The 115,343-nt window shown below is 32.7% G+C and carries 102 protein-coding genes and 1 tRNA gene (1 of these 103 running past the window's edge); 46 read left to right on the top strand and 57 right to left on the bottom strand.

Going from position 1 to position 115,343, the window contains the following annotated elements:
- Positions 1–187, bottom strand: partial view of a serine hydrolase gene (locus GKZ86_RS12155; protein ID WP_154783386.1) — the 5' portion only. It extends 905 nt beyond the left edge of the window; only the first 187 of its 1,092 coding nucleotides appear in the window; the start codon lies at positions 185–187; its stop codon lies beyond the left edge, outside the window.
- Positions 188–325: 138 nt separating this feature from the next.
- Between GKZ86_RS12155 and GKZ86_RS12150 the strand changes: the two genes are divergently transcribed.
- The 3 genes from GKZ86_RS12150 (at position 326) to GKZ86_RS12140 (ending at position 2,729) form a co-directional block, all read left to right on the top strand.
- Positions 326–1,423, top strand: coding sequence for an endonuclease/exonuclease/phosphatase family protein (locus GKZ86_RS12150; RefSeq protein WP_154783385.1), 1,098 nt, complete (start codon positions 326–328; stop codon positions 1,421–1,423).
- A 104-nt stretch (positions 1,424–1,527) separates the two neighbouring features.
- Positions 1,528–2,067, top strand: coding sequence for a 3-hydroxyanthranilate 3,4-dioxygenase (locus tag GKZ86_RS12145; protein ID WP_154783384.1), 540 nt, complete (start codon positions 1,528–1,530; stop codon positions 2,065–2,067).
- A 350-nt stretch (positions 2,068–2,417) separates the two neighbouring features.
- The gene (locus GKZ86_RS12140) at positions 2,418–2,729 is read left to right on the top strand and encodes a hypothetical protein (RefSeq protein ID WP_154783383.1); all 312 of its coding nucleotides are present in this window, start codon (positions 2,418–2,420) and stop codon (positions 2,727–2,729) included.
- Here GKZ86_RS12140 and GKZ86_RS12135 read toward each other — a convergent pair whose 3' ends face one another.
- Together GKZ86_RS12135 and GKZ86_RS12130 are read right to left on the bottom strand one after the other, a co-directional pair.
- A complete protein-coding gene (locus GKZ86_RS12135) occupies positions 2,730–3,017 on the bottom strand; it encodes a type II toxin-antitoxin system RelE/ParE family toxin (RefSeq protein ID WP_154783382.1) in 288 nt (95 codons plus the stop codon). It lies immediately after the preceding gene.
- A gap of 68 nt (positions 3,018–3,085) precedes the next feature.
- Positions 3,086–4,045 (bottom strand): MBL fold metallo-hydrolase, encoded by a 960-nt coding sequence (locus tag GKZ86_RS12130; RefSeq protein ID WP_154783381.1) that lies wholly within the window; start codon positions 4,043–4,045, stop codon positions 3,086–3,088.
- 181 nt (positions 4,046–4,226) lie between these two features.
- Here GKZ86_RS12130 and GKZ86_RS12125 point away from each other — a divergent pair, with 181 nt between their 5' ends.
- A complete protein-coding gene (locus GKZ86_RS12125) occupies positions 4,227–5,780 on the top strand; it encodes an aldehyde dehydrogenase family protein (protein WP_154783380.1) in 1,554 nt (517 codons plus the stop codon).
- A gap of 109 nt (positions 5,781–5,889) precedes the next feature.
- Complete coding sequence (locus tag GKZ86_RS12120; RefSeq protein WP_154783379.1) at positions 5,890–6,639, top strand: hypothetical protein; 750 nt, start codon at positions 5,890–5,892, stop codon at positions 6,637–6,639.
- A gap of 86 nt (positions 6,640–6,725) precedes the next feature.
- Here the strand turns inward: GKZ86_RS12120 and GKZ86_RS12115 are convergent, their stop codons facing one another.
- The 18 genes from GKZ86_RS12115 to aspS all read right to left on the bottom strand — a co-directional run bounded on the left by GKZ86_RS12115 (position 6,726) and on the right by aspS (position 27,143).
- Positions 6,726–9,560 (bottom strand): T9SS type A sorting domain-containing protein, encoded by a 2,835-nt coding sequence (locus GKZ86_RS12115; protein ID WP_154783378.1) that lies wholly within the window; start codon positions 9,558–9,560, stop codon positions 6,726–6,728.
- Positions 9,561–10,131: 571 nt separating this feature from the next.
- Positions 10,132–10,905, bottom strand: a complete 774-nt coding sequence (locus GKZ86_RS12110; protein ID WP_154783377.1) for a Bax inhibitor-1/YccA family protein — start codon at positions 10,903–10,905, stop codon at positions 10,132–10,134.
- 163 nt (positions 10,906–11,068) lie between these two features.
- On the bottom strand, positions 11,069–12,460 hold the full coding sequence (locus GKZ86_RS12105) for an NADH-quinone oxidoreductase subunit N (RefSeq protein WP_154783376.1): 1,392 nt from the start codon (positions 12,458–12,460) through the stop codon (positions 11,069–11,071).
- A gap of 153 nt (positions 12,461–12,613) precedes the next feature.
- Positions 12,614–14,053, bottom strand: coding sequence for a NuoM family protein (locus GKZ86_RS12100; protein ID WP_154783375.1), 1,440 nt, complete (start codon positions 14,051–14,053; stop codon positions 12,614–12,616).
- A 10-nt stretch (positions 14,054–14,063) separates the two neighbouring features.
- Positions 14,064–15,947, bottom strand: a complete 1,884-nt coding sequence (gene nuoL / locus GKZ86_RS12095) for an NADH-quinone oxidoreductase subunit L (RefSeq protein WP_154783374.1) — start codon at positions 15,945–15,947, stop codon at positions 14,064–14,066.
- Positions 15,948–15,953: 6 nt separating this feature from the next.
- Positions 15,954–16,274 (bottom strand): NADH-quinone oxidoreductase subunit NuoK, encoded by a 321-nt coding sequence (gene nuoK, locus GKZ86_RS12090; protein ID WP_026982591.1) that lies wholly within the window; start codon positions 16,272–16,274, stop codon positions 15,954–15,956.
- Positions 16,274–16,813: an NADH-quinone oxidoreductase subunit J gene (locus GKZ86_RS12085; protein ID WP_154783373.1), complete on the bottom strand. Its 540-nt coding sequence runs from the start codon at positions 16,811–16,813 to the stop codon at positions 16,274–16,276. The genes nuoK and GKZ86_RS12085 overlap by 1 nt, the downstream gene beginning before the upstream one ends.
- Positions 16,814–17,359, bottom strand: coding sequence for an NADH-quinone oxidoreductase subunit I (locus GKZ86_RS12080; RefSeq protein ID WP_154783372.1), 546 nt, complete (start codon positions 17,357–17,359; stop codon positions 16,814–16,816).
- A 164-nt stretch (positions 17,360–17,523) separates the two neighbouring features.
- Entirely contained in the window at positions 17,524–18,582 is a 1,059-nt protein-coding gene (gene nuoH / locus GKZ86_RS12075) for an NADH-quinone oxidoreductase subunit NuoH (RefSeq protein ID WP_194632429.1), read from the bottom strand.
- On the bottom strand, positions 18,582–19,613 hold the full coding sequence (locus tag GKZ86_RS12070) for a 2Fe-2S iron-sulfur cluster-binding protein (protein ID WP_154783371.1): 1,032 nt from the start codon (positions 19,611–19,613) through the stop codon (positions 18,582–18,584). The genes nuoH and GKZ86_RS12070 overlap by 1 nt, the downstream gene beginning before the upstream one ends.
- A 95-nt stretch (positions 19,614–19,708) precedes the next feature.
- Positions 19,709–21,079: an NADH-quinone oxidoreductase subunit NuoF gene (nuoF, locus tag GKZ86_RS12065; RefSeq protein WP_154783370.1), complete on the bottom strand. Its 1,371-nt coding sequence runs from the start codon at positions 21,077–21,079 to the stop codon at positions 19,709–19,711.
- A gap of 1 nt (position 21,080) precedes the next feature.
- Entirely contained in the window at positions 21,081–21,611 is a 531-nt protein-coding gene (locus tag GKZ86_RS12060) for an NAD(P)H-dependent oxidoreductase subunit E (protein ID WP_026982598.1), read from the bottom strand.
- A gap of 92 nt (positions 21,612–21,703) precedes the next feature.
- On the bottom strand, positions 21,704–22,942 hold the full coding sequence (locus GKZ86_RS12055; protein ID WP_154783369.1) for an NADH-quinone oxidoreductase subunit D: 1,239 nt from the start codon (positions 22,940–22,942) through the stop codon (positions 21,704–21,706).
- A gap of 25 nt (positions 22,943–22,967) precedes the next feature.
- Positions 22,968–23,489 (bottom strand): NADH-quinone oxidoreductase subunit C, encoded by a 522-nt coding sequence (locus tag GKZ86_RS12050; protein ID WP_154783368.1) that lies wholly within the window; start codon positions 23,487–23,489, stop codon positions 22,968–22,970.
- Position 23,490: 1 nt separating this feature from the next.
- A complete protein-coding gene (locus GKZ86_RS12045; RefSeq protein ID WP_042563256.1) occupies positions 23,491–24,039 on the bottom strand; it encodes an NADH-quinone oxidoreductase subunit B in 549 nt (182 codons plus the stop codon).
- A 179-nt stretch (positions 24,040–24,218) separates the two neighbouring features.
- Positions 24,219–24,584: an NADH-quinone oxidoreductase subunit A gene (locus tag GKZ86_RS12040; RefSeq protein WP_154783367.1), complete on the bottom strand. Its 366-nt coding sequence runs from the start codon at positions 24,582–24,584 to the stop codon at positions 24,219–24,221.
- 240 nt (positions 24,585–24,824) lie between these two features.
- Positions 24,825–25,019: a cold-shock protein gene (locus GKZ86_RS12035; RefSeq protein ID WP_007137066.1), complete on the bottom strand. Its 195-nt coding sequence runs from the start codon at positions 25,017–25,019 to the stop codon at positions 24,825–24,827.
- Positions 25,020–25,391: 372 nt separating this feature from the next.
- Positions 25,392–27,143 carry an aspartate--tRNA ligase gene (aspS, locus tag GKZ86_RS12030; protein ID WP_154783366.1) on the bottom strand — a complete coding sequence of 584 codons (1,752 nt, stop codon included), beginning with the start codon at positions 27,141–27,143 and terminating at the stop codon, positions 25,392–25,394.
- Positions 27,144–27,300: 157 nt separating this feature from the next.
- Here aspS and GKZ86_RS12025 point away from each other — a divergent pair, with 157 nt between their 5' ends.
- On the top strand, positions 27,301–28,296 hold the full coding sequence (locus tag GKZ86_RS12025; RefSeq protein ID WP_154783365.1) for a TlpA disulfide reductase family protein: 996 nt from the start codon (positions 27,301–27,303) through the stop codon (positions 28,294–28,296).
- Between the two features lie 220 nt (positions 28,297–28,516).
- Entirely contained in the window at positions 28,517–28,864 is a 348-nt protein-coding gene (locus tag GKZ86_RS12020) for a toxin-antitoxin system YwqK family antitoxin (RefSeq protein WP_154783364.1), read from the top strand.
- A 29-nt stretch (positions 28,865–28,893) separates the two neighbouring features.
- Here the strand turns inward: GKZ86_RS12020 and GKZ86_RS12015 are convergent, their stop codons facing one another.
- From GKZ86_RS12015 to GKZ86_RS11985, 7 genes are all read right to left on the bottom strand, one after another.
- Positions 28,894–30,069, bottom strand: a complete 1,176-nt coding sequence (locus GKZ86_RS12015; RefSeq protein WP_228526520.1) for a PepSY domain-containing protein — start codon at positions 30,067–30,069, stop codon at positions 28,894–28,896.
- A gap of 204 nt (positions 30,070–30,273) precedes the next feature.
- Positions 30,274–31,827, bottom strand: a complete 1,554-nt coding sequence (locus GKZ86_RS12010; protein WP_154783363.1) for a PepSY domain-containing protein — start codon at positions 31,825–31,827, stop codon at positions 30,274–30,276.
- A 3-nt stretch (positions 31,828–31,830) separates the two neighbouring features.
- Positions 31,831–32,133 (bottom strand): hypothetical protein, encoded by a 303-nt coding sequence (locus GKZ86_RS12005; RefSeq protein WP_154783362.1) that lies wholly within the window; start codon positions 32,131–32,133, stop codon positions 31,831–31,833.
- Between the two features lie 17 nt (positions 32,134–32,150).
- Positions 32,151–32,483 (bottom strand): hypothetical protein, encoded by a 333-nt coding sequence (locus GKZ86_RS12000; protein WP_154783361.1) that lies wholly within the window; start codon positions 32,481–32,483, stop codon positions 32,151–32,153.
- A 63-nt stretch (positions 32,484–32,546) separates the two neighbouring features.
- A complete protein-coding gene (locus tag GKZ86_RS11995; RefSeq protein ID WP_154783360.1) occupies positions 32,547–35,015 on the bottom strand; it encodes a TonB-dependent receptor in 2,469 nt (822 codons plus the stop codon).
- A 218-nt stretch (positions 35,016–35,233) separates the two neighbouring features.
- Positions 35,234–36,475, bottom strand: a complete 1,242-nt coding sequence (gene odhB / locus GKZ86_RS11990; protein ID WP_154783359.1) for a 2-oxoglutarate dehydrogenase complex dihydrolipoyllysine-residue succinyltransferase — start codon at positions 36,473–36,475, stop codon at positions 35,234–35,236.
- Between the two features lie 80 nt (positions 36,476–36,555).
- Positions 36,556–39,330, bottom strand: a complete 2,775-nt coding sequence (locus GKZ86_RS11985; protein ID WP_154783358.1) for a 2-oxoglutarate dehydrogenase E1 component — start codon at positions 39,328–39,330, stop codon at positions 36,556–36,558.
- A 117-nt stretch (positions 39,331–39,447) separates the two neighbouring features.
- Here GKZ86_RS11985 and GKZ86_RS11980 point away from each other — a divergent pair, with 117 nt between their 5' ends.
- Positions 39,448–39,999 carry a hypothetical protein gene (locus tag GKZ86_RS11980; protein WP_154783357.1) on the top strand — a complete coding sequence of 184 codons (552 nt, stop codon included), beginning with the start codon at positions 39,448–39,450 and terminating at the stop codon, positions 39,997–39,999.
- A gap of 116 nt (positions 40,000–40,115) precedes the next feature.
- On the opposite strand, the gene GKZ86_RS11975 is transcribed toward GKZ86_RS11980, so the two are convergent.
- Entirely contained in the window at positions 40,116–40,469 is a 354-nt protein-coding gene (locus GKZ86_RS11975; RefSeq protein WP_154783356.1) for a hypothetical protein, read from the bottom strand.
- Positions 40,470–40,510: 41 nt separating this feature from the next.
- Positions 40,511–41,536, bottom strand: coding sequence for a LacI family DNA-binding transcriptional regulator (locus tag GKZ86_RS11970; RefSeq protein ID WP_154783355.1), 1,026 nt, complete (start codon positions 41,534–41,536; stop codon positions 40,511–40,513).
- A 165-nt stretch (positions 41,537–41,701) separates the two neighbouring features.
- Between GKZ86_RS11970 and GKZ86_RS11965 the strand changes: the two genes are divergently transcribed.
- The 3 genes from GKZ86_RS11965 to GKZ86_RS11955 all read left to right on the top strand — a co-directional run bounded on the left by GKZ86_RS11965 (position 41,702) and on the right by GKZ86_RS11955 (position 47,513).
- Entirely contained in the window at positions 41,702–44,341 is a 2,640-nt protein-coding gene (locus tag GKZ86_RS11965; RefSeq protein ID WP_154783354.1) for a TonB-dependent receptor, read from the top strand.
- A gap of 93 nt (positions 44,342–44,434) precedes the next feature.
- Positions 44,435–45,655 (top strand): sugar MFS transporter, encoded by a 1,221-nt coding sequence (locus GKZ86_RS11960; RefSeq protein WP_154783353.1) that lies wholly within the window; start codon positions 44,435–44,437, stop codon positions 45,653–45,655.
- A complete protein-coding gene (locus tag GKZ86_RS11955) occupies positions 45,645–47,513 on the top strand; it encodes a trehalase family glycosidase (protein ID WP_154783352.1) in 1,869 nt (622 codons plus the stop codon). The genes GKZ86_RS11960 and GKZ86_RS11955 overlap by 11 nt, the downstream gene beginning before the upstream one ends.
- A gap of 242 nt (positions 47,514–47,755) precedes the next feature.
- Here GKZ86_RS11955 and GKZ86_RS11950 read toward each other — a convergent pair whose 3' ends face one another.
- Entirely contained in the window at positions 47,756–48,730 is a 975-nt protein-coding gene (locus tag GKZ86_RS11950) for a polyprenyl synthetase family protein (RefSeq protein WP_154783351.1), read from the bottom strand.
- A gap of 268 nt (positions 48,731–48,998) precedes the next feature.
- On the opposite strand from GKZ86_RS11950, the gene GKZ86_RS11945 reads away from it, so the two are divergent.
- The 6 genes from GKZ86_RS11945 (at position 48,999) to GKZ86_RS11920 (ending at position 59,965) form a co-directional block, all read left to right on the top strand.
- Positions 48,999–49,520, top strand: a complete 522-nt coding sequence (locus GKZ86_RS11945) for a YceI family protein (RefSeq protein WP_154783350.1) — start codon at positions 48,999–49,001, stop codon at positions 49,518–49,520.
- Between the two features lie 108 nt (positions 49,521–49,628).
- Complete coding sequence (locus GKZ86_RS11940; RefSeq protein WP_154783349.1) at positions 49,629–50,228, top strand: TetR/AcrR family transcriptional regulator; 600 nt, start codon at positions 49,629–49,631, stop codon at positions 50,226–50,228.
- A gap of 17 nt (positions 50,229–50,245) precedes the next feature.
- A complete protein-coding gene (locus GKZ86_RS11935) occupies positions 50,246–51,580 on the top strand; it encodes a TolC family protein (RefSeq protein ID WP_154783348.1) in 1,335 nt (444 codons plus the stop codon).
- A gap of 9 nt (positions 51,581–51,589) precedes the next feature.
- A complete protein-coding gene (locus GKZ86_RS11930; RefSeq protein WP_154783347.1) occupies positions 51,590–52,657 on the top strand; it encodes an efflux RND transporter periplasmic adaptor subunit in 1,068 nt (355 codons plus the stop codon).
- 139 nt (positions 52,658–52,796) lie between these two features.
- Positions 52,797–55,973 (top strand): efflux RND transporter permease subunit, encoded by a 3,177-nt coding sequence (locus GKZ86_RS11925; RefSeq protein ID WP_154783346.1) that lies wholly within the window; start codon positions 52,797–52,799, stop codon positions 55,971–55,973.
- 221 nt (positions 55,974–56,194) lie between these two features.
- The gene (locus GKZ86_RS11920; RefSeq protein ID WP_154783345.1) at positions 56,195–59,965 is read left to right on the top strand and encodes a restriction endonuclease subunit S; all 3,771 of its coding nucleotides are present in this window, start codon (positions 56,195–56,197) and stop codon (positions 59,963–59,965) included.
- Between the two features lie 111 nt (positions 59,966–60,076).
- On the opposite strand, the gene GKZ86_RS11915 is transcribed toward GKZ86_RS11920, so the two are convergent.
- The 6 genes from GKZ86_RS11915 to GKZ86_RS11890 form a co-directional block, all read right to left on the bottom strand.
- Positions 60,077–60,514 (bottom strand): retropepsin-like aspartic protease, encoded by a 438-nt coding sequence (locus GKZ86_RS11915; RefSeq protein WP_154783344.1) that lies wholly within the window; start codon positions 60,512–60,514, stop codon positions 60,077–60,079.
- Positions 60,466–63,135, bottom strand: a complete 2,670-nt coding sequence (locus GKZ86_RS11910; protein ID WP_154783343.1) for a CHAT domain-containing protein — start codon at positions 63,133–63,135, stop codon at positions 60,466–60,468. The genes GKZ86_RS11915 and GKZ86_RS11910 overlap by 49 nt, the downstream gene beginning before the upstream one ends.
- 90 nt (positions 63,136–63,225) lie before the next feature.
- A complete protein-coding gene (locus tag GKZ86_RS11905; protein ID WP_154783342.1) occupies positions 63,226–65,178 on the bottom strand; it encodes a PKD domain-containing protein in 1,953 nt (650 codons plus the stop codon).
- Between the two features lie 185 nt (positions 65,179–65,363).
- Positions 65,364–66,353, bottom strand: coding sequence for a hypothetical protein (locus GKZ86_RS11900; RefSeq protein WP_154783341.1), 990 nt, complete (start codon positions 66,351–66,353; stop codon positions 65,364–65,366).
- A gap of 185 nt (positions 66,354–66,538) precedes the next feature.
- Positions 66,539–67,123 (bottom strand): hypothetical protein, encoded by a 585-nt coding sequence (locus GKZ86_RS11895; protein ID WP_154783340.1) that lies wholly within the window; start codon positions 67,121–67,123, stop codon positions 66,539–66,541.
- Positions 67,124–67,190: 67 nt separating this feature from the next.
- Positions 67,191–67,490: a hypothetical protein gene (locus GKZ86_RS11890; RefSeq protein WP_154783339.1), complete on the bottom strand. Its 300-nt coding sequence runs from the start codon at positions 67,488–67,490 to the stop codon at positions 67,191–67,193.
- A 132-nt stretch (positions 67,491–67,622) separates the two neighbouring features.
- Between GKZ86_RS11890 and GKZ86_RS11885 the strand changes: the two genes are divergently transcribed.
- The 6 genes from GKZ86_RS11885 to GKZ86_RS11860 all read left to right on the top strand — a co-directional run bounded on the left by GKZ86_RS11885 (position 67,623) and on the right by GKZ86_RS11860 (position 74,059).
- Entirely contained in the window at positions 67,623–68,207 is a 585-nt protein-coding gene (locus tag GKZ86_RS11885; RefSeq protein ID WP_154783338.1) for an RNA polymerase sigma factor, read from the top strand.
- Positions 68,208–68,209: 2 nt separating this feature from the next.
- Positions 68,210–68,935: a tol-pal system YbgF family protein gene (locus GKZ86_RS11880; RefSeq protein ID WP_154783337.1), complete on the top strand. Its 726-nt coding sequence runs from the start codon at positions 68,210–68,212 to the stop codon at positions 68,933–68,935.
- 242 nt (positions 68,936–69,177) lie between these two features.
- Positions 69,178–70,848, top strand: a complete 1,671-nt coding sequence (locus GKZ86_RS11875; RefSeq protein ID WP_154783336.1) for a S41 family peptidase — start codon at positions 69,178–69,180, stop codon at positions 70,846–70,848.
- A gap of 212 nt (positions 70,849–71,060) precedes the next feature.
- Positions 71,061–71,840 (top strand): TatD family hydrolase, encoded by a 780-nt coding sequence (locus GKZ86_RS11870; RefSeq protein ID WP_154783335.1) that lies wholly within the window; start codon positions 71,061–71,063, stop codon positions 71,838–71,840.
- 61 nt (positions 71,841–71,901) lie between these two features.
- Positions 71,902–73,038 carry a 1-acyl-sn-glycerol-3-phosphate acyltransferase gene (locus tag GKZ86_RS11865; RefSeq protein WP_154783587.1) on the top strand — a complete coding sequence of 379 codons (1,137 nt, stop codon included), beginning with the start codon at positions 71,902–71,904 and terminating at the stop codon, positions 73,036–73,038.
- On the top strand, positions 73,028–74,059 hold the full coding sequence (locus GKZ86_RS11860; protein ID WP_154783334.1) for an asparaginase: 1,032 nt from the start codon (positions 73,028–73,030) through the stop codon (positions 74,057–74,059). The genes GKZ86_RS11865 and GKZ86_RS11860 overlap by 11 nt, the downstream gene beginning before the upstream one ends.
- Positions 74,060–74,210: 151 nt before the next feature.
- On the opposite strand, the gene GKZ86_RS11855 is transcribed toward GKZ86_RS11860, so the two are convergent.
- Positions 74,211–75,443, bottom strand: a complete 1,233-nt coding sequence (locus tag GKZ86_RS11855; protein ID WP_154783333.1) for an MFS transporter — start codon at positions 75,441–75,443, stop codon at positions 74,211–74,213.
- A gap of 91 nt (positions 75,444–75,534) precedes the next feature.
- On the opposite strand from GKZ86_RS11855, the gene GKZ86_RS11850 reads away from it, so the two are divergent.
- The 5 genes from GKZ86_RS11850 to GKZ86_RS11830 all read left to right on the top strand — a co-directional run bounded on the left by GKZ86_RS11850 (position 75,535) and on the right by GKZ86_RS11830 (position 78,867).
- Positions 75,535–76,404, top strand: a complete 870-nt coding sequence (locus tag GKZ86_RS11850) for a LysR substrate-binding domain-containing protein (protein ID WP_154783332.1) — start codon at positions 75,535–75,537, stop codon at positions 76,402–76,404.
- Positions 76,405–76,464: 60 nt separating this feature from the next.
- Positions 76,465–76,551, top strand: a tRNA-Ser gene (locus GKZ86_RS11845).
- A 411-nt stretch (positions 76,552–76,962) separates the two neighbouring features.
- Positions 76,963–77,835 carry a hypothetical protein gene (locus GKZ86_RS11840; RefSeq protein ID WP_154783331.1) on the top strand — a complete coding sequence of 291 codons (873 nt, stop codon included), beginning with the start codon at positions 76,963–76,965 and terminating at the stop codon, positions 77,833–77,835.
- 67 nt (positions 77,836–77,902) lie between these two features.
- A complete protein-coding gene (locus tag GKZ86_RS11835) occupies positions 77,903–78,241 on the top strand; it encodes an STAS-like domain-containing protein (RefSeq protein ID WP_154783330.1) in 339 nt (112 codons plus the stop codon).
- Positions 78,242–78,249: 8 nt separating this feature from the next.
- The gene (locus GKZ86_RS11830) at positions 78,250–78,867 is read left to right on the top strand and encodes a hypothetical protein (RefSeq protein WP_154783329.1); all 618 of its coding nucleotides are present in this window, start codon (positions 78,250–78,252) and stop codon (positions 78,865–78,867) included.
- A gap of 119 nt (positions 78,868–78,986) precedes the next feature.
- Here GKZ86_RS11830 and GKZ86_RS11825 read toward each other — a convergent pair whose 3' ends face one another.
- Complete coding sequence (locus tag GKZ86_RS11825; protein ID WP_154783328.1) at positions 78,987–79,385, bottom strand: helix-turn-helix domain-containing protein; 399 nt, start codon at positions 79,383–79,385, stop codon at positions 78,987–78,989.
- 278 nt (positions 79,386–79,663) lie between these two features.
- Between GKZ86_RS11825 and GKZ86_RS11820 the strand changes: the two genes are divergently transcribed.
- Both GKZ86_RS11820 and GKZ86_RS11815 read left to right on the top strand, forming a co-directional pair.
- Entirely contained in the window at positions 79,664–79,840 is a 177-nt protein-coding gene (locus GKZ86_RS11820; RefSeq protein WP_154783327.1) for a MarR family transcriptional regulator, read from the top strand.
- A gap of 129 nt (positions 79,841–79,969) precedes the next feature.
- On the top strand, positions 79,970–81,508 hold the full coding sequence (locus GKZ86_RS11815) for a Fic family protein (RefSeq protein ID WP_154783326.1): 1,539 nt from the start codon (positions 79,970–79,972) through the stop codon (positions 81,506–81,508).
- Positions 81,509–81,661: 153 nt separating this feature from the next.
- On the opposite strand, the gene GKZ86_RS11810 is transcribed toward GKZ86_RS11815, so the two are convergent.
- From GKZ86_RS11810 to GKZ86_RS11790, 5 genes are all read right to left on the bottom strand, one after another.
- Positions 81,662–82,168, bottom strand: a complete 507-nt coding sequence (locus GKZ86_RS11810; protein ID WP_154783325.1) for a GNAT family N-acetyltransferase — start codon at positions 82,166–82,168, stop codon at positions 81,662–81,664.
- 32 nt (positions 82,169–82,200) lie between these two features.
- Positions 82,201–82,749, bottom strand: coding sequence for a cysteine hydrolase family protein (locus GKZ86_RS11805; RefSeq protein WP_154783324.1), 549 nt, complete (start codon positions 82,747–82,749; stop codon positions 82,201–82,203).
- Between the two features lie 128 nt (positions 82,750–82,877).
- The gene (locus tag GKZ86_RS11800; protein ID WP_154783323.1) at positions 82,878–83,618 is read right to left on the bottom strand and encodes an SGNH/GDSL hydrolase family protein; all 741 of its coding nucleotides are present in this window, start codon (positions 83,616–83,618) and stop codon (positions 82,878–82,880) included.
- Positions 83,619–83,685: 67 nt separating this feature from the next.
- A complete protein-coding gene (locus tag GKZ86_RS11795) occupies positions 83,686–84,468 on the bottom strand; it encodes a DUF3050 domain-containing protein (protein ID WP_154783322.1) in 783 nt (260 codons plus the stop codon).
- An 87-nt stretch (positions 84,469–84,555) separates the two neighbouring features.
- On the bottom strand, positions 84,556–85,734 hold the full coding sequence (locus GKZ86_RS11790) for an acyl-CoA dehydrogenase family protein (protein WP_154783321.1): 1,179 nt from the start codon (positions 85,732–85,734) through the stop codon (positions 84,556–84,558).
- Between the two features lie 235 nt (positions 85,735–85,969).
- Here GKZ86_RS11790 and GKZ86_RS11785 point away from each other — a divergent pair, with 235 nt between their 5' ends.
- Positions 85,970–87,655, top strand: coding sequence for a helix-turn-helix domain-containing protein (locus tag GKZ86_RS11785; RefSeq protein ID WP_228526519.1), 1,686 nt, complete (start codon positions 85,970–85,972; stop codon positions 87,653–87,655).
- 15 nt (positions 87,656–87,670) lie between these two features.
- On the opposite strand, the gene GKZ86_RS11780 is transcribed toward GKZ86_RS11785, so the two are convergent.
- Together GKZ86_RS11780 and GKZ86_RS11775 are read right to left on the bottom strand one after the other, a co-directional pair.
- Positions 87,671–87,820, bottom strand: a complete 150-nt coding sequence (locus tag GKZ86_RS11780; protein WP_154783319.1) for an rSAM-modified peptide — start codon at positions 87,818–87,820, stop codon at positions 87,671–87,673.
- 54 nt (positions 87,821–87,874) lie between these two features.
- Entirely contained in the window at positions 87,875–88,021 is a 147-nt protein-coding gene (locus GKZ86_RS11775; protein WP_154783318.1) for an rSAM-modified peptide, read from the bottom strand.
- 260 nt (positions 88,022–88,281) lie between these two features.
- Here GKZ86_RS11775 and GKZ86_RS11770 point away from each other — a divergent pair, with 260 nt between their 5' ends.
- From GKZ86_RS11770 to GKZ86_RS11725, 10 genes are all read left to right on the top strand, one after another.
- Positions 88,282–89,847 carry a vitamin K epoxide reductase family protein gene (locus GKZ86_RS11770; RefSeq protein ID WP_154783317.1) on the top strand — a complete coding sequence of 522 codons (1,566 nt, stop codon included), beginning with the start codon at positions 88,282–88,284 and terminating at the stop codon, positions 89,845–89,847.
- A gap of 86 nt (positions 89,848–89,933) precedes the next feature.
- The gene (locus tag GKZ86_RS11765) at positions 89,934–90,113 is read left to right on the top strand and encodes a hypothetical protein (RefSeq protein ID WP_154783316.1); all 180 of its coding nucleotides are present in this window, start codon (positions 89,934–89,936) and stop codon (positions 90,111–90,113) included.
- 78 nt (positions 90,114–90,191) lie between these two features.
- The gene (locus GKZ86_RS11760; RefSeq protein ID WP_154783315.1) at positions 90,192–90,344 is read left to right on the top strand and encodes a hypothetical protein; all 153 of its coding nucleotides are present in this window, start codon (positions 90,192–90,194) and stop codon (positions 90,342–90,344) included.
- Positions 90,345–90,452: 108 nt separating this feature from the next.
- The gene (locus GKZ86_RS11755; RefSeq protein WP_154783314.1) at positions 90,453–90,692 is read left to right on the top strand and encodes a hypothetical protein; all 240 of its coding nucleotides are present in this window, start codon (positions 90,453–90,455) and stop codon (positions 90,690–90,692) included.
- A 27-nt stretch (positions 90,693–90,719) separates the two neighbouring features.
- A complete protein-coding gene (locus tag GKZ86_RS11750) occupies positions 90,720–90,911 on the top strand; it encodes a hypothetical protein (RefSeq protein WP_154783313.1) in 192 nt (63 codons plus the stop codon).
- 387 nt (positions 90,912–91,298) lie between these two features.
- Positions 91,299–91,475: a hypothetical protein gene (locus GKZ86_RS11745; RefSeq protein ID WP_154783312.1), complete on the top strand. Its 177-nt coding sequence runs from the start codon at positions 91,299–91,301 to the stop codon at positions 91,473–91,475.
- Positions 91,476–91,571: 96 nt separating this feature from the next.
- Positions 91,572–91,751 carry a hypothetical protein gene (locus GKZ86_RS11740; protein ID WP_154783311.1) on the top strand — a complete coding sequence of 60 codons (180 nt, stop codon included), beginning with the start codon at positions 91,572–91,574 and terminating at the stop codon, positions 91,749–91,751.
- Between the two features lie 317 nt (positions 91,752–92,068).
- Positions 92,069–94,261: a peptidase domain-containing ABC transporter gene (locus GKZ86_RS11735; protein WP_154783310.1), complete on the top strand. Its 2,193-nt coding sequence runs from the start codon at positions 92,069–92,071 to the stop codon at positions 94,259–94,261.
- Between the two features lie 2 nt (positions 94,262–94,263).
- Positions 94,264–95,559: an HlyD family secretion protein gene (locus tag GKZ86_RS11730; protein WP_154783309.1), complete on the top strand. Its 1,296-nt coding sequence runs from the start codon at positions 94,264–94,266 to the stop codon at positions 95,557–95,559.
- A gap of 394 nt (positions 95,560–95,953) precedes the next feature.
- The gene (locus GKZ86_RS11725; RefSeq protein ID WP_154783308.1) at positions 95,954–96,133 is read left to right on the top strand and encodes a hypothetical protein; all 180 of its coding nucleotides are present in this window, start codon (positions 95,954–95,956) and stop codon (positions 96,131–96,133) included.
- A 51-nt stretch (positions 96,134–96,184) separates the two neighbouring features.
- Here the strand turns inward: GKZ86_RS11725 and GKZ86_RS11720 are convergent, their stop codons facing one another.
- The 3 genes from GKZ86_RS11720 to GKZ86_RS11710 form a co-directional block, all read right to left on the bottom strand.
- Positions 96,185–96,892, bottom strand: a complete 708-nt coding sequence (locus GKZ86_RS11720) for a tRNA1(Val) (adenine(37)-N6)-methyltransferase (RefSeq protein WP_154783307.1) — start codon at positions 96,890–96,892, stop codon at positions 96,185–96,187.
- Between the two features lie 111 nt (positions 96,893–97,003).
- Complete coding sequence (gene rimM / locus GKZ86_RS11715) at positions 97,004–97,528, bottom strand: ribosome maturation factor RimM (protein ID WP_154783306.1); 525 nt, start codon at positions 97,526–97,528, stop codon at positions 97,004–97,006.
- A 15-nt stretch (positions 97,529–97,543) separates the two neighbouring features.
- Positions 97,544–98,116 (bottom strand): 30S ribosomal protein S16, encoded by a 573-nt coding sequence (locus GKZ86_RS11710; RefSeq protein ID WP_154783305.1) that lies wholly within the window; start codon positions 98,114–98,116, stop codon positions 97,544–97,546.
- 203 nt (positions 98,117–98,319) lie between these two features.
- Between GKZ86_RS11710 and GKZ86_RS11705 the strand changes: the two genes are divergently transcribed.
- Positions 98,320–98,811, top strand: coding sequence for a DUF6252 family protein (locus tag GKZ86_RS11705; protein ID WP_154783304.1), 492 nt, complete (start codon positions 98,320–98,322; stop codon positions 98,809–98,811).
- A 131-nt stretch (positions 98,812–98,942) separates the two neighbouring features.
- A complete protein-coding gene (locus GKZ86_RS11700; protein ID WP_035686525.1) occupies positions 98,943–99,299 on the top strand; it encodes an RNA-binding protein in 357 nt (118 codons plus the stop codon).
- Positions 99,300–99,473: 174 nt separating this feature from the next.
- On the opposite strand, the gene GKZ86_RS11695 is transcribed toward GKZ86_RS11700, so the two are convergent.
- A complete protein-coding gene (locus GKZ86_RS11695; RefSeq protein WP_154783303.1) occupies positions 99,474–100,028 on the bottom strand; it encodes a hypothetical protein in 555 nt (184 codons plus the stop codon).
- Between the two features lie 149 nt (positions 100,029–100,177).
- Here GKZ86_RS11695 and GKZ86_RS11690 point away from each other — a divergent pair, with 149 nt between their 5' ends.
- Entirely contained in the window at positions 100,178–100,552 is a 375-nt protein-coding gene (locus GKZ86_RS11690; RefSeq protein ID WP_154783302.1) for a helix-turn-helix transcriptional regulator, read from the top strand.
- Between the two features lie 81 nt (positions 100,553–100,633).
- Here GKZ86_RS11690 and leuB read toward each other — a convergent pair whose 3' ends face one another.
- From leuB to GKZ86_RS11660, 6 genes are all read right to left on the bottom strand, one after another.
- Positions 100,634–101,695: a 3-isopropylmalate dehydrogenase gene (gene leuB, locus GKZ86_RS11685; RefSeq protein WP_154783301.1), complete on the bottom strand. Its 1,062-nt coding sequence runs from the start codon at positions 101,693–101,695 to the stop codon at positions 100,634–100,636.
- Positions 101,696–101,806: 111 nt separating this feature from the next.
- Positions 101,807–103,330, bottom strand: a complete 1,524-nt coding sequence (locus GKZ86_RS11680) for an alpha-isopropylmalate synthase regulatory domain-containing protein (protein ID WP_154783300.1) — start codon at positions 103,328–103,330, stop codon at positions 101,807–101,809.
- Between the two features lie 257 nt (positions 103,331–103,587).
- The gene (gene leuD, locus GKZ86_RS11675) at positions 103,588–104,184 is read right to left on the bottom strand and encodes a 3-isopropylmalate dehydratase small subunit (RefSeq protein WP_154783299.1); all 597 of its coding nucleotides are present in this window, start codon (positions 104,182–104,184) and stop codon (positions 103,588–103,590) included.
- Between the two features lie 123 nt (positions 104,185–104,307).
- Positions 104,308–105,702 (bottom strand): 3-isopropylmalate dehydratase large subunit, encoded by a 1,395-nt coding sequence (leuC, locus tag GKZ86_RS11670; protein WP_154783298.1) that lies wholly within the window; start codon positions 105,700–105,702, stop codon positions 104,308–104,310.
- A gap of 516 nt (positions 105,703–106,218) precedes the next feature.
- Positions 106,219–107,139 (bottom strand): AraC family transcriptional regulator, encoded by a 921-nt coding sequence (locus tag GKZ86_RS11665; protein WP_154783297.1) that lies wholly within the window; start codon positions 107,137–107,139, stop codon positions 106,219–106,221.
- A 72-nt stretch (positions 107,140–107,211) separates the two neighbouring features.
- Positions 107,212–108,015, bottom strand: a complete 804-nt coding sequence (locus tag GKZ86_RS11660) for an SDR family oxidoreductase (protein WP_154783296.1) — start codon at positions 108,013–108,015, stop codon at positions 107,212–107,214.
- Positions 108,016–108,342: 327 nt separating this feature from the next.
- On the opposite strand from GKZ86_RS11660, the gene dnaE reads away from it, so the two are divergent.
- Both dnaE and GKZ86_RS11650 read left to right on the top strand, forming a co-directional pair.
- The gene (gene dnaE / locus GKZ86_RS11655; RefSeq protein WP_154783295.1) at positions 108,343–112,890 is read left to right on the top strand and encodes a DNA polymerase III subunit alpha; all 4,548 of its coding nucleotides are present in this window, start codon (positions 108,343–108,345) and stop codon (positions 112,888–112,890) included.
- A 179-nt stretch (positions 112,891–113,069) separates the two neighbouring features.
- Positions 113,070–114,002, top strand: coding sequence for an outer membrane beta-barrel protein (locus GKZ86_RS11650; RefSeq protein WP_154783294.1), 933 nt, complete (start codon positions 113,070–113,072; stop codon positions 114,000–114,002).
- Between the two features lie 164 nt (positions 114,003–114,166).
- Here the strand turns inward: GKZ86_RS11650 and GKZ86_RS11645 are convergent, their stop codons facing one another.
- Positions 114,167–115,159: a Gfo/Idh/MocA family protein gene (locus tag GKZ86_RS11645; protein ID WP_154783293.1), complete on the bottom strand. Its 993-nt coding sequence runs from the start codon at positions 115,157–115,159 to the stop codon at positions 114,167–114,169.
- Positions 115,160–115,343: the final 184 nt, after the last annotated feature.

Genomic DNA, 115,343 nt, shown 5'->3' with positions numbered 1-115,343 from the left:
ATTTTGAATTAATGCGTTGATAACCCAATGCATTAATTTCTAAAACTGAATCTGAAGAAACTACGGCATAAGCCAACTCAGGAATGTTATATTTAATTCTGATACTATCAGCAAATGAACTATTATTTTGCGCATGAGAGCTATTAAAAAATATAGATAATACAAGAGCAAAAAATAGTTTTTTCATTTTTTAGAAGTGTTAATTGAGTAAGCAAGGTACAAGACATTTTAAGATTAACAAAAAATAATTTTAAAATAATTTAATATAAAATTCTTACAAATAAATTAAATTCCCTAAATTGATTTTTTTTAAATATCAATAGTTATGAGGTTTGTTATATTTTGGTTTTACCTATTTACTTTTTTTTCTTTTTCATTACAAGCACAGTCCAAAAAGTACATTATTCATACAGTTGCCTTTTATAATTTCGAAAATTTATTCGATACAAAAGATGATCTTAACACAAATGACGATGAATGGACGCCAAACGGTGCACAACATTGGACAGAAGAAAAATATCAGCAGAAGTTGCAAAACCTTTCGAGAGTTTTATCTGAAACTGGAACTCCCGAAAACTCAAATGCTCCGGTTATTATTGGAGGTTCTGAAATTGAGAATCGTGGCGTTTTAGAAGATTTAATCAAACAAACCAAACTTCTTCCTTATGATTACGGAATTATTCATTTTGATTCACCGGATAAACGTGGTATTGATGTTGCTTTATTGTATCAGAAAAAATATTTCAGACCAACTTCTTTTTCTAATATTCCGTTATTAATCTATAAAAATAATGCAACAATTAAAGAAGAAAAGCCTGAAGAAACAGATGATGACCTTGAAGTGAAAATTGAAAATAAGAACCGTGTTTTTACACGTGATCAGCTTCTGGTTTCAGGATATTTAGAAGGTGAAGAAATTCATATTATTGTCAATCACTGGCCGTCAAGATCAGGAGGCGAGAAGGCGAGTAGTCCGTTTCGAGAAGCCGCTGGCAGATTAAACAGAAAAATTATAGATTCGCTGCAACAAATAAATCCTAACGCGAAAGTTATGACAATGGGCGATTTAAACGATGGCCCGTTTAATAAAAGTGTAAAAACAGCATTAGGAGCAAAGTCAAAAAAGAATGAAGTTCCTGAGTTTGGAGTCTTTAATCCGTTTGAAGAAATGGCAAATAAAGGAATGGGAACAATTGCTTTTCGTGATTCCTGGGATATTTTTGATCAGATTATAATAACAGAATCTTTTATAAAACCTGACTTCTCAAGCTTTAAATTTTGGAAAGCCAGTATTTTTAATAAACCTTATCTTGTTCAGACTTTTGGTCAATATAAAGGATATCCATTGCGACACAGTCAAACCGAAGTTGGTTTTAGCGATCATTTTCCGGTTTATATTTATTTGATCAAAGAAATGAAATAATGCATTATTCAGTCGCAGTTTTCAGTCGCAACTTCCTCAAAACTGCGACTGCGACTGAAAACTTTTCACTAACTTAGCTACTCATAAATTTAGTACCTCAAAACATGGCTATAGCAAAACCTTTCAATCTTAATAAATGGATTGACGAAAACCGTCATTTACTTAAACCACCAGTTGGAAATAAAAATCTTTATGTTGATTCCGGCGATTATATCGTAATGATCGTTGCGGGACCGAATGCCAGAAAAGATTATCATTATAATGAAACGGAAGAACTTTTTTATCAACTTGAAGGCAGTATAAAAGTCGTTATTCAGGAAGATGGAGAGCGCAAAGAAATGGAATTGAATGCCGGAGATATGTATCTTCATCCAGCGAAAATTCCGCATTCTCCAGTTCGTTCAGAAGGTTCAATAGGTTTGGTAATCGAACGTAAACGTGCCGGAAAAGGATATACAGACGGATTGCTTTGGCATTGCGATAATTGCAATCATAAATTGTACGAAGTGTTTTTTGAATTGCATAATATCGAGAAAGATTTTCTGCCTCATTTCGAACATTTCTACAATTCAGAAGAACTAAGAACTTGCGATAATTGCGGAACTGTTATGGAATCTGATCCTAGATTTGTGGCGAAAAAATAATCCCATTTTAAATCTGAGCGAAGTAGAAGGTTTTTGGAACTTCAAAGTTGGAATTTATTTTTCAGGAGCTATTTCCCACTATCCGTTTCAATCTTTTGCTTTTTAAAGAAAAAAGCAAAAGGATTTCCACTTCTATCGGGGCTAGGAGATTCATTTTTCAAAAGAAGATACTCGTTTCTATTGTCATCCTGATAAGAATCTTCTCAATATTATTCTACTATCAAGAGAAAAACCTTTGTCAAAGTTTTAAACTTTGACAAAGGTTAGAATTCATTAATATTAGTAAAAGATTATTTACAATCATTTTTGATGTATATTTGCTTCATATATGACAAAAAATGCACTCAAAAATGATACAAGAAATTATCACGTATAAAAATATAGTTAATAACATTGAGGATTTAATGAATAAGTCTGCATTTAAAAAAAGTTATATTATTGAAAAAGCAGGAATACCGAGTCCTACTTTTTATAGAAAACTCAAAACGCAAACTTTTACTCCAGATGAAATGCTTTCTATTGCAAAAATACTTTCACCGGAAGAAAATTTTAGATTAGAATTGATAAAAGGAATTGAACAAGGAAAGCGTGACTTCAAGGAAGGTAATTTTATTACGCATGAAGAAATGTTATTGGAGCTAAAAAGCAAGAATATAATTTAATTATAAATATTGATTTCGAGGTTTCTGACGATTATCCCAAAAAATAATTAGCACAATAGAATCATTATGTATTTCATAATGTAGAGAAATTTGCTTCGAAATTGATACAACATTACATTTTAAATCCATTTTATATTTTCCTAAGTAAGGATTTTTTATAAGCAAATTGATAGTATGTATTGTATTTTCTGCAAATTTTTTCGCTGCTTCTGGATTCCAATGATGTGATAAATAATTCCTATTGCTATAAAAAGTATATTTTGCTTCAGCTGACCAAATAATTTTCATTTTGTAAATTTATAAAAATAAACCTACAAAAAAGCGCTTTATTTTAAATAGAATTGAACAAATAGGTTTTACAACTCAAATCTTTTTCCCTGTTCAGGATAAATAATCTTCAATCCTAAATCATTTTGACTTTTCAATTGTTCTTTAATTTTTACAATATTTTTAGTTGGTGGTTTCAAATGTGTAATGATAATTTTAAAACCTTTTAAAGAATCTTTTCCTGCTAATTCTTCAAGAACATGAAGTTCTTTCAGTAAATAATTTGAAGTCAGATGCCCGAATAAAAACTTGTCCGGCTGTTCATTTGGGAAAGAAACTTCAATAAAAATTCCTTTCAATTGTTTATTTTGTACTAATGGCGCAACTGCGGTCCATAAGGCTTTTAGTTTGTCGCTTTTTTCTACAGTATCAGGACCAGTATCTCCTAAATATAGAGCGTAATCATTTCCGTTTTTAATCAAAAATGCGGTGCTTTCAAATGGATTTACATGACTTAACGGAAAAGCTTTTACCGTCATAGTTGTATTTGTTATTGGAGTTTCCTCATCAATAGTTAAGGTTTGAAAGTGATATTTCTTTAAAGGAAAACCAACGCCCGCGTCACCAAAATTGGCCCATGTTTGATCGTTAAAATAATGGTTTTCCATCAGTTCCATACACTTATTTGTAGCATAAACTGTTTTTGAAGAATCAGCCGGAGAATTAATTATCAAACCGGAAACATGATCTAAATGCGCATGCGAAATTAAATAACCTTTTATGTATTTGCGCAAAACTTCGCTCGTTGAAACTTTAAAAACTTTGTTCTCGATTGCCTTTTCAATTCCAGCATTTACCGTTCCCGCATCAAGACAGATATAATCTTTTGTGTTGGTTGGAGCCAATAAATAAGCCGATAGATTTTTTTCATCGATTCCGCCTTTTACTCCTAAAGGCACAACCTGAAAAGCAGATTTTTGTTCTTTTTGGGAGAAGACATTACATGAAACTAAAAGAAAGCATATTAAAAAACGATAGAAAAAAGTCATATTGAGTAATTTTGATTTCGCAAATTTCATGAATTAAAGCGAATAAATCGGTTTGTATTTCTGAAATTCATATTAATTAACCCTAAATTTACTTTGATTTTAATAAGTTAATTGATTTGAAATTAACTTCGAAATAATATCTTTACATAAAAATATAACAATTTTAACTAAAAAAGTTACAATGACAACAATAGCATCGCAATTTGGAATGAATGAGGCTCTGGAAAAATTGGGCATCAAATTGATAAATGAAGGAACATCAACAGGTGTAGAAAATTTTTCATCGGGAGAAATTTTAGATAGTTTTTCACCGGTTGACGGAAAATTGATTGCTTCTGTAAAAATGTCTACTCTTGAAGATTATGAAAAAGTAATGCGTTCAGCGACTGAAGCTTTTAAAACATTTCGTTTGATTCCTGCGCCGCAGCGTGGTGAAATTGTGCGTCAGTTTGGACAAAAGTTGCGTGAAAATAAAGATGCTCTTGGTAAATTGGTTTCTTACGAAATGGGGAAATCACTACAAGAAGGTTATGGAGAAGTTCAGGAAATGATCGATATCTGTGATTTTGCCGTTGGTTTATCACGTCAATTACACGGATTAACAATGCATTCTGAAAGACCCGGACATCGTATGTATGAGCAATATCATTCATTAGGAATTGTGGGAATTATTTCTGCATTTAATTTCCCGGTAGCGGTTTGGTCCTGGAATACGGCTTTGGCGTGGATTTCCGGAGATGTTTGTGTTTGGAAACCTTCTGAAAAAACACCTTTATGCGGAATTGCATGTCAAAATATTATTGCGCAGGTTATTAAAGAAAACAATTTACCGGAAGGAATTTCATGTTTGATTAACGGAGATTATCAAATTGGTGAATTGATGACAAAGGATACAAGAATTCCCTTAATTTCTGCAACAGGTTCAACCCGAATGGGAAAAATTGTTGCACAAGCTGTTGCAGGTCGTTTAGGTAAATCATTGTTAGAGTTAGGAGGAAATAATTCTATTATTGTAACTCCGGATGCTGATATAAAAATGACTGTTATTGGTGCTGTTTTTGGTGCTGTAGGAACTGCAGGTCAGCGTTGTACATCTACGCGTCGATTGATTATTCACGAAAGTATATATGATAAAGTAAAAGATGCTTTAGTGGCCGCTTACAAACAATTAAGAATAGGAAATCCGCTTGACGAAAATAATCACGTAGGACCACTTATTGATACTCATGCTGTCGAAATGTACGCTGTAGCATTAAACAGAGTTGTTGCAGAAGGAGGAAAAATTTTGGTTGAAGGCGGAGTGCTTTCTGGAGAAGGTTATGAAAGTGGCTGTTATGTAAAACCTGCAATTGCTGAAGCTCAAAACTCATTCGCCATTGTACAACATGAGACTTTTGCACCTGTTTTATATCTAATTAAATATTCAGGAGAAGTAGATAATGCTATCGATCTTCAAAATGGAGTAGCACAAGGATTATCATCTGCAATCATGACAAATAATTTGCGTGAAGCAGAGAGATTTTTGTCTGTAACGGGTTCTGATTGTGGAATCGCAAACGTAAATATCGGAACTTCCGGAGCTGAAATTGGAGGAGCTTTTGGTGGAGAAAAAGAAACAGGAGGCGGACGTGAATCAGGATCTGATGCGTGGAAAATTTATATGCGTCGTCAAACGAATACAATTAATTACACGACGAGTTTACCTTTGGCACAAGGAATCAAATTTGATTTGTAAAAAGATTATTTTATAATAAGAACCGCTTTTTCTGTATGAATGAAAAAGCGGTTTTTTTAATGCTTGTTTTTGTACTATTTTGTCTATGTTTGATTTAAATTTCCAATAAATGAAATGTAAAATATTTTTGTTATTAGTTGCAATTTGTGTTTTAAGTTGTAATAAAAAGTCAGATGTAAAAGCAGCAGTTGTGTCAAATAAAGACACGTTGAATCAAGAAGTTTTGGATGAAGAATATGAAAGCGAACCAGAAGAGGTAGCTTTAAAAGACCTAAAATTTCCAATAACCGGTAAAAATGCAGAAGCTTTTGTTCTGGAACCTTGTGAAATAAAAATGCGGGCAGAGGGTTTTTTAAATGATGATAATCTTAAAGATATTGTAATTGTTTTACAGAATGCAAACAATAACTCTGATTCGCGTGCAACATTGGTTCTGTTACAAGAAGAATCCGGAGGTTATAAATTGCAGGAACTTTCATGGGAAGCTGTTAGTCCGGAATATTTTGAAGATGGCCGTGCATTTTATGATGTTGGAGATATTTCTATAAATGATGATAAAACATTGCATATTTCGCTTTCGGGAATGGGCCCTGTTGGTTCAAGAGAAACAGTATATAAATATTTAAATAATAAATTGGTTCTTACCAACATAAGCACTTTTCATTCTGGAGCTGGTTCTGATGTGTCGAGTGAATATGATCTTGTTTCTGGTAATGTTGACCATGAAGTTACGAATACATTGCACGATGATTGGCCAAGTGAACATCAAATTGAAAAATTTAATTTGAAACAAGAAATATTATTTGCAAATGATAATCCAGATACAATTTTAGAAAAGCTTCCGCAGCCAGAATGGTAATTATAAGATAATTGATTTAGATTTTTGATCATAAAAAAGGCTTCCAAATTTTGGAAGCCTTTAATTTTAAGAATAGATTCTTTAATTTATTTTTTAATAATTGTTTGGTTGAAAGAACCATCAGCTGTGAAAACTTTTGCTAAATAAGTTCCTGAATTTAGTTGGCTTATATCTGCACTTTCATTTCCTTTTTCAATCGTTTTTACAAGAGATCCGAAGATATTATAGATCAAAACTTTTTCTACTTTCTGATTCGTATCAGATAAAAATAAGGTGCCTGAAACCGGATTCGGGTATAAAAACACTTTTGCCTCAGTTTCATTAACGGTTTCTGTTTTGGCTACACGAAGCGTACCAGAATTATAAACAGTACTCATATAGAATAAATTAGCAGTGTCTTTCTTTGCTATTGTATGACTTCCTGCTGCAAGCGAAACAGTAACAATTCCACCAGAAGCAGTTTTATCTACATTGTCTACTTTAATTGTTCCTGCAGATTCAACAAATACCAAAGTCAAAGTACTTGCCTGAGTTGTTGTAAAAGTGATACTAGTAGAAGATTCAATTTTAAGACATTGAGTCAATGTTAAGCCATTGTATGTTACAGTTCCTTTTGTTGTAGAAAGATTTCCTGTTATAGTATAAAAAGAACTCGTTTTTCCCGAAGCTGTAAAATTGTGTATTTCGTCTCCGGCTGGTGTTCCAGTTGTTACCGTTATTGTTCCGGATCCTGTCGCTGCTGAACCTGCAGTTCCTGTTGTTGCAATAGAATAAGATAAGGTTGCTGTTGGAGTTCCTGTAATAGTGATTGTTTTGGCAGTGGTGTTTTTTACAAAACTAATTCCTGATGCCGGTAATCCTGTTACAGTAGCATCTGTTGCAGTACCGCCCCATGTAAATACGATTGATGCGATTGCAGAACCACTTGCCACAGTTTGGTTATTGTTTGAAGAAGAAGTCAACGTTTGTGCTCCTGCTGCCGTAACCGTAATCGTTCCGGATCCGTTTGCTGGTGTTCCTGCAGTTCCTGTTGTAGCAATTGAGTATGATAATGTTGCTGTTGGAGTTCCTGTTATTGTAATTGTTTTAGCAGTTGTGTTTTTTACAAAGCTAATTCCTGATGCAGGCAATCCTGTAACTGTTGCATCTGTAGCATCTCCGCCCCAAGTAAAAACAATTGAACCAATAGCAGTGCCGCTAGTAACGGTTTGATTGTTGTTGCTTGTTGATGTTAGCGTTTGATTACTTGTTGGTGGATTTCCTTCCCCTTGTACAGCAACTAATGTTGTAGCATAATTGGTAAGTGCAGATTTTAATGCTGTAATGACAAGCGAAGATGTATCGTCTGTTGCATTATTGAAAACCCATTTTAAATCACCTCCCGAAACACGTCCAGCGTATTGCGTTGTTTTTGTTTTAGCAGTTGCCGGTTGGTCAATAACTAAGTTTTTAACGTATAAAGCGGCATCAGTATCAAAATTATTATATGTGTTGGCGCCAGATTTAGATTTTACATTACTGCTTACTGTTTCGCCTCTTGTAGTTGCTACATAAGCATCAAAATCAGTTAGGGAACTAATTTTACCTGAAATATTGTATAAAGGATTTGGGTCGTTATAAGCAACAAAACGCATATTGTTTGTTCCGTTTGAAGCATCAAAAGTATTGTTGAATGCTTTGATAGTTCCTCCGGCTTCACCTGAAAAAGTTCCTTGTGTTCCTGCATTGTTTACCTGGTTTGTTTCGTCCCAAATATCAGTTCCCTGTAAAGAAGTCAACATTGGATGTTTACTGTTACGAAAATAATTTCCTTCAACAAATAATGAAGAACCCATTGTAGATCCTGAGCCATATTTTGCAACTCCATCAAAATAATTGTTGTAGATATGTGCAGAATAATAACGAACGCGCGGATGACGAGAATCAGAGTGATCAAACCAGTTGTGGTGATATGTGATATATAAACCGCTTGTTGTACCTTCGCTTAATCCTAAAAGACTTGCTTTTCCGCTATCCCAAAAGTGATTGTAAGCTAAAGTAATATAAGTTGAAGTTTTGTTATCTAAAGCTCCGTCTCCTTTTATTTGATCAGCATCGCTTCCGGCGTTTCCATAAAATAAATCGCAATTATGAACCCAAACGTGATCATTATCTTGCTGCATTCCAATATTATCTCCTGCAGTACTGTTGCAATTCATTACACCAATATTGCTCACTTCAATATTCGAAGCTGATTTAAGACGTACTCCCCAGCCATTGGCAACAGCATCTGAACCAACGCCTTCAAGAGTTACATAACTAGAAGCATTATTAGCATTTTCAATTACAACATCACCGCCTTCCATTACAGTCATATCAGTAATATTTCCGACTAAACGAAAAATAAACGGACGTGTATCTTTTCCTTTTTTAATTGCATATAGAATATTTTGTAATCCTACACACGGATTAGCACTAGCTCCGGTAATATTCATTGAAACAGTATTTTTGGTGTTTTGCGTAATGTAAACAATTACAGCATTGTCTTTTGGAGTTCCATCGGCTTTGTAACCTCCGGGAACTCGTCCGCCTTCAAATGCAAAACCATTGCGGTCCTGTGCGACAACAGTTAAATTTCCGGTTGTCGTTCCTGTTCCTTCTGAACCTGAAATCACGGGTTTTATTTTCACTGTATAAGTCCCGGCTTTTAGTCCCGGAATATCAGCGCGAAAATAGCTGCCATAACTGCGAATAAGTTGGTCGTCAATTTTTCTGTCTGTAATTCCTTCTCCAGAATAATAAACGTTGTAAGATTGTGCATTGCTTACGGGTTGCCATTTTACAAATACAGATTCCAGCCAGCCCGAAGATTCATTTATTTGCTGTGCCCAGGTTTGGGCGGCAAATAGCATCAATGTCAAAATAAGTAGGTTTTTTTTCATAATAGTTTGTTTAAGTTAGTAAAAAACAATTGTGTGGTTATTTTCACATTACAAAAAGTGGTTTGATTGTAATCGATTACACAAAAATAGATAAAATTTCGATATTCAAAATTATTTTATTATAAAAAAACATATAACATAAAAATTATGTAATTAAAATAATAAATATGTAATAAATTGCATTAATTGTAATTTATTACATATTTGTAAGAAACCGCCTCAAGTGCTATTTTTGCTAGATTTAGTAACTTTATAAAAATCTTAAGGCAGAATTTTTCCTTGAATTGGACCTATTTTAGAGTCTAAATCGTATAATTTTATAAAATAAGAAAAAGAGGGTTAATTTTTACTTTAAGTTATACCGTCTATACCAAAAATTTAGCTTTTAAGGTATTTTAAATGTTTATTTGGATGGGAAATTGTATTGATATTATCCCAGTTTTTAGATTAAGCCTCAAATAAATACCATATACTAACAGAAGTTTTTTTGAAAATTTTGAAGAGAATTTATACCAATAAAAAAGCCTTTTTGAATTTCAAAAAGGCTTTAAATTTTATATTCTAAAGAGATTTAGTTTTTGCTCGATAGTTTTGATAGTAATCTTAAGAATTCAATATACAACCAAACTAATGTAATAATTAGTCCCATTGCACCATACCATTCCATGAATTTTGGCATTCTTTCCTGAACACCTTTTTCAATTAGGTCAAAATCTAAGAATAGGTTTAAAGCTGCAATTATAATTACAAAAACACTGATACCAATACTCATCATTCCGTTTCCATAATGTACCGGAGTGAAATTAAAAATTAGCGATGCTAACCAAGAGATCAGATAATAAGTAGCGATTGCTAAAGTAGCAGCAACTACTACAGACTTAAATTGTTCCGTTACTTTTACAATTTTAAATTTGTATAAACCTAAACAAACTAAAAAAGTAACTAAAGTTGCACCTACAGCATTGATTACAATTCCTGGGTACATTGCTTCAAAAATAGCCGAAATACCTCCAATGAATAAACCTTCGAATAAGGCATAACCCGGAGCTAAATATGGCGAATATTGTGGTTTGAATGCTGAAATTACAACTAAAATAAGTCCAATAATGGCACCACCAATAGCTGGTAACATTACATTCAGTCCGTTAAATGCCATCCACCATGTAACCATTGCAGATCCGCATAATATTAAAAACAAAATAGCTGTTTTGTTTATTGTTCCAGACAAAGTCATTTCCTGATTATAGTCAATAATTTGTGCCTGGTGTACTTCTTCAGCTTTTGAAACAGCATTTGATGAAAAACGCTTGTTGCTTAAAAATGGATTTTTTGAATTGAAGTTCATATTTCTAATACTTTTATTTGTTATCAAATATATGGAGATTTTTTGATGTGTACTTATTTCCGTAAAATTTTTAACATGATTTTCTATTCTAAATAAATTCCTCTTAAAATAAAAAATCCATCTGTTATAGCGGATGGATTTTTATATATTTTGAATGAAATTTTTATTTCAATAAATCTAAAACTAATGAAGGAAATAATCCTAATGCAATATTTAAAGTGATTGATATTACGGCAACAGCATAAATAAGGAATGGTTTTCCGGTACGCTCTTCGTTTGGTTCTTTAGAGTACATTGCCAAAATCAGTTTGAAATAATAACCAACACTAATTATAGAGTTGATAACAGAAACAATTACCAATGCAATAAAACCAGCCTGAATTGTTTGATCAAATAAGAATAATTTAGCAAAGAATCCTGAGAAAATTGGAATCCCTGCCATAGATAATAATGAACCTGTTAAAATAGCGGCCAATAATGGATTTGTTTTTCCAAGACCGTGAAAGTTTGTAATATCTTCGTTATCCTGATTTTTACAAACATATAAGATAACACTAAATGCAGCAATTCCCGCTAAAGCATAAGCCGCTGTATAATAAAGTAAAACACCAGCCGAAGTTGAAACGCTCAACAAAGTCATCAACATGAAACCTGCATGCGAAATTCCTGAGAATGCTAACATACGTTTTACGTTTACCTGACGCAATGCCATAATGTTTCCAACAGTCATTGAGGCAATAGAAACAAACACAACAATATTTTCGAAAGTCCCTAATAGGTCTTGATTGTCAAGTGACGGAATTAAATTTAATCCTTCAATTAATTTGTATAATGTTGCGATTGCAATAACTTTTGCAAGTGTGCTCATCAAAGCAGTCGTTAACGCAGGAGAACCTTCGTAAACATCCGGAGCCCAGAAATGAAATGGAACTGCAGCTACTTTAAACAACATTCCAATAATCATTAAAATCATTCCGATTGGAAACCAAATTGGTAATTCTGCAGATAAAGAGCTTTCGTGAATTTCTGCAACGTCAAAACTTCCCATTGCTCCGTAAATTAAGCAAATACCAAATAAAATAATTCCTGAGGCAAAAGATCCCATCAAAAAGTATTTCATACCAGCTTCGTTACTTTTTAAGTTCAAACGATCACTCGCCGCTAAAATATACAATGCGATTGATAAAATTTCGATTCCAAGAAAAAACATCGCTAAGTTTCCAAAAGAAACCATCGCTACACCTCCGGCCAATAAAAATATTTTTATAGCAATAAAATCAGAGATTTTAGTTGGATGATTTTCATAAAAATTATGACTTAAGGCTACCAGAAAAATGGTTAAAATAATAAACAATGATGAAAATGCAGTTGAGAATTTACTCACTGTAATCATGTTGTTGTAATAACTTCCTGTTGTTCCGAATTCTGAAAAATTAAGTGCCAAAACAGCCAATAATCCAATTATTGTAAATGGAACAATGGCTTTTCTTAAATTAAGAATTTCAAATAATAGGCAGAAAATACCCAATCCTGTTATAGCTATTAATGTATTCATTTTTGTTTTTTTGATTTAGGAAATCTAAAACTAATGATGCCCTAATTTATTTTTGTTTAAAATATATTTTTAATTTTCCTCCGATAATAAACTTAACTTTTAAAAGATCAGACAAATCTGAAATCAAAAATCGTTAATCTTTATTCTAAAATCTTAATTCTTGTTGATAACGTTTAAAATAGTTTCTAAACTTGGAGTAATCAAATCTGTAATTGGTTTTGGATAAAATCCGAAGAATATTAAAACCGCAATAATTACTACCAATGAAATTCCTTCATTTACTGAAACATCTGCAAAAGTTTTAGAATTTGTATCTCCCAACATTACATTCTGAAACATTTTAAGCATATAATAAGCTCCCAATATAATAGTTGTTCCGCCTAAAACAGCAAACCAAACATTAATTTGAGAAAGACTATACAAAACTGTAAATTCTCCAACAAAGTTAAAAGTACTTGGTAAAGCAACAGAAGCTAAAACAAGAATCAAAAACATTGATGTAAATTTTGGAGATTGAATACGAATTCCGCCCATCGCATTAATTTCTCTGGTTTCAAATCTTCTAAAGATGATTTCAGCAGCAAAGAATAATCCAACTACAACAAAACCGTGAGCAATCATTTGTAAAACGGCACCGCGTAAACCGTCAACTGTTAAAGTATAAGTTCCGGCAGCAATTAACCCAACGTGAGCTAATGATGAATAAGCCAATAATTTCTTTAAATCTTTTTGTCTTAAAGCTACGATAGATCCGTAGATAACTCCGGCAATTCCCAAAGCAATAAAAATATTCATGTATTCTTTTGCAGCCAATGGTGCAATTGGCAATTGCCAACGAATAACACTATATAATCCCATTTTTAACATGATACCAGATAAAAGCATTGTTCCAACAGTTGGTGCTTTTTGGTAAACGTTTGCCTGCCACGTGTGGAAAGGAATAATTGGAATTTTAATAGCATAAGCTAAAAAGAAAGCCAGGAAAATCCAAAGTTGTTCAGTCGCTGATAAGTCTAAACTGTATAAATCTTCAAGTAAAAAACTATGTTTCTTTTGATACAAGTAGATAAAAGCAATTAGCATAAACAATGAACCTGCAAGCGTATAAATAAAGAATTTTACCACTGCTTTTCTACGTTCTTCAGCATCCCCATTACCCCAAATAAGGGCAATAAAATAAATAGGAATAAGAGCTAACTCCCAAAAAATGTAATATAAAAGACCATCTGCCGCAAGAAAAGTTCCTGTCATAGCAAAGGCCATAAATAAGATTAAAGCATAAAAACCTTTGGCATTTTTATATTCATTCCCAAAAGAAGAGAATATAATAATTGGCGTTAAAGCAACGGTTAATAAAAGCATTGCAATTCCCAATCCATCAGCATTTAATGCAAATGAAATTTTAGGCTGATTAATCCAGGCGTTTATTAAACTAATGTTTTCACCTGCATTAAAATGACTTAACAAAACCAATGAACAGCCCAAAGCTGCTAAACTAAAGAACAAAGCAACTTTTGAAGCTAGTTTGTCACCAACAAAATAAGTGGCAAATGCACCAATTAAAAGAATAATTAATATAAGAGAAACGTTCATAGTTGTTAAATTATTTAGCTAAAAATATGTAGGAAACAATGGCGCAAAGACCTAAAACAAAAGCAAAAAGATATAATCCGATGCTTCCGCTTTGTAATTTTCTACCTTGAAAACTTATTTCATTGGTTACTTTTCCTAATCCGAGCACAAGTGCTGATAAACCAGTTTCAATATAGTCCCTAAAGAATCTTGATAATCCGTTTATAGAGCGAACAAATATTGCATCGTAAGCTTCGTCTACATAATATTTGTTATATAAAACTTTGGTTAAACCAGTAATATTTTCATCTGCTTCAGGAATATTATCTTGTTTGAAGTATTTGATGTAAGCAATTAAAATTCCTAATAAACCGCCTAAAACAGCAACACCCATTAAAGTATATTCTGTAGTTCCTAAATGATGTTCTTCACCAGCAACTTTTGCAAAAAGAGGAGCAAGATATTCATTTAACCAACTATTTCCAGGCAAACTAATTAATCCTCCAAAAGTAGCTAAAAGAGCTAAAATCAATAAAGGAAAAGTAATTAATCCGTCACTTTCATGTAAATGATGTTTTTGCTCATCTGTTCCTCTAAAATCTTTAAAGAAAGTTAAGAACATTAATCTAAACATGTAGAAAGCCGTCATAATTGAAGCAATAGATCCGACAACATATAATGGAATGCTGTGGTGGAAAGCTGTCATTAAAATTTCATCTTTAGAGAAGAAACCTGAGAAAAATGGAACTCCGGAAATAGCTAATGATGAAATTAACATTGTCCAGAAAGTGATTGGCATTGCTTTACGCAATCCACCCATTTTACGCATATCTTGTTCTCCGTGCAAACCGTGAATAACAGATCCTGAACCTAAGAATAAACAAGCTTTAAAGAAAGCGTGTGTAATTACGTGAAAAACGGCTACTTCATAAGCACCGAATCCTAAAGCTAGGAACATTAGTCCTAATTGAGAAACAGTAGAATAAGCTAATACTTTTTTAATATCTGTTTGAACCAAACCAATTGTTGCAGCAACTAATGAAGTTACAGCCCCAACAACTGCAATAACAGTTTGAACGTCTGGTGCTAAATCAAAAACGAAGTTTAACCTTGTTACCATAAAAATACCCGCCGTAACCATTGTAGCAGCGTGAATTAATGCTGAAACAGGAGTTGGTCCCGCCATCGCATCTGGTAACCAAGTATATAATGGAATTTGTGCTGATTTACCACAAGCTCCAATAAATAAACATAAAGCAGCTAGAGAAAGCAATGGTAAATTTAAGTTCGTTGCTCCGGCAATTGCTGTTTTTAAAGTAGCATAATCTAAAGTTGAGAACATTGAACCAATAATGAACATTCCGATTAATAAACCTAAATCTCCAATTCTGTTCATGATGAAAGCTTTTTTTGCAGCATCATTGTAATCCTGGTTTTTGTACCAAAATCCAATTAATAAATATGAGCAAAGTCCAACACCTTCCCAACCAATGAATAAAACTAATAAGTTACTTCCAATTACAAGTGTAATCATGAAGAATACGAACAGATTTAAATAAGCAAAAAATTTATGCATATTTTCATCATCGTGCATGTAACTAATAGAGTATAAGTGAATCAAAGAACCAATACCTGTTACAAAAAGCAACCAAAGTAAAGAAAGTTGATCCAATAAAAATCCAAGATTAATATGTAAGTTACTAATCTGAATCCAGTCAAATAAAGTTACTTGAATGGTTTTTTCAGTTTGAGTAAGTTGATTGAAAAAGAAAATTGTAACAAGAAAAGAAACTACAACAGAAGCAGTCCCGATAATCCCGGAAACTGTTTTCCCTAAAGTTTTTCCAAAAAATACATTGATTAAAAATCCTAAAAAAGGAGCTAATACTAAAACTAAAGCTAAATTGGTATCCATTTCCATTTATCCTTTTAAATTTTTTAAATTATCGATACTAATCGAACCTAAATTTCTAAAGATCGAAACTAAAATAGCCAATCCTACTGCAACTTCAGCTGCAGCAACTGCCATCGAAAAGAATACAAAGACTTGTCCTTGTGCATCTTGATGATAGGTTGAAAAAGCAACAAATAAAAGGTTTACAGCATTCAACATGATTTCGATAGACATAAAAACGATAATTGCATTTCGTCTATACAATACACCAAAAACACCAATACAGAAAAGTACAACACTTAAAAAGATGTAGTTCTCAATACCTATTTGATTTAATATATTACCCATTATTTATTTAATTTTTCTTTTTTAGACAATAGTACAGTTCCAATCATCGCTACCAAAAGTAAAACAGAAGCAAATTCAAACGGAACCATATATTCATTCAATAATATTTTACCCAATACTTCAATAGACTGGAAATCTTCTCCTGTAGAATCATAAGCACCAACAATTGGTTTAGAATTGATGAAGATTGCAATTAATACAATACAAATCAAACAGAAAGAAACAATTGCACCCAAACGTGTAATTCTTGGTCGGTGTACATCTCGTTGTTCATTCAGGTTCATCAACATAATCGTAAACAGGAACAAAATCATAATGGCTCCGGAATAGACTATAATATGAACAATAGCCAAAAACTGAGCATTTAAAAGTAAATAGTGACCTGCAATAGAAAAGAAACAGATTACCAAATAAATGGCACTGTGAATTGGGTTTCTGCTAAAAATGGTCAAAAATGCGGTTATTACCGTGATAAACGCCAAGAAACAAAATATAACTTGAACAGTTGTTGCGTGAGCAAAATCAGGAATATGTATCATTTAGTTAGCATTATTAAGTTGAGCGTTTTTGATCGCCACATCTAGAGGCATCACTAATCTGTCTTTTCCAAAAATGAAATCTTCTCTTTCATAACTAGAAGGAACCAATACTTTAGAAGTAGTCAAATAAATGGCATCTTTTGGACATGCTTCTTCACATAGACCACAAAAGATACAACGTAACATATTGATTTCGTAGATCGAAGCATATTTTTCTTCTCTGTACAAATGTTTTTCATCAGCTTTACGTTCAGCAGCCTTCATTGTGATAGCTTCTGCAGGACAAGACAAAGCACATAATCCACAAGCAGTACAGTTTTCACGACCTTGTTCATCACGTTTCAATTGATGTTGACCACGATAAACAGGGCTCATCTCACGCACTTGTTCAGGATAGTGAATCGTCACTTTTCTTCTGAATAAGTGTTGAAGTGTGATAAACAATCCTTTCACAATCGCCACAAGATACAATCGCTCCCAAAAGGTCATCTCTTTATTAGAGACCATCTTTTTTCTACCCGATAATGATATAGTTTCTATTGACATTTTATAATGTATGATTTACGATTCATAATTTGACGGTAAAATCAAATTTAAAATCTATTTTATTTTTTATTTGAAGCTAATCCTGCTATCCGCTATATCTTTAATTTTTCTAAAGAAAAAAATTAAAGGATGCCGCTTCTATCAGGGCTAGAACATTACGGTTCTTAAAATCCTAAAGCTGCTGCGATATCGTGTCTTAAAATAACAGCACCCGTAATCATGATATTAATAATCGAAAGCGGAATCAAAATTCTCCAGCCTAAGTTCATTAATTGGTCATATCTAAATCTTGGAATCGTCCAACGAACCCACATGTAGAAAAAGATCCAGAAACATATTTTGGCAAATAATACCGCAATTCCTAAAATATTAGCTGTATTTACTCCCACATTATCTACCATCCATTGCATTCCGGGATAATTATAACCTCCAAAGAATAAAACAGATATAATAGTAGCCGAGATAAACATATTTGCGTACTCAGCAAATAAGTAGAATCCCATTTTCATAGAAGAGTACTCAGTATGGTATCCACCAATTAATTCAGATTCACATTCCGCTAAGTCAAAAGGAGTTCTGTTTGTTTCAGCAAAAGCGCAAATTAAGAAAATCAAGAATGATAAAGGCTGATACAATATATTCCAATGCCACTCTGATTGTTGTAAAGAAATCTCTTTTAGACTCAAAGTTCCTGTCATCATCAATAAAGCAATCATCGATAATCCCATAGCAACTTCATAAGAAACCATTTGTGAAGCCGCACGAACCGCTCCCATCAATGAGAATTTATTGTTAGATGCCCATCCACCAATCATAATTCCATAAACTCCAACAGATACAACTCCAAAGAAGTATAATAATCCAATATTAATATCAGTAGCCTGTAAAAGAACATCTCTGCCAAAAACATGAAGATGATCTCCCCACGGAATTACGGCACTGGTCATTAAAGCCGTACTCATTGCAATTGCAGGACCTACGACAAATAAAAATTTATTAGGAGTATTTGGTTCAAATTCTTCTTTAGAGAACAATTTCATACCATCAGCAAGAGGTTGTAATAAACCACCCCAACCAGCACGGTTTGGTCCTACACGATCTTGTAGAAAAGCTGCTACTTTACGTTCAGCCCAAGTAGAATACATTGCCATAATCATTGTTACGGCAAAAACCACAACAATTACAACACTTTTTTCTATAATAAACGCACCATCTACCATCATTAAGAAATTTTGTTGTTAGTGTTTAATGGAATTTCAGCCATACTAATTTTTTTACGGTCAATATCTCTACCCATAAGGATATTTTTTTCTGTATCGATTTGTACTTTTTCTAATTTTTGAGTGTAGTTATTTTGATTGATAACAGAATCTTTTTCAAATTCTCTTGGTCCTTCAATAACCCAGTCATTCACGTTTTTATGGTCAAAACGGCAAGAGTTACAAATAAACTCTTCTACTTCATGGTACTCATCTTTACGACCAGTAACACGTTGAATTTCTCCACCAAACATCCAAACGGTTGTTTTTCCACAACATCCAGGAGTTGTACATTCTCTGTGTGCATTATAAGGTTTGTTGAACCAAACTCTTGATTTGAAACGGAAAGTTTTATCCGTTAATGCTCCAACTGGGCAAACATCAATCATATTTCCAGAAAACTCATTATCAATAGCTTTTGAGATTCCAGTTGAAATATTAGCGTGATCTCCACGATCTAATACTCCGTGAACTCTGTTGTCTGTCAATTGATCTGCAACTTGTACACATCTTTGACATAAGATACAACGGTTCATATGCAGTTGAATATTTGGACCTATATCTTCTGGTTCAAATGTTCTTTTTTCTTCAATAAAACGTGATTTTGGATTTCCGTGTTCGAAACTTAAATTTTGAAGATCACATTCTCCGGCCTGATCACAAACTGGGCAGTCAAGCGGGTGATTAATCAATAAAAATTCTGTTACAGATTTACGGGCTTCCATTACTCTGTCAGAAGATTTACTGTTTACTTCCATTCCGTCCATACATCCTGTTACACAAGAAGCCATTAATTTTGGCATTGGTCTTGGGTCAGCCTCGCTTCCTTTAGAAACTTCAACTAAACAACAACGACATTTTCCGCCGCTGCCTTTTAATTTTGAGTAATAGCACATGGCTGGCGGAACTAAATCTCCACCAATCATACGTGCAGCCTGCAGGATCGTTGTTCCTGGCTCTACGTCTATACTTTGACCGTCTATGGTTACTTTCATCTCTTATTGATTTGAATGTTGAAAGTCGGAATATTGAAAAGAATTGCTGTCCTTTTTGATATTATTAACTTTATAACTTTCTGCTTTATATTTCTTTATACGATTACTTTACCGCCTACTAAATGCTTTACTTGCGAAAAAGGTTCAGCAACAAAGTGATCTCTATTTTTGATTTTTTCAGGGAAACGAACGTGATATTCAAATTCATCTCTAAAGTGACGAATTGCTGCGGCTACTGGCCAAGAAGCTGCGTCACCAAGTGGACAAATTGTATTTCCTTCGATTTTACTCTGAATACTCCAAAGTAATTCGATATCTTCTTCACGGCCTTGACCGTTTTCGATTCTCCATAATATTTTTTCTAACCAACCTGTTCCTTCACGACAAGGTGTACATTGTCCGCAAGATTCGTGGTGGTAGAAACGAGCAAAGTTCCAAGTATTTCTTACGACACAAGCGGTATTATTGTAAACAATAAATCCGCCAGAACCTAACATAGATCCGGTAGCAAAACCACCATCACTTAAAGATTCGTAAGTCATTAATCTGTCTTCACCATTTGCTGTTTTAAAAATTAATTCAGCCGGTAAAATTGGCACAGAAGATCCTCCTGGTACAAATGCTTTCAAAGGTCTGCTAGAAGACATTCCTCCTAAATATTCATCAGAATTCATGAACTCGTCAACACTTAAACCTAATTCAATTTCATAAACTCCAGGATTTTTGATGTGTCCTGAAGCAGAAATTAATTTAGTTCCAGTTGAACGACCAATTCCAATTTTTGCGTAATCATCACCAGAGTTATTGATGATCCAAGGCACAGTTGCAATAGTTTCAACATTATTTACCACAGTTGGATTAGCCCAAAGTCCTGAAACCGCTGGGAAAGGTGGTTTAATACGAGGGTTTCCTCTTTTACCTTCCAAAGATTCAATAAGTGCAGTTTCTTCTCCACAAATATAAGCTCCGGCTCCACAGTGAACGTGTAATTCTAAATCGTAACCTGTTCCTAATATATTTTTTCCTAACCAACCGGCAGCTTTAGCTTCGGCGATAGCTCTTTCTAATATTTTGAAAACCCACATATATTCTCCACGAATGTAGATATAAGATAGGTTAGCGCCTAAGGCAAAACTTGAAGTAATCATTCCTTCGATCAATAAGTGAGGAATAAATTCCATCAAATAACGATCTTTAAATGTACCTGGTTCAGATTCGTCGGCGTTGCAAACTAAATGTCTTGGCTTTCCTGATTTTTTATCAATAAAACTCCATTTCATTCCTGCAGGGAAACCAGCTCCACCACGACCACGAAGTCCTGATTTTTTTACTTCTTCAACAACTTCATCTGGTGTAAGTGTTTTTAAAGCTTTTTCTACTGAAGCATAACCACCATTTTGGCGATAAACTTCATAGGTTTTTATTCCCGGAACATTGATTTTATCTAATAATATTTTTTGTGACATCTTATTTATCGTGTAATATTATTTTATCATCTCTACAATCAGCGATTAACTGATCGATTTTTTCTTCTGTCAATTTTTCTTTGTAGAAATCGCCTAACTGCATCATCGGAGCGTATCCGCAAGCACCTAAACATTCTACTCCGGCAATAGTGAACATTCCGTCTGGAGTTGTTTCGCCCATTTTAATGCCTAATTTTTCAGAAGTATAATCCATTAAATTTTCGGCACCATTTAAACAACAACAAGAAGTCTGGCAGAATTCGAACATGTATTTTCCAATTGGTTTTTGGTTGTACATGGTATAAAAAGTAACCACTTCGTAAACCTCAATTGGTTTGATGTGCAAAATTTCAGCAACTTTATCCTGCAGCTCAGTACTTAACCAGTTATCATGAGCATCCTGCACTTCGTGCAAAACAGGCAACAAAGCTGATTTTCTTTTGTCTTCAGGATAATGACTGATTAATTCATTGATGCGAGTCATCAATGCTTCAGTCATGTTTATTTCTTGTTTGTAATGTTTTCTTTCCATTTTATTCTTTTTTTGCCACTAAGGCGCAAAGGCACAAATTTTTTAATCTAATTCCGAAACTTCTGAACTACAATCTAAAATCTACAATATTTTTAGGCGTCTAATTCTCCTGCAATTACATTCAAACTTGATAAAATCACAATTGCATCTGATAATAGAGAGCCTTTGATCATTTCTGGATATGCCTGATAATATATAAAGCAAGGTCTTCTGAAATGTAATCTATATGGAGTTCTGCTTCCGTCTGTAACTAAATAGAATCCGATTTCTCCATTTCCTCCTTCAACTGGGTGATATATTTCTGCAACTGGTACAGGAACTTCTCCCATTACAATCTTAAAGTGATAAATTAAAGATTCCATAGAAGTATAAACATCTTCTTTTGGAGGAAGGTAATAATCTGGAACTTCTGCATGATATTCGTTTCCGGCTGGCATTTTATCCAACGCTTGACGAATGATGCTTAAACTCTCCCAAACTTCAGCATTACGAACACAGAAACGATCGTAGGTGTCACCTGATTTTCCAACAGGAACAACAAAATCGAAATCTTCATAAGATGAATAAGGTTGTGCAACACGAACGTCATAATCGACTCCGGCAGCACGTAAGTTTGGACCTGTAAATCCGTAAGCCATTGCTTGCTCTGCTGAGATTGCACCTACGTCTACAGTTCTATCAAGGAAAATTCTGTTTCTTTCGAATAAATTTACAAACTCTTGCCAAGCGACAGGGAAATCTTTTAAAAAGACATCTAGTTTGCGAAAAGCTTCTGGTGACCAATCTCTTTCGAAACCACCAATTCTTCCCATATTTGTTGTTAGACGAGCTCCACAAATTTCTTCGTAAATCTCGTATACTTTTTCTCTAAATTGAAAAACATACAAGAAACCGGTATAAGCACCAGTATCTACACCAAGAATCGAGTTACAGATTAAGTGGTCTGTAATACGAGCCAGCTCCATTACGATAACTCTTAAATATTGTGCTCTTTTAGGAACTTCAATATTTAATAGTTTTTCTAATGTCATCCACCATCCCATATTATTTATAGGAGAGGAGCAATAGTTCATACGGTCTGTAAGTGGCGTAATTTGATAAAAAGGACGATTTTCGGCAATTTTTTCGAAAGCTCTATGAATGTAACCAATAGTTGGTTCAGCCTCAAGGATTCTTTCTCCATCCATCAACAGGATATTTTGAAAAATACCGTGTGTTGCCGGGTGCGTTGGTCCTAAATTCAGTACAGAAAGCTCGCTTCCGTCTTCATTTAGTTTTTCCTTTATTATTTTAGCATATCTATGCTCTGGTGGTAATAATAGTTCTGACATTTTATAATGTTGAATTATTTATTTTTTAGCAATTTGTTGTTGTTCTTCCAAAGAATCTGTCGTCTTTATCCGTTCTTCCGCTGTCTTCCATCGGGAATTCTTTTCGCATTGGGAACGAGACCATTTCATCCATATTCAAAATACGTTTCAATTGCGGGTGTCCAATAAAGTTAACCCCAAAGAAATCGTATGTTTCTCTTTCCATCCAGTTTGAACTTAAGAAAATATTTGAAATCGTTTTTATCTCTGGTTTCTCACCATTAAGGAAAACTTTAATTTTAATACGTTTGTTTTCATACCAGTTATGTAAATGGTATACTATCGCAAACTGACGATCTGTTTCGTTGTCAGGATAGTGAATGCCACATAAATCTGTTAAAAAGTGAAAACGCAAATCAGAATCGTTTTTCAGAAAAAGAATCAAAGCTGTGATTTTATCAGCTGTTGTTTCTAGTGAAAAAATATCTCTTTCTTGTTGAAAGTTAAAAACACTTGCGTCAAATGTTTCTGTAAGTTTATCTTGAATCAGGGTATTTTCTAAAGCCATCTTATGAAATATTATATGAAGCTAGTAATTCTTGGTATTCCGGAGAGCTTCTGCGTCTTACAGATTCGCTTTTTACCAATTCCTGAAGTTTCATTACTCCATCAACAATTTGTTCTGGTCTTGGCGGACATCCTGGAACGTAAACATCCACGGGAATTACTTTGTCAATTCCTTGCAAAACGGAATAAGTATCGAAAATTCCGCCTGATGAAGCACAAGCTCCAACTGCAATTACCCAACGAGGTTCAGACATTTGTTCGTAAACCTGTCTTAAAATTGGTGCCATTTTTTTGGAAATAGTTCCCATTACCAATAACATATCTGCCTGACGAGGAGAAAAACTCACACGCTCAGAACCAAATCGTGCTAAATCGTAATGTGAAGCCATTGTAGCCATGAACTCGATACCACAGCATGAAGTTGCAAAAGGTAAAGGCCATAATGAATTGGCTCTTGCTAAACCTACAACATCATTTAGTTTTGTAGCGAAGAAACCTTCTCCTACAACTCCTTCTGGCGCCGCAACCATATTTACATTTGAATCGCTCATTTTTATTTTAGATTTCTGATTTTAGATTTTAGATTTTTTAAGTCCTAAAAGTTAAAATCAATTTTTTTAAATCAGTGTATTATTTCAAGGAATTCAAATTTTAAATTACAGTTTTAAATAAATTTGGATAATCATCCATTCTAAATCTAAAATCACTAATCTAAAATCTAAAATCATAATTATTCCCAGTCTAATGCTTTCTTTTTGATGATATAGAAGAAACCAACTAAAAGCAATGACATAAAGACAATCATTTTTAGCATTCCCTCAATGCCAAGTTCTTTAAAGTTTACTGCCCAAGGATAAAGGAAAATAACCTCTACATCAAACAATACAAACAAAATGGCTACTAAGAAGTATTTTACAGAAAAAGGAATACGAGCGTTACCAACAGATTCGATACCACACTCAAAGTTTTTATCCTTAATTTCTGAAGTTCTTTTTGGACCTAATTTTCCAGAAATAATGATGGTTCCTACCACGAAACCTACAGCTAGAATAAACTGCATTAAAATAGGAAGATAACTGTATTGATCAGATTGCATAATCTTGGGGGTTTTTACTTAAAAAATGAGCCACAAAGATAGGTTTCAACTCTGTAAATCACAAGCTAAAAAAGGATTTAAGTGTGTCCTTAAAGCGTGATTGATTGTAATTTTTATTGATTATAAATAACAACAACCTATTTTATGTTTTTTTTAAGATTTGAACAAAAAAAAACGTCTCGATTAATCGAGACGTTTTGAATCATTCAGAGGCAAAAAAAATAAATTGCTATATTTTTCTTAGATTACTGCTACTTTAGCAGCAACTTTCCCTTTTCTTCCTTCTTCTTCTTCATAGCTTACACGGTCACCTTCGCGTAATTCTTCCGCGTTAATTCCTGAAGCGTGAACGAAGATATCTTTTCCTGTTTCTTCGTCTGTAATGAATCCATAACCTTTAGATTCATTGAAAAATTTTACTGTACCTGTACGCATTGTAATTGTAATAATAATTTATAATGTAGCAAATGTAACATATAAATTCATACAAAAGACAATAAGGTGTTAATTTTTTGTAAAAATTATTGATTCACAGTGTTTTCGCTATTTATATTGCATCAATTTGTATACAGATATGCTTTAATTGAGAATCATTTATTGTAAGAATAAAAAGTAAGAAATTTTTAAATTATCTTCAAAAATATTTTTTGTTAGTATGATTCGCTCCATTAATCTTTAATCCTAAGTTTAAGGTGCTGTATTTCCTTGCATTTTCTCCTTATAATATATTATTGCTTCATTATTAAGCATAAAAAAACTGCAACTAAAAATCCAGCTGCAGTTTTTTATTTTAAATTTCTTTAGAAATTATAGTATATCTACTTTAATATGAAGTTCTTTTAATTGAGCATCATCAATTTTGGCTGGCGCATCGATCATTACGTCACGTCCGGAATTGTTTTTTGGAAAAGCAATAAAGTCTCTAATAGTCTCTTGTCCTCCCAAAATAGCAACTAAACGGTCTAAACCAAAAGCTAAACCTCCGTGTGGTGGTGCTCCAAATTGAAAAGCATCCATTAGGAATCCAAATTGTGCTTTTGCTTCTTCTTCGGTAAAGCCTAAATATTTAAACATCAATTGTTGTGTAGCTTTATCGTGAATACGAATAGAACCTCCACCAATTTCATTTCCGTTTAAAACCATATCATAAGCGTTTGCACGAACTTTTCCCGGATCTGTTTCTAACAAAGCCATATCTTCTGGTTTTGGAGATGTAAATGGATGATGCATTGCATGATAACGGCCACTTTCTTCGTCAAGTTCTAATAACGGGAAATCTACAACCCATAATGGTGCAAATTCTTCTGGTTTACGCAATCCTAAACGAGTTGCCAATTCCATACGAAGTGCAGAAAGTTGTGCGCGGGTTTTATCAGCAGGACCAGAAAGTACAAAAATCATATCGCCAGGTTTTGCTCCTGTAATTTTTGCCCATTGTCCTAAATCATCCTGGTCGTAAAATTTATCTACAGAAGATTTAAAAGTTCCGTCGTCGTTGCATTTAGAATATACCATTCCTGATGCTCCAACTTGTGGACGTTTTACCCAGTCAATTAATCCGTCAATTTCTTTACGAGTATAATTTCCTGCTCCCGGAACTGCAATTCCAACCACTAATTCAGCAGCATTGAAAACCGGAAAATCTTTGTGTTTTGTAAATTCGTTTAATTCTCCAAATTCCATTCCGAAACGAATGTCCGGTTTGTCATTTCCGTATGTTTTCATGGCATAATCGTAGGTAATTCTTGGGAATTTATCTACTTCAATGCCTTTTATTTCTTTTAGTAAATGTCTTGTCAAACCTTCAAAAACATTCAAAATGTCTTCTTGTTCAACAAATGCCATTTCGCAATCGATTTGTGTAAACTCCGGCTGACGGTCTGCACGCAAATCCTCATCACGGAAACATTTCACAATCTGGAAATATTTATCCATTCCACCAACCATCAATAATTGTTTGAAAGTTTGAGGAGATTGTGGCAATGCATAAAATTGTCCTTCGTTCATACGGCTTGGTACAACGAAATCTCTTGCTCCTTCCGGAGTAGATTTGATTAAGTAAGGCGTTTCAACTTCGCAAAAATCTAAATCAGATAAATATTTACGAACTTCCATTGCTACTTTATGACGAAAAAGCAAACTGTTTTTTACAGGATTACGACGAATATCTAAATAACGATATTTCATTCTGATATCTTCTCCACCATCAGTTTCATCTTCAATAGTAAATGGAGGTGTTAGCGCTGCATTTAAAATCGTTAATTCTGTTACTAAAATTTCGATTTCACCAGTCGGGATATTTTTGTTTTTGGCTTCACGCTCAATAACAGTTCCTTTTACCTGAATCACAAACTCTCTACCAAGTGTTTTTGCCAGTTCAAAAACCGCTTTATCAGAACGGCTTTCGTCGAAAATAAGTTGTGTAATTCCGTAACGGTCGCGTAAATCAACCCAATTCATAAATCCTTTATCGCGTGATTTTTGAACCCAACCTGCAAGTGTAACTTCGGTATTAATATTTGAAGCGTTTAATTCGCCGCAATTATGACTTCTATACATGATCTAAATTTTAGACTGCAAAAGTAAACACAAAATTCAAAATAATACACTAAAGTGATAACTTGATGTTCAATAATTTGAAATATTTTGTTAATTCTTAAATTTCAAACCTTGAATTTCTTTAGATTTGAACTACTAAAAACAAACTTTACTATATATGAAGAAATTTCTCGTTTCCGGATTATTGATTTTGAGCGCTTTGAATGTTATCGGTCAAGCCAAAAATCAAATTGCATTTACGGCCAAGATTACCAACAGAAACAGTGATACTTTAGTGATTAAAGGAGCGAATAATTTTAAACAAGTAATTCCCATTAATAAAAAAGAATTATTTGTTGCCAATTTTGAGGCTCCAAAAGGATTTTATATGTTTTCTGATGGTGTAGAATCTTCTAATTTTTACTTAAAACCAAATTCTGAAGTAAATCTAACGATGAATGCTAAAGAATTTGATGAAACGATTGTATATAAAGGTAAAGGTGTAAGCGAAAGTAACTTTCTTGCGCAATATGCATTATCTAACGAAAAATTTCTGGATGAAGCTTTTAAAAAAGAAGCAACAGAATTTGCGGCGTTAGTTGAAGCAAAGAAAAAATCGGACTTAGAAAAAATCGAAAAAGGAGATTATGATCCTGAATTTAAAACTGCTTTGAAAAAATCTTTTGAAGAGTTTAATCAATATGCTATTCAGGAATACGAAAGAGCTGCTTTGATGAATAAGCTGAACGGAAAACCTTCTGCAGAATTTGACTATGAAAATCATAAAGGCGGAAAAACAAAATTGTCTGATTTAAAAGGGAAATATGTATATATTGATCTTTGGGCAACCTGGTGCGGACCATGCAGAGCAGAAATTCCATATTTGCAAAAAGTAGAAGAAAAGTATCACGGTAAAAATATTGAATTTGTGAGTGTTTCTGTTGATGTATTAAAGGATCATGATAAATGGCAAAAATTTGTAACGGATAAACAATTAGGAGGTATCCAATTGATTTCGGATAAAGACTGGCAATCAGAATTTGTCGCAAGTTATGGTGTAATGTCAATTCCGAGATTTATTTTGATTGATCCAAAAGGGAATGTTTTAAATGCAGATGCACCAAGACCTTCTTCTCAAGAGCTTCAAACTAAGCTAGATGCTTTGTTGAATTAAATTTCGTAATAATTATAACGATATAGTAATTTTAGATATTTTGTCTAAAAGTCAGTAAAACCAATGCTTGAGCATTGGTTTTTTTGTATATGATAAATTTCCAATGTTAAGTTTTTATTCAATGTTACCAAATTGTTAAGCAAAAGTTTTTTTAATGTAAACATTTAATTATATTTGATAAAGATTTGATAACAATTCGATAACATTAATACCTAAAGATATGAAAAAATGTGTGATTTTAGTTGCAATGATGTTCTCTGGAATTTTAGTTGCACAAGAAGTACAACCAGAATTAGAAGCTGTTGGAAATAAAGTAAAAGCTACTTATTATTACGAAAATGGAAGAGTACAACAAGAAGGTTTCTATAAAGATGGTAAATTAGACGGCGTTTGGGTATCTTATGATGAAAGAGGAAATAAACTTGCAGAAGGAGAGTACTCAGATGGATTGAAAACAGGAAAATGGATTTTCTTTAATGATAACAGACTTTCGGAAGTTGCTTATGAAAACAGCAAAATAACTTCGGTTAAAAATTTACAGAAAAATGCTTTGGCAAATAGAAATTAAGATGATTTCAATAATTTGAAAAACCGCTTTTAATGAGCGGTTTTTTTATGTCCTAATTTTTTGCAACTCTTTTTTCTTCTTCCGTACCAGATTACGAAACCGGTTACAGGCAAAGCTGCTGCAATTAAGCTTACAGTAAAAGCAATAATTTTTCCGGGCAAATCAAGAATTTGTCCAGTGTGAATTCCATAATTCATTTCAACGACTTGCAAACCAAGACTTTTTTTGTTGTAAGGATCACTTTGAATTAATTTTCCATCATTTGGATGAAAATAATAATTGCTCTGGTGATCGTATCGTAAAGTATGCGGATATGCGCCAGTATTAATAATATCGCCTTTTTTTTGAGGAAGCATTACATAAAACATTTCTGCTTTTGGTTGAAGTTTCATCGTTTCTATAAAAGCAATATCGACAGCATGAAGCGTATTGGTTTTAAATTGTGTTATGTCAATTATGGGAGCTTTTGTCTCTAAAGCTTTATCTCCGCCAAAATTGAAGGTTTTATAAATGCTGTCGCCAACCCATTCGTAGGTAAAAGTTAAACCCGTTATGGCAATAATTGCAGCAATAATTGAAATGTAAAATCCGGATGTATTGTGCCAGTCATAATTTACGCGACGCCATTTTGCAGACCATTTTACGGTAAAACTTCTTTTAATATCACTTCTTCGTTTTGGCCACCACTGAATTATTCCTGAAATAAGCAACAAGATAAAAATAATCGTAGCACTGCCAATAATGTGTTTACCAATATAATCTGGTAAAAGCAGATACAAATGAATGTACTCAACAATGATAAAAAAATCTGTTTCAGGATTTTCGGATTTTAAATATTTTCCGGTATAAGGGTTAAAATACAAATATAAATTTCCGGTATCAGAATATGTATAAACAATTGCAGATCGATTTTTTCCATAATACGAAACCATACTTGATTTGTTATTCGGAAGAATTTCTTTTGCTTTTTCCTGTAAAACTGAAGGATTTAAAAAAGGCTTGTTTTGAGGTTCAACCAAACGCCATTCTTTTCGGGTAATATCTTTGATTTCGTCATGAAAACAAAATATACAGCCTGTAATACTGACAATAAAAACAATAAGCCCGGAAATTAATCCGAGCCATTTGTGTATAAACCGTATTTGTGTTTTAAAGCCCATTTTAAATAAAACCGTAAATGTATACGCTAAATTAATATGGGACAAATATTTTAAGTATTAGTTGATTATTAGATCACATAATTACGTCAAGTCGCAAAGTATTTTTTCACGCAGATTTAAAAAGATTTAAGCAGATCTAAAAATGATTTTTTATAATTAATAAACTTTAATCTGCAGAATCTGCGTGAAATACAATTCTTTTATCTCCGTATTTGAATATAAAACTTTGCGATAAATGATATATAATTTTTAAGAAACAACGTTGTTTTTAGGTTTCAAATTAAAAGCTACATAAAGCGATATTGAAGCAAGAACGATCCAAAAAACATCAATAAAGAAAACCTGAATATGATTTTGAATGAAAGAACTCCAAAACCAGGTTCCTGAAACAATACCGTTTGTAATTGGAATTAAAAATCCTAAGATACTTCCTGAAATCAAACAGAATTTATTGGTAAAGGCATCATTTTTTTTAATAATAAAAAAGATTGCAAGTAATAACCATCCACCAAAATAAAGTGTAAATAAACTAGATTGGCTTAACGGATAAAAAAGTTTAGTACCAATAAATGCAAGTGCAGTAATTGGGTACATGCTTAAACAGATTGCTAAATAAATACGAACAACGGCTGCGTTGAAACGTCTTTTCTTTTCCGGCATGTTGTTTTTTTGTCTTGCTACTAACCAAATCATAACTCCTGAAATGATGACAAAACAAGTGATAATTCCTAAAATAAAACTTACGATTTTTAATGCATAACCGCCGTAATCACCATAATGAATTCGGTATAAAACATTTTTTACAACATCTAAATAACTGGTTTGTGTAATGGGATTTTTTCGTGCAATTTCTTTTCCGTCAGAAATACGATAAACCACTTTTCCAATTCCTGTAAATTTTTTGTGATGTGGCATTTCACCTTCCACTAAAATATGCATATTGGCGTCACCGTAATTTTGAATAAAAACGCGTGTAACTTCAAAATCCTGCCAGTTGCCTTTTGCTTTTGCAACCAACTGATCAATATTAAATGGCGTTGCTAATTTTTTATTATCAAATTTATAATCGGGATCGTTGTACTCTAATTCTTTATACAATTTATTCTGATCACCTTTATATAAAGCCATTACGGCCGGAGCTACAATTAAAAGTTTAATCATAAAAAAGGTTCCCGTTACTGCATAAACAAACTGAAATGGCAAACCGATCATTCCTAAAGCGGTATGCGCATCTGTCCACAACGTTTTTAATTTTTCCTTTGGACGGAAAACATAGAAGTTAGACACAATTTTTTTCCAATGTAATAAAACACCGGTAACAATTGCAAATAAGAAGAATAGCGCAATAAAACCAGAAAGATAATAACCAACCGGATAAGGAATTTGGGCCAAAAAGTGTAAACGGTATAAAAACTCTCCTAAAGAATATGATTCTTCATAAGTAAAGGATTTAAAGCTTTTAGTATCTAGATAAAAAAACGTTCCTTCTTTTTGTTTGGCCGGAGCCAAAGTATCTTTAGTGCCTTCTAAATAAACGGCAACTCTTCTTTCTGTGCTTGGTTTAGAAATAGTAATATTTCTTCCGTGCAAAATGTATTTTTTGTCAAGGGTATCTAATGCTGTGTTGTAATTCAGTTGAATTTCATTCGTAAGTGCTGTAGATTCACTTCTTTCCCAATTGATAATTTCATCTCTAAAAAAAGAAAAAGATCCAGCAAAGAAAATCACAAAAAGTACTACACTAATAACGATTCCGCTAACAGTATGGGTATGAAAATAGATGTTATAATTACGATTGCTCATAGGTTATTGCGCCGTTGGATTATAGGTTTGACCTAAATAAATAAAAAGAGAAAAAACGAAGGTAAGTAGGATATAGATACCCCAAATTTTCCATCCGCTTTTTGCCAAAAATGCAACTACCATTAATGCTACCCAAAGAATAAAGCCGCTAAAAGCCATTGTCATTAAAATATTTGCCCTGTTAAACCATGAAGCCAAAGCCAGATGAAAAGTAACAGAAACAAAATAGCCACCCAAAATGGCAGCTGTTATTTTGGCAAATCGTTGCCATTTAGATTGTGTGAGATATTTAGGATTTGCTGGCATATCTTGGTCAGAAATAATTAGTTGTAATAGAATTCTAATAAAGCAACAATTATAAATAGTGCTATAATGGCTTTACTGCTTATTTTTTTTAATGGACTTAAAATAACAATTAAACTCCCAATTGCCATTAACTGAATAAAAAACATTAGAGTTCCGCAACCTAAAGATTGTGTAAAAAGCCAAAATACATAAGCTAGCAAAAGCAAACTTAATCCGGTGATTTTGGTTTGTTTCGGATTGTTTTTCATCCATTTTTCAAAACCTAAATCATACGAAAGAGTAGCTCTTTTTGATGTATAATATAAGGTGTAGAAAGCTAAAAAAACGATAAGGCTGGCAATTGTTATCATAATTTTAAAAATTTAAAACACCTTTCTGTTTTGAAGAGAAAGGTGCTTTTATTGATTTTATTATTAGAATCTATAAGTAAAACTTCCCACGATAGCTCTTGGGTCTTTAGGATGAATTGTTGACCAACCATCGTAAATTTCTTTATTTGCAATGTTGTTTAATTTAGCTGTAATTGTAAATTTTTCGGCACTGTAAAACAAAGATGAATTTAAAACTGTGTATTCAGGGATTGTAAAAGTTCCGGTAGTTTTTCTGTTCATAATCATATTATCTCCAACATAATTCCCTCCAAAACCTAAACCGAAACCTCTCAATAAACCGTTTGTGAATTTGTAACTAGCCCAAAGGTTAGCCAGATTTCTAGGTCCTGCATTTTCAGATCTGCGGTTTACAAATTCCACATCTCCTTTTGTTAAAACGGCATCGTTATAACTATATCCTAAAACAATGTTTAAACCGTTAATTGGGTTTGCTACAAATTCTGCTTCAAAACCTTTGTTTTTCTGAGCTCCATCTTGGTATGTAGTCTGATTATTTGGTTGAGGAACTGTTGGGTTTGCAGGATCTACATAAGGAGTTTCTACTACATAAGTCTGATCAACAACCTTAATATCATAATAGCTGAAAGTAGCATAAAGTTTATCTTTAAAAAGATTCAATTTTGTTCCAACTTCAAACTGATCTGCATGTTCAGGATTAAGTATTATTGGGGTTGTAACAGCAGCACTACGATTTTGACCCGGTGCAATATTTACGAATCCGTTCATGTAATTCGCAAAAATAGAAACTTTATCTATAATTGGCTGGTATACTAATCCAAATTTTGGAGAAAAAGCTGTTTGGTTGTATCCATCATTTTTAGCATTCATAAAACGGTCAGCACGTAAACTTAACATCGCAGATAATCCAGGAGTAAAGTTGATTACATCAGAAACATAAGCGCTGTAAGTTTCCTGTTTTGTACTATTGTTGCTTCTTGGGCTATTTCCAATTATTGCATCAGCTCCAGCTTTTGTCAAATCTCCGGTATCGCCGTTTGTAGGACCAAAAACAGCATTAAAAGAAGCTAAATCATCTCCAATATACACATAACCATTTCCAAAATATTCAGTACTGTGATCAGTAGCAGTTCTTTTGAAATAATCAAATCCAACAACGATTCTATTTCTTATGCTTCCAATTTTAAAATCACCATTGAAATTTTGTTGAATGTCTGTAGTTATGTTTTGATTTTCCTGATCTGTAAAATAACGGGCTAATACAATTCCGTTTGTAATTGTCGGAAAAAATTGTGTTCCTTCATACAAATAACTATAATTTCCTTTTGATTTTGCTGAACTTGTAGAGAACACAGTTTGAGAACTCCATTGATCAGAAAATTTATAATTCATCTGAGTCTGGATATTATAAGAAGGCGTTTTCATTGTAAGTTCGTTACTAGTGTAAGAACGTTCATTGTCATACTTTAACTCATTAATATTATGAACTCTTAATGGAGCACCTCTGTCTAAAAACAACATTGTTGGATTTGTAGATTCGTTGCTCATAAATTCAGTATTAACTAAGAATGATAGTCTGTCATTTACTTCATAAGATAATGAAGGAGCAACAAAATACGATTCTCTAAAACCAGCATCCTGAAAACTATTTTGTTTGTTGTAAGCTGAATTTATTCTGAAATTTAAAGTTTTTTTCTCGTTAAGAGGTGTGTTCAAATCTACAGTTGCACGATTTAAACCATAGCTTCCAACAGTATAATTTATTTCTCCTCCAAAAGTTTTGTATGGTCTTTTTGTAGTGGTATTGATTAAACCTCCGTAAGAGATTAAACTACTTCCGAACAAAGTTCCTGACGGACCTCTGATGATTTCAATTCTGTCAATATTAGCAGGATCTAAACTCCCGTTTGTTAAACCAGGTAAACCATTAACCATTGTAGGCTGAACTGGAAATCCTCGTAGAGAATAATAAGCAGCTCCGTCTCCGGCACGTCCTGTTGCTGCCCAAAGAGGTGTAATACCAGATGCATTTTTTAAAGCATCATCAAAATTTGTAACTACTTGTTCTTTTAATAATTCTCCTGTAATAGTAGTATAAGATTGTGGGTTTTCAAGATTTTTAAGAGGTAATCTGGAAACTTGTTTGGTATCTTTACGTGCAAAATGATTTTTTTTACCGCCATTTACAACTACTTCTGTTAAGTCTTCTGAATTTGAACTTACAGTAAAGTTTTGGGTTAAGTTATCACCTTCTTTAACTGAAATTGTTTTTTCTTGTGTAACATATCCTACTGAAGAAACTTTTAAAGTGTAAGTTCCGGGCTTTATATTCTTTAATGTATAATTTCCTTGCTCATTAGTAACGGTTCCTGATTTTGTACCTTTTAAAACAACAGAAATATTCTCCGGAGACTCATTATTGTTTAAAGTAATTTGACCTTTGATAGTTGCTTTTTCCTGAGACCAAGCTGTTGCGCCTGCCATCAAAATAAAACAGAAACTCAACAACAAGATTGTAAATTTAGATTTCATTTTTATTTAGAATTGATTTTAATAGCGCAAATTTAGTTGTTGGGTCTCAACTATACAAGCTATTTTTATTTATTCTAAATAAAATATTTTTAAAAGGATAAAATTTACATTTTTTTAAAAATTTAACAATTAATCATGAATTTAATTTCGTTTTATACTAAAAAAACCTGCCCAAATGAATGAACAGGTTTGATTTTATTATTAAAAAATTATTTAAATTACAATTCTAAAGCACGTTTAGCATCGCCATTCATTAATAATTCTACCGGATTTTCTAAAGCTTCTTTTACAGCAACCAAGAAACCAACTGACTCACGTCCGTCGATAATTCTGTGGTCATAAGAAAGAGCAACATACATCATTGGGTGAATTTCAACTTTTCCGTTTACAGCAATCGGACGCTCAATAATATTGTGCATTCCTAAGATTCCTGATTGTGGAGGATTGATAATTGGAGTACTTAACATACTTCCAAAAACACCACCATTCGTAATAGTGAAAGTTCCACCTGTCATATCATCAACAGTAATTTGACCGTCACGTGCTCTAATCGCTAATCTTTTAATTTCAGCTTCAATTCCACGGAAAGTTAAGTTTTCAGCATTACGAACAACAGGAACCATTAAACCTTTTGGTCCTGAAACTGCGATAGAGATATCAGCAAAATCGTAAGCTACTTTATAATCACCATCCATCATAGAATTTACGTCTGGAAATAATTGTAAAGCTCTTGTAACTGCTTTTGTAAAGAAAGACATGTATCCTAAACCAAGACCACCATGTTTTGCTTTGAAAGCATCTTTATATTCATTACGAATCAAGTTGATTGGTGTCATGTTAACCTCATTGAAAGTAGTTAACATAGCAGTTTCGTTTTTAGCAGCAACTAATCTTTCTGCTACTTTACGACGCAACATTGACAATTTTGTACGCTCAGATCCACGGTTTCCTCCAGTTGGAGTTCCCATTGAAGGTACTGCATTTAAAGCATCTTCTTTAGTAATTCTTCCGTCTTTACCAGTTCCTGAAACTGTTGTTGGCGCTATATTTTTTTCGTCTAATATTTTTCTTGCTGCCGGAGATGGAGTTCCTGAAGCATAAGTTGTTGTTGCCGCAGGTGCTGCTTTTGGAGCTTCTGCCTTTGGAGCCTCAGCTTTCGGTGCTTCTGCCTTTGGAGCTTCAGCTGCTGGTGCTGCCGGAGCACTTCCTCCTGCAGGTTTTACTGCACTGGTATCAATTAAACAAACTACAGCTCCTACAGCTACTGCATCACCTTCTTCTGCTTTTAACGTAATTGTTCCGCTTGCTTCTGCCGGTAATTCAAGAGTTGCTTTGTCTGAATCAACTTCAGCAATAGCTTGATCTTTTTCTACATAATCTCCGTCTTTTACTAACCAAGTTGCAATTTCAACTTCTTTTATTGATTCCCCTGGTGATGGGACTTTCATTTCTAAAATCATCTTTGTCTTTGTTTAAAGTTTTAATTGTTTAAAGTTTCATGTTAGCATTAAACCTGAAACTTTAAACTTGAAACATTCTTTTATCTGAATAAATTTTTATCGAATACCATTCTAATCGCATCTGCATGACGACGTTTTGCACGTGTATAACTTCCTGATGCCGGAGCAGCATAAGCTTTTAATGAAGCCAATCTCCATTTTACAAGGTCAAAGTTCATTAACATAAAGCTGTAAGCTCCCATGTTTTTAGGTTCTTCCTGAGCCCAAACATAATCATCAGCATTTGGATATTGTGCGATAATTGCTTTTAATTGCTCAACAGGTAAAGGGAACAATTGTTCGATACGAACAACTGCAACATCTTTTCTTCCATTACTTTCTCTTTCGGCAACAATGTCGTAGTAGAATTTACCAGTAACAAAAACTAAAGTTTTTACTTTCTTTTTGTCTACTGTATTATCGTCAATGGTTTCCTGGAAACTTCCTTTTGCCAACTCTTCAACTGTTGATACGCATCTTGGATCACGTAACAAACTTTTTGGAGAGAAAACTACTAAAGGTTTACGGAAATTTGTTTTCATTTGTCTTCTTAACAAGTGAAAGAAATTGGCTGGCGTTGTACAATCAGCAACATACATATTTTGTCTTGCACACAATTGTAAGTAACGCTCCATTCTTGCAGAAGAGTGTTCTGCACCTTGTCCTTCATATCCGTGAGGCAATAATAAAACAATACCGTTTTGGTTGTTCCATTTATCTTCACCACATGAAATATACTGGTCAATCATGATTTGAGCTCCATTAGAGAAATCTCCAAATTGTGCTTCCCAAATCGTTAATGCTTTTGGATTAGCCAATGCATATCCATAATCAAAACCAAGAACGCCGTATTCAGATAAAAGTGAATTGAATACACCGAATTTTCCTTTTTTGTTTTCGATAGCATCTAAAAGAATTACTTCTTCTTCAGAATCTTCAACTTTAACTACAGCATGACGGTGAGAGAATGTACCACGCTCAACGTCCTGACCTGAAATACGAACATCAAATCCTTCCGTTAAAAGTGAACCGTAAGCTAGTGCTTCTGCAGTTCCCCAATCAATCGTGTTATTATCATATCCTGATTTTCTATCCGTAACAATTTTACTTATTTTACTGATGAATTTCTTGTCTGATGGTAATGTAGAAATTGTGCTTATGATAGAATCCAATCCTTTTTTATCGAAAGAAGTATCTACTTTTTGAAGCATTTGCGTATCTGTTACCTGAACAAATCCGTCCCATTCGTTTTTCATGAATGGAGTTATAATAGTTAAATCTTTTTTACGGGAAGCTTCTAAGTTCTCCTCCAGATCTAATTTATATTCTTTTTCTAAAGCATTTACATAAGATGCATCGATTACGCCGTCAGACAATAATTTTTCAGCATAAATATCTCTTGGATTTTTATGTTTTGCGATGATTTTATATAAAACCGGCTGAGTAAAACGAGGTTCGTCACCTTCGTTATGACCGTATTTTCTGTATCCTAATAAATCGATAAATACGTCACGTCCAAATTGCATTCTATAATCTAATGCAAAAGATACTGCATGTACAACAGCTTCTGCATCATCAGCATTTACGTGTAATACTGGTGAAAGAGTTACTTTAGCAACGTCTGTACAATAAGTAGAAGAACGAGCGTCTAAGTAATTAGTTGTAAAACCAACCTGATTGTTAATTACAATGTGGATTGTTCCTCCGGTTTTGTAACCATCAAGCTGAGCCATCTGAATAATTTCATACAAGATACCCTGACCTGCGATTGCAGCATCTCCGTGTACAGCGATTGGCAATACTTTAGAGAAATCATCAGCATAATATTTATCTTGTTTTGCTCTTGTGATTCCTTCAATTACAGCTCCAACCGTTTCTAAATGCGAAGGGTTTGGTGCTAAATTGATATTGATGCTTTTTCCAGATCTTGTTTTTTTGTCGGCAGTAAGACCTAAGTGGTATTTTACGTCACCATCAAAATATTCCTGATCGTAATCTTTACCGTCAAACTCACCGAAAATATCCTGAGTCGATTTTCCGAAGATGTTTGCCAAAACGTTCAAACGACCACGGTGAGCCATTCCCATTACGAATTGTTCAACACCTTTTTCTGCCGCTTTTTCGATTAAAGCGTCAAGAGCCGGGATGATAGATTCTCCACCTTCTAATGAAAAACGTTTTTGTCCCACATATTTAGTGTGCAAAAAGTTCTCGAAAGAAACAGCTTCGTTTAATTTATTTAAGATTGTTTTCTTTTCTTCTGTAGAGAAATTAGGCTGATTAACATTTACAGCCAGTTTTTCCTGAATCCATTTTACAACACCAGGATTTCTGATGTACATATATTCAATACCAATATGCTGGCAATAAATAGATTTTAGACGAGTTACAATATCTTGCAGAGAAGATGGTCCTACTCCGATAGTCTGAGCAGCATCAAAAACTGTAGAAAGGTCAGCAGTTGTTAATCCGAAATTCTCAATATCTAAAGTCGGAGACGAAGTTCTGCGGTCACGAACAGGATTTGTTTTAGTAAACAAATGTCCGCGTGTACGGTATCCATCAATTAATTTTAGAACATTAAATTCTTTTTGCAGTTTTTCTGAAACCTGACTGTAATCTGTGTTGGGGCTAGTCACATATTCAACAATGTGTTGAACTGGATTTTCGTCATTATAAGTCGTTTGTCCAAAGTCGAAACCTTGAAAAAAACTTCTCCAGCTTGGCTCAACGCTATCCGGATTTACTAAATATTGATCATATAATTGTGCGAAAAACTCTGTATGCGCTGCATTTAAAAATGAAAACCTATCCATAATATTAGTGAATATACTTTTTGTTAAATAGAAAGGCAAAAGTACAACAATCGCATTTATTTAAATCTTTTTTTTGCTTACTTTTACGTAAAAATTTGTTAAAAATAGTGTTAAGCCATGAATAAAAATCAAATTTCAAACGTTTTCAAATCATTTTTTGTGATTTTGATACTCATGTTTTCAAGTTATTCAATGGCGCAGGAAAATTACCCTGCAGATAACACTAAAGATTTTTGGGACAAGGTTCAGTTTGGCGGTGGACTCGGTTTGGGAATAGGTTCAGGATATACTGATATTTCTGTAATGCCAAGTGCGATTTATAATGTTAATCAAATTGTTGCCGTTGGAGTTGGCTTGCAGTTTGGTTATTTATCTTCTAAAAATTATTACGATTCTTATGTATACGGAGGAAGTTTAATAACACTTGTAAACCCTATTCCAAAAGTGCAATTATCTGCCGAATTAGAGGAAGTAAGAGTTGATACAAGATATGAATCTAACATCAACAGACCCGCTTTTTCTGATAATTACTGGAATACCGCTTTATATCTTGGAGCCGGCTACAGAACCGGAAACGTAACTATTGGCGGACGTTACGATGTTCTGTTTAGAGACGACAGAAGCCTTTACGGATCGGCGTTTATGCCTTTTGTGAGAGTATATTTTTAAAAAGGTTCAAAGTTGCAAAGAGACAAAGGTTCAGAGATTTTTCTATTGAACTTAGGATTTGCCACAAAGAAGAGAAACCTCTGAACCTTTGTGCCTTTTAGCCTTTGTGCCTTTTTTCACTTATAATGATTACGAAACCACACTTTCTGCCATTCTCTTTTTAAAATTAGAAAAGCAACTTGCTCGGCAAGAATAACTAAATCAGAGCCATCTAACTTTTTGATTTCATTTTCAGCAACATCAATAATGTAAAGTAAGTTCAAATATTCAGCAAATTTGTACTGAATCATTCTGTAGATTTTTTCGTGAAGCTGAATTTTTAATTCTTCGGGAGAAATACTTAACGGAAAATCGATTCCTTCATTGGCCAGATTAAAATCTTTATTGATTTGTTCAATCAGGCTTATATATAAATTTCCACTTTCGGCATCAGCCAATAAAATATCGGTATTTTCAGGAATCGGAAACATTGATGCTTTTTAAAGATTGCCACAAAGTTAAAACTAAAAAATCATTTAACAGTCGATTCTCGTTCTATGATTCTCGTTGGAAGTTCTATAATTTGATGCACAACCGGTCGATGTTCTTTTATGTCTGCAATCTCATCAATTAAAATCGAAACTGCTGTGTGTCCCATTTCAAATCCTGGCTGATCGATTGTGGTTAATTTAGGCGAAATTACCGTACTCATAAACCAATTGCTAAAGCCAAAAACCGCAACCTGATCCGGCGTTTTTATTCCCGCTTCATTAAAATATTTAATAATTCCGATAGCCACTAAATCCGTAATCGCAAAAATAGCGTCAATATCTGGATGTTCCGCCATGATTTTTTGGGCATTTTCGTAGCCATCTTCAAAATCAGTATTGTTGTCGCAAACATAAACCAACTTCGAATCATACTCGATTCCATGTGCTTCCAAAGCTCTTTTATAGCCTAAAAAACGATCAATTGAATTTTGAGGAACATACGAACCTCTAAAGTGAGCGATTTTTTTAAAGCCTTTATTAATAAGGTATGAAACGGCATCAAAAGCTGCTTTTGCATCATTAATAACCACTTTAGAGCAATCAACTCTTTTGGCAATTTTATCAAATAATACAACAGGCGTATTTTTTCGGATTGCTTCATTAATATGAGAGAAATCATCTGTTTCATTCGAAAGAGACATTAAAACGCCGTCAACTCTTTTCTGAATCAATAAAGCAAGCTGCTTTTTCTCCAGTTCATATTTTTCATTTGATTGTAATATAATGACCAAATAACCTCGTTTTTCAGCTTCTTCTAAAATGCCGTTCAATACGCTCGAAAAAAAATGATGAACCGTTGCCGGAATAATGACACCAATGGTTTTGGTTTCATTGGTTCGAAGATTTACCGCTACAGAATTGGGCATATAGTTCATCGTTTCTGCCATTTCGATAACTTTGGCGCGGGTCGATTTACTAATATCCGTATACCCTTTTAATGCCTTTGAAACCGTTGTGACTGAAATTCCTAATGCCGAGGCTATATCTATTAATTTTGTGTCATTCATGAAATAAATGTACTAAAAATTAATTTCATTGATAAAAAATTAACTTTCGAAAACGTTTTCGGTCATTTCGAAAACGTTTTCGATTTGTAATTCCTAAATTGAAGTTAAATAGTGATTAAGTTTACATTCATTAAATGAAAATTTTACTAACTAAACCAAATAATCATGAAACCGAAACAATCTTATTTAGGCTTTTTATTTTTGATAATGTGCCTAATTTCTGTTCCAAATAACCTGTTTGCTCAGGTAAAAAATACGGTATCGGGAAAAGTATTCGATGAAAACGGACAAACAGTTCCGGGCGCAAATGTTACTTTAAAAGACACTGGAAAAAATGTAATAACAGACGAAAACGGAAGTTATATTTTCTCTGATGTTCTTGCAGGAAACTATATTGTCGAAGTAACCAATGTTGGCTACAAAACTTACCGAAAAGAAATCTCAGTAAAAGAAGGCGAATCAGTAACGGCAGATTTATTGCTTGAAGGCGAATCGCAAAACTTAAAAGAAGTTGTTGTTACAGGATCTTCAACACCAAGATCAAAATTAGAATCAAGCGTTGCCATTACAACAATGGGAGCAAAAGCAATCGAGGACAGAGCGCCATCAAGTACGGCAGCTTTACTTCAAACAATTCCGGGATTTGTCGTTGAAGCATCTGGAGGAGAAATAGGAAACAACCTTTTTGCAAGAGGAATTCCGTCTGCGGGAGCTTATGAATATGTACAGATTCAAGAAGACGGATTACCGGTTTTTGAAGATGGTGCTTTACAATTTGCCAACGCCGATACATTTTACAGACTTGACGAAACGGTAAGCAAAATGGAAGCCGTTCGTGGAGGTTCTGCTTCAATTTTCGCCAACAATGCTCCGGGTGGAATCATTAACTTTATTTCGAAAACAGGTCAAAATGATTTTCAGGGAAGAGCAAAATTCACGACTTCAGATTACGGAATGTTCAGAACTGACCTTAATTTATCTGGAGCTTTAATTCAGGATAAATTATTTTTTAATGTTGGAGGATTTTACAGAGCTGATAATGGCGTAAGAAATACTGGTTTTACAGCTAATAAAGGCGGACAAATAAAAGGAAATATTACCTATAAATTTGATGACAGCGATTATTTAAGAGTAAACTTCAAACATCTTGACGACAGAAACACATTCTATTTGCCAATTCCTTTAAAAAGCAATAACGGAAAAATTGAAGGTATCGACGGATTTAATCCAAATTACGGAACGTTGACTTCAGTAAATTTCAGTCATTTAAATGTACCTCAATATGGAGGCGGAACTTTCAGCGCAGATTTAGAAGATGGTTCTCATCCGGTTATCAACTCTATTGGAGCTGAATTTAAAAAGAAAATCTCTGAAAAAGTTACGTTCAAAAATGCCTTCAAACAAACGAGCATCGATTTAAATTACAACGCTATTTTCCCAAATGGCGGACCTTGGACACAAGATGCGTATGCAACCGGAGTTCAAAACACAACGGCCAGTAATTTGACTTACAGTTATGTAGATAACGGACAAACGCTGGATCCAAATGCTTTAATCATGAGAGCTGACCTTTGGCATATTGAAAAGAAAATGAACAATTTTGCTAATAATTTCTCTTTTTCTTTTGATTTAGATCCGGTGAAATTAACCGCAGGTTACTATTATTCTAACTGGAAATCAAATCAATACTGGAACTGGAATTCTTATTTAGTAGGTGTTTCAGATAATCCAAGATTATTAAACGTAAAAGATAATACAACCGGAGTTGATCATACCTGGAATGGTGTTGAAAGAATTACCTGGCTTGAAAGAGACGCACAAACAAAAGGTCTTTTGAATGATATTTATGCTGACGCTGAAATCAAAGCAACAGATAATTTAACCTTCAACGCAGGTTTAAGATATAATAAAGACAAATATTCCGGATACAGAGATAACGCCAGATTTTTTGCCGAAGATTTAGGAATTCTGGACAACAATACTGCCGATGATGCAGTAACAACAGTAAAAGGAAATCCATATACATATTGGAGATATGATGTAAGCGAATGGTCTTATACTGCCGCAGGAAATTATAAATTTAATGATAATATGGCTTCGTATGTTCGTTACAGCCATGGCTTTAGATCCCCAATTGAAGAATCATTTTATGATAATGCGGCAGATTTAAGCAAACTGGAAAATACAGAAGTAAATCAGTTTGAATTAGGTTATAAATATTCAAATTCTTTCTTCTCTGTAAATGCGAATTTATTTCACATGGGTTTAAAAAATGTGGCTTTCACCGATATTTTATCTGATGGATCTTCAGAAAATAAATTTGCTGACGTAAATAATATTGGTCTTGAGGTAGAAACCAATGCGAGATATGAATTTGTAAAATTGAATTTTACATTCACGGTTCAAAAACCGGAGTACGATAACTTTACAGGGACAAATGCTGATGGTTCTACTTTTGATTTTAACGGAAATACAGCACGAAGAATCCCTAAATTTTTCTGTAACCTAAGACCGGAAGTTGATATTACAAAAGATTTTACAGCTTATGTTCAGTTTTCGTATTACGATAAAAAATTCACGAATCAGGATAACAAACAAGTTTTACCGGCTTATAAAGAAGTTGGAGCAGGTTTAAATTACACGTATAAAAACCTTCGTTTTGCAGTCGATGCTTCGAATTTATTTAACGAAATTGGTTTAACAGAAGGAGATCCGAGACAAACAACATCTGCTGCAAGCGATGTATTTATGGCAAGACCTATTTTAGGACGTGCTTTTAGATTTTCGGTAGCCGTTAATTTCTAAATTTATAAATCCAATACAATACAGTTACTGTAGAGGCGCACAACAGTGCGTCTCCGCACAGTAACCACAAAGCATAGACAAACAAATAAAAAAATGAAAAACATAGGAATTAAAATCTCACTTTACCTCAATTATTTTGTCTTTGCTATTTTATTAAATAGCGTGGGAATCGTGATTTTAAAATCACAGAGAAATTACGGAGTCGATGAAGTTCAAGCAAGTATTTTAGAAGCATTTAAAGACATGCCAATTGCTATTGTATCATTTTTTATAGCTTCTTTTTTACCAAGAATTGGCTATAGAAAAGCGATGTTAATAGGTTTAGGACTTGTTACTTTTGCCTGCATTTCTATGTATTTTGGAAACTCATTTGACAATGCTAAAATCCTTTTTGCCACCGTTGGAGTTTCATTTGCTTTGATCAAAGTTTCCGTTTATTCATTAATAGGAACTGTAACCGAAACCAAAAAAGAACACAATGCTTTAATGAGCAGTATCGAAGGTTTTTTTATGGTAGGAATTGCGCTGGCTTATTTTTTATTTCCGGCTTTTAATAACGAAAACGATCCAAATTCATGGTTAAATGTATATTGGTTATTAGCAGGATTATCATTTTTGTCCTTTCTGTTTTTATTATTTATAAAATTTGAAGAAGCCGAAGTTTCGGCAGGAGTAAACCTAAAAGATGATTTTTTACAGATGTTCAAATTAATGGCAAAACTGCTGACTGTTATTTTTGTAATCAGTGTGTTTTTATTTGTAATGATCGAGCAGGGAATACTTTCCTGGTTGCCAACATTCAATACAAAAGTGCTTCATCTGCCGGAAAACATTAGTATTATGATGGCCAGTATTTTGGCAATTTCACTAGCAATAGGAAGATTAATCGCCGGAATCGTCACCAAAAAAGTAAACTGGATTTGGGTTTTAAGCGTGTGTATTATCTCAGCCATGTTAATTGTCATTTTTGTACTTCCAAAAACAGTTGGATTAGAAGTAAAAAACATTAATACACTTTCAGATATTCCCTTAATTGGATTTGCATTTCCTTTAATAGGATTATTTATTGCGCCTATTTATCCGTTATTAAATTCAATTGTATTAAGTGCTTTGCCTAAAAATCTCCAAAGTTCAATGACCGGATTAATTGTAATTTTTTCTGCTCTTGGCGGAACTTTAGGTTCCAGAATAACAGGCTGGCTTTTTAAAAATGAAGGGCCGGAAAAAGCTTTTTATTTCACGTTAATCCCAATGACTTTATTACTGATATCCTTTTTTATTCTTAAAAAAATAACTGCAAAAGATGAAATTTAAACTACATATAACCCAAACCATCGAAAAATTATTGACTCAGGAAGATACTGACGGCGATAAAAAAATTACGATAGATGACAACGGTCCTAAAAAGTTTTTATTGAATGATGAAAACGGAAATTCGGCGCTGATTGAAGGTACTTATCAGCTCTCGAACTTATTGCAGGAATTGGCTTTATCTAAAAAAAATAATACTGAATTTGCCGAAATAGATTTAAATGAAATTACCGAAGATCCTGTAAAACGTATTTCAAGAAAAATAAAAGATTTGTATTGGAATGGTCTTACCCGAACAATTGATGCAACGGGCGTAAAAAAAATTCTGGAAGACGATAAAATCGAAAACGAATTTGCCTATTTGTATGTGCCTTTTGGCGACGAAATTGTTTTTGATTATTTCAAGAAATTAGAAGCAACGACTCCAAAGTTGAAAGTGGTGCAATTGCCTAAAAACATTTCACCTGAATATGTTTTATCACTGAATAAAAAACCGGGAATTCTGGCTTTGGCACTTCAAATAAAAAATAATGAAATTTCGGGCGTTCCGTTTGTGGTTCCCGGCGGAAGATTTAATGAAATGTATGGCTGGGATAGTTATTTCATTGCAAAAGGACTTTTAATTGATGATAAAATTGATCTTGCTTTGGGCATTGCCGAGAACTTTAAATATCAAATAGATCATTACGGAAAAATTCTAAACGCCAACCGCAGTTATTATTTAACGCGAACACAGCCGCCGCTTTATACGTCGCTTATTATGGATGTTTTAGAAAAGTCAAATCCGGATATTTTTTGGATTGAAAGACATTTAAAAACTGCTATAAAAGAATATTTAACGGTTTGGATGGAAGAAGGAAAAAGGCTTACGGCAAACGGTTTAAATCGTTATAAAGCAGAAGGAATCGGACTTCCGTTTGAAGTTGAAGAAGGACATTTTGATGATATTCTGGAACAATATGCGCCAAAATATAATCTCTCAACCCGCGAATTTGAAAAGAAATATCTTGAAAGAGAAATCGTTGAACCTGAACTTGATAAATATTTTACACACGATCGAAGCATGCGCGAAAGTGGTCACGATACGACACATCGATTGGTTGGAGTTTGTGCTAATTTAAATACTGTTGCGATTAATAGTTTACTTTATAAATACGAAACGGACATTGCTTTTTTGATTAAGAAATACTTTAAAAACGAATTTCAATATTTTGAAGATAAGTCTTTTTCGAGCGATTATTGGATTTTAAAAGCATCTGAAAGAAGAGAAAAAATAAACAAATTGTTATGGAATCCTGAAAACGGAATTTATTTCGATTATGATTTTGTGAACGAAAAACAGCATTTTTTTGACGCTGCGACAACTTTTTATCCGCTTTGGGCAAAAATAAGCACGCAGGAACAAGCTGGTATTTTGGTTAAAAAAACGCTTCCAAAGTTTAAAATGAAAGGCGGAATTGCCGGAAGTACCAAAGAATCTATTGCTGGTTTTGATGATAATTCGCCAACAAGACAATGGGATTATCCATTTGGCTGGGCACCGCATCAAATGCTTTTGTGGGAAGGTTTACTAAATTATAATTTTAATGAAGAAGCGCAGGAAATGATCTATCGCTGGCTTTGGCTGATTACCAGAAACGCAGTTGATTACAACGGAACAATTCCGGAAAAGTTTGATTTATCAATAAGTTCGCATAAAATCTTCGCAGAATACGGAAACGTAGGAACGGAATTTAATTACATAACCGAAGAAGGTTTTGGATGGATGAACGCTTCGTATCAATTTGGTTTAACCATTTTAGAAGATGATTTAAAACAAAAATTATCGGATTTAGTTGATCCTGATGATTTGTTTTCATAAGCCTTCTCCCGAAGCCTCGGGATCGCTCAGGATGACAAATGTTATTATAGAACTAATTGTCAGGCTGAGCGAAGTCGAAGCCCTTTAAGTTTCGAAAAATGACAAAAAATGATAAACCCGACAGGTTTTAAAAACCTGTCGGGTTTACTATGTAGTTTTTCGCCACGAATTACACGAATTTTCACTAATTTAATTATAATGAATAATTCGTGGAAATTTGTGTAATTCGTGGCAAACAAAAATTAAACTTTCCTACCCATTAAATTCTCGCCAAAAGTTCTCAGAATATCTTTCTTTTCAGCATTAATATCCATTTTTTCTAAAGTTTCAAAGGCTTTAAAAGTATACATTTCAATCGCTTCCTGAGTCGCTTTTGAAGCTCCGGATTCGTTAAAAATAGTTTTTGCAGTTTCTATTTTTTCTGAATTATCTTCTAATTGTAAGGTGAATAATTGCTCTAATTCTGAAGCTTTTTCAGGAGCCGAAAACTCTAAAGCTTTCAGATATAAATAGGTTTTTTTATTTTCGATAATATCACCTCCAACCTGTTTTCCGAAGGTTTCAGGATCTCCAAAAGCATCAAGATAATCATCTTGAAGCTGGAAAGCCAATCCTAAATTCAATCCAAAATTATAAATTAAATCAGCTTCTTTCTCAGAAGTTTTCGCTACAATTGCACCCATTTTCATGGCCGCAGCAACTAAAACAGCTGTTTTATATTCGATCATTTTTAAATATTCCGGAACTGTAACATCTTTGCGGGTTTCAAAATCAACATCCCATTGTTGACCTTCGCAAACTTCAAGAGCAGTTTTACTGAATAATTTTGCTAAATCTCTAAAAATAGCAGGTTCGTATTGTTCAAAATATTGATACGCAAGAATAAGCATCGTATCACCAGAAAGAATTCCGGTATTAATATTCCATTTTTCATGAACTGTTACTTGCCCTCTTCGCAAAGGCGCATCATCCATAATATCATCGTGAACCAACGAAAAATTATGAAAAACTTCAACAGCCATAGCAGCCGGAAGCGCTATTTTATAATCGGTATCAAAAACTTCGGAAGTCATTAAAGTTAGAACCGGACGTATCCGTTTTCCGCCAAGGCCTAAAATATATTCAATTGGCTCATAAAGGTTTTTCGGTTCTTTGGTTATGCTTTGGCTTTCTAAATAACTAATAAAAAAATCCTGGTACTGACTAATATCGTGCATAAAATGAAATTCTGATTATCGTGGCTCAAAGATACAATTCAAATATGAATTTACTTTCTTAAAATTTAATTCAAAATAAGGTTTAAAAAACAAGATTTATTTAGGTTCATTTTTGAAGTGTTAAAATTATTTTTGAAAAAACTTGGAAACTTTCTTGGTGTTTAGAGTTTCCTGTTTATATTTGCACTTTTAAATGGAAACTCTAAACACTAAAAAAGTTTCCGTAAACTGTTTGAGAGGTTTATAAACTCAACAAAATCAAATATTTATGAAAACAACTTGGACCATAAATTCTAGCCAGTCAGATGTTTTAATCAAAATGAGACATTCGATAATTGCCTATTTAGGCGGAACTGCAAACAAATTTGACGGTTATGTAAATATTGAAGACAATGAAATTGAAGATGCTTCGGTTGAATTTTCGTTAGATATAAATAATAAAAATGACAGCTTTCAGCAAATTGATACGCATTTGCAGCTGAATGATTTCTTCAATGTAAATGAACATCCGATTATTAGTTTCAAATCGACTTCTTTTCAGAGAGTAAACAACAACATCAACTTTTTTAAAGGTGATTTAACTATCAAAGATGTTACTAAAGTTGTAGAACTTGATGCTGAGTTTATCGGAATCAATTCTTATAACGGAGAGAGAAAAGTTGCTTTTGAAATTAAAGGAGATATTAAACGTCAGGATTTTGGATTGGATTATAATTCATATAACCACAACGGAGGTTTGGCACTCGGAAAAGATATTAAGCTTATAGCTAATCTTGAATTTAGCATATAAAATCTTATATATCAAATAAGTTAATGTAAAATTATTACAAAAATAAAGGAAACTATTTTTTATAATAAAGTTTCCGGGTTATATTTGTTAAGCAATTTGAAAATTAAAATGAAAGAAAAAATCATAGCAAAAGCAAGCGATTTATTTTTAAAACTCGGTTTTAAAAGTGTTACGATGGATGACATTGCAGGTGAAATGTGTATTTCTAAAAAAACGATTTACAAATATTTTTGTAATAAAGAGGTTTTGATTGAAGAAAGTACTTCGATGGTTCACGGGCAAGTACATGAAATTATTGATACTATCGTAGCTAAGAATTATAATGCCATTCATGAAAATTTTGAGATTAGAGAAATGTTCAGAGACATGTTTAAAAACAACACAGATACTTCTCCAATTTACCAACTGAAAAAGCATTATCCGGAAATATATCAAAATGTATTGTCTCACGAAATCGATCAATGCACACAATATTTTACAGAAAATATTGAGAAAGGAATTCGTGAAAAATTATACCGTGCAGATTTGAATATACCCGTTTATGTGAAATTTTATTACACTTTAATCTTCCACATTAACGAAAATACAGTTTCAGAAAGAGAAGCACAGGAAATAGAACTAGAAGCTTTGGAGTATCATACCAGAGCAATGGCAACATCAGAAGGAATACTAGAATTAGAAAAACAACTTAAAAAAATTACCACTTAATCATCAATCTATAATTTATGAAAAGAATAATTCTTATATTATTGTGTTCAATTGGCTTGTCAGTCAACGCACAAGTCACAACTTTAACCTTAAAAGACGCTATTACGTATGCGCTTCAGAATAAATCTGACGCTAAGAAATCGAAATTGCAGGTTGAAAACAGCGAGTATAAAATTCAGGAAGTACGTTCAAGAGCGTTACCTCAAATTTCTGCAAACGGAAACTTAACATACAATCCGGTTATTCAAACAACAGTTATCGACGGAGCAGGTTTTGGTGCACCGGGAACTACAATTCAGGCAGCATTTGGCCAAAAATGGACATCAAATGCCGGACTTTCTTTAACTCAGGCAATCTTTGATCAATCTGTTTTTACAGGTTTAAAAGCAGCTAAATCAACTCGTGAATTTTATCAAATAAACGATCAATTGACAGAAGAACAAGTTATTGAAAGAGTTGCAAATAACTACTATTCTGTTTATGTACAAAAAGAAAGACTGACTTTATTAGACAGCAATTTCGTAAACACAACAAAAGTTCGTGATATCGTAAAAGGACAATTTGATAACGGTTTAGCTAAAAAAATTGACTTGGATCGTATCGTTGTAAAAATGTCAAATATTGATACAGAACGTCAGCAAATCAAAAATCAAATCACTTTACAGGAAAATGCTTTGAAGTTTTATATGGGAATGCCTATTGAAACAGTAATTGATATGCCTAAAGAAGAATTTGAAGTTGTTCCTGCAGCATTAACAGAACAACCAACTGTTGAAAACAGAACAGAATATTTGCTTTTGAAAAAACAAGAAGAGCTTTTAGTATATAATAAAAAAGCTGTTGAAGCAGGATATTACCCTACGCTTTCATTAACAGCCGGTTACAATTATATCGGTCAGGGTCCTGAATTTCCTTGGTTTGCAAAACCTGAAAAAGGAGTTTATTGGTCAGATTACTCTGCAATTGGATTAAACTTACATGTACCAATTTTTACAGGTTTTGGAACTCGTGCTAAAGTAAGACAAGCAGATATTGAAATCAGATCACTTCAGGAAGACATTAAAGACACGAAACTTTCTCTTGATTTGGATTACAGAAATGCAATAGCTCAAATTGATAACAATCTTGTTACAATCGAGAATCAAAAAGAAAATATGCGTTTAGCAACTGAAATTTTGAGCAATACAAAAAACAATTACCTTCAGGGATTGGCATCATTAACAGATTTGTTAGATGCTGAAAATGCATCACTTGAAGCACAAAATAATTATACCAGAGCAGTCTTAAATTATAAAATTGCCGAAGTAGCATTAATCAAATCAAAAGGCGAACTAAAAACTCTTATTAAATAACTAATTACAATGAAGAAAACTATTATAACAATCGTAATCATAATCGCAGCACTGGGTCTGATTGGATATGTATTAACTAAAAATAAAGAAAAGAATAAAGCTAAAACAGATATTGTTGCTGAGAAAAATGCAGCAGTTTCAGTAAAAGTTTCTCCTGTAAAAACAGAAGAAGTTTCTTTGGATTTCGTTGCAAACGGAAATTTCCAACCAATTCAGGAATTGACTTTCTCTGCTGAGAAATCTGGAAAAGTAATCAGCGTTTTGGCTAAAGAAGGAGATTACGTAAGAGTTGGTCAGACTTTATTAACAGTAAGAGGTGATGTAATTAACGTAAGCGCTCAACAAGCACAAGCGGTTTACCAAAATGCAAAATCTGATTACAGCAGATATGAAAATGCTTTTAAAACTGGTGGAGTTACAAAACAACAATTAGATCAGGCAAAATTAGCTTTAACAAATGCTGAGTCTAGCTTAAAACAAGCTAATATTAATGTTGGAGATACTAAAGTAAAAGCGCCAATAAACGGATTTATCAATAAAAAATATATTGAGCCAGGATCTATTTTAGCAGGAATGCCGGCAACTGCATTGTTTGATATTGTAAATGTTTCTAAATTGAAATTAGTAGTTACAGTAAACGAAAACCAGGTTGCAAGTTTAAAAGTTGGAAACAATATTAATGTAACGGCTAGTGTTTATCCTGATAAAAATTTCTCTGGAAAAATTACTTTCATCGCTTCAAAAGCTGATGAATCTTTAAATTTTCCTGTAGAAATTGAAATCGCAAACAACTCAAATAACGATCTTAAAGCGGGTATGTACGGAACTGCAAACTTTGGTTCTAAACAACAAAAACAAAACTTGATGGTTGTACCACGTAATGCTTTCGTAGGAAGTGTAAACAGTAATGAAATATTTGTAGTTGAAAAAGGTATTGCAAAATTAAGAAAAGTAACTGCTGGAAGAATTTTAGGAGATCAGGTAGAAATCATCAATGGATTATCTGACGGAGAAACTGTAATTGTTACAGGTCAAATTAACTTACAAGACGGTAATACAGTAGAAATTATTAAGTAAGCTTTAAGCAATAAGCTATAGGCAATAAGCAATTCAAAAGCTTAAAGCATACAGCCTAAAGCCTATAGCATTAAAAAAATATGAAATTAAACCTTAAAGCTTAAAGCCTACAGCCTAAAGCCTATAGCATTAAAAAAATATGAAATTAGCCGAAATATCCATAAAACGTCCGTCGTTAGTGATTGTATTGTTTACAATCCTGATACTTGGTGGATTGTTCAGTTACAGCCAATTAGGCTATGAGCTGATCCCTAAATTTGAACAAAACGTTATTACAATTTCTACTATTTATCCAGGAGCTTCTCCAAGTGAGGTAGAAAATACCGTAACCAAAAAAATTGAAGATGCGATTGCGTCCTTAGAGAATGTAAAAAAGATTGACTCGAAATCGTACGAAAGTTTGTCTATCGTTTCGATTACATTAACATCAAATGCAAAAGTCGATTTCTCACTGAATGATGCACAACGAAAAATAAACGCCATAATTAGTGATTTACCGGATGATGTTAAAACGCCGGCACTAACCAAATTCTCGCTGAGTGATTTACCAATTATGACGCTTGGTGCCAATGGAAAAATGGACGAAGCAGCTTTTTATGACTTAATTGACAAAAAAATTGCGCCTATTTTATCTCGTGTACAAGGTGTTGCTCAGGTAAATATTATTGGTGGTTCTGAGCGTGAAATTCAGGTAAACCTTGACGCTATAAAAATGCAGGGTTACGGATTATCTGTTCCGCAGGTACAACAAACTATTTTGACTTCGAATTTAGATTTCCCAACAGGAAATATCCAGACTCGTAATCAAAAAATATTAATTCGTTTAGCGGGTAAATATAAAAATGTTGAAGAATTAAGAAATTTAGTTGTTTCTTCTCAAAACGGAATTCAGATTCGTTTAAGTGATATTGCTGATGTTCAGGATACTCAAAAAATTGCTGAAAAAATATCACGTGTAGATGAAAAAAGTGCTATTGTTTTACAAATCGTAAAACAATCTGATGCGAATGCGGTTGCGGTAAGTGAGCAATTATTAAAAACAATTGCTACTCTTGAAAAAGATTATAAATCGAACCAATTAAAATTAGAAGTTGCAAAAGACAGTACAATTTTTACGCTAGAAGCAGCAGATTCTGTTGTACACGATTTATTGATTGCGGTTATTCTGGTAGCTTTCGTAATGTTGTTTTTCTTGCACAGTATTAGAAACTCGTTGATTGTAATGGTGTCGATTCCGGCATCTTTGATTGCGACTTTTATTGGTATTTATTTAATGGGATATACGTTGAACTTAATGAGTTTATTAGGATTATCTCTGGTTGTAGGTATTCTGGTCGATGACGCGATTGTGGTCCTCGAGAATATTTACCGACACATGGAAATGGGTAAAAACAAAATTCGTGCATCGTATGACGGTACTGCGGAAATTGGAGGAACGGTAACTTCGATTACATTAGTAATTGTGGTCGTGTTCTTGCCTATTGCAATGAGTTCTGGTTTGGTTTCTAATATCATTACACAATTTTGTGTTACGGTAATTATTTCAACTTTACTGTCACTTTTAGCTTCATTTACGATTATTCCATGGTTATCATCTCGTTATGGAAAATTAGAACATATTGAAGGAAAGAATTTATTTGGAAGAATTATTCTTGGTTTCGAAAATTATTTAACTCGTTTTACAAACTGGGTTTCTAATTTGTTAACTTGGTGTTTAGATCATTATATCAAAACCATTTTAGTTGTATTAGTATTGTTCTTCGGATCAACGATAGGATTAATGGGCGGAGGTTTCATTGGAGGAGAGTTTTTTGCTTCTTCTGATAGTGGAGAATTCTTAGTTCAAATTGAAATGCCAAAAGATGCTTCGTTAGAACAAACGAACTTCATGACGCAAAAAGCAGAAGCTTACTTAAAAGCACAAGAATACGTTCACAGTCAAATTACAACGGTAGGACAAACCAGTGAAGGTTTTGGAGCATCGCAAGCTACAGCTTACAAAGCTGAGATTGACGTAAAAATGATCGAACAAAAAGATCGTACAGATGACGCCAATGTTTATGCTGCAAAAATTAAACGTAAACTTGAAAAAGTATTAGTTGGAGCAAAAGTAAAAACAGTTCCGGTAGGTATTTTAGGAACTGCAGAAGATGCAACTTTAGGATTAATTGTAACAGGTCCTTCAACAGAAAGTGCAATGGCATTTGCGAAATTGGCTGAAGCTGAATTACGTACAATTCCTGGAACAACAGAGATTAAATTAACTGTTGAAGACGGAAATCCGGAAGTAAACGTAAAAGTTGACCGTGATAAAATGGCAGCTTTAGGATTAACACTTCAAACAGTTGGTTTAACCATGCAAACTGCTTTTAGTGGAAATACAGATGGTAAATACAGAGCTGGTGAATACGAATACGATATCAACATTAGATATAATGCATTCGACAGAAAAAGTATTACTGATGTAAGCAACCTAATTTTTGTAAACTCAGCCGGACAGCAAATTAAGTTGTCTCAATTTGCAAATATTACAGAAGGTTCAGGACCTAGCCAGTTAGAGCGTAGAGATAAATCTGCATCTGTAACAGTAAAAGGACAAAACGTTGGGGTTCCATCAGGAACAATTGTACAACAATGGCAGGTAAAATTAGATAAGTTGAAAAAACCAGCCGGAGTAAACTATATCTGGGGTGGAGACCAAGAGAACCAATCTGAAGGATTTGGTACTTTAGGAATCGCTTTATTAGCCGCTATTATCTTAGTTTACCTTGTAATGGTGAGTTTGTATGATAGTTTTGTTCACCCGTTTGTGGTATTGTTTGCTATCCCGCTTTCGTTTATCGGTGCGATGTTAGCTTTAGCATTAACAAACAACTCATTAAACATCTTTACCATTTTAGGTATTATCATGTTGATCGGTCTGGTGTGTAAGAATGCGATCATGCTTGTCGATTATACCAACCAAAGAAGAGCTGCAGGAGAATCAATCAGAACGGCATTAATTCAGGCGAACCACGCTCGTTTACGTCCGATCTTGATGACTACAATTGCCATGGTATTTGGTATGTTCCCAATTGCATTAGCATCTGGAGCTGGAGCAGAATGGAAAAACGGTTTGGCTTGGGTAATTATCGGAGGATTAATTTCTTCATTATTCTTAACCTTAATTGTGGTTCCGGTTATTTACAACATCATGGAGAAAATAATTGCCAGACTAAGCAAAGGAGAAAAAATCGATTACGAAGCAGAAATGATTGCAGATTATGTACCAGCTGAAGTAAGTGAAGACGGTTTTAATCCTAAACATACACATTAAGAAATTTCAAATTCCAAGAGAATTTCAAACATAAAAAATCCCAAATTCCAATTAAGGAATTTGGGATTTTTTTATTGTTAGTATAATAGTTCAAAATATTTTACTTATACCTACAAATTTGATTTTTTTTTATTATATTTTTGTTACCATTGGTAATATAATATATTACTTACAAAGTTTGATTTTTAAAATTGAATTTAAATAATCTCAAAATTTATTAAATGCCTACTAAAAAGTTAATACAAAATATTGGTTTTCAAGCTAAAGAAAATGCTTCAGGAATTTTTATTAAAAAATATTCTGATGGATATGCTATTGAAGTTGATTTTGAAAAACAAACATTTCATTTTGGCGGGAAAATTAAAATTCAGGGAAAAGATTCTCAGAATATTAGTAAACCTGAAGATTGGGTTGTTCTGGAATGTTTAAATAAACTTTTAGAAAAAGGTTATAAGCCTGAAAATATTTCTCTAGAAAAAGTATATCCGGCAGGACATGGATTTTCTGGGCGATTAGATATTTGTGTTACTCGCGAAGATGGTTCAGAATATCTTTTGATTGAATGTAAAACTTACGGAAAAGAATTTGAGAAAGAATTTACTAAAATCAAAAAAGATGGAGGGCAATTATTCACTTATTTTAAATTCAGTAATAAAGCTGATGTTTTAATGCTTTATGCTTCTGAATTAAAAGGAAATGATATTATTTCAAGAACTGAAATTATAAAAATTGAAGACGATTATCGCAGTGGCGATGTTAAAGATTTTTATGAAAAATGGAATAAATTAACCAAAGATAATGGTGTTTTTGATTCTTGGGTAAAACCCTATAATTTTGAAAGCAAAGCCCTTTCAATAAAAGATTTAGAAGAAATTCGCCAGGAAGACAGCAGTTTTATTTTCAATCGTTTTTTAGAAATTTTGCGGCATAATGTAGTTTCAGATAAAGGAAACGCATTTAATAGAATCTTCACTCTTTTTCTTTGTAAAATTTACGATGAAAAAAGTAATGAAGGAACTGATAACGAATTAGGATTTCAATGGTTGGAAGGAATTGACAATCATAGAAGTTTTCAAATTCGTCTGACCGATTTGTATAAAAACGGAATGCATGAGTTTTTAGAAAAAGTGGTTACTGATTTTTCGGAAACAGAATTTAAAAACAGATTTCCATTTTTAAACGATGAACAAAGAGAGCCAATTCTTGAAGAATTCAGGAAAATTAGATTAGAAAAAAACAACGAATTTGCTATTAAAGACGTTTATGACGAACAATCATTTAATGAGAACGCTGTCGTTGTTAAAGAAATAGTTGAACTTTTACAAAAATATAAGCTTCGTTACATAAAGAAACAGCAATACCTTTCTGATTTCTTCGAGTTACTTTTAACAACAGGATTAAAGCAAGAATCAGGACAATTTTTTACTCCTGTTCCTGTTGCACAATTTGTGATTAAAAGTTTGCCAATAGATACTATTTTAGAAAATAAATTAGTTTCTGCCAAAATTGATAATGATACGCTTTTACCGTATGTAATGGATTATGCTGCAGGAAGTGGTCACTTCTTAACAGAAACAATGCATGAAATACAACGGTTGCTAGACAAAAAAGATTCAAAAAAATATCATGCAGCGATTGGGCGAAAATTAGATATTTGGAAATTAGACCATTTTGCTTGGGCAATACAATATGTATACGGAATTGAAAAAGACTATCGTTTAGTAAAAGTGGGTAAAGTTGGATGTTACTTGCATGGTGATGGTTTGGCAAATGTTATACATTCAGATGGTTTAGCTAATTTTTCTCATCCTGATTATAAAGGTAAATTATTACAGAAAGACAAAGACTTTCCTCAGGAAAACAAACAATTCGATATAATTGTCTCAAACCCGCCGTACTCCGTTTCAGCATTTAAAAATGCTGCACGTTCATTTTATAAAGACAATGATTTTGAACTTTATAATAAATTAACAGATAGTAGTTCCGAGATAGAATGTTTATTTATAGAACGCACCAAACAATTATTGAAAGATGGAGGTGTGGCAGGTATTATCTTGCCAAGTTCTATTTTGAGTAATACAGGAATATATTCAAGATCTCGTGAAATTATTTTACAGTATTTTGATATTGTTGGTATTACTGAGTTGGGAGGCAATACTTTTATGGCAACAAATACTAGTACAGTTACATTATTTTTAAGAAGAAGAAATAATTATGAAAGTGCTAATCTTAAAATTGCTGTAGAAAAGTTTTTTAACATTTTTCAAGATGTTACTTTAAACGGAATTGAAAAGCCTATTTCTAAATATGTTAATTATGTTTGGAAGGAAATTTCATTTGCTGATTATATTACTTTATTAAAAAAAGAGCCTAATAAAGTAATTGAAGAACATGAAATTTATATTGAATATAAAAACAAACTAAAATCTAAAAATGATAAAGAATTCTGGAATTTACTTTTAGAAAGAGAATCTGAAAAACTTTATTATTTTATTATTGCTTATCCACAGAAAGTAGTTTTAGTAAAAAGTGGTGAAAAAGATGCTGAAAAGCGTTTCTTAGGGTATGAATTTTCTAATAGAAGAGGTAGCGAAGGTATACATCCAATACAACGAGGTAAAAACATTGAAGATTGTACGCAGTTATTCGATCCAGAAGTTTTTGATAATCCTGAAAAAGCAAGTACTTATATTTACAAAGCGTATCAAGGGGACTTTGATTTTGCTATTAATGAATCTATGCAGAAAAATATATCTCGACATAACTTAGTTGATATGCTTACTTTTGATCGTTTTGAGTTTGAAAAAAATATTTCACTTTCTGTTAAAAAAAAAATAAAAATTGAAAGTAAATGGGAATTAGTAAAGATTGGTGAGATTGCTAGTACTCAATATGGTTTTACTGATAAGGCCATAGATAAAGGAGAAATTCGTTATTTGAGAATTACTGATTTGAATGATGACGGAAGTATTAATCTAAATAATGAAGCTAAATTCATAAATCCAAATAATGAAATAAAAAATCAATTTCTTTTAAAGAATAATGATATTGTTATAGCTCGAAGTGGGAGTGTTGGTAAGGCAGGAATTTATAAATCAGATGTATATGAACAAATGATTTTCGCATCTTATCTTATTAGATTAACTGTAGATGAAGAAAAAATATTACCAGAATATTTGTTTAATTTCACAAAAACTCAAATATATTGGGATCAAGTTGAAGTAAATAGTATTGCTGTTACGCAGCCAAATCTAAATGCAGAAAAGATAAAGGAATTCCAAATTCCACTTCCACCGAAAAACATTCAAGAAAAAATTGTCAATGAAATTGAAATTTTAGAATTAAAAGGAAGTAAAACCCAAGAAGAAGTTGAAAAATTAAAAGTTGGAATTTCATCTTTTTTTACTAATCTAAAATTTAAAGAGGTTAATTTAAGCTCAATTTCAAACTTTAAAAATGGTCTTAATTATTCACGAAATAGTTTAGGAGAATTAGTTAGTATAGTTGGAGTTGGGGATTTTAAAGATAATTTTTCTCCAAATTTAGATTTGTTAGAAAATATACAAATAGATGGTGATTTATCAGATGATTATTTGTTAAAACTAAAGGATATTTTAGTTGTTAGATCAAATGGATCTCCTGGTTTGGTGGGTAGGTTTTTGTTCATAGAAGATTTAAAAATGAAAACTTCATTTTCAGGTTTTACAATTCGAATTCGTGTTGAAAATAAAAATGTCAATGCAAAATTTCTTTGTTATTATTTAAAGACAGATTTAGTTAGAAATAAGATTGTCATTGATAGTAAAGGTTCAAATATTAAAAGTTTAAATCAGACATTATTATCAAATATAAAAATTCCACTTCCTTCTTTAGCTGAACAACAAAAAATAGTTTCAGAAATAGAAAAAATAGAAGAAAAAATTAAGGTTTTGGAAAAAGAAATTGCTAAAATACCAAAACAAAAAGAAGCAGTTTTAAACAAATATTTATAATCAATTTCAAAAACATAAAAAATCCCAAATTCCATTAAGGAGTTTGGGATTTTTTTATTGATTTCTCTCAAAGTTTAGAGATTGAAATTTTAAATATTGGGATTTTGCAATCTATTTAAGATAAACATAATGATTAAAATAATCTATAATTGCTTTACCTTCAAGCAAAACATCCGCGCCAATAATGCCGTGAACTGGTTTTGTTTTAAAAGCTTCTAAAGCCTCATTGACATGCGAAAGATCAAAAATTACGATGCTGAAATCTTTGTTTTTCCAGCTTCCAATTTGTAATTTATTTTGAGCAGAAATTTGTGTTTTCATTCCCGTTCCTCCAGCGCCGGACGCTTTTGTTTTAGATTTTTTTGCAGACAATTCAAAACGTTCGATGCTTTCAAATCCTACACAAGTGTTAGATGCTCCCGTATCTAAAATAAAATTTCCTGAAACGCCGTTGATTTTGGCTTTTATTAAAAGATGTTGTGTTTTAGTGACTTTGAATTTTATTTTTTTGTATTTCTCTTTTTTGAGAACTTCGTGAAGATTTTCCATTTTCGATACTGATTGAATATCAAAAATAAACCAATTACAGCCAATAAACTAATGATGCAATAGATATAATTTGTCGATTTTTCTTCTTTCGAAATAGAACCGTAATACACAAAAGAACTCCAATAATAAGGAGATTTTTTAGCATTTGGAATCGATTCATCATTCAAAAAATCAAGTTTTGCATTTCTATTTGCTTCAAAATACGAAACATCATTTTTAATGTTTTTATAAAAATCAGCCATAAAAACAGATGTCGTATAATCGTTTACTTTCCACAAAGAAAACAGTAAATTTTGTGCTCCCGCAAATTGAAAACCTCTTGCCACACTCATCGCGCCTTCTGCTTTATAGAGTTTTCCAATTCCGGTTTCGCAGGCACTTAAAACCACTAAATCAGGATTTATATTTAAATTATACAATTCAGAATACAATATTTCCCGATCATAAAATTTGATACTCGCAGGAGTTTCAATATCTCCGGAAGAAGCATGTGTACTTAAATGCAAAATAGAATAATGAGAGGAATCATTTTTAAAATTTGAAAAACTGGCATTTACATTTTCTAAATATTTCCCCTTAAAATTAGATTGTATCGATTGTAATTCCTTTTTAGAATAGCTCAATTCATAAGTGGTTTTTTCAAAAACCGGAAAAACTCCTAAAACCGTTTTTTCTGATTTAGAAATTGGTTTTGAGTTCAAATAAATGTTAGCCGAAGTGTTATAAGCAATTCTAAAATCATTCAGTAAATAATGCATTTTGGCAAAATTCGTTGTTTTTGATTCTCGTGTAATTAAAGCTTCAAAAGGAAGAAAATTTAAAATTCCGTCCGGAACAATGATGAGGTTTTGATAAACCAAATTAGTTGGTAAGTTTAATAAATTGTAAGCTACTTTTCCGGAACGATTATAACCCGAAATGTCATTTGTAATTGAATTTGCATTGTTGAAGTAATCTATGAAATGTACAATGTGATATATTTTTCCATCACTAATTTGAAGTCGATTTAATGAAATTCGATTATTTTGCAAAGTGAAATAATATTGATTCTCAAATCCCATAAAATAATAAATCATGATCGCTTTGTCTTTTTCAAGTTTTGATAAAAGAGCTTTTAAATCGCAATTTTCAGGAATGTAATCCGGATTTTCAGATTGAACTTTTTTCAGCGAAAGTGCCAATTCATTTTGTTTTTTGATAAACTGGTTTATTTTCGAAATATCTGCCAAATCTCCTTTTTGCTGTTCTTTTAAAATAGAATTATTTACATTTTGTAGCTCAAGAAAAAGCTTTTTTTCATCTACAGAAGCATTTTTAATTGCAGAACGATAATTTTTTAAAATTCCCGATTTTGTTCTTTCAGAAAGTTGAAATGCTTCTTCCAGATATTCAACTTTGCTATTTTCTTTGTACAATCGATCATAAATTGAAAGACATTTTTCGGTGCGATTTCGAGATCGCAATTGTGCAATAATTTTAGAGTTTTCATAAATCAAAGAGTTCATTAGTAAATTTTCAATGTAAAAGGAAAGTTTAAAAGCTTTTAATGCCTTTTTGGGTTGCTTAAATTGTAGTATTTCTGCCTGTAAATCGATTGCATCAATCAAAACCGTTTCAGCATACAATTGATTTTGATTTGGAAGAATATTTTTCGAATTGTAATTCGGAATTAAAAGTTTAAAAACGCCCGAAATCTGTTTAGAACTTTCATCATATTTTCTTTCCTCAAAAAGCAATAAAGCTTTTTCATAATAGAGTTTTGCCAATTTTCTAGGCTCTTTATTCTTTGATTCTAAAAGAAGTATTTCTGCTTTTTCTAAATAATAATTCGCAATTTCAAATCGTTGCCATTGTCTGTTCATCGAAGCCAGATTTCGATAAGAATTGGATAAAGTTTCCAATTGTCCTTTTTCATTTTTTAGAAAATTAACGGCGAATTCAAATGATTTTTTAGCTTTTTCATTTGTTTCAGGCATTAATAAATTTCCACCCGAACTTAGCAAATAATTATTCCCCAAATTATTCCATAAAATTCCTTTCTGCGAATTCGATAATTGCTGGGTTTTTAAAGTACTTTCTAATAATTCAATTGCCTGAGAAATTTTGCCGGAACTTTGATAAACATTCGATAAATTCAGAATTGCAGCAAACTTTTGTTTTTGCACATCAGGATAATTTTTAGAAGTATTTATGATAAAAAAGTATTGTTTTATAGTATTTTCAGCACTGTCATAATCGCCCAAAACAGTATATAAATTGCCTAAAGGTTTCAGGCAAAATTCAATAATGTCATAATTGTCAAGGTTCTTTTTTTGATAGATTTGCCAGGCCTTTTCATAACTAGAAATGGCATTTTGAGTTTGCCCAAACTGATTTTCATAATACGCTTTATTGCAGTTTAAAACCACAATTGCCAATAATTCATCTTTGGTTTTTGGTTTCGGATTTCTCCAAAAATCAGCTTCGGTATTCCTTAAATTTTGTAACGCTTTCGCGGAAGGATGAGCAACAAAAACATCAATGGCATTATATATTTTATCTTCTTCAGAAACAATTTTCTGGCCTGAAAGATTCAGACTAAAAAAAAGAAAAATTAAACCATATAAGTTATATAAGTTCATATTAAAGTTGGGTTGTTTCTCAGACAGACATTTGTATTTAATAATACCATTTATGTAATATGAACTTATATAACTTATATGGTAAAAAAACTAAAACTTCCAAATTCCATAAAACTGAAAATAGTTAAAACCCTGTTCAAAGTTAATCACATAACGCGCGCCTAAACTCGGACCAATTCTCGCAAAACCCGCCGTTAAATCAAACAATAAACCCGTTTTAAAATCGGCGAAAGAAGTTTTCGTTGTGTTAGTTGTTGTAGTTGTATTGATTAAAAAGTTTTCCTTATCGCCTTCAAAAGTTTCAATTTTTATATTTTGGTTATGTTCTTCAGCAACATTTATATTGGCCTGAATTCCGGCACCAACTCCAATATAATTATTAATGTTATACCGAATCAAAACAGGAACTTCCCAATTAATATTTTTGTTTTCAGTTGCTGTTGTTGTACGAATCAATTGCCTAACTCCGTTTGCATTTGTGTTTATTTGATCTGCAATAATAACGGCATTATCGTATTTGTTTAAAGCATTGACCCATTCTGCCTGCCAATAAAAACGATACGATTTGAAAGGTGAAATCGTCGCGCCAACAAAATAACTTGTCGATTTTTCTAAATCAGGATAAAGATTATAACCCGCTTTTACGCCAATAGAAATTCCCGGTAAAAATCGGGTTGTGGCATAATTGGTAATTATAGGTTCATTTTTATCGAAAATAATGGCAGTTCTGCTTCTGGTTTTTACTTTATGAAAATCCTCTGCAAACTTCATCGAATATTTGACAAAACCTTTAGTGCTGTCTTTTTCATGAACATTTTTTTGCTCGCTTCCGGGTAAATAAATGTTTTTGAAAGTAAAGAAAATCTGTTTTTGTTTGATAATTGTATCCAGACAACTTATGGTTGGAACTTCGCCTTTTGGACAAATCGGACATTTTGGATACATGTCTTCGATCTGGAATGTTTTTTTATCGAACATATCCGGAATATCAGTTTCTAACCGAATCATTCTCGCCGGGCCTTCGCCGTTGTTTTGAAAACGGGTTTTAAAATTTACTCTTTTAAAACGAACTAATCTGTAATTCATAAAACTTCCGTTAGATCCCATTTTGTTAGGATCGTGAGATGTTACAATTTCCATTTCAAGATTTTTTATTTTATGGTTTTTATAACTTCTGTTCGGTACATAAATCCCACGCATCGTAACTGTTGCACTGGTATCTTTGATCATTTCCGGAGTTGTTTTAAAAGTATAAAAAACATTACGGGTTTCGCCCGGATTTGCATCGTCAAATTCTAAAACAGAAACATTGTGATATGTTTTATTTGATTCTAATAATGAAGCATCAAGATCTTCTTCAGAAGTTGTATTTCTATATTTTTTAGTTCTGATTGTATTTTCGGCAGAAGCCAAATAAGATTTTGTATCGTCAAGATCATTAACCGAAGCAACTAAATTCTCTTTTACTTCGCGCTCGCCTGCATAAGTTCTAAAATCGACCAATTCGAAGTTGTTGTTTTTAAATTGCTTCTCATTATAAAAAAGATAAAGCTTTCCACTTGAGACATAATTCTCTAAATTTTGATAACCTACTACGACTACCATTTCCTGTTCCGGAATTGGATCGCAGTTTTTTAAGATCGCAAATCCGTTTTGGTCTGCTATTGAAGCAATGTCTTTAAAATCAGTATCAGTGATGTCATTAATGGCTACTTTTTTGGGACGCGTTGCCGGAGGTTTTCCGTTATCATAATTGTTGGTTACGGCAAGTCTTGTGGTGTACGTTCCTTTGTTTTTGTAAACATGTTTTGGTTCCGCTTCTTTACTATAATGTCCGTCGCCTAGTTCCCATAAATAAGAATAACTCGGTTTTGGCGCACCCGCAATTGGAATTAAAGGCGGCGTTTCCGGTTTATACGAAATAGCATTTCCGTTTTGGATTAAACCAATGTTGGCCCTTCGGGTTATCGTATCTTTTACTTTGGTTTGGGAGAAAGAGAATATTGAAAAAAGAATAAAGAGAATAGATGATAGTGGTTTCATAACTAGGTACTTTTTTAGCCCTGATGGGAGCGGCATCCTTTTTATCCGCTTTTTTGCGGATGAAAAGATATAGCGGACAGCAGGATTAGCTTCTGAAAATCATCAGCGTTAATTTGAAAACTTGATTAAATGTAAAAAAAAGTGATGAGCAAATCATCACTTTTTCTTAAAAAATATTTTGTAAGTTACTGAATAGCATTGATTGCAGCTACCAGTTGAGCTTCTGTACCAACTGTTGTTTCGGCAATTGTAAAGGTATAAACAGCATTTGCAGTTATCGTTACCGCTTTGATTGCATAACGCCATTGACCATTATCTTCGGTAGCAAAAATGATGTGACAAGCTAAACCAACCGGAATTTGACCGTAGTGTTCGCTAAATAATCCTTCGGCTGTATAAGTATCTAATTTTGCAAGAGCATTTGTTCCTTCTCCATCATAAGAAAGGTAAACCGCACTATTAGTGTTGTTATAACCATCAGGAGCATCAACAAGAAGTGTCGTTTTTGGTCTTGGATCGCTGTAGAAACGGTCTACGTTTGTCCATCCAAAGTTACCAAAAGTTACATAATAGTTGTTTCCTTCGCCTTGAACACCACCTTTTCCACCGCCGGTTCCATCAGCATTTGGTTTGTTTTCTCTCCATGCCAATTCTCCGTTGTCATCAATTGCACCATTCCATAACGTCATTGTATTATCAAGACCATCAGTTAAAGCCGTTGGAACAATTAAATTCATTGTACAAGAAGTTTGAAGCGCAACACCACCCTGAGTAGCTTTGATGAAGAATTCACCACCAGAAATTAATAAGTTTTTCTTTCCGTCAGCAGTAATTCCCATTGTTGGTTTGTTGGTTACCAACATATTTCCTTTGTCAAAAAGTTCGATATACTCAATATCAACAGATCCAGTTACAGCAACCCCGTTTTTAGTCAAACAGTCTCCGTTAATGCTTAATTTAACTCCTTTTGCAGAAGTTAGCGTAACTACTCCGCTTCCTGCAGTAATAGTAAAGTTTTGAGTATTTCTTTTAATTCCTTTTTCAGTTATTCCTTTAAAAGCGCCTGAAGTTGGAGGAAGAATAACATTGTCTTCGCCGCCATCGTTGTTATCACAACTTACGAATGAAGTTAAAGCTAAAAATAAAAATGCAAGTGTTTTAAATTTTGTGTTCATGATTTCTAATTTTTATAAATCTGTCTTGATTATTTTCAAGTGGTTTTCAGATTCTGGTTAATTATAGTTTTTATATTCTTATATCAATTCGGGTTTGATATTGTTACCCTTATTTTTAAAATTTATTTTTTCAACCTGTTTTATACTGTTATATCAACTTGTGTTATTCTTTGTTACCCCTAATTTTAATTTATTTTAAAACCCAGCGCTATATAAGGTTGTGCGAAGTCGGGAACAGGACCTCCGGCACCATGAAAGTTTGAGCTTAGAAAAACTGCGGTTCCTTGAGTAATAGGATAAGGAACGGTTGTGTTGTTTGATTTTCTTAATACACGTCCTACCGTTTGGTTAAGCATTGTATATCCCGGAAGAATGGTTCTTTTTACAGTAATAATATCGCCGGAGTTTACAATTACCGGTGTTATTGATTGATAATCTAAAGTAGTTTGCGAAAAAGTATGCGATCCGCTATAACTTGTATTGGTAGTTGTATTGATAACTTCCATAGTATAACCGCCTGTGTATGTCGTTGGGTTTTGATAACCTACGCTGCAAATTTCTCCGTTGGCATTAATTTGAATTGTGTATTCATGTGTTTCCAAATCCATTGTTGTAACATCATTATAGCCATTTGCAGTAGAAAATGCATTTGTAATTAATGTAGAAACATAAGTAGTATCACATACGTTGTTTGTTGGGTCGTTGTCATTGTCGCAGCTTATTATCGAGGCCGCAGCAAAACAAAATATAAAGATTTTAAGTGTTTTCATGATTTCCTGTTTTTATAAAGTTTTATATGAATAGATGTTTTGTGTTGAAAAATTGTTATCCTAATTTTTATTTTGAGAGGCATTTTTCTTCAAATAAATTCCCGTCTTCATCGAGTGCGACCAGAATGTCTTTTTTCCGCGAAAGCGTAACGATTAAATAAATCCAGATAAGAGACCAAAATCCTAAAGTTATAACCGTAAGAACAAAATGCAGGGAATGATTGATTTGTTTTTTTTCTTTGGATAAAACCACATACGGTAGTTTCTCATTATGCTCTACAATCACGAAACCGTTTCTGATTTTAGAAGAAAGTAATTTGTGAAACTGATCCTGATTTTTGTCGTCTATAAATTGGTAACTTTCCATTTCTCTTAATTTTTTAATGGTTTTAAAAGATTGTTGTTAACTTTATATCAACTTGATTTTATAATTGTTACCCCAATCGTTAAAATTTATTTTGAGATTATATTTACATTAGCTAATTAAAAAGTTGTTTTTATGGGCAAAATCAAAATTCATCCTGACCAGAAATATATTGAAGGACTTGCGGTAAATAATTCGGCAATCATTCAGGAGATTTATAAAAAGTTCGTTCCCAAAGTTGTTTTTTACATTAAGAACAATTCGGGAGATCAGGATCAGGCGCAAGACATTGTTCAGGAAATAATGATTTTGCTTTTTAATCAGGCCAAAGCCAATACGCTGCAATTGACTTGCCCGTTTGATGCTTACTTTTTTTTGCTATGCAAAAGAAAATGGCTTAACGAATTGAAAAAAACTTCGAATAAAGGGGTAACAATTACTGAAGATGTGGGATCTATAAATGAATCCGGATTGGAACTGGTAGAGCAAACGGAACAATTTGATGAAAAACAGCAGCTTTTTGACGCTATGTTTCTAAAATTGGGAGATAAATGTCAGGAATTGCTAAAGCTGAGCTTCGCCATTAAGTCAATGGAAGAAGTCGCTGAAAAACTTAACGTTACCTACGGTTATGTCCGTAAGAAAAAATCGTTATGTATTGGGCAGTTAACACAATGGATTCAGGAAAATAACAACTTTAAATCCCTAAAAAACAATTAGTCATGAACGAGGAACGCTACATATTATTTGATCAATATCTTCAGGACGAAATGACTGTTGAAGAAAAAAATAGCTTTGAAAAACAATTGGCGGAAGATCAGGAATTTGCCGCTACATTTGAAACTTTTAAAGCTGTAAATCTTCAGTTAGAAAATAAATTTGGGTATGAAATGGAAAGAGAAGTTTTCAAAGAAAATCTAACTAAGATTTCTAATAAACATTTCAATGCAAATAAACCAAAAGTAATCCCGCTAAGACCTTGGCATTACGGAGTTGCTGCATCTGCCGTAATTTTGATTGGATTGCTTCTTTACAATTACAACCAAAATCCTGCCTTTGAAGATTTTAATCATCCTGAAAAAGCTTATTTTACAGAAAGAAGTGATGCAGATGCAGTATTAAAACAAGCCGAAGCAGCATTTAATTCAGAAGAATATAAAGAAGCCGTTCCGCTTTTTGAATCTATTTTAAAAACAACTAATACGCCTGAGATTCAATATTTTTATGGAGTTTCATTATTAGAAGCAAACCAAATAAAAAAGGCTGAAAACGTGTTTAATACGCTAAAATCAGGTACTTCTGTTTATAAAGATAAAGCAACGTGGAATCTGGCATTAATAAAATTAAAACAAAAAGACTATGAGGCCTGTAAAGAAATCTTATTGACGATTCCTCAGGATTATGAAGATTATGTTGAGGTTCAGATTTTATTAAAAGAACTGGAATAAATTTTTTCGCAAAAGACATAAAGAATTTACACAGAGATTCGCAAAGAGTTAAAATACTTTGCGAATTTTTTTTGGATTGCTCAGTTTAACAAAAAGCAACCTGAAAATTATTACAAACAAAAGCAGCTTATAAAAAGTTGCTTTTACGTAAACCCGTAATCGAATTTGGATTTTTAATTCTAAATTCGATTTTTATTTTATAAACTAACCACAACTAATTTACCAATTTTAACCTTTATTGAATGAAAAAAATCACCTTCTTTTTTCTTTTAGTTTTTTCACAAATTACATTTAGTCATTCCAAAATTACCGAAACAGAAAAGCTTGCTGCCACTTGCAAAGTCTGGGGTTTCTTAAAATATTATCATCCAAAAGTAGCCAATGGAGAAGTAAATTGGGATAAGCAGCTTCTGGATATTTTGCCGAAAATAGATAAAGCACAAACCAAAGAAGAATTTTCATTAATACTCGAGAACTGGATTGATGATCTTGGTCCGATAAAAGAAATTGCACCAATCGCTGTGCCAAAAGATGTGGAGTATTTTGATAAAAACTTCGATTTATCTTGGATCAACAGTAGCAAAACATTTTCGAAAAGACTTTCGAAGAAACTCAAGTTCATTGAAGAAAACAGATTTCAAGGTGAACAATATTACGTAGCAGGATTTGATCATGTTGAAAATGTTTTTGTGAGAAACGAAAATCTTGACAATCTCAATTATAATGAGAAAAACCCAAGACTTGTGGCGTTATTTATGTATTGGAATTTAATTGAATATTTTTTTCCGTATAAATATGTGATGGATACAAAATGGGATAAAAGTTTAGAGGAATTGCTGCCATATTTTGTTGCTGCCAAAGACGAAGAAGTGTTTTATAATACAATGGAAAAATTAACAGTGAGGCTTAATGATAGTCATGTTACATTTTTTAGATATCCGAAACAAGATGCTGATCTTAATAAAGAAAGACATTATTTGCCTTTTAAAGCCAAAATCATTGACGAAAAATTAATTGTTACTGAAATTCTTGCAGATAGTCTTGCTGAGGCAGATGGCATCAAAATTGGAGATGTAATTACTAAAGTAAATGACAAAACTATAAGTGAAATTATTTCTGAAAACAGGGCTTTAGTGAGTGCTTCAAATGAAGGTTCTTATTTAAAAAATGTCATAAAACGCATTGAGATGGGTTATACCGATAGCATAACATTAGAATTTCTAAAAGAAGATAAGTACACATCAAAAACAATGAAATGGTATAATTATCATGATTCTCATAGAAATGAGTTTAAGAAAAGTACGGTAAAAAAAGTACGGTTTAAAATGATAGACAATAACATTGGTTACGTAAACATGGGAAACCTAAAACCATTTCATATTTCGACCATGATAGAGCAATTAAAATCTGCAAAAGCGATTGTTTTTGACATGAGAAATTATCCAAACGGAACCTTTAGAGAGATCTCAGATTTTTTAAATACTAATGAAAAAGAATTTGCTATTTATATAAGACCTTATTATACCTATCCGGGAAAATACAAATGGGATGAAGGAACAAAATCCGGCATAGAAAATAATAAAGATTACTACAAAGGTAAAGTCATTGTGTTACTTAACGAAGAATCTATAAGTCAATCTGAATGGACTGCAATGTGTTTTCAAACAGCGCCAAATACAACAATTATTGGAAGTCAAACTGCCGGTGCAGATGGAAATGTGAGTGATTTTGATACCATAAAAGCATTTTATTCAAGATTTACAGGACTCGGCGTTTTTTATCCGAACAGACGCGAAACCCAAAGAATAGGAATTGTTCCGGACATTGAAGTAAAACCAACAATCAAAGGAATTCAGGAAGGAAAAGATGAGGTTTTAGATCGGGCATTAGCTTTTATTGAAACCGGGAAATAATTTTTTGTCATCCTGACGGAGGAAGGATGACAAAAATGAGACATTACTCTACCGGGACTTCGACTTCGCTCAGTCTGACAAAAGAAAAATCCGTGGCAATCCGCGTTTTCACAAAGTGAATCTGTTTAATCCGTGTACCATTTACCGCCACAACATTCAAATTGGGAAAGTTTTTAATATTGTCGTAATTTTGGCTTCTTAAAAATTTCACATTGAATTCAACACCAATTATTACCGATACGCACACACATTTATATTCTGAAGAATTTGATCAGGATCGTGACGAAATGATACAAAGAGCCATAAATGCCGGAGTAACCCGTTTTTTTATTCCTGCTATTGATGCTGCGGCAACACAATCTATGTACGATTTAGAGCAAAATTATCCGGACTATGTGTTTTTGATGATGGGTTTGCATCCCACTTACGTGAAAGATAATTACGAAGAAGAGCTGAAACACGTAGAAACGGAATTATCAAAACGAAAATTCTATGCTGTTGGCGAAATCGGAATCGATTTGTATTGGGATAAAACGCACTTAAAAGAGCAGCAAATTGCCTTTAAAAGACAAATTCAATTAGCAAAACAATACAAACTTCCAATCGTAATTCATTGTCGAGAAGCATTTGATGAAATCTTTGAAATCCTTGAAGAAGAAAAATCTGAAGATTTATTTGGGATTTTTCATTGTTTTTCCGGAACTTTATTACAAGCTAAGCAGGCAATTTCTTACAATATGAAATTAGGAATTGGAGGCGTAGTAACATTTAAGAACGGAAAAATAGATCAGTTTTTAAATCAAATCGATTTAAAACATATTGTGCTCGAAACAGATTCACCATATTTAGCGCCAATTCCATATCGTGGAAAACGAAATGAAAGTAGTTATTTGGTAAATGTAATTGCAAAACTGGCCGATATTTATGCTATTTCTGAAGAAGAAATCGCCGTAATTACAACCCAAAACTCAAAAGACGTTTTTGGTATTTAACCCAATAGTTACTTTATTTTGAATTTTTTTTTGTTCATTTGCCCACTTAAAAATAGATATGATGCAGAAATTTGATGCTATTCGACCGTTTTATGATTCTGAAATAAATGAAGCACTTCATGATGTTGTAAATCACCCGATGATGAAAACCATGATGAACTTTACTTTTCCGGAAGTAGAAGACGAAGTTTGGAAAGATCAATTAAAGAAAACACATTCTATTCGTGATTTTCAATGCAACTTTATTTATAATACAATACAAAAGGTTCTTGAAAAAAGCTCTGAAGGCCTTACGACTTCAGGATTTGATAAACTTGAAAAAAATACATCTTATTTATTTATATCAAATCATAGAGATATTCTTTTAGATACCACATTATTAAATGTTTGCTTGTTCGAACATGGTTTGGTAATGACAGCATCTGCAATTGGAGATAATTTGGTTAAAAAAGCATTTTTGGCAACTTTGGCAAAACTAAACAGAAACTTTTTGGTTTTAAGAGGTTTAACACCGAGAGAAATGCTGCAAAGTTCTAAATTGCTGGCAGAATATATGGGACAATTATTGCTTCGCGAAAATCGTTCGGTTTGGATTGCTCAAAGAGAAGGAAGAACGAAAGACGGAAATGATGAAACCAATCCGGGAGTTTTAAAAATGATTGGAATGGGTTCTGATGAAGCCAATTTAATGGACTATTTTAAGAAATTAAAAATTGTTCCGGTTTCTATTTCATACGAATACGATCCGACAGATGTTTTGAAAATGCCTCAATTAATGGCAGAAGCAAATAACGAAATTTATATTAAAGATAAAAATGAGGATTTCATGACCATTTTAAGTGGAATCATGGGAACCAAAAAGAGAATACATATTTCAGTTGGAGATGTTTTAGATACTGAAATTGATCAGATTGTGGCTGAAAATGACAATGCAAACAAACAAATTCAGGCATTGGCACAAGTGATTGATGATTCGATTCTTAAGAATTACCAATTATGGCCAACTAATTTTATTGCTTACGACATCTTAAACGAAACTGATAAATTTTCTCATTTATATAAAGAGAATGAAAAATCATTGTTTGAGCGTCGTTTAGAAATGCGTATTGGATGTGATAATCCGGTAACAAGACTTGGATTTTTATCCATGTATGCAAATCCTGTTGTCAATAAATTAAAATATCAGGATGTCTTCTAAAGCTAAAATACTTTTAATATATACCGGTGGAACCATTGGTATGAGTAAAGACTTTGAAACGGGTGCGCTTAAAGCATTCAACTTTGGTAAATTATTGCAAAATATTCCTGAGATCAAACAACTGGATTGTACGATTGAAACGGTTTCTTTTGAAAACCCAATGGATTCATCGAACATGAATCCTCAAATGTGGACGAAAATTGCTGAAATTATCGAACAAAACTACATAGCTTATGATGGTTTTGTGGTTCTTCACGGATCAGATACTATGTCATATTCAGCATCGGCATTGAGTTTTATGTTAGAGAATTTGACAAAACCAGTTGTGTTTACAGGCTCACAATTACCTATTGGGGACTTGCGTACCGATGCTAAAGAAAACCTAATTACAGCGATTCAGATTGCTTCTCTTCAGGAAAACGGAAAACCCGTTATTAATGAAGTTTGTTTGTATTTTGAATATAAATTATACCGCGGAAACCGAACTTCAAAGGTAAATGCAGAACATTTTAAAGCTTTTACGGCACCAAATTATCCTGAATTGGTTGAGTCTGGCGTTCATTTGAAGCTAAATAAACATTTATTTCTTCCAATAAAGAAAGATGCAAAACTAATTGTCCATAAAAACTTAGACAATCATGTGGCTATTATAAAAATGTTTCCCGGAATGAGCGAAGTCGTTTTATCTTCAATTTTAGCAATAAAAGATTTACGCGGAATTGTTTTAGAAACGTATGGTTCAGGAAATGCTCCAACCGAAGATTGGTTTTTAAATTTAATTCAAAAAGCAATTCAGTCCGGATTACACATTGTAAATGTAACACAATGTTCTGGCGGAAGTGTAAATATGGGGCAGTACGAAACCAGCACAAAACTAAAATCGCTTGGCGTTATTTCAGGAAAAGATATTACTACAGAAGCTGCAATTACAAAATTGATGTATTTGCTTGGACACAATATTCCACAATCTGAATTTAAAGATGTTTTTGAAACTGCTTTACGCGGAGAAATTTCGTTATAGTTTTTTCACCATAAAGTGATATAAATTTATTTAAGTGAAGTAAATGCAGCGCCGTTGTGTCATTTCGACGTAGGAGAAATCACATCCAGAGAGCAACGAACTGTAAATACATTATGTGATTTCTGTTTTGTTGAAATGACATAATCCCTTTTTAATTTTTATAATGAACCGGACAAGTTTCTAACTCTTCCTGAGAACTGCGATTTTTATAATACACATAAACAATTACCGAAACAATACATATTATTCCCTGAATTGCAACCGTTGTTCTTGTTCCGATAATATGCGAAACATATCCAATTATTAAACTTCCCACAGGAATCATTCCCTGATAAGCCATTAAATAATAACTAATACTTCTGGAACGCATATTTACAGCACTTTGAGTTTGAACGTAAATGTTTATAGATGAGGTTTGTGCCATCATTCCAACACCACTTAATCCCATGCATATAAGCGCTATAATCAAACTATTTGAGTAAGCAAGTATAATAATGCTAAAGCCTAATAATAAACTCGCAGCGATCATTATTTTGTTCATGTTGTCTGATTTTTTAAGATTGGCCAAATAAATTGCTGATAAAATCGAACCAATTCCGGCCGCACTTTCAAACCAGCTAAAAGTTTCAGCATTTCCGCTAAAAATATCTTTGGCAAAAACAGGCATCAAAGTATTAAAAGAAATAACAAATAAACTGCTGCACATCAACATTAAAAGCATTTTTGCCATTTCAGTTTCTTTTTTCACATAATCTAAACCTTCAATAAAATCTTCCAGCATTTTAAATTTATCAGTTGCTTTTATATGCGGCGTAATTTTCATCATTAATAAAGAAACTAAAACCGGAATGTAGCTCAGGAAATTTCCAATAAAACAAATGTCTTCACCATAATTGTGCAGAATAATTCCGGCCATTGCGGGTCCTGCAATTCGGGCAAAATTATTTAAAGTTGAGTTTAAAGCAACTGCATTTGGCAAATCTTCTTTGTTGTCTACAATATCAATCATCATGGTTTGTCGGCAAGTCATATCAAAAGAATTTATGATTCCCTGAATTAAACTCAGCGCCAGAATAAAGTTGATGTTGTATATTTTTAAATAAATCAATAAAGCCAGAGCACCAGCCTGAAGCATTGCCAAAGATTGCAGCAAAATCATGGCTCGGTGTTTATCATAACGTCCAATAATACTTCCTGCTAACGGAGCCAGAAACAGAGACGGAATCATACTTAAAAAAGTAGTTAAGCCAAGTAAAAAAACCGAACCAGTTACACTATAAACCATCCAGCTTACTGCCGTTTTTTGAAGCCAGGTTCCAACTACAGAAACCGATTGTCCGTAAAAGAATAATTTGAAGTTTTTTGATTTTAAGGCCTTAAACATGATGCTTGATATTTTTTTACAAAGTTCGGGATTATGATTTCATTAGAAAAATTAATAATTTTACTGATAATAAGTATTTAAACTTATCAATATGGAAATTTATCAATTACAATATTTTATTAAAACAGCTGAAGTTCTTCATTTTACAAAAGCAGCTGAATTGTGTTTTGTAACGCAATCCGGATTATCACAACAGATAAAAAAACTGGAAGAAGAACTCGGAATGCCTTTGTTTTTCAGGATTGGTAAAAAAGTACAACTTACTGAAGCTGGATCTGTTTTTCTGATTCACGCCAAGCAAATTATAGAAAATGTACAAAGCGGTAAACAGGCAATTGATGATTTGAACCAAATGATTGGCGGAGAATTACGAATTGGCGTAACTTATATTTTTGGACTTTTGATTCTGCCTGTTGTTAATGCTTTTGCAAAAAGATACCCAAATCTTAAAATTGTCGTAGAATACGGAACAACTGAAGCCTTAGAACAAAAATTAATGAATAACGAGTTAGATCTGGTTTTGGTTATTACGTCGCATGAAATAGATCTTCCTGTTGAGAAAGTGCCTTTATTTACTTCGCAAATGGTTATGGCGGTTTCTAAATCACATTCTTTGGCAGCTTTAGATAAAATTGCATTTAAGAGAATAGAAGAAATTCCGCTTGTTTTACCTGGAAAAGGATCGAATTCAAGAGAATTTGTTGAAGAATTGTTTGCGAGAAATAAAATGAAACCTAAAATTGCGATAGAATTAAACTCTATTCATGCGCTATTGCAAATGGTACATGAAAGTGATTTTGCGACAATTGTAGCCGAAAAAGCCTTAAAAGGCTGGGACGATCTCAAAGCAATCCAAATTACGGGAGTTCCAACGAAAAGAGAATCGTTTATGCTTACGATTGGAAGTTACCAAAAAAAGGCTGTAAAACTGTTTATGGAAGAATTTAGAAAAAGCATGTAAAGTAATGTTTGATTTTGCTTTTGTAACTCAGATTTTTTTGTGTTCTTTGCAGACCAATTTAGAGAGGTGTCCGAGTGGTTTAAGGAGCTAGCCTGGAAAGCTAGTATATGGGTAACTGTATCGAGGGTTCGAATCCCTTCCTCTCTGCTAAATTTTAACTTAAATAATATCAAACCTCGGAATCTGTATTTCGGGGTTTTTTTATTAACTTTCTCCAATTAGCAAATCTGTTGTTTCTGTTGTAATAATCCCAATGCAAAAACTTCTTTTTAAGATGGAAAAACAAGAATTTATTTTTTTACAACACTGTTTGTGGGGTTGAATCAATTTTTCTCGGTTTTATAAAATATAATTATATGATAATTAGTACTTTACTGTTTTTAATAAGACGTATGGTCTCTGTATTGTAGGTCGCATTTTGTAAATTTGTCTATGATTTTTTTATTTTAATTTAGGCTTCAAATTATTTGAACTGTCAAGCTGAAATTACAGAAGATAATGAATAAAAATTTGTGATATGGTTTAAATATGTTAAATTTGAAATAATTAACATGTTAAATGGTGAATGTACTAGAGTCTATTGAAGTAATAAATTATTCATTTTGGGGAGATATTAAGACAAGTATGATTGGTTATGAATCATTACTGCAATTTTTCACCATATGTAATCAACATAAAAATAAAATTATAAAATTAGATTTTTCTAAGCTTAAGTGGTTTGATGCTAATATGTCAGCAAATCTTATTTTATATTGCAATACATTAAAAAAGGAGAATAATATAAAATTTGAAATTGATGCAATAGGATCTTGTGCAGTTGCAGATGTACTACTAAGAAATAATTTCTTTAAAATGGTCATGGATGATGAAGGTTTCAGGGTTGATGACATTAATGAATCTACTATATCATTAGGTAATTTTGATAATTCAAATAGTGACGATTTTGTTAATTATATTGAAGCAAACTTCATCAATCATAGGTCGCTAAGCAATCTTAGTGTGGATCAGAAAATTAATCTTAGCAATAATTATTTTGAAATTTTTGATAATATTGATACTCATGCAAATTCAAGTATCGGCTGTTATGTTTGTGGTCAAATGTATCCACGAAAGAACTTAACAAAATTCACAATTGTAGATCATGGAGATGGGTTTCTCGGAAAAATTGCAATTCGTACTCAAAATGATGATGTTCCAATTATGTGTTCAAAAGATGCAATACTGTGGGCGCTTAGTGGAAACACAACTAAAATAGGTGAGCCAGGTGGGACTGGATTGTCAGGAGTTTTGAAATATTGTTACGAAAGTGGTTCTTCTATGCAGATTATTTCGGGTGATTCTTTTTTTGAGTTTGTTGATAATAAAAAAATATTTAGAAAGATAAATAATAACATAAAGGGGACGACTATTAATTTAATTTTAAAAAACTAAATATAATTATGTACATTTGCATACTTTTTGTATATTAGTACTACTGATAACAGAAATAACTATAATTATGACAAACTTAAAAATTAAGGAAATAATTGGTTCTTCTAATGCAATTCTTAGAAGTTCTGGCTTATCATTGTATGATGTTATTTCCAATGAGATTAAAAGTAATAATAAATTAGTAGTTGATTTTAGCGAAATAGAAAATTTAACTTCTGGTTTTTGCAATGCTTCTTTTGGTAGATTGGCGATGGAAATAGAAAATTTTAGAGATTTAATTATCCTAGAAAATATAGGGAATAATATTTTTGAAGAAAAAATAAATAATTCTCTAAGACACTCCCAATTTCATAATACTACAAACTTTAAAACTACTGATAAAGCAATATTAGACTTATTTAATTAAACTTATAAATGGGTTTAGTTAAAAATATTGTTGGTTTTAATTATTTCGATTATAAATATTATTTTGTAGATACAAATATTTGGATTGCTTTTCTTAAGTATACAATTTTATCAGATAGTGATAAAGATGTAGAGCCTTATATTGCGTTTCTTGAAGATATAATCAATCATAATGAGCGTTTAAATCAGTTGCCTGCTAGTATTGCAAAAAAGGGAACTTATGTAAAAATAGTTTTATCAAATACACTTTTATCGGAAATTATCAACACTTCATTACGTGAAATATTCATGAAAGAATATTTTGGTCAGGCTAAGTATAAGCAATATACATTTAAAAATGATTATCGTGATAATGTGAATAGTGATTATAATACTCAACTCCCTATTTTGTTAGATGATATAAAGTCATATAAAGAGCACATAATTCAAATTGAAGATTATTTCACAAATATACAATACTCAGATCTGCTTAACAAATTGAAACCATCAATGGATTATAATGATATGTATTTTGAGTATATTATACAAAGCTCAGGTCTTGAAATTTGTCTAATAACGCATGACGGTGATTTTTGCCCTACTACGTTTCCAATTTTGACATTAAATAAATCTCTATTGCGTAAATAATAGTGATGTAATTACTTTTATCTATGAATTTCTGGTGTATCCTATAAGTTTAAAATTCAATAGATTTGTATTATAAGCAGGAAAAGACTTATATTGAATCCTGTCTACAGAAAAAAAACTTATTTCCCTTTTAATAATTTCTCCAAATACTCATTCTTATCCTTTTCAGCTTGCACTAAACGTTCGTAAAGCTCCACAACTTTGTCAAGAGGATTGAATGAGCAATTATTTGATTGAATGGCTCCATTGCTATAACTAAAGTCATTATCGTAAATAGTATTAAAGTAATTAATCACATTTTCTTCAGAAAAGTTTTTAATTGCTTCAACAGTTACGCCAAGAGCTTTTGCTACTTCTTTCAACTTTTCTTCGTCTATGGTTTCGCTGTTTTCCATAGCCGAAATAGCTTGCTGATTTGTTCCCAAAGCCTGTGCAAGTGCTTCTTGTTTCATGTCTTTAAGTTCACGAATACGGCTAATTTTTCGCCCTATATGATATGGTTTTGTTACTGTGCTCATGAATCAAAGGTATTTAAAAAATCTTAAAGAAAAATAGATTTCAGTAAAAAACAGGTTCGGTTTTGTAAGATACTGTTTTTATATTTATGTAAGAATACAGTTTTTAGATGATTTAATAAAAACAATAGCCCATCAATCTTCTTTTATGCTATTTGCCGGATGGTTTTATCTTGAAATCTAAAAAATAAGCTCAAAACTTAATCACAAACTCCAAAAAAGCAATAATTATTTATAGGAAAATATTTATTATTTTTGCAATTATTAAAACATAAAAAATCATGGAAATCAAAAATCAAGTATTAGATGCTATAAAAAAAGCCGAACAGCCTGTAAATGTAGGTAAAGTAGTTGAGTTAACTAAATTGGATCGAAAAGAAGTAGATAAAGCAATGAAAATGTTGAAGGATGAAGATTTAATAGTTTCTCCTAAACGTTGCTTTTGGGAAGCAAAATAAGTTTCAAACAGCGTTCGTTTTTACTGTAAAATAGTTATTAGCGTTTGATTTTTATGAATCGCGTTTGTTTTTTGTAAAAATTAAAAGTATCTTTATTTTTTAACAAGCGTGTCTTTTTTATAAAAAACAATGAATAGCGTATTAATTTCTCGTACAGCGTCTGTTTTTGATGGTAAAAAATTACCAGAAGAAGCTACAATAGTTGGTTATACAGCAATCATAGATGGTTTGCATTTATCTTTACCTATGCCCGCAACTATTTCTATTATCAGCAAAAAAAACAAAAAATATTCTACTGAAAATTTCGATGTCTATCCTCCAAGTTACCAGCCTGAAGATACTTTACTAAAACATTTAGTATTTGCTTTGCGATATGAAGGAATCAATTTGTTGTTTTTTAAAAAGCTTTTTGATAAAATTTCAAGAGAAGAAATTGAACAAGCTGTAAATAAAGAACCTACAGGGCAATATGTTCGAAAAATCTGGTTTTTGTATGAGTGGTTAATGAACGAAAATCTTCATATTCCAGATGCCGATGTTAAAATTAAGTATCTTAATTTGATAGATGATAAGAAGCAATTTTCTTTAACAAATGGCTTAAAATCTGCTCGTCATCGAATTATTAATAATTTACCTGGAACTGTAGATTTTTGTCCGTTAATTTTTAAAACAGACAAACTAAAAAGTTATATCGAAGAAAACCTTTCTCAAAAAAAAGATACTTATTTAAAAACCTTTCATAAAGATGTTTTACAAAGAGCATCTGCATTTTTATTACTAAAAGATTCAAAAGCATCCTTTACAATTGAAGGCGAAAATCCTACTACAAATCGTGCTGTGCGCTGGGGAAAAGCGATTGGTCAGGCTGGTTCAAAATCTTTAGACAAGGAAGAACTTATTCGTTTACAGCAAATTGTAATCGAAAACAGCCGTTTTATAGAAATGGGTTTTAGAAAAGAAGGTGGTTTTGTAGGCGAACATGAACGTACAACCGGCGAACCAATGCCAGAGCATATTTCGGCAAAAAAAGAAGATATTGAAAAACTAATTGATGGATTGATTGCTACTTATAAAAAACTCGAAGAATCTAATTTCGACCCTGTTTTGTCAGCTTCGGCAATCGCTTTTGGGTTTGTATTTATTCATCCGTATGTAGATGGTAATGGAAGAATTCACCGTTATTTAATTCATCATATTTTATCAAAAATGAAATTTACACATCAGGGAATTATTTTTCCTGTTTCGGCTTCTATTTTAAATCATATTGATGATTATCGAAATGTATTAGAATCGTATTCGCATTCATTACTTGACTTTATAGAATGGGAAAAAACAAAGTCTAACAATATTGAAGTTTTGAATGAAACCATCGATTTTTACCGTTATTTTGATGCCACAAAGCAAGCGGAGTTTTTGTACGATTGTGTAAATGACACCATTGAAAATGTTATTCCGCAAGAAGTAACTTATCTTCAAAAATACGATGAAATGAAAAGTTATTTGGATGATGTTTTTCAAATGCCAGATAAAATGATTGCATTGCTTATTCGATTTTTGGAACAAAATGACGGAAAACTTTCAAAAAGAGCTGTTGAAAAAGAATTTTCTGTCTTGACGGAAGAAGAAGTAACAGAGATTGAACGTAATTATGAATTACGAATGAAGTAATTGGCGGACTAACATCAAAAGATTTTTATACAAAACTTAATATTTGTTATAAAGAAGTAAAAGAACAAAAGATTTATCCAATATTTTGTTTGCAATTGATTATCTGACAAAAGAACGAACGGATAGTTTAGTTTTGGATATTGAATAATTTTATCAAATCTTAATCTCAAACAAACTAAAAGAACCTTCTTTATAATGTTCCGGTAATTCGTTTGTCCATTCTATAGTACTGATTCCTTTATAGTCAAAACCGCAACTTGTATAATATTTGTTGATTCTTTCGTTTCCGCTGTGCGTGTCAAGTCTAATATAGGATTTGTTATTTTCCTTCGCGTATGTTTTTGCCCATTCTACAATTTTTTTGACATACGATTGACCTCTGAATTTTGGATTTGTGGCAATTCTGTGAAGGTATATTGCAGGATCTTTACTGGCTTCTTTCCAGATAATTAAATCATCAAAAGTGAGCACAAAAGTACAGGCAATTTCATCATCTTCTTTTATTATAAAATGACGGTTTTCTGCTATTTCTTTTTCGATTAGACTTCTTTCAAAACCTCTCCAGCTTTTATTATTAACTGTTTTTTGATATGATGTAGCTTCGTTATAGATTTCGAAAACGGCATCGATATCTTTATTTGTGGTTTTAAAAAATTCCATTATAAGTGTTTTTTATTCTGTAGCATGCACATTTATATACAATCAAAAGTATCCTTGACGATTGTTGCGCCTTTGTTTTCTAAATCGACTAACATTTCTTGTTTTCGTTCTTGTACGTCATTTCCGGTACCTATAAATTCCTGAAGAAGATTGACTTCATAACCTTTCTGGAGCGCATCAAGAGCCGTTTGTTTAATGCAGTATTCTGCCAAAAAACCACATAATAAAAGTTTACGGATGTTATTTCTTTGAAGGAAAATTTTAAAAGCTTCAGATGAAAAACTACTATGCTGCGTTTTTGAAATCAGTTGAGAAGCATCATCAAAATCGATATCAATTTCATGACCTCTCGTGCCTTGAATGCACATTGATATTCCGGCACCAAATTGATCCTTTTGATAATTCGAATAAATAATTACAAATCTATTTTGGTCAAATTGTTTTGTCAGTTTGTTTATTCGGGCTTTAACTTCTTGTATCTGGCTAATATCGGGATGATTTTTTGCGTAAGCTCCTTCAATATCAGTAAAATCCTTTTGTGGATCAATGATTACTATTAATTCTTCAGGGCTTAATTTCATGTTTTTTGAATCTGTTTTCAGAATTTGAATTGTGAAGAATCAACTTTTTACAAAATTAAGTATATTTTTCGGATTATGGTTTTACGATTATCTACTGAATAAATTATATGAAGGTTTCAAGAAAAGATTTAATCCTGCAAAACCACTTTTACTTTCGGTAAAATTCGATCTACAAATAAAGTGTAAGCTTCTTTTGAAGGATGTAGGCCATCTGGAGCGACTAAATCAGGGTTTTGAATACCTCTTTGAGTAATATCTGTAATAGAGATAAAAAGAACTCCGTTTGCCTTGCAATAATTCTCTGCAAAAGTATTGTATTGACTTATTTCATTTGAAATTTTTGTTGTTCCACCAAACATTGTTCCAAAAGGAGTATAGGCATAATCAGGAATCGAAAGAACAATTACATTTTTTTTATCGCCTTTTGCCAGGGTTATTGCTTTTGTAACGAGTTCGGGAAATTCTTTTTCATAAATCGAAAAATCTCTGCCTTGATATTGGTTATTTACTCCAATTAATAAAGTAACCAAATCATAATTTGATTGTGGATTTTGTTCGTTTACAGCCGAAATTAAATTTGAAGTTGTCCAGCCTGTTTTGGCAATTATATTTAAAGTAAAACTTGTTTCGGGATAAATTGCTTTTAAACTAGCATTTAATTGTTCCGGATAACGACAAGTTTCGCAAACACTTTGACCAATAGTATAGCTGTCTCCTAAAGCTAAATATTTTATTTTGCTTGCAAGCGGAATTTTTGGAATTGAAACTATCGGATCACCTGAAGTTTCTGAATTTGTTTCATCAGCACTACAGCTTAAAAGGAATACGGAAAGAATAACGGTAACTATTTGTTTGATTTGTGATTTCATAATTTGTTTAAATTAGATTCAGGCTCGTTCTAAACAAATAGTTACGTTAAATATATTGTTTTGGTTTTTAAACCATTTCTGTTTTCATCAGAATTTCTTCTTCAATGGCATTCCAAAGACCGATTCGTTTTTCTAATGCAAGAATCGAAATTTCTTCAACTTCTTTCCATTTTTGAGCGTCATCTTCACATAAATCAGAAATCATTTTCATAGCCATTGGTCCGTGTTCATCGGCGTCAAGTTCTATGTGTCTTTCAAAGTAATAAATCAATTTATTTAAATTGGCTTCAGGTAAGTTTGTTTGAAAGTTTTTCAGGATTTCGGTAAACATACTCGGAATCAAATCTTCTCTTCCAAAAGTAAATGCAGCAGCAATTTCATGTGGTTTACCTTCTTCAATAACTCTAAAAGTAAAATCTAAAAAAGCTTTTACATTAGGATGTAATGAACTTTGTTTGATGGCAACAAAAATATTATGAAGCGAATTTACTTCAGATAGAAAATTATTAATTCCGGTTGTATCGGCACCAAAATCTTCCATTGCTTCAAGATACATTTCGTAATGGCTTTGTCTTCTTCCGTCAATCGTTAAATCAGTTTCTTCTGCAAGAACAATTTCGTTGATTAAATATCTTGTTTCCGGATTTTTTGTTGCAAACCAAGGCGTTGTTGTACAAGTAAGTTTGGCTTGCAGCGCTTTTAATAATGACATAAAATCCCAAACAGCAAAAACATGGTTCTCTACAAAACTGTGCAGATCATCAATACTTTGAATTTTATTGTATAAAGAATGTTGTAAAAGTTGTTCTTTTTGAGGTTGAATGCTATTGTGTATAGTTTCAATATTCATTTGCGTAATTTTTATGCAAAGATAAAAAGCTTCTCGTTAAGAAGAAGCTTTTCGTATTGTTTTTGTATATATTTTAATAGTTGTCTACTATTTAAATGCTGCAATACCAGTTACATCCATTCCTGTTATTAATAAATGAATATCATGTGTTCCTTCATAAGTAATAACACTTTCAAGATTCATCATGTGACGCATGATCGAATATTCGCCGGTAATTCCCATTCCGCCTAGCATTTGTCTAGCTTCACGAGCAATATGAATTGCCATGTCGACATTGTTGCGCTTTGCCATTGAGATCTGAGATGTTGTTGCTTTTCCTTCGTTTCTTAAAACACCTAAACGCCATGTTAATAATTGCGCTTTTGTAATTTCGGTAATCATTTCGGCCAGTTTCTTTTGTTGCAATTGAGTTCCTCCAATTGGTTTTCCAAACTGAATTCTTTCTTTTGCATAACGCAAAGCAGTATCGTAACAATCCATTGCTGCTCCAATTGCGCCCCAGGCAATTCCGTAACGTGCAGAATCTAAACAGCCAAGTGGTGCTCCTAATCCGGATTTATTTGGTAATAAATTCTCTTTCGGAACCTTAACATTATCAAAAATCAATTCTCCTGTTGATGATGCACGAAGAGACCATTTATTATGAGTTTCAGGAGTTGTAAAACCTTCCATTCCGCGTTCTACAATTAAACCATGAATTCTGCCTTCTTCATTTTTTGCCCAAACAACAGCAATATCTGCAAAAGGAGCATTTGAAATCCACATTTTTGCACCATTTAAAAGATAATGATCGCCCATATCTTTAAAATTAGTAATCATACTTCCCGGATCAGAACCATGATCTGGTTCAGTTAACCCAAAACATCCCATAAATTCGCCAGTAGCCAATTTTGGTAAATATTTCATTCTTTGTTCCTCGTTTCCATATTTCCAAATAGGATACATTACCAATGAAGATTGAACAGATGAAGTTGATCTTACACCAGAATCGCCACGCTCAATTTCCTGCATGATTAAACCATACGAAATTTGATCAAGTCCGGCACCACCATATTCTACAGGAATATAAGGGCCAAAACCGCCAATTTCTCCAAGACCTTTTATAATTTGCTTTGGAAATTCTGCTTTTTGAGCGTATTCTTCTATAATAGGAGAAACTTCTCTTTTAACCCATGCGCGTGCTGATTCTCGAACCAATTTGTGTTCGTCTGTCAATAAATCATCAAGGTTATAATAATCAGGTGCTTGAAATAAGTCTGGTTTCATGTTTAGTTAGTTTTACAAAAACAAATTTACGCAATAAAAATATAACAAAACAATGCTAAATTGTTATATTTTTACAACAAGTAATGAAAATAAATAAGAATAAGACGAATTAATACTAGTTTATTGGGTTTATATAAGCTATTTTTGATTTCCAAAAACATATTAAATGAGGCTGATCATCTCTTTTCTACTTTTTCTTGTTCTGAATATCACTTTTGGTCAACAAAAGAGAGAATTGACAGAACAGGAGTATCTAATTTTGCAGGATAAAATTCGGCTAAATACAAGCAAAAACTTAGATAGCTCTTTTGTATATGTACATATGATGGAAAAATCTAACAATAATAAACACTTGGCTTTTGCTAATGGTGCATTGTCTTACTTATTTCAGTTAAAAAATAACACTCTCAAATCTAAAGAAAAATATTTGTTGGCATTTAAATTTTTAGATAAAATGCCTGAATCTACAGAAAAAACACGTCTTAAATCATACTTATACAACTACGGAGGACTAATAGAATATAAAAGAGCCAATTATAGTGAAGCGCTTGAAAATTATCAACTAGGGATTAAACTTTCTTTACAATTAGATGATATTATTCAGATTGTAAAATTTAAAAGCAATATTGCATTCGTTAATGAGGCAGTAGGTAATTACGAACTAGCTATTAAAAATTTGAGACAGCTTGATGTTGTGGTTAACAATAATGAAAATTTTTATACTAAAGAACAATTTAATACTATAAAAAGCAACAACAATATTACTTTAGGAGGGTCATATGAGAGTCTTTATATGAAAAACCAAAGTAAAAAATATTTGTTAGACTCTGCTGCCTATTTTTATACAAAAACAATTTCTTTTTCACAAAATAATCCGGGTAATAAAATGGCCGCCAAAATAAGTTTAGGTAACATTTATTACTTGAAAAATGATTTTAAGAATGCTGAAAAAACATACTACGACATTGTAATTTTTGCTAAACAAAATAAACTTAACAGAGAATTTACGATCGCCAATTACAATTTGGGTAATTTATATTTTGATTCTAAAAAATATGATAAAGCACTCGTTTTCCTAAAAAGAGTAGATTCAATTTCTCAAGTAAATAATTTTGAAGACGAAAATTCCTTAAAGGCAAATTATTATTTAGCTAAAATTTATAATATAAAAAAGGAACCTGAATTAGCTTATAAATACTCTAAAATTTATTTAAATAATTATGAAAAATCAGAAGCTAAGTTGAGTAATGAGGCTTTAGAAGTTAATTATAAACTAGGTACTGATGATTTGAGTGATGAAATGGTCACTATTCAGAAAAAATATGAAAACGAAGTATTTTTTAATAAAGCATTAAAAGTATTTTATGTCTTATTGGTAATTGGAATTGTCTTTTTACTCATAAAAAATATAAGAGATAAAAATAAGGCACATAAAAAGATGAATGCTTTAATTGAGGAATTTAAAGCGAATTTAGAGAAAAAAGAAAACGAGTCTATTTTAGAAATAGAAACTCATGAAACATTAGAATTAGACGATATTCAACTTAAAAAAGAGAATGTCAATCTAAGTATAGATGAGGCTAAAGAAAATAAAATTGTCGAAAAATTGTTGGCGCTTGAAAATAAATTAGAATATCTAAATGCCGATTTTACTTTACAATATGTTGCCAAAAAAATAAAAACCAATACTACTTATTTATCTTATGTAGTAAATAAACGATTTGGTAAATCATTTGGAGAATACTCGAATGAGCTTAAAATTAATTATGTAATTAACGAAATGATTACCAATCATATGTATCGAAAATATTCTACACAGGCCATTGCAGAAAGTGTAGGATTTAAAAACGCGGTATCTTTTGCCAAATCATTTCGCAAAAGAACTGGAGTATCTCCAGCTCAGTTTGCGAATAATATTTAATTAAAATTGTCAATTTTACGAAGTTCCACCATTACCTCCAATGCCACCTTTATTAGGATCTTTTGGGGGATCTATAGGATCATCTCCACCTCGAACTGTTTTTTGTTGAGATTTAGATAACATTTCTATCTTAAAACTTTCAAACTTTAAATTTTTACCTGCCATGATTTTATAAATTAAGGTTTATCTTTTATATTAATTTAAATTCTTTTTGTAAGATTATGTTGTCCCACCATTTCCTCCGGTGCCACCTTTATTAGGATCTTTATCATCCTCTGGAGCATCTCCTCCACGAACTGTTTTTTGTTGTTTTTTTGTCAATTTTTCTACTGCAAAATCTCCTAGTGTTAATGTCGTATTTGTCATGTTTTTACGTATTACGGTTATTGATATTTCAAAACTAGACAAAAAGGAAAACCCTTAATCGAAAATGGGCTTTTGAGCTTTTTTAACGAAGTAAATTTAATATAATTTATTGATATACAATACATTGTGTTAATTATTCTGACTGATATAATTTATAAATTGTATGTAGTATAATTAATAAAATGTGTGCCTTTAGGCATTTTTTTTAAATAAAAACACCAATATTTGCATTGTCGTTATGATTTAAAAGACAAAACAAGATGCTAAAATTAGTACAGAAATTTCTTCAAATTAATAAATACTCGGAGGTAAAAAATGAGTTCAAAGATTTGTTTCTTTCTCATCCAAATTATCCAAGTTTATTTGCAATAACAGATTCGTTAGATTTGTTGTCTGTGGAGAATGCTGCTGTAAGAGTTTCTAAAGAACAGATAGAAAATTTACCATCTAATTTTTTAGCTTATTTTAAGGATGAACTTACTTTAGTAGAAAGAGCAAAAAACTTTGTTCGAATAGATACTATTAAAAATGGTATTCAAAAAATATCATATGATAGTTTTCTTTTAGACTGGAATGGGGTAATTGTTGCAATTGAACCAAATAATGTTATTGCAAGAGAAAATTTTGAAAATGAATATAAAGATTTAAAGTATTATTTTCCTTTATTACTTTTAGTTGGTCTTTCATTTTTCTATAATAGCTATAATGTATTTAGTCTGGTGTTTTTAACAACTTCAATTTTAGGATTAATTATTAGTGTATTTATTGTTCAGGAAAAATTGGGATTTAAAACTAATATTATTTCTAAGTTTTGCAATCTTACAACAAATACATCTTGTAATTCAGTCATTAATTTTGATGTTATAAATTCAAAATGGATTAGTTTTTCAGATTTACCATTAATTTTCTTTAGTTCATCTTTTCTCGCAATATTGCTTCGACCATCAGATTCGGTAATTTTCATTGGGTTCTTGAGCCTTTTGGCTATTCCTATTATAGTAACCTCTGTTTGGATACAAAAATTTGAAATACAAAAATGGTGCGTTATGTGTTTAGCAGTTTCATTTTTGGTTTTAACACAAAGCTTTATTTGGTTCGCATCAGATTTATTCACATTAAGTTTCAGTTTAACAAACGTATTTCCGTTTTTATTTTCACTGATTCTTTTAACGTCAATTTGGCTGGTAGCAAAACCGGTGGTAAAAAACATTTTGAACAGTGACAATAACTTAAAAGAGCTTAAAAAATTTAAAAGAAATTATACGTTATTAAATTTTTTATCAAAAAAGGTTCCCAATACAAATGGATTTGAAGATTTAAGAGGTTTGCATTTTGGAAACAGAAATGCAGGAATTAAGCTTTCTATAATTTTAAGTCCAAGTTGCGAACATTGTCATAAAACATTTCAGGAAGCATTTGATTTAGTTTTAAAGTTTCCGGACAAGATATTTCTAAATATACTATTTAATGTTAACCCTGAAAATGTTGATAATCCATATAAAATTGTTGTCGAAAGGCTTTTAACAATAAACAGATCAACACCAGGAAAAATTGTAGAAGCAATTTCAGATTGGCACATTAAGAGAGTTGGCCTTAAAAAATGGCTTAAAAAATGGAATACGGAACCTGTTAGCATGATGATTAATCAGGAAATACAAAAACAATACGAATGGTGTTCTAAAAATAATTTTAATTATACACCGGTTAAAATTGTAAATGAAAAATTATTTCCTCACGAATATGAATTAAACGAATTAAAATATTTCTTAAACGATTTTGTTGAAGAAGTTGAGATTCTTGAAGAAGAATTTGAAAAGATAGCATAAAATTACCCTCACAGTAATTTACAGACAGAAACTTCAAATGTCTTAAAATGATTGAAGTGTTAATAATAGATTAAAACCTTATTGTAATGCTAAAAAATATTTTAAACCTTGAAGGAGCTGAAGAACTAAGTGCAAATGAGCAAAAAACAATAGTTGGAGGTAATGCTCCGGTTTGTAACGAGGGTTCTTTTGCGAAAAGATGTACAGAGTTTGGAACTGTGCCAGCTTATTGGGACTGCGTGCCTAACGGAACAAAGTTTTGTTAATTTAATGAACAAACAAATTTTCAACTGTTTTATAAAAGTATTGAAGACCATTATTAACCCAAACAAAAAACAATCATTATGTTAAAAAACATTTTAAAACTTGAAGGAGCTCAAGAGCTTTCTAAAGAGGAAAAAAAAGTTATCAAAGGTGGATTAGCATGCTATGAGGACGGAACATGTCCAAAAGGATCTATTTGCGAATATGATTCTTGGCGTTGTATAAGAGCCTAGTTTAAGTTTAGAATTAAAGATGGACAGAGGAAATGAAAAATTCCTCTGTTACTTAACAAAAGGGTTGATTTTATAGTTAATAAAGAATGATTGCTAAAAAATAAAATTATGCTAAAAAATATTATAAATCTGGATGGAGCTCAAATGCTAAGTATAAAAGAGCAAAAAAGCATTTTAGGTGGATTACCGGTTCAGCCTGATAATTGTAAATGTTTTTGTTATAATTCATCAAACCACAAGGTAAGCGCTTATTGTTTTTCATATTGCCCTGACGGAACAATTCCCGGATTAGAAGAAGGAAGCACAGGCAACTGTAAATTTCCTCTTGCACCAAATCCTGAATTATAATTTTTTATCGCTCATTATAATATATATATGTTAAAGAAAATTTTAAACCTGGAAACCGCTCAAGTAATAACCAAAATTGAGCAGAAAACAATCAAGGGAGGAATTCCTGAATGTTGGGTTTTTGCAATCGAAGCCGGATGTGTTTTAATATCTGTTGGCCAAACGTGTCCGTTGGATACTACAGCTGGTGTTTGTGATTCAAATCGTCTTTGTTGCTAGTTTTTTTCTTAAACTTTTAACAATAAAACAGTAATACAATACAGCCTTATTAAAATTTAGTCATGTTTTTTTTAATTTGTAGGCGCTCGATCGTGGAACATTGAGCAAATATCCCAACATTGATGATTGGTGTCGGGATTCTCAGGAAAGGTGGTCACTGAGTTGGTTTTAATTGGTTAGGGCTAACCAGTGCCATTCCTAGAGAAAATTGTGTTATTACATTTTACACTTTTTTAGATATTTAAACAGAGAGGAGTTATTCTCTCTGTTTTTTTTACGTCAAAATTAATGTTGTATGAATTTTAGTATAAATACAAATTAAAATAGACAGAAGCTTCAAATGTCTTAAAATGATTGAAGTATTAACAAATCAAAAAAACCGTAATTATGTTAAAGAAAATTTTAAAATTAGAAGGGACTCAGGAATTAACAAGAGAGCAGAAACAATCTATTAAGGGAGGAATTGCTTGTAGTTTTTATGGAGATCCTGTTTGTGCCGTAGGACATCATTGTGTGGGCTATGATCAGGGGGGTGAAGGTCACTGTGAGCAAATTAAACCATAAACCGGTTATTTAAAATTAAGAAGTAGATAGGACTGTAATTAAGTAATCTATCTTGTTAAAGCACTAATTTAATATCAAACAAAAACAAAACAAATCATGAAAAGTTTAAAAAATTTAAAAGGAGTTGAGGTTTTGAGTAAAAATGAGCAAAAAAGTTTAATAGGAGGAGGAGGTCCCGTAGCTTGTTATTGTCCTGATGGTACTTTTGCTGGTATCGTTATGGACGGCGAAGGTTGCGGAGGTGTTATTGATCACAATTGTCCTTTAGATTCTTAGAAATTAAATAGGTTAAATAGAGTTTTAAGTGTCTTAAAGATAATCAATTAGGAAAAAGAACGCTATTGCCCATAGAATTGAAATAATAATAAAAGCTTTGCTATTTGTTTAGCAAAGCTTTTCTGTTTCGATAAAAAATTCTGTTTTATATATAAAATCTAAAAGTGATTAAAGTGTATCTCAGGTTTTGAAAATATGTGTTGTTTGAAATAAACAAAATTAATTAAATCAAAAATTTTCATTTGGATATTTTAACAACTGTATTCATTTTTTAAGAATTTTTGTATAATATTGCTATAAAATAAACCAATTAAGAATTGAAAAAATTCACCAATTACAGACAGGCAGATCATAAGGATTGTGGACCTACATGTTTAAAAATAATAGCTAAACATTACGGGAAAACGATTCATATTCAGGAGTTGCGAGATACTAGCGAAACAACTCGTGAAGGAAGTAATTTGCTTTTTTTGAGCGACGCTGCAGAGAAAATTGGTTTCAGGACTTTAGGGGTTAAATTAAATGCAAAAAGATTAGAAGAAGCACCATTACCTTGTATTCTGCATTGGAATCAAAATCACTATGTAGTACTTTATAAAATCAAAAAAGGAATTTATTACGTTTCTGATCCTGCTTTTGGGTTAATTGAGTATACCAAAAAAGAATTCATCAAATTATGGATAGGAAATAATGCTGGTGAATCTACTCAGGAAGGAATTGCATTATTGGTTGAAGCAACACCAAAATTCTTTCAGACTGAATTTGATAAAGAAGATAAAAAAGGTATAGGATTTGGATTGTTGTCTCAATATGTCCTGAGATACAAATCATTTTTGGTTCAATTAAGTATTGGACTTTTGGCAAGTACTTTGTTGCAGCTGATTTTTCCTTTTTTGACTCAAAGTATTGTTGATATTGGGATACAAAACCAAAATATACATTTTATTTATCTGATTCTTTTTGCGCAATTATTTCTCTTTGCAGGAAGAACAGGTTTAGAGCTTATCAGAAGCTGGATATTATTACATCTTTCTACAAGAATAAATATATCGCTGATCTCTGATTTCTTCATTAAATTAATGAATCTGCCCATTTCATTTTTTGATGTTCGCATGACAGGTGATATTATGCAAAGAATTAATGATCATCGTAGAATCGAAAGAATTCTTACCACATCTTCATTAAACGTTTTGTTTTCTGTGATCAACATGATAGTTATGGGAGGCGTTTTGGCGTACTTTAATATTCAGATATTTTTAGTGTTTTTCGTCGGAAGTATATTTTATTTTGGCTGGATTACTTTGTTTTTAAAAAGAAGAGAAGTTCTCGATTATAAACGTTTTGCAGAGGTTTCTCAAGAGCAAAGCAAAGTAATGGAACTCATTAACGGAATGCAGGAAATAAAGCTCCATAATGCCGAAAAGCAAAAGCGCTGGGGTTGGGAATATGTTCAGGCAAGATTATTTAGGGTTTCGATAAAAGGATTGATTTTAGAACAAACCCAAACAATAGGTTCTTCTGTAATAAATGAATTAAAAAATATTTTCATCATATTTCTTTCCGCCAAATTAGTTATTGATGGTTCCATCACACTGGGTATGATGTTGGCGATAAGTTCGATCGTAGGAAGTTTAAACGGGCCAATTACACAACTTATTGAGTTTGTACGAGAACTTCAGGATGCAAAAATATCATTGGCAAGATTATCTGAAATTCATGAAAAAGAAGATGAAACACAACAAGAAGTCCATCAAACTAGTGATGTTCCGTATGATACGGATATCGATATAAAAAATATTTCGTATCGTTATTTAGGATCTGATGTTCCTGTTCTGGAAAATTTAAGTTTAATAATTCCTGCCAATAAAGTTACCGCAATAGTAGGCGTTAGCGGAAGCGGAAAAACGACACTTATGAAATTGTTGCTTAAATTTTATGAACCCAATAGTGGTGAAATTAATATTGGAAATACACATTTGAAAAATATTTCTCAAAAAGCATGGCGATCCAATATTGGGGCCGTAATGCAGGAAGGTTTTATTTTTAGTGATACAATTGCCAATAATATTGCCATTGGAGTTGATAAAGTAGACAAAGAGCGATTGGTTTATGCTGCAGATGTAGCGAATATAAAAGAATATATAAGTGGTTTACCGCTCGGGTATAATACAAAAATTGGTGCAGAAGGTTTAGGAATGAGCAGCGGACAAAAACAACGTTTACTTATAGCAAGGGCTGTTTATAAAAACCCTGAAATATTATTTTTTGATGAAGCCACATCCGCTTTAGATGCCAATAATGAAAGAGAAATTATGCGCAAACTGGATATTTTCTTTAAAGATAAAACAGTTGTTGTTATTGCACATCGTTTAAGCACGGTTATGAATGCAGACCAGATTGTGGTTTTAGACAAAGGAAAAATTATCGAAATCGGTTCTCATTCTGCTTTAGTAGAACAAAAAGGGAATTATTTTGAGCTGGTTAGAAATCAATTACAATTAGGAAATTAATCATGGCTGACGATAATACTACATTCGAATTAAGAAGTGAAGAAGTTCAGGACATTCTCACCAAAGTACCACACTGGATGATACGTTGGGGAACAGTTTTGATTTTCGTGATCATTTTTATGCTATTTTTTGTTTCCTGGTTTATTAAATATCCGGATGTGGTCAATACAGAAATTGTGATTACGACCAACATTCCGCCAGAAAAAATAGTTTCTAAAACCTCAGGCCGAATTGAAGCCATTTTGGTAAAAAATAAAGCAATAATAGAAAAAAACACAACATTGGCTATTATTGAAAACACGGCTAATTACAATGATGTTTTTTTATTAAAAAGAATAGTTGATAGTTATTCTGTAAATGATTCAAAAAAAGATTTTCCGTTTGCTTTGCTCAAAAATGCACAATTAGGAGAAATAGAAAGTGCTTACGCTGTTTTTCAAAAAGATTATCAGGCACATGAATTAAACAAAGATTTACAGCCTTTTGAAGTAGAGAACAGGGCTCAGAGTTCTGAAAATATTCAAATAAAAGAAAGATTGGATATTCTGCAACAGCAAAAACTAATCAATGAAAGCGAATTACAGCTTCAAAAAAATGAAGTTGCCCGTTTTGAAACGCTTTTTAATAAAGGAATTGTTTCGACTCAGGAAATGGAAGCTAAAAAACTAACTTATCTACAGGCACAGAAGAATTATAAGAGTCTTTTATCGTCTATTTCTCAATTAAGGTCGTCTTTGATCGATAATACAAAATCAAGTCAGAATTCCCATATAAATAGCACTAAAGAAGAGGTAAATTTAGGACGCAATATGGCACAATCATTTTATCAGCTTAAAAAAGTGATAAAAGACTGGGAATTGAATTATACGTTAAAATCATCAGTCAGTGGTGTTGTTACTTTTTTGCAGGTCTGGACAGAAAATCAAACGATAAATTCCGGCGATAATGTGTTTTCTATTATCCCAGATGCTAAAAATGGTTTTGTGGGCAAAGTAAAAGCGCCGGCACTGAATTCCGGAAAAATAAAAGTAGGACAAAAAGTGAATATACGCTTGTCAAATTTTCCAGATAGAGAATTTGGAGTTTTATATGGTAAAATTCAAAATATTTCTTTGGTTCCGGACAAAGATGGAAATTTGTTATTGGATGTTGCGCTTCCAAACGGATTAAAAACTTCGTATAAGAAACAAATTCTATTTCAACAGGAAATGAAAGGAAGCGCCGAAATTGTAACCGAAGATTTACGTTTGCTCGAAAGAATTTTATATCAGTTTAAAAGTATTTTTGAACAAGTTTAGCATTATTCTAATAATTTAAAGCTTCATTTTTTTTGCCAATTTTTAATTTAACAAATTAGTAAAAAAATGTTTCTAATTAACTTCTTTTTTCCTTCAATTTAAAAGATCAATATTTATCTTTATAAGGTTAGTTTTACATAATTGCTTTGATGGTGGTTTTGTTATAACTCATTTATTATAACGGATGATTGTGTGCTGATTTTGTAAATAAAAGAAGAAATCACTTCTCACATAGGCTAACATTTTTATGTCATTTTAATTTTCAACTCCCCCGTTGAATGGCTCTTTTTTCTATAATTCTAAAACGAATTAAGATATTCTTGCGCAAGAGTAGACATAAGACTCAAGTGTCTAAAAATGATTGAGTTATTAACAAATGTATAAATTTTAAATTATGTTAAAAAAAGTTTTGAACTTACAAGGGGTTGAAAAGTTAACTGAAAAAGAACAAAAATCAATAAAAGGAGGAGATTCGAGATATTCTGATGCAACAGGCTATTGTGTGAATCCAAGTCCAACTTGTGGAGGAGTTTATCCTGTACAATATCCGGGAAGCTGGTGCTGCCAAAGATAATTATATAATAAGTTATAGAGAGGGAGCTGTGGCTTTCTCTCTATGTTAAAATTAAAATTTTAAATAAAAATCCTTAGTCAATTCAATATAATCCGGAGTATATATGTGCCTGTCGATTTCGATTGTTAATTCATCGATTTCAATTTCAGGATTTTCATTTCGGCTAAAAGCCAATAAGCTGCGTTTAATTAAAGAAGTTGGAGTTCCTTTTACACGTGTAATTTTTGTTGGATATAATTCAGACTCTTTTGCTAAAGCAATGAAATTCTCTTCTTCTTTGAATGGAAGAATTACGGCAAATATTCCATTTTCTGAAAGTAATAAATCAGCTGCTTCAATTAATTCTTCAAAAGGCATAGCGTCCTGAAAACGCGCTAAATCACGTTGTTCATTTTCGGTTTTGTAATCTTCAGAATAAAAAGGAGGATTAGAAACAATCAAATCGTATTCGTCTTCCGGTTCATCTATAAATTCATCCAAACCCGCATGAAAACAAAATAAGCGATCGCCCCAAGGAGAATTTTCGAAATTTCCGACAGCTTGCTCATAAGCATCTTCATCAATTTCAAGAGCATCAATTTGTTCTGCATGAGTTCGCTGAGCCAGCATCAAAGCAATAATTCCCGTTCCCGCACCAATATCCAAAACACTAAACGGATTATGATTTACCGGAGCCCAGGCACCTAATAAAACACCATCTGTTCCTACTTTCATAGCAGTTTTGTCTTGTAGAACTGAAAATTGTTTGAATTGAAACATCAGAAGAATTTAAGATTTATGATTAACGAGTGCTGATTTTTGATTTTCTGTGATAAAATAACAAAGTTTTGATTTTCGATTAAACAAATAATCGATTAGCCAAATTAACTTTTATAAGTACATTTCCACCAATCCTTCAGGCAGATTCATGATAACCTTTTTATTATCACGGTCAATTTTTACAAGAAAATGATCAATCATCGGAATTAACATTTCGACTTCACCATTTAAAACTTCAAAAAGGGGTTGTGCAGTAGTATCGTTAACGGCAACAATTTTTCCAAAAACACCTACGCGTTGGTCTTCGATTTCGAAACCAATAACTTCATGGAAGTAAAATTTGTTACCAGAAAGTTTTGGCAACATATTTAAAGGAAGATAAATAGCATTACCCATAATGGCATCTGCATCTTCTTCGGTATTCATGTCTTCAAAACGGATTCTTAAAAAATCATTTTTGTGCAATGAACTTTTTTCAATAAAAAAAGGAACCAAGTGTTTATTGCATTCAATAAACACTGATTCCAGATTTTCGTATAACTCAGGTTCGTCCGTGTCTAAATAAGCCAGAACTTCACCTTTGAAACTAAATTTTTTAGCGATTTTACCTAAATAAAAACATTCTTCTTTACGCATTCTCGCTAGCTAAAATTATGCTTCAGTTGTTTCGTTATTTTCTTCAGCAGCAGGAGCTTCTTCAGTAGCAGCTTCCGCTTCAACTTCAGTTACTTCTTCTTCAACTGCAGGAGTTGCAGCAGCGATAGCATCAGCTTCAGCCTGAGCTGCAGCAGCTAAACGTTTAGCATTAACTTCTTGTTCTGCTTTAAAAGCTTTAGCTTTAGCATCAGCTTGCGCTTTTGTTAAACCGTCTTTTTTAGCATCAACTTTTCCAGATTTAGCTTCTAACCAAGCAGCTAATTTAGCATCAGCTTGTTCTTGAGTTAAAGCTCCTTTACGAATACCTCCATCAAGGTGGTGTTTCAATAAAGCACCTTTGTAAGAAAGAATTGCTCTTGCAGTATCAGTTGGTTGTGCACCATTGTGTAACCATTTAACTGCACTATCAAGGTTTAAGTCGATAGTTGCCGGGTTAGTATTTGGATTGTAAGTACCGATTTTCTCTAAGTATTTACCATCTCTTTTTGAGCGTGCATCTGCAGCTACAACCCAGTAAAAAGGTTTTCCTTTTTTACCGTGTCTTTGTAATCTAATTTTTACTGACATAATCGTATGATTAAATTTTGAGGTACTCGACCTCTGTTAATTAAGGGCGCAAAGATATAATTTTTTTCTGAATTGTACATTCAAATCATTATAAATAAACATTGATCTGTTTTTGTCTTAAAAAGAGTCGTTTTATGAGGTAAATTTTATTTATTTCTTCAAATGAGATACTTTTGCCTAAATCATGTTTTAAATACCACAATATGAAAAAATGTATGTCGTTTATAATGACGCTCTTTTTACTTTCTTCTTGTACTGAAGATGTAAAATTCAATAACCCTGCATTTCAAACTTTAAAAGATAATGTTTTTTGGAGAGCTCAAACGTATAGAGCATACCTTGACGGAGACGGAAAAATAATCGTTGAAGGATATTTAGGATTTGAAACTGTAAAACTTCAAACAGCATCTTCAACTCAAAGAACCTATATTCTTGGTGTTGACAATACTTCGAAAGCATTTTATTCGGATGGAAATCAGTCAGAAGCAGCTGAGTTTACAACCGGAACAAATATTGGAAATGGACAAATTGTGATTACAGATTATAATACTGAAACCGGCACTATTTCGGGTACATTTAAGTTTAATGCACGAAATGTTGACGAAAGTGATACGCAAAATCTAAAAGTTAATTTCACAGAAGGGGTTTTCTATAAAATTCCGGTTGAGTTTAGCCCGATCGTACATTATTTATAATTTGATTCGTTAATAGATTAGTTTTGTTAAATTGCTTTTTTCAAATCAAAATAAAAACATAAATAAACTAATATATAGTAGATTAGAGAAAAATAAGATTACATTTGCTACATTATTATAAATAAGTACATATGAACATTTTTGTTGGAAGCCTTCCATTCAGTATTGAGGAAGCAGATTTAAGAGAGTCTTTCGAGGCTTACGGAGCAGTAGATTCAGTTAAAATTATTACAGATAAATTTACTGGAAGAAGCAAAGGTTTTGGTTTCGTAGAGATGCCAAACGATGCGGAAGCTCAAAAAGCAATTGATGAATTGAACGGAGCTACTGTTCAAGGTCGTGCAATTGTGGTTAATAAATCTGAACCAAAACCAGAAGGCGAAAGAAGAAGCTTCAACAATAACAGTCGCGGTGGAGATTCACGCGGAGGTTATGGTGGAGGAAACCGTGGTGGAAATGACCGTGGTGGTAACAGAGGAGGATATTAATATTTTTTTCTAAATATATAAAAGGGATCAACGAAAGTTGATCCCTTTTTTTGTTATAATCTCCTTGCAGTGATGTTTTGGGAATTGCAAAAAGAGACATAATTTTTTAAATAGCTTTTGTTGAAAATCACATTTGACTATAACTATATTTTTGAATTATGAGGAACACAAGATTTACATGTAAAAAGCAATGCCTTCAAGTACATATCCGTTCGCTCCATTTCCAAGTTCACTGAAAGATTGAGTGTAAAAATGATCCTCTCCATTTTTATTAAAATATCGATATACTGGTTTTCCATCTGAAGAGTTTCTTACGTATCCTACATGACCTAGATTTTGCCAATCACTACTGTTGTTTGTTTCATTCGGATTAATTGACCATAGAGGTTTACCATCACTATACCTTTTAAAAAGATATAATGGTACGGAACCACCTGTATTAACAGTTCCTAGTATACCCTCATAAACAGGATACATACCTAAAACGCCTTCAAGTGCATAATCCATTCTTCTAGGATATAAGTGTCTGGAAGATCCGTCCCAAAATCTATAAATTGTAAATGGACTAAAACTCGTAGTTTGGGAAGTTGAGGATAAACTATTTTTTTTAGTGCTAGTATTTTCTGCTGTAGATTTTTGTTCTTCAAGAACATTTGTAGGTTTTTCTTTTTCAACAGCATTTGGATTTTTAGATATTTCATCAGTACTGCAACTAATAAAAGAGATCATAAATAAAAGGAATAATAATTTTTTCATAAAATGTTTTTTTAAATTTTTAATAATTTAATTAAGACAAATATTACAAGAAAATGTTTTATTTTAGATTCGAAAAAGAATATTATGTATTCATTTTTAACTAATCGAAATTTGTAGATGTTATGATAGGATTTAAAATAAAAAAACTTAGAGAGCAAAGAGATTTGTCACAACATTTATTGGCTAGTGAATTGAATATTTCGCAAAGTGAGTTATCTAAGATTGAGAATAGCAAGACAAAAAAAATTGATTTTTTATTGATGTATAAAATCTGTGCTTATTTTCAGAAGGATTTTTGTTTTTTTATTGAAAGTGAAAAGCAAATACAGGGTATGCAAAAGTTAGAAAAAAGCATAAATGGCAATGAGATAATTAATCTTTTTTCTGATAAAATAATTGATGAAATAAAACAACTTATCGAAGAGAATAAACAAAAAGATGATTTAATAAAGATGCTTAGAGGGATACATGCAAAAAAAGGGATCAACGAAAGTTGATCCCTTTTTTTGTTTAAAATTGTTTCAAGTTTCACGTTCCAATAACCTGAAACTTGAAACCTGAAACAAAATTAACTAAAACTATAAATTCGCTACAAGCCAATCTCCAACTTCGCTGGTTTTGTATGCTTTTGATTCTTTTACAGCTAAATCTTCTGTAACAACTCCTTGTTCTAAAGATTTGTTTACAACTGCTCTGATAGCTTCGGCTTCGGCTTTTAAACCAAAAGCATCTTCGAACATCATTGCTGCAGATAAAATAGTCGCTAACGGATTAGCAATATTTAATCCTGTTGCCTGTGGATAAGATCCGTGAATTGGTTCGTATAAAGAAGTATGCTCTCCAACAGATGCAGAAGGCATTAATCCCATTGAACCAGAAATTACAGAAGCTTCATCCGTTAAGATATCTCCAAATAAGTTCTCTGTAATTAATACATCATATGAGTTTGGCCATTGAACTAAACGCATAGCCACAGCATCTACAAATTCGTAAGAAACAGTAACTTCCGGATAATCTTTTTCCATTGCCTGAACCGTTTCTCTCCATAAACGTGAAGTTTCTAAAACATTTGCTTTATCAACGCAGCATAATTTTTTACTACGTGTCATAGCCAATTCAAAACCTTTTTTAGCTAAACGCTGAACTTCTGCTCTTGTATAAACGCAATTGTCAAAAGCCGTTTCTCCGCCGTCTCTTCTTCCTTTTTCTCCAAAGTAAATTCCACCAGTTAATTCTCTTAAGAAAACTAAATCGGTTCCTTCGATTCTTTCTCTTTTTAAAGGAGAATTATCAATTAAAGAAGGAAATGTAAACGTTGGACGAACGTTTGCAAACAACCCTAATTTTTTACGCATTAATAATAATCCTTGTTCCGGACGAACTGGTGCACTTGGATCATTATCATATTTTGGGTGACCAATTGCTCCAAACAAAACAGCATCGGCTTTCATGCAAACTTCGTGAGTTTCATCAGGATAAGGAACTCCAACGGCATCAATTGCAGCAGCTCCGGTTAAAGCTGGTGTCCATGTTATTTCGTGATTGAATTTTTTTGCAATAGCATCAGATACTTTTACGGCTTCATTTATTACCTCAGGACCAATTCCGTCTCCTGCTAAAAGGGCTATGTTAAATTTCATTATTTAGGTATTTATTATTTTAAGGTTCATAGTGTCAAAGGTTCAAAGGTTCAAAGTTTTAGGACAGTGTTTAAAACCTCTGTGCCTTTGTCTCTTTGAACCTTTGTACCTCTAATCTGTAATCACATTCAACATCTTCTGTGTTGCAATAATCGCTGCAACAGTTTGATCTGAATCTAATCCTCTTGTTTTAAATTCTTTTCCGTTGTTTACCCAGGTGATAATCGTTTCGCACAAAGCGTCAGAACTACTTCCTGGTGGAATTCTTACGGCGTAATCAATCAATTTTGGAAGCGTTAGTTTTTTGCTTTTGTAAATTTTTGATAAAGCATTCATAAAAGCATCAAACTGACCGTCTCCCTGAGCATTTTCTTCGATGATTTCGTCATCAATTTTCAATAATAAAGTGGTTGATGGGCGCATTCCTTTTGAGTGCATTAGCACGTACGATTCGATAATAATTTTATCTTGATAAGTGTGACTGTCCAAAACATCTGAAATAATGTACGGAAGATCTTCTTTAGTAACCGTTTCTTTTTTGTCGCCCAATTCTATAATTCTCTGAGTAACCAATTTTAAATCTTCCTGATTTAATTTTAAACCTAATTCCTGAAGATTTTTTTCGATATTGGCTTTGCCCGAAGTTTTTCCTAAAGCATATTTTCGTTTTCTTCCAAAGCGTTCCGGAAGCAAATCATTAAAATATAAATTGTTTTTATTATCTCCGTCAGCGTGGATTCCTGCAGTTTGTGTAAAAACATTATCTCCAACAATTGGTTTGTTGGCAGGGATTCTATATCCGGTAAAAGTCTCTACCAGTTTACTAACAGTATATAAAGAAGTTTCTTTGATGTTGATGCTTACTTCTGGCAGATAATCGTTTATAACGGCAACAGTACTTTCAAGCGGCGCGTTTCCGGCGCGTTCACCCATTCCGTTTACCGTAACATGAAGTCCATTTATGCCGGCTTTTATAGCTTCCATAACGTTAGCGACACTTAAATCGTAATCGTTATGTGCGTGAAAATCAAAATGAATGGTCGGATATTTTACTCTTATTTTAGAAATAAACTCAAAAGCCTGAGACGGAATTAAAACGCCTAAAGTATCAGGAAGTAAAATTCTTTTAACAGGTTGTGTTGACAGAAAATCTAAAAATTGAAACACATATTCGGGAGAATTTCGCATTCCGTTGCTCCAATCTTCCAGATAAACATTAGTTTCAATATTATTTTCCTGTGCTAAAGCAATGATTTGAGCAATTTCGGAAAAATGCTGTTCAGGAGTTTTTTTTAATTGATGTGTTAAGTGATTCATTGAGCCTTTAGTCAACAAATTTTGTACTTTGGCACCCGCTTTTTTCATCCATTCTATCGAAACGCCTCCGTCAACAAACGATAACACTTCAATTCTGTTAATATAACCTCTTTCTTCAGCCCAGTTGGTAATCCCTTTTACAGCTTGAAATTCTCCTTCGCTTACACGAGCCGAAGCAATTTCGATTCTATCAATATTTAATTCCTCCAACAACAATTGCGCAATGGTTAGTTTTTCTGCAGCAGAAAATGATACTCCTGAGGTTTGTTCACCATCACGAAGCGTCGTATCCATTATTTCAATTTTTCTTTTTTCCATATTGATATTGTAATTTCTAACGTTGGATTTTATTGATATCCTTGTTTTAATTTTGACGCTGATTTTACGGATTCGCTTTGCGAAGACGCTGATAAAAACGGATTTTTTATATTCAATAACTAAAAAAATCCCTATCAATCCGCGCTTTTGCGAAAGTAAATCTGTTTTATCCGCGTTCTGTTTTTTCTCATTTAATTTAGAAAAACCCGACAAGTTTCAAAAACCTGTCGGGTCTAATAGATTGAACAAGATTTTTTTTAGTACGGAAGTTTATCGGCAAAAGCCACAATATCTTCTTTAATATTTTGTAGATAATCAATGTCATCAAAGCCATTAATCATATTGTTCTTTTTGTATCCGTTAATCGCAAAAGGTTCAGATTGACCAGTTGCCAATAAAGTAATTGTTTGGTTTGGCAAGTTGATTTCTAATTGCGTATTAGGATCAGCTTCAATTGCTTTAAAAATGATGTCAGCAAATTCAGGACTTACCTGAACCGGAAGAACACCAATATTTAAACAGTTTCCTTTAAAGATATCTGCAAAGAAACTTGAAACCACAGCTCTAAAACCGTAATCGTAAACTGCCCACGCAGCGTGTTCTCTTGAAGATCCTGAACCGAAGTTTTTTCCTCCAACAAGAATTTTTCCGCTATAAGTTGAATCGTTTAAAACGAAATCAGCTTTTGGAGAATCATCTCCGTTATATCTCCAGTCTCTAAAAAGATTATCTCCAAAACCTTCACGTTTTGTAGCTTTCAGGAAACGAGCCGGAATAATTTGATCTGTATCTACGTTCTCAATTGGCAGTGGCACTGCACTGCTGGTAAGTATATTAAATTTATCGTATGCCATTGTTTTTTTCTTTAGGCTGTTTTTTGCTTTAAGCTATAGGCTTTATGCTTTAAGCTTTTTGCACAGCGTTTATTTCGTATTGTTTTTTTTGCTTAAGGCCTAAAGCCTAAAGCTTAAGGCGCTTTAAAAAAGCTCTCTCGGGTCTGTTAGTTTTCCTGTAACAGCAGCAGCGGCAGCCATAATCGGGCTTGCTAATAATGTTCTTGAGCCAGGACCCTGACGGCCTTCAAAGTTTCTGTTTGAAGTACTTACTGCATATTTTCCAGCAGGAACTTTATCATCGTTCATTGCTAAACATGCAGAACAACCCGGCTGACGTAATACAAAACCAGCTTCTGTCAGAATATCTAAAATACCTTCTTCTTTAATCTGAGCTTCAACAACGTGAGAACCCGGAACTAACCAAGCGGTTACATTATCTGCTTTTTTTCTTCCTTTTACAATTTCGGCGAAAGCCCTAAAATCTTCAATACGACCGTTTGTACAACTTCCTAAGAAAACGTAATCAATTGGTTTTCCAATCATCACATCATCTTCCTGGAAGCCCATATAAGCTAACGATTTTTTGTACGTTTCCTCTCCGCCTTCAACTTGGTTGGCGTTTGGAATATGTTTTGAGATACCAATTCCCATTCCTGGATTAGTACCATAAGTAATCATTGGTTCAATGTCTGAAGCTTTGATGTTTAATTCAGCATCAAAAACCGCATCAGCATCCGTTTTAAGAGTTTTCCAATATTCAACAGCTTTTGTCCAGGCTTCTCCTTTTGGAGCATATAATCTTCCTTCAAGGAAATCAAAAGTAGTTTGGTCAGGAGCAATCATTCCTCCACGAGCACCCATTTCGATACTTAAATTACAAACCGTCATACGGCCTTCCATAGTCATGTTTTCAAAAACATCACCAGCATATTCAACAAAATATCCTGTTCCTCCAGAAGTAGTTAACTGGGCAATAATATAAAGCGCAACGTCTTTTGGACCAACACCTTTGCTCAATTGGCCGTTTACGTTAATACGCATTTTCTTTGGTTTAGGCTGCATGATACATTGTGTAGAAAGTACCATTTCAACCTCAGAAGTTCCGATACCAAAAGCAATCGCTCCAAAAGCACCGTGAGTAGACGTATGCGAATCACCACATACAATAGTAGCACCAGGCAAAGTAATTCCGTTTTCAGGACCCACTACGTGTACAATTCCGTTTTTAATATGACCTAATCCCCAGTGCGAAATTCCGTATTCGGCAGCATTATCTTCAAGCGCTTTAAGCTGATTTGCTGATAAAGCATCTTCAACAGGTAAATGTTGGTTTATAGTTGGTGTATTGTGATCTGCAGTTGCAAAAGTACGTTCCGGGTATAAAACCTTAACGTCTCTGGCTTTTAATCCTAAAAAAGCAACAGGACTCGTAACTTCATGAATGAAATGACGATCAATAAAAAACACATCTGGTCCATCTTCAATTTTACGCACTACATGTGAATCCCATACTTTGTCAAATAATGTCTTACTCATTTTTTATTTTTTTTAATTGTAATTCTGTAACCAAAGCAATTTCCTGCTCATTTATATTAGCAAAACAAAAGTAAAAAAAGATACAAAAGCATAAATTTCAATATTCCATTATATACGATACCCAAACTAAAATACAAATTGTATTTTGCATTTTGCAGGATCGGTTTTGGTTTTAAAATGAATCAAAAATTGCTTTTACTTTTCTTTTTCTGTTTAATTTTATTTCAATTGCTTTTAATTTCAATAGTTGGCAAATTTATCTTAAAATTGATACAAAACGAGGTTTTTGTTTTAAAAATATGTAACAAAACGAATAAAAATAGTAATAATTGACAGTTTTGATTTCTTTTTGAAAAGGCTGGATTGTTGATTTTTGAATGCTTTTAAATGGGCTTTTTGATCGTTATTTAGATTCAATAAACGATCAAAATACTACGACATCCAAGAAGTGTATTTTTATCAATTTTTATGAATTTTAAATTGAAAAATGATTTTTGAAGAGAAATTTTTAAAAGACTAATTCAGAGAATTTTTAAACTCTAATGGAGTTAAGTTTGTCTTCTTTTTAAATAGTTTACTGAAAGACTGAGGATATTCAAAGCCCAATTGATAAGCTATTTCTGCTACCGAAAGATTTGTGCTTATAAGGAAGTCTTTTGATTTTTCTATTAGTTTTGAATGAATATGTTGTTGCGCATTTTGGCCGGTTAAATTCCGAAGCATGTCGCTCAGATAATGCGTAGAAACATTAATTTGTGAAGCAAGAAAGTCTACTGTAGGTAATCCTCTTTTTAGCGTTTCAGCATTATTGAGATAATTATCCAGCGTTTCTTCTACTTTTAGCAATAAATCACTGCTAATTGTTTTTCTGGTAATGAATTGGCGTTTGTAAAAACGATTACTATAATTAAGCAAAACATCAATATAGGAAACAATAACATCCTGGCTCATTTCGTCTATTGCCGTGTGAAGCTCATTATCAATGCTAGTTAATAAACCGATGATAGTTGTTTTCTCACTGTCAGAAAGATGTAGCGCTTCATTGGTATCGTATGAAAAGAAACCATATTTTTTGATGGTCTTGCCTAAAGGATAATTTCTAATAAAGTCCGGATGAAAAAGCAGCGTATAACCATGGTATTCAATTCCTTCTTCATTATCCGTAAAAATCAATTGATTGGGAGAAGTAAACATTAATCCACCTTCATTAAAATCATAATAACCCTGACCATAACCCATTTTTCCATTGGTCGAAAATTTATAAGATATTTTATAAAAATCGAGCAAAAAATGGTTGTTAGTTAAATCAGCATTTATAACAAGTTGAGTATTATCGACCAAACTTATCATAGGATGAAGCGGTTTTGGCAGTCTCAATAAACTATGAAATTGCGATATAGAGGAAATTTTTGCCGGATTATTGTTTTTCTTTTCCATAATATAAAAGTATAAAAATTTCAAAACTAATACCGAACAGATTATCAAAACCTGAACGGTATTAGTAATAAATTAAGCTCCCAAAAATTGTTTACCAAATGAAGCACGAAAAACTTCGTCACCTTGTTCCAATCTTTGTTGGTAAAGTGCTTTTGCGTCTTCTCCCGCTACATATCTTAGTTTAATTTTTCCGTCGGTAGCAGCTTCATAAACCACATCGGCAATTTGTTCTGCAGTTGATGCCATTTCAAACATTACATCTACATTTTCAAACATTTTGTTTGCCATTGCTTCATATTCTGGTTTAACGCCTGTGTCAAGCGAACCATGCAAAAATTCAGTTTTAATACCGCCCGGAGAAACTGTTTTAATATTTATTCCAAATTGATTTAATTCAAACGCCATACTTTCACTCCAGCCTTCTAATCCCCATTTTGTTGCGTGGTATACAGATCCTAAAGGAAAAGAAATCAAGCCGCCAATAGAAGTAGTTGAAATAAACAATCCGTTTCTTTTTTCTCTGAAATACGGAATAAAAGCATTCGTTACACGAATAGTTCCCAACAAATTAGTATTTAATTGTTTCGTGATTTGATCGTCGTTAAAACTCTCTAAAGGACCAATCAAGCCATAACCGGCATTATTAAAAACAACATCAATGTCGCTTAATTCTATAGCTTTTTGAACCGTGCTTTGTATTTGGTCATAATTGGTTACATCCAAAGGTAAAAGGGTTACATTTTTTAATTGAGAAAGCTCCGTTTCCTTTTCTGGAGTTCTCATTGTTGCAATTACATTCCATCCTTTTGCTTGAAATAATTTTGCGGTTGCTTTTCCTAAACCTGATGATGCGCCTGTGATAAAAATTGTTTTCATGATTATTATTTTTTTAATTGTTATAATTTGATGAAGCAAAGTTCAGGATACAGTGCAGCTTAAAAGTGTTCATTTTGGTCTAATGAGTATCCAAAATGAATAATCGATTTTTTTGGGATTAAAAAAGGGAATTTGATTACTTTTATAAGTAAATACAGATGATAAAAATGATTTTAATTAACAACTTTCGCTTTATTATTTCTGTAAAAAAAGTGTAAATTTGAACTTCCTCCATAATTTACAAAGCGGTTTTTTATACTCCATATAATCAGATATTTATATTGGATAAACTTGGGATTTGGAGCTTAATTTTTGTATTTTCACTCTATGTATTTAATATTCGATACCGAAACAACCGGATTACCAAAACGCTGGGATGCTCCAATAACCGATTCTGATAACTGGCCTCGCTGTATTCAGATCGCATGGCAGCTTCATGACGAAATGGGAAAATTGATCGAACATCAGGATTATTTGGTAAAACCTGACGGATTTAATATTCCGTATGACGCTGAACGTATTCACGGAATTTCAACCGAATTGGCTGAAGCCGATGGAATTACTTTGCAAGAAGTTTTGGAGAAATTCAATATTGCGCTAAGTAAAACCAAGTTTATCGTTGGTCAGAATTTAGGTTTCGACGTTAATATTATGGGAGCCGAATTTCATAGAATGGGTGTCGATTCTCCAATGAGTTCAATGCCTGTTTTAGATACTTGTACCGAAGTTACAGCTTCATTATTACAACTTCCAGGAGGTCGTGGAGGAAAATTCAAACTTCCAACATTAACAGAATTACATAGTTATCTTTTTAATAAACCGTTTGCAGAAGCGCACAACGCAACTGCCGACGTTGAGGCAACTACGCGTTGTTTCTTAGAATTAATTAGAAGAGAGGTTTTTACCAAAGAAGAACTGGATGTTCCGAAGGATTATTTTAAGGAATTCCAAGATAGAAACCCGCAGGAATTTCCGTTAATTGGTTTAAAACATATCAATTTAAAAGCCGCTTCTGATAAAATCAGAGAGCAATTAAAAGCTTTAGAATCTAATGAGAAACAAACTACAGTTTCACATTCTGATAGAGAAGATTTTAAAGCGGCAAAATATGCGCATTTACATAATCATACGCAGTTTTCGGTGCTTCAATCCACGATCGGAATTGGCAACATAGTTTCGGCTACAGCCAAAAACGGAATGCCCGCAGTTGCGATGACCGATACCGGAAACATGATGGGTGCATTTCACTTCGTGAGTGCGGTCATGAACCATAACAAAGCAGCATCCGGAAAAAATAAAGCTTTAGTTGAAGCCGGAGAAGAGCCAACAGAAACAGAGATAAAACCAATCGTGGGTTGCGAATTTAATATTTGTGACAACCATTTAGATAAAAGTAAAAAAGACAACGGAAATCAGGTTGTACTATTGGCCAAAAACAAAAAAGGCTATCACAATTTGGCAAAAATGTCGTCGATCGCTTTTACGGACGGATTTTATTATGTTCCGAGAATTGACCGAAAAATTATCGAGAAGTATAAAGAAGATATTATGGTTTTGTCCGGGAATTTATACGGAGAAATTCCGAGTAAAATTCTGAACATCGGTGAAAACCAAGCGGAAGAAGCTTTGATTTGGTGGAAAGAACAATTTGGCGATGACTTTTATCTTGAAGTAATGCGCCATAATCAGGAAGATGAAAATCGTGTAAATAAAACCCTGATTGAATTTTCGCAAAAACACAATGTCAAATTAATTGCGACAAATAATACTTATTATTTAAATAAAGAAGATGCCAATGCGCACGACATTTTGTTGTGTGTAAAAGATGGTGAAAAACAAGCTACGCCAATTGGTCGTGGTCGTGGATATCGTTACGGTTTACCAAATCAGGAATACTATTATAAGTCTGAAGAAGAGATGAAAAAACTCTTTTCTGATTTGCCTGACGCAATTATTAATATTCAGGAAATTGTAGACAAGGTTGAAGGATATTCGCTTTACCGAGATGTATTGCTTCCTAAATTTGATATTCCGGAAGAGTTTGTAGTTGTTGAAGATGAAGCTGATGGTGGTGTTCGAGGTGAAAATAAATACCTGCGACACCTTACAATGGTTGGTGCAGCAAAAAGATACGGAGAAATTACAGAATCTATTCAGGAACGTTTAGATTTTGAGTTATTGACCATCTCAAATTCAGGATATCCCGGTTACTTTTTAATTGTTCAGGATTTTATCGCTGAAGCCAGAAATATGGATGTTTCCGTAGGGCCAGGGCGTGGATCTGCTGCGGGTTCTGCCGTTGCATATTGCCTCGGAATTACCAATATTGACCCGATTAAGTACGATTTGCTTTTTGAGCGTTTCCTTAATCCTGACCGTGTATCGATGCCCGATATTGATATCGATTTTGATGACGAAGGTCGTGGTCGTGTAATGGAATATGTAATTAATAAATACGGAAAAAATCAGGTTGCGCAGATTATTACTTATGGTAAAATGGCAACCAAATCTGCGATTCGTGATACGGCGCGTGTATTGGATTTACCGTTGTTTGAAGCCGATAGAATTGCAAAACTGATTCCGGGAATGATGCCGTCAAAATGGAATTTGGCGCGTTTTATTTCTGAAAGTGAAGATGAGGTTAAAAAAGCCCTTCGATCTGACGAATTTGATAATGTAAAAGAATTGATTGCCATTGCCAATGAAGATGATTTGGCGGGAGAAACAATTCAACAGGCAAAAATTCTGGAAGGATCAATGCGAAATACCGGAATTCACGCCTGTGGTGTAATTATTACGCCATCGGATATTACGAATTTCGTTCCCGTTACCACCGCAAAAGATTCTGATTTATATGTAACACAGTTTGATAACTCGGTTGCTGAAAGTGCAGGATTGCTTAAAATGGACTTCTTGGGTCTGAAGACTCTTACGTTGATAAAAGATACCGTAAAACTGGTAAAATACAGAACCGGAATTGATTTAGATCCGGATACATTTCCAATTGATGATACTGAAACTTATGCGCTCTTTCAAAGAGGAGAAACGGTTGGGATCTTCCAATACGAGTCACCCGGAATGCAAAAATATATGAAGGATCTAAAGCCAACGGTTTTTGGAGATTTAATTGCGATGAATGCTCTTTATCGTCCGGGACCTTTAGAATATATTCCCTCTTTCGTTCGAAGAAAAAATGGTGATGAAGAAATCAAATACGATTTAGATGCCTGCGAAGAATATTTGGGAGAAACATACGGAATTACCGTTTACCAAGAGCAGGTAATGCTTTTGTCACAATCGCTGGCTGACTTTACAAAAGGTGAAGCCGACGTTTTGCGTAAAGCGATGGGTAAGAAACAAAAAGACGTTCTTGATAAAATGAAACCTAAATTTGTCGAACAAGCGTCGGCAAAAGGGCATGATGCAAAGGTTTTAGAGAAAATCTGGAAAGACTGGGAAGCATTTGCAAGTTATGCCTTCAACAAATCGCACTCGACTTGTTATGCCTGGATTGCGTACCAAACGGCCTATTTAAAAGCACATTATCCGGCAGAATATATGGCGGCGGTTCTTTCGAATAATATGAATGATATTAAACAGGTATCATTTTTCATGGAAGAATGTAAACGAATGGGCTTACAGGTTTTAGGACCGGATGTAAATGAGTCATTTTATAAATTTACTGTAAATGATAATTACGCTGTTCGTTTTGGAATGGGCGCTATTAAAGGTGTGGGTTCCGGAGCTGTTGCAACTATTGTAGAATGTAGAAAAGACGGAAGATATAAATCGATTTTTGATTTGGCAAAACGTATCGATTTGCGTGCAGCCAATAAAAAAGCAATTGAAAACTTAGCGCTTGCCGGTGGTTTCGACTCGTTTGAAGGAACTACAAGAGCACAATATTTTCATGATGATGGTGACGGAATTACTTTTTATGAAAAAGCAATGCGTTACGGATCGAAATTTCAGGAAAACGAAAATTCATCACAGGTAAGTTTGTTTGGAGAAACCAGCGAAGTACAAATTGCCGAACCAATTGTGCCTCCGTGTGAAGACTGGAGCACAATGGAAAAGCTTGCCAAAGAAAAAGAAGTTGTTGGAATTTACCTTTCCGGGCATCCTCTCGATGATTTTAGATTTGAGATGAAATACTTCTGCAATGCAAGATTAGAGGTTTTAAAAAGTATGGATTTGTATGTGGGTAAAAACCTGACTTTTGCAGGAATCATCAATAATGTACAACACCGTGTAGCAAAAAATGGAAAAGGCTGGGCTGTATTTAATTTAGAAGGTTATGATGAAAGTTTTGAGTTTAAGATTTTTGGTGAAGAATATTTAAAGTTCCGCCATTTCTTGATTCAGAATAATTTTGCATTCCTGAAAATCCTGATAAAAGACGGATGGGTAAACCATGATACAGGAAAAAAATCTGATCCAAGAATGCAATTTGTTGAAATAAGACAATTGCAGGATATATTAGAGGCCTTTGCTAAAAAGCTAGTGGTGTTATTAAACATACAAGATTTGCAAACAGAATTTATTCATAAATTAAGTCATTTATTTAATGATAATAAAGGAGATAATTCGGTTACGTTTGAGATCATGGAATTAGAAAAAATAAAACGTTTGGTTGAAGTAGAAACGACTAACGAATTTGAAGAAACAGAAGATGCTGTTTTTGTTGATGAAGAAAATGATAACGATGATGGCGAATCTTTAGCTGCCGAAACTAAAATGCAGGAAGTCAAAGAGGTAGAAGAAATCAAGGTTGTAACCAAATTAACCATGCCTAGTCGAAGGTTAAAAGTTAAAATATCTGCAGAGTTATTGCAGGAATTAGAAAAATTGCAGGTTAATTTTAAACTGAATTAAATTTTAACAGTTAAAATTTAAAAGAATGCATTTTTTTAGTGTTAAAATTATGCATGCATAATAGTTTTTTAGTAATATTGCTCGAAATTACAACGTTTTCGTACGAAGTCTAACAAAGCAAACTAGAAGAATATGTTAAAATGATCTAAGTTTGTATTAAAACAATTAAAATCAGAATTATGAAAAAGAACCTATTTTTATTAGGATTATTAGTTTGCTCTTTAGTTACAATGGCGCAAACTGAAAAAACAGAAAAACAAGAAAGCTGGTATTTTAAATTAGGGGGATCATATTTCATCCAAACTGCTGCTGCTGAATTTCCAACTGTATCAGGTGCATTGCCTAATACAGATGTTTATGCTGCAGACGGTACGACTTTAGTTTCTAGAGAAACTAATCATGGTTCTTTTGGACAAGGATTCCGTTCAGGTTTAACTGCCGGATATCGTTTTACACCACGTTTAGGTGTTGAGTTAGGATTTAATTATTTTAACAGTGCAAATAAAACTATGGTTGAAACTACAAATAGATTAGTAGCAGCAGGACCAACTTTTGCAACTGGTAAAGCTGTAGGGAAACTTGAAGCTTATGATATTGCTCCTGCAATCGTTTTGTTTTTAGGAGAAACTCATGGTTTTGAGCCTTATACTAAAGTTGGAGTTATCGTTCCTGTTCACGGAACATTAGACATTGAAACTACTAGAACATATACAAATCCTGCAGGGAAAACAGAAACTTATTCAAAAGATGTTATTAAACCAAACCCAACAGTTGGATTTACTGCAGCTTTAGGAACATCTTATAAATTAGGAACACATATTTCTCTTTTTGCTGAATTAGAGTACCGTAATTTTACTGTACACGGAAAAACAAAAGAAACAGAAATATATACTGAAAATGGTGTAGATAAATTAAATACACCTACAGCTTTCCGTCCAGATGCATCATATTCTGCAAGCCATACTAAATATGTAGATCAAATTAATACTACTTCAAACAGTAAAGTAACTAACGCAGCTGGTTTTGATAATACAAGAGCAACTGATGATATTAGTTCTTACGTTGGAATTTCAGGTTTAGGTTTGACTTTTGGTCTTAAATACAGCCTATAATTCTAAAGAATTTATAGTTTAAAAAAGAGGATATTCGTTAGAATATCCTCTTTTTTTATGTGCTGTTGTGTCATTTCGACGAAGGAGAAATCACATCCAATATTCACCAACAGTGCGTTTCAGCGTTATGTGATTTCTCCTTTCGTCGGAATGACACAAAAAAACTATTTCGAATGCCTAAACTCTTTCAAAACTTCATCAATAACCCAAGTCGTTCTTGCGCCTGAAATTCCTTTTGATGGAGAAAATCCTTCATTGCCCAAAAGTTCTGCAACAACAGTTTCGATAAAAGGCTGTTGAATATGAAGTGAATTTTCAATTGTAAAACTTTCTTTTTCTCCATTTGTATATTGAACATGAATTGGATCATTTCCGAAAGTCGAAAACGAGATTTTACCTTTATCACCTACAATTTCAGTATTGTCATAACGTTCAAAACTGGCAAAATTCCATAAACCCGTTCCGTGAATTCCGTTCTCAAATAAAAACGACATCGAAACCGAATCTTCGGCCGGATAAGCTTTAAGTTGCGAACTTGCATGTCCGCGAACAGACTTAATCGGACCTAAAACAAAGTCAAGAAAATCTAAAGTATGACAAGCCAGATCAACAAAAATTCCGCCGCCTGAAATATGCGGTAAAACCGTCCACGGCAAATTGATTTCGTCATCATATCTTTCTTCAAAAGGATGGTATAAAACGCAATTTACGTGTCTGACAGTTCCAATTTTATTTTGATCGATAAGTTCTTTTATTTTTAAAAATCGAGGTAAACTTCTTCTGTAATAAGCAACAAATAGCGGAACGTTGTGTTCTTTACAAACGCTGATCATTTCGTTGCATTCTTCAAATGTCAATGCCATTGGTTTTTCAACATAGACCGGTTTTCCGGCTTTGGCGCATAAAATCGTATATTCCTTGTGAGAAGATGGAGGAGTAGCAATATAAACGGCGTCAACTTCAGGATCATTAATTAAATCAACCGCGTTAGAATACCATTTAGGAACATTATGACGTTTGGCGTAATCTTCGGCAAGTGCAGCGTCTCTTCGCATTACGGCTACTAATGCTGAATTTGGAGCTTTTTGAAAAGCAGGACCGCTTTTAACTTCGGTTACATTTCCACAGCCTATAATTCCCCATTTTACAATTTTCATTTTTCTGGTTTTTTAGTTATTTCAAATTTAAAAAAGGTTTGCCACGAATTACACTAATTTCCACGAATTATTTATTTTAAAACTGTTTAAAAAAGTTAGCCACGAATTCACGAATTATTTTTTCTCGCAGATTTTGCAGATTCAGCAGATTCTGTGTGTAAAAAATCTATTTAATCTGCAAAAT

It is taken from the genome of Flavobacterium sp. LC2016-13 (assembly GCF_009707955.1).
Classification (GTDB): Bacteria; Bacteroidota; Bacteroidia; order Flavobacteriales; family Flavobacteriaceae; genus Flavobacterium.
The sequence above is the reverse complement of the archived record's forward strand: the minus strand, read 5'-3'. Positions and strand labels throughout refer to the sequence as shown.

Excerpts from the sequence above, each read along its gene's own strand:
- odhB (WP_154783359.1), bottom strand. The coding sequence starts at position 36,475 with ATGATTTTAGAAATGAAAGTCCCATCACCAGGGGAATCAATAAAAGAA.
- GKZ86_RS11995 (WP_154783360.1), bottom strand. The coding sequence starts at position 35,015 with ATGAAATCTAAATTTACAATCTTGTTGTTGAGTTTCTGTTTTATTTTG.
- GKZ86_RS12130 (WP_154783381.1), bottom strand. The coding sequence starts at position 4,045 with ATGACTTTTTTCTATCGTTTTTTAATATGCTTTCTTTTAGTTTCATGT.
- GKZ86_RS11695 (WP_154783303.1), bottom strand. The coding sequence starts at position 100,028 with ATGATCTCTTTTATTAGTTGCAGTACTGATGAAATATCTAAAAATCCA.
- GKZ86_RS11740 (WP_154783311.1), top strand. The coding sequence starts at position 91,572 with ATGAAAAGTTTAAAAAATTTAAAAGGAGTTGAGGTTTTGAGTAAAAAT.
- GKZ86_RS12115 (WP_154783378.1), bottom strand. The coding sequence starts at position 9,560 with ATGAAAAAAAACCTACTTATTTTGACATTGATGCTATTTGCCGCCCAA.
- GKZ86_RS11800 (WP_154783323.1), bottom strand. The coding sequence starts at position 83,618 with ATGAAATCACAAATCAAACAAATAGTTACCGTTATTCTTTCCGTATTC.
- GKZ86_RS11985 (WP_154783358.1), bottom strand. The coding sequence starts at position 39,330 with ATGGATAGGTTTTCATTTTTAAATGCAGCGCATACAGAGTTTTTCGCA.
- GKZ86_RS12060 (WP_026982598.1), bottom strand. The coding sequence starts at position 21,611 with ATGGAAAGAAAACATTACAAACAAGAAATAAACATGACTGAAGCATTG.
- GKZ86_RS12070 (WP_154783371.1), bottom strand. The coding sequence starts at position 19,613 with ATGAAAGTAACCATAGACGGTCAAAGTATAGACGTAGAGCCAGGAACA.
- rimM (WP_154783306.1), bottom strand. The coding sequence starts at position 97,528 with ATGCGTAAAGAAGAATGTTTTTATTTAGGTAAAATCGCTAAAAAATTT.
- GKZ86_RS11795 (WP_154783322.1), bottom strand. The coding sequence starts at position 84,468 with ATGAATATTGAAACTATACACAATAGCATTCAACCTCAAAAAGAACAA.
- GKZ86_RS12110 (WP_154783377.1), bottom strand. The coding sequence starts at position 10,905 with ATGAACTTCAATTCAAAAAATCCATTTTTAAGCAACAAGCGTTTTTCA.
- GKZ86_RS11645 (WP_154783293.1), bottom strand. The coding sequence starts at position 115,159 with ATGAAAATTGTAAAATGGGGAATTATAGGCTGTGGAAATGTAACCGAA.
- GKZ86_RS11880 (WP_154783337.1), top strand. The coding sequence starts at position 68,210 with ATGAACGAGGAACGCTACATATTATTTGATCAATATCTTCAGGACGAA.
- GKZ86_RS11900 (WP_154783341.1), bottom strand. The coding sequence starts at position 66,353 with ATGAACACAAAATTTAAAACACTTGCATTTTTATTTTTAGCTTTAACT.
- GKZ86_RS12020 (WP_154783364.1), top strand. The coding sequence starts at position 28,517 with ATGAAAAAATGTGTGATTTTAGTTGCAATGATGTTCTCTGGAATTTTA.
- GKZ86_RS11810 (WP_154783325.1), bottom strand. The coding sequence starts at position 82,168 with ATGGAATTTTTTAAAACCACAAATAAAGATATCGATGCCGTTTTCGAA.
- GKZ86_RS11780 (WP_154783319.1), bottom strand. The coding sequence starts at position 87,820 with ATGGCAGGTAAAAATTTAAAGTTTGAAAGTTTTAAGATAGAAATGTTA.
- GKZ86_RS12035 (WP_007137066.1), bottom strand. The coding sequence starts at position 25,019 with ATGCGTACAGGTACAGTAAAATTTTTCAATGAATCTAAAGGTTATGGA.
- GKZ86_RS11820 (WP_154783327.1), top strand. The coding sequence starts at position 79,664 with ATGGAAATCAAAAATCAAGTATTAGATGCTATAAAAAAAGCCGAACAG.
- GKZ86_RS12135 (WP_154783382.1), bottom strand. The coding sequence starts at position 3,017 with ATGAAAATTATTTGGTCAGCTGAAGCAAAATATACTTTTTATAGCAAT.
- GKZ86_RS11835 (WP_154783330.1), top strand. The coding sequence starts at position 77,903 with ATGACAAACTTAAAAATTAAGGAAATAATTGGTTCTTCTAATGCAATT.
- GKZ86_RS11840 (WP_154783331.1), top strand. The coding sequence starts at position 76,963 with ATGGTGAATGTACTAGAGTCTATTGAAGTAATAAATTATTCATTTTGG.
- GKZ86_RS12010 (WP_154783363.1), bottom strand. The coding sequence starts at position 31,827 with ATGAGCAATCGTAATTATAACATCTATTTTCATACCCATACTGTTAGC.
- GKZ86_RS11665 (WP_154783297.1), bottom strand. The coding sequence starts at position 107,139 with ATGGAAAAGAAAAACAATAATCCGGCAAAAATTTCCTCTATATCGCAA.
- GKZ86_RS12125 (WP_154783380.1), top strand. The coding sequence starts at position 4,227 with ATGACAACAATAGCATCGCAATTTGGAATGAATGAGGCTCTGGAAAAA.
- GKZ86_RS11935 (WP_154783348.1), top strand. The coding sequence starts at position 50,246 with ATGAAAAGAATAATTCTTATATTATTGTGTTCAATTGGCTTGTCAGTC.
- leuC (WP_154783298.1), bottom strand. The coding sequence starts at position 105,702 with ATGAGTAAGACATTATTTGACAAAGTATGGGATTCACATGTAGTGCGT.
- GKZ86_RS11830 (WP_154783329.1), top strand. The coding sequence starts at position 78,250 with ATGGGTTTAGTTAAAAATATTGTTGGTTTTAATTATTTCGATTATAAA.
- GKZ86_RS11825 (WP_154783328.1), bottom strand. The coding sequence starts at position 79,385 with ATGAGCACAGTAACAAAACCATATCATATAGGGCGAAAAATTAGCCGT.
- nuoF (WP_154783370.1), bottom strand. The coding sequence starts at position 21,079 with ATGTCACAAAAAATATTATTAGATAAAATCAATGTTCCGGGAATAAAA.
- GKZ86_RS12080 (WP_154783372.1), bottom strand. The coding sequence starts at position 17,359 with ATGTCAATAGAAACTATATCATTATCGGGTAGAAAAAAGATGGTCTCT.
- GKZ86_RS11755 (WP_154783314.1), top strand. The coding sequence starts at position 90,453 with ATGCTAAAAAATATTATAAATCTGGATGGAGCTCAAATGCTAAGTATA.
- GKZ86_RS12105 (WP_154783376.1), bottom strand. The coding sequence starts at position 12,460 with ATGAATACATTAATAGCTATAACAGGATTGGGTATTTTCTGCCTATTA.
- leuB (WP_154783301.1), bottom strand. The coding sequence starts at position 101,695 with ATGAAATTTAACATAGCCCTTTTAGCAGGAGACGGAATTGGTCCTGAG.
- GKZ86_RS12025 (WP_154783365.1), top strand. The coding sequence starts at position 27,301 with ATGAAGAAATTTCTCGTTTCCGGATTATTGATTTTGAGCGCTTTGAAT.
- GKZ86_RS11650 (WP_154783294.1), top strand. The coding sequence starts at position 113,070 with ATGAAAAAGAACCTATTTTTATTAGGATTATTAGTTTGCTCTTTAGTT.
- aspS (WP_154783366.1), bottom strand. The coding sequence starts at position 27,143 with ATGTATAGAAGTCATAATTGCGGCGAATTAAACGCTTCAAATATTAAT.
- GKZ86_RS12145 (WP_154783384.1), top strand. The coding sequence starts at position 1,528 with ATGGCTATAGCAAAACCTTTCAATCTTAATAAATGGATTGACGAAAAC.
- GKZ86_RS11725 (WP_154783308.1), top strand. The coding sequence starts at position 95,954 with ATGTTAAAAAAAGTTTTGAACTTACAAGGGGTTGAAAAGTTAACTGAA.
- GKZ86_RS11720 (WP_154783307.1), bottom strand. The coding sequence starts at position 96,892 with ATGTTTCAATTCAAACAATTTTCAGTTCTACAAGACAAAACTGCTATG.
- GKZ86_RS11930 (WP_154783347.1), top strand. The coding sequence starts at position 51,590 with ATGAAGAAAACTATTATAACAATCGTAATCATAATCGCAGCACTGGGT.
- GKZ86_RS11970 (WP_154783355.1), bottom strand. The coding sequence starts at position 41,536 with ATGAATGACACAAAATTAATAGATATAGCCTCGGCATTAGGAATTTCA.
- GKZ86_RS12040 (WP_154783367.1), bottom strand. The coding sequence starts at position 24,584 with ATGCAATCTGATCAATACAGTTATCTTCCTATTTTAATGCAGTTTATT.
- GKZ86_RS11920 (WP_154783345.1), top strand. The coding sequence starts at position 56,195 with ATGCCTACTAAAAAGTTAATACAAAATATTGGTTTTCAAGCTAAAGAA.
- GKZ86_RS11965 (WP_154783354.1), top strand. The coding sequence starts at position 41,702 with ATGAAACCGAAACAATCTTATTTAGGCTTTTTATTTTTGATAATGTGC.
- GKZ86_RS12120 (WP_154783379.1), top strand. The coding sequence starts at position 5,890 with ATGAAATGTAAAATATTTTTGTTATTAGTTGCAATTTGTGTTTTAAGT.
- GKZ86_RS12045 (WP_042563256.1), bottom strand. The coding sequence starts at position 24,039 with ATGAGCGATTCAAATGTAAATATGGTTGCGGCGCCAGAAGGAGTTGTA.
- nuoH (WP_194632429.1), bottom strand. The coding sequence starts at position 18,582 with ATGATGGTAGATGGTGCGTTTATTATAGAAAAAAGTGTTGTAATTGTT.
- GKZ86_RS12100 (WP_154783375.1), bottom strand. The coding sequence starts at position 14,053 with ATGAACGTTTCTCTTATATTAATTATTCTTTTAATTGGTGCATTTGCC.
- GKZ86_RS11975 (WP_154783356.1), bottom strand. The coding sequence starts at position 40,469 with ATGTTTCCGATTCCTGAAAATACCGATATTTTATTGGCTGATGCCGAA.
- GKZ86_RS11700 (WP_035686525.1), top strand. The coding sequence starts at position 98,943 with ATGAACATTTTTGTTGGAAGCCTTCCATTCAGTATTGAGGAAGCAGAT.
- GKZ86_RS11860 (WP_154783334.1), top strand. The coding sequence starts at position 73,028 with ATGTCTTCTAAAGCTAAAATACTTTTAATATATACCGGTGGAACCATT.
- GKZ86_RS11730 (WP_154783309.1), top strand. The coding sequence starts at position 94,264 with ATGGCTGACGATAATACTACATTCGAATTAAGAAGTGAAGAAGTTCAG.
- GKZ86_RS12005 (WP_154783362.1), bottom strand. The coding sequence starts at position 32,133 with ATGCCAGCAAATCCTAAATATCTCACACAATCTAAATGGCAACGATTT.
- GKZ86_RS11895 (WP_154783340.1), bottom strand. The coding sequence starts at position 67,123 with ATGAAAACACTTAAAATCTTTATATTTTGTTTTGCTGCGGCCTCGATA.
- GKZ86_RS11775 (WP_154783318.1), bottom strand. The coding sequence starts at position 88,021 with ATGACAAATACGACATTAACACTAGGAGATTTTGCAGTAGAAAAATTG.
- GKZ86_RS11940 (WP_154783349.1), top strand. The coding sequence starts at position 49,629 with ATGAAAGAAAAAATCATAGCAAAAGCAAGCGATTTATTTTTAAAACTC.
- GKZ86_RS11960 (WP_154783353.1), top strand. The coding sequence starts at position 44,435 with ATGAAAAACATAGGAATTAAAATCTCACTTTACCTCAATTATTTTGTC.
- GKZ86_RS11745 (WP_154783312.1), top strand. The coding sequence starts at position 91,299 with ATGTTAAAGAAAATTTTAAAATTAGAAGGGACTCAGGAATTAACAAGA.
- GKZ86_RS11945 (WP_154783350.1), top strand. The coding sequence starts at position 48,999 with ATGAAAACAACTTGGACCATAAATTCTAGCCAGTCAGATGTTTTAATC.
- GKZ86_RS11760 (WP_154783315.1), top strand. The coding sequence starts at position 90,192 with ATGTTAAAAAACATTTTAAAACTTGAAGGAGCTCAAGAGCTTTCTAAA.
- GKZ86_RS12050 (WP_154783368.1), bottom strand. The coding sequence starts at position 23,489 with ATGGCTTTAGAAAATACCCTGATTCAAGATAAACTTACAGAAACATTT.
- GKZ86_RS11925 (WP_154783346.1), top strand. The coding sequence starts at position 52,797 with ATGAAATTAGCCGAAATATCCATAAAACGTCCGTCGTTAGTGATTGTA.
- GKZ86_RS11850 (WP_154783332.1), top strand. The coding sequence starts at position 75,535 with ATGGAAATTTATCAATTACAATATTTTATTAAAACAGCTGAAGTTCTT.
- GKZ86_RS12055 (WP_154783369.1), bottom strand. The coding sequence starts at position 22,942 with ATGTCAGAACTATTATTACCACCAGAGCATAGATATGCTAAAATAATA.
- GKZ86_RS11765 (WP_154783316.1), top strand. The coding sequence starts at position 89,934 with ATGCTAAAAAATATTTTAAACCTTGAAGGAGCTGAAGAACTAAGTGCA.
- leuD (WP_154783299.1), bottom strand. The coding sequence starts at position 104,184 with ATGGCATACGATAAATTTAATATACTTACCAGCAGTGCAGTGCCACTG.
- GKZ86_RS11885 (WP_154783338.1), top strand. The coding sequence starts at position 67,623 with ATGGGCAAAATCAAAATTCATCCTGACCAGAAATATATTGAAGGACTT.
- nuoL (WP_154783374.1), bottom strand. The coding sequence starts at position 15,947 with ATGGATACCAATTTAGCTTTAGTTTTAGTATTAGCTCCTTTTTTAGGA.
- GKZ86_RS11805 (WP_154783324.1), bottom strand. The coding sequence starts at position 82,749 with ATGAAATTAAGCCCTGAAGAATTAATAGTAATCATTGATCCACAAAAG.
- GKZ86_RS11865 (WP_154783587.1), top strand. The coding sequence starts at position 71,902 with ATGCAGAAATTTGATGCTATTCGACCGTTTTATGATTCTGAAATAAAT.
- GKZ86_RS11910 (WP_154783343.1), bottom strand. The coding sequence starts at position 63,135 with ATGAACTTATATAACTTATATGGTTTAATTTTTCTTTTTTTTAGTCTG.
- dnaE (WP_154783295.1), top strand. The coding sequence starts at position 108,343 with ATGTATTTAATATTCGATACCGAAACAACCGGATTACCAAAACGCTGG.
- GKZ86_RS11875 (WP_154783336.1), top strand. The coding sequence starts at position 69,178 with ATGAAAAAAATCACCTTCTTTTTTCTTTTAGTTTTTTCACAAATTACA.
- GKZ86_RS11905 (WP_154783342.1), bottom strand. The coding sequence starts at position 65,178 with ATGAAACCACTATCATCTATTCTCTTTATTCTTTTTTCAATATTCTCT.
- GKZ86_RS11955 (WP_154783352.1), top strand. The coding sequence starts at position 45,645 with ATGAAATTTAAACTACATATAACCCAAACCATCGAAAAATTATTGACT.
- GKZ86_RS12150 (WP_154783385.1), top strand. The coding sequence starts at position 326 with ATGAGGTTTGTTATATTTTGGTTTTACCTATTTACTTTTTTTTCTTTT.
- GKZ86_RS11710 (WP_154783305.1), bottom strand. The coding sequence starts at position 98,116 with ATGTCAGTAAAAATTAGATTACAAAGACACGGTAAAAAAGGAAAACCT.
- GKZ86_RS11980 (WP_154783357.1), top strand. The coding sequence starts at position 39,448 with ATGAATAAAAATCAAATTTCAAACGTTTTCAAATCATTTTTTGTGATT.
- GKZ86_RS12140 (WP_154783383.1), top strand. The coding sequence starts at position 2,418 with ATGATACAAGAAATTATCACGTATAAAAATATAGTTAATAACATTGAG.
- GKZ86_RS11815 (WP_154783326.1), top strand. The coding sequence starts at position 79,970 with ATGAATAGCGTATTAATTTCTCGTACAGCGTCTGTTTTTGATGGTAAA.
- GKZ86_RS12000 (WP_154783361.1), bottom strand. The coding sequence starts at position 32,483 with ATGATAACAATTGCCAGCCTTATCGTTTTTTTAGCTTTCTACACCTTA.
- GKZ86_RS11705 (WP_154783304.1), top strand. The coding sequence starts at position 98,320 with ATGAAAAAATGTATGTCGTTTATAATGACGCTCTTTTTACTTTCTTCT.
- GKZ86_RS11890 (WP_154783339.1), bottom strand. The coding sequence starts at position 67,490 with ATGGAAAGTTACCAATTTATAGACGACAAAAATCAGGATCAGTTTCAC.
- GKZ86_RS12085 (WP_154783373.1), bottom strand. The coding sequence starts at position 16,813 with ATGATACATATTCCTGATTTTGCTCACGCAACAACTGTTCAAGTTATA.
- nuoK (WP_026982591.1), bottom strand. The coding sequence starts at position 16,274 with ATGGGTAATATATTAAATCAAATAGGTATTGAGAACTACATCTTTTTA.
- GKZ86_RS11950 (WP_154783351.1), bottom strand. The coding sequence starts at position 48,730 with ATGCACGATATTAGTCAGTACCAGGATTTTTTTATTAGTTATTTAGAA.
- GKZ86_RS11915 (WP_154783344.1), bottom strand. The coding sequence starts at position 60,514 with ATGGAAAATCTTCACGAAGTTCTCAAAAAAGAGAAATACAAAAAAATA.
- GKZ86_RS11770 (WP_154783317.1), top strand. The coding sequence starts at position 88,282 with ATGCTAAAATTAGTACAGAAATTTCTTCAAATTAATAAATACTCGGAG.
- GKZ86_RS11660 (WP_154783296.1), bottom strand. The coding sequence starts at position 108,015 with ATGAAAACAATTTTTATCACAGGCGCATCATCAGGTTTAGGAAAAGCA.
- GKZ86_RS11750 (WP_154783313.1), top strand. The coding sequence starts at position 90,720 with ATGTTAAAGAAAATTTTAAACCTGGAAACCGCTCAAGTAATAACCAAA.
- GKZ86_RS11855 (WP_154783333.1), bottom strand. The coding sequence starts at position 75,443 with ATGTTTAAGGCCTTAAAATCAAAAAACTTCAAATTATTCTTTTACGGA.
- GKZ86_RS11690 (WP_154783302.1), top strand. The coding sequence starts at position 100,178 with ATGATAGGATTTAAAATAAAAAAACTTAGAGAGCAAAGAGATTTGTCA.
- GKZ86_RS11680 (WP_154783300.1), bottom strand. The coding sequence starts at position 103,330 with ATGGAAAAAAGAAAAATTGAAATAATGGATACGACGCTTCGTGATGGT.
- GKZ86_RS11790 (WP_154783321.1), bottom strand. The coding sequence starts at position 85,734 with ATGAAACCAGACTTATTTCAAGCACCTGATTATTATAACCTTGATGAT.